This window comes from Ochrobactrum sp. PL_is483 (assembly GCF_055816855.1).
In genome coordinates this window covers 112639-223410 of the sequence record NZ_JBVPGS010000036.1, presented here as the reverse complement: position 1 = coordinate 223410, position 110772 = coordinate 112639, and the positions used below count along the sequence as shown (strand labels likewise).

Here is a 110772-nt window from a genome sequence, read left to right as displayed (position 1 = left end):
CCGTCCAGCGAGCCCTCGATGAAGCTCTTCGCAGTTCGCTCTGGATTACACTCCCTGTTGTAAGCCTTGTTTGCCATACAATACACGAACACTGCGCGCTCGGCATCAACCGCCTTATATTGAGGACAGCGAGACTGAAAATATCGCGCTTCGCCCATATGATGATCGGTTCTGAACTGTTCTGGAATGCGATTGGTCGTGCAAGCCGTGAGCGCCAGAAGCAACCCGGCGCCTAATATAAATTTACCCCTCATTATCCCTCCAATATGTCTTGAATTGACCATACTGAATTAGCATTGGGGCCTTCTTCGAGAAAGCAGCGACAACCGGTCGCTGCTTTCTGTCGCATAAGGTTTTCAAGCCGCTTCGAGCGCTTGCGCGAGGTCGGCAATCAGATCCTCGGGATGCTCGATGCCGATGGAAAGCCGGATTGTCGATTCCAGCACACCGATGCGCTCTCGCACATCGACGGGAACGCCCGAATGGGTCATCGCAGCAGGATGGCTTGCAAGCGATTCCGTGCCGCCGAGACTGACCGCAAGCTTCAATATTTGCAGCGCATTCAGGAAACGGAAGGCTGCCGCCTGTCCGCCCTTGATATCGAAAGAGAACGTCGATCCTGCCCCCGTGCATTGGCGCTTGAACAGCGCACCAACATCCGAATTTTCATCCTCGAATGGAAGATAGTGCAGCTTCTCCACCTTCGGATGGTCGCGCAGAAATTCCGCGATTGCCAGGGCATTGCTGTTGGCGCGCTCCATGCGCAGCCCGAGCGTTTCAAGCGAACGACCGAGCATCCAGCAGGAATGCGGATCGAGCTGCGTTCCAATAGCGCCGCGCAATGCCTTGACCTGCCGGACAATGGCCTTCGCGCCCAGGACCGCCCCGGCAATCAGGTCCGAATGTCCGCCGACATATTTGGTCAGCGAATAGACCGAAAGGTCCGCGCCATGGTCGAGCGGCTTCTGGTAAACCGGCCCGAGCAAGGTATTGTCGCAGGCAATGATCGGTCGATGTCCCTGCTTTTGTTCGATTTTTTCCGCGACCCGCCGGATGGCGGCAATATCGACAATGCTGTTGGTAGGGTTGGCAGGCGTCTCGATCAGAATCACCGAAACGCGCCCTTTGGCAATGGCTTTTTCAGCCGCCTGCTCTATCGAGGCTTCATGCACGCCGTCAGCGAAGGCGACAGCCTCGACGCCGAAATTGAGAAACGTCTTGGCAAGGAGTGTCTCTGTGCCACCATAGAGCGGTTGCGAATGCAAAATAACATCGCCGGGGCGCGCAAAGGCAAACAGCGTCGTGGCGATAGCCGACATGCCGGATGAAAACAGCGCGCAGCTCTCGGTGCCCTCATAGACGGCCAGACGGTCTTCAACGATCTCGCTGTTGGGATGGTTGAAACGGGAATAGACCAGACCCGCACCCACACCAGCGGGCGGTTCCTTGCGACCGGAAACGAAATCGAAGAAATCGCGCCCGTCTTCAGCCGTCTTGAACACAAAAGTCGACGTCAGAAATACCGGCGGCTTGACCGCTCCTTCAGAAAGTTCCGGGTCGTAGCCATAGTTGAGCATCTGTGTTTCAGGATGAAGCGGATGATTGCCCAACATGGTCTTTGAAGGCCGTGGCGCAGTCATGAATACCTCCTTGAGAAAACCCTCCCGTCCGTATTCGGACAGGAAGAGCTTAACAGAGGTTTCCGGGAATCTTCTTGCGTTGTTTCGCGCTTCCGCGAAATCGCTGCAATGCCGGAAGATGCCCGATAGAAATGCCTTCGATTACTTGATGACCAAGACCGGCACCGTGCTGAGCGACAGGACCTCCGCCGCCTGACTTCCCAGTAGCAGCTTGTTCACACCGCGACGGCCATGCGATGCAATGACGATCAGATCGGCATTCCTGGCATTGGCCGCCTCCACAATGCCCTGCGCCGGTGATTGATTCTCGATATGAACCGCTTCAGCGCTGACACCGATCTCCGTTGCCTTGGCTTTGGCCTTCGTCAGGATTTCCGTGGCCGCCTTGGTGATAGCCTCACGATATTCCTGAAACGCCGCCGGGCTGGACGCCCATTCGGCTGCAACGACAATGCCATAGGAAGGCAACAGCTCGGTCACGGAGACGAAGGTCACCTTCGCTCCTGTTTCCTTCGCCAGCGCCACGCCCTGATCTACACCTTTTTCGGCAAGTTCCGATCCATCTGTCGCGATCAATATGTTCGTGTACATGCGTACTCTCCTGTTGCCTGATGTCCGATGATGCGCGCCTGCCTGTCCGGGCGCATTGACGCGGATCAATCGAGCTTCATTCAAGGCTAATACGCGTCCTTTCAATTACGATGGAATTTACTCCTAATTTTCACAGTTATACAGAATAAATTTCCAAACTTGCCTTATCAAGCGCACATGCCCAACTATGCTTTTGCGCAGTTTCCTCTTAAACTTCGCGTGACAAAAAGGGAGATCACGCCATGAACAAGCCCCTGAGCGAACCGCAAGCTGGCAAAACCGCAGGCCGTGGCCGCATTTACGATTCCATTCTCGACACGATCGGCAATACGCCTCTGGTGCGCATCGACAAGTTTGCCGAGGAAAAGGGCGTGAAAGCGAACCTTCTGGCCAAGCTGGAGTTCTTCAACCCTCTGGCCAGCGTGAAGGACCGCATCGGCCTGGCGCTGATCGAAGCGCTTGAACGCGACGGCAGGGCCGTGCCGGGCAAGACGGTTTTCGTTGAACCCACTTCCGGCAATACCGGCATCGCGCTTGCCTTTGCCGCTGCGGCCAAGGGCTATCGCCTCATCCTCACCATGCCGGAAACCATGTCGGTAGAGCGCCGCAAACTCCTCAAGCTTCTTGGCGCCGAACTGGTGCTGACCGAAGGAGCAAAGGGCATGAAGGGCGCCATCGCAGAGGCGGAAGCCATTGCCGAAGGCAACCCGAACGCGATCATCCCGCAACAGTTCGAAAATCCCGCCAATCCTGAAATTCATCGCCTGACGACGGCTGAAGAAATCTGGAACGACACCAATGGCGAAGCCGATATCCTGATCTCCGGCATTGGCACCGGCGGAACGATCACCGGTGTGGGGCAGGTCATCAAGGGGCGCAAGCCGTCTTTCAAGGTAATCGCGGTGGAGCCGAAAGATTCACCCGTTCTCTCCGGCGGCACACCCGGTCCGCACAAGATTCAGGGCATCGGCGCAGGCTTTGCCCCCAAGACTCTCGATACCGGCGTCTATGACGAAATCGTTCAGGTTTCCAACGAAGATGCTTTTGCCAATGCGCGCCTGCTTGCCCGCATTGAAGGCATTCCGGTCGGCATTTCTTCCGGCGCTGCACTGACCGCCGCTGTCGAAATCGGCAAGCGTCCCGAAAATGCCGGCAAGAACATTGTCATCATCATTCCATCCTTTGCCGAACGCTATCTTTCAACAGCATTGTTCGAAGGTCTGGAATAATCCACCTCCCCCGTGAGGACCAAAAACAAAAGCCAGAGCGGACAACCGTTCTGGCTTTACTTTTTCAATGCCGATCCGCTCGCCGGGCAAACGGAAGCTCAGGCACTCATATCAATGGTGCGTACGCGCAGCGCAAGCAGGACCTGGTCCGCGCATATAATGGCGCTCGGGCCTATAGCTCGGTGCGACGAACTCACGGATGACATTAACGCTGTCACGCAGCTGAACAAGAATGCTCATCGTCTTAACCTTCGTCAAAAACACGCTATTCGGAATGGATGCCCGTCATGCTCGTCCAACCGGGACGATAAAACGTTTTTCATTTCCGAACATCTTAATGAAAACTTTAACAATCAAAGATGAATAAGCCCTGAACTCATATGGTTAAGGGTAAGTTAATGGTAAGGATGTTCAAGCTTTTCCACAGCCCGCGAATTGTCGCCACAATTGAAAAAGGCCGGTTCGATCCGGCCTTTCATGCGCAGAAGAAGGAGCGACTTACCGCGTCGGAACCGGATGCTCGCCGCGATAATCGTAAAAGCCTCGGCCCGCCTTGCGACCCAGCCAGCCAGCTTCGACATATTTGACCAGAAGCGGGCATGGGCGATACTTGGAATCCGCCAGCCCGTCGTGCAGAACCTGCATGATGGAGAGACAGGTATCCAGACCAATGAAGTCGGCAAGCTGCAACGGCCCCATCGGATGATTGGCGCCAAGCTTCATGGCCGTATCGATGGCCTCGACGCTGCCAACGCCTTCATAAAGCGTGTAGATGGCCTCGTTGATCATCGGCAACAGGATACGGTTGACGATAAAGGCCGGAAAATCCTCGGCAACGGTTATCGTCTTGCCAAGCGCGGTCACGAAATCGTTCGACTTGCGGAAGGTTTCCTCGTCCGTTGCAATGCCGCGCACCAGTTCGACAAGCTTCATCACCGGAACAGGGTTCATGAAATGAATACCGATGAAACGCTCCGGGCGATCCGTTGTGGATGCAAGGCGCGTGATCGAGATCGATGACGTATTGGTCGCAAGGATCGCTTCCGGGTTCAGAACCGAACAAAGCTGCGCGAAAATCTTGCGCTTGACGGTTTCGTCTTCGGTTGCTGCTTCGATAGCCAGATCGACGCCTGCCAGATCCTCCATGGAATTTGCCGGACGAATGAGCTTCATCGCGGCTGCGCGCTGATCTTCCAGCAATTTGCCCGACGCAACCTGGCGCGCCATGTTGCCATTGATGGTGGCAATGCCCTTTTCCAGCCGGTCCGCTGCCGCATCGTGAAGAAGAACATCGAACCCGGCCAGCGCGCATACGTGAGCAATCCCGCTGCCCATCTGCCCCGCGCCGACCACCCCTACCGTCTTGATTGCCACGATCACAACTCCTTCATTCAGCCGCCCCGCAACGGAGCCGACGCCGAGAGCATATGCTCTAACTTTTGTTTTTGCGCATTATCCAACGCAAAACCGCTTCGCACTTTTGCTGGAAATGCTCTGTCTCCACGCATTATCCAACGCAAAACCGCTTCGCACTTTTGCTGGAAATGCTTGAGTATACCAATTCTGTCCGAGACAGATACAGCCCTCATTCACGGAAAGGCAAAAACAGCGCTTCCGTCTATGAGGGCCCCAAAATAGAAAGCGGCGGGACCTGCCCGCCGCGTTCTGATCGATCAAAGCGCTTTTTGCAGTTCCGGCAGCACGGTAAAGAGATCGCCGACGAGGCCGTAATCGGCGACCTGGAAGATCGGCGCTTCCTCGTCCTTGTTGATGGCGACGATGACGCGGCTGTCCTTCATGCCGGCCAGATGCTGGATCGCACCCGAGATGCCGACAGCGATGTAAAGGTCCGGTGCAACCACCTTGCCCGTCTGGCCAACCTGCCAGTCGTTGGGTGCATAGCCCGCATCAACGGCCGCACGGCTTGCGCCGACCGCAGCACCCAGCTTGTCGGCAACCGGCAGGATCACTTCCTGGAACTTTTCGGCCGAACCGAGTGCACGACCACCGGAGATGATGATCTTGGCCGAAGTCAGTTCCGGACGATCCGAATCCGAGAGCGCATTGCCAACGAAGCTCGACAGTGCCGGATCGGCAGCTGCATTGACGCTTTCAACCGCAGCCGAACCGCCTTCGCCTGTTGCGGAGAAGGAAGCCGTGCGTACCGTGATCACCTTCTTGGCATCCGTGGACTGCACCGTCTGGATCGCATTACCCGCATAGATCGGACGCTTGAACGTGTCAGCCGACACCACTTCCATGATTTCCGACAGCTGCATCACATCGAGAAGCGCTGCCACGCGCGGCAGGATGTTCTTGGCCGAGGTTGTCGCCGGGGCGATGATCGTGTCGTAATTGCCAGCCTGTTCCACGATCAGCGCTGCCATCGGCTCCGCCAGCTGGTTTTGCAGCGCATCGCTTTCGGCCAGCAGAACCTTGCGCACGCCTTTGAGCTTTGCCGCCGCATCGGCAGCAGCCTTTGCACCCTTGCCAGCCACCAGAATATCGACATCGCCGCCGATCTGGGCCGCTGCCGTCAGCGCCTTGGCCGTCTGGTCGGAAAGGGTTGCATTGTCATGTTCGGCAATAAGAAGAATAGCCATTTGTCTTGTCCCTTCCGATTTCTTTAAAGTACGCCGTCAGCCTTCAGCTTCTCGACCAGTTCTGCGACGGAACCGACCTTCACGCCAGCCTTGCGGCCGCCCGGCTCTTCGGTCTTTAGAACCTTCAAACGCGGTGCAATATCAGCGCCGAAATCGGCAGGCGACTTTTCATCGAGCGGCTTCTTCTTGGCCTTCATGATGTTTGGCAGCGACGCATAGCGCGGCTGGTTCAAACGCAGATCAACCGTGACGATCGCCGGAAGCTTCACGTCGATGGTCTGGAGACCGCCATCGACTTCACGCGTCACCTTGGCCGAACCGTCGGCAAGCTCCACCTTGGAAGCAAACGTCGCCTGGCTCCAGCCAAGCAATGCCGACAGCATCTGGCCGGTCTGGTTGGAATCGTCATCGATGGCCTGCTTGCCGAGGAAGACGAGATCCGGCTTTTCCGCCTCGACCACGCCCTTCAAAACCTTGGCGACGCCGAGCGGCTCGACCGTCTCGTCGGTCTTGACCAGGATCGCGCGATCCGCGCCCATGGCAAGTGCGGTGCGCAGCGTTTCCTGCGCCTGTGCCGGGCCAACCGAAACCGCGACGATTTCCGTCACCTTGCCCGCTTCTTTCAGACGGATCGCCTCTTCAACCGCGATCTCGTCAAAAGGGTTCATCGACATCTTCACGTTCGAAAGCTCAACCCCCGAACCGTCTCCCTTTACACGGATCTTAACGTTGTAATCGACAACCCGTTTCACTGCGACAAGGACTTTCATCCGCGATTACCTCTTCAATGACTCTTGCAGCACGACTATGCCGCCGTGAACTCCCACCCGCATGTCAAAATCCGACATGAAAGCGGCACCGGCGCAACTTGGATGATGACGCAAATGCGCTGCCTATCCGCCGGGAACCGGCACGAAACCTAAAGACGGTTGACGTGCACGTCAATCAGGCATGAGCCGCTATATCGATTAAAATCAATTTATTCTGACAGGACATCATTCCGAAACTGCGCAACCCGACACCTCCCATTTTCATGTCGTTTACAAGCAGCGCGCCATGCTTTAGGTAACGCTCCGCAATCCGGTCGCAGCCTACCCGGTCAAAACAAGGAACCCTGACTTATGAAAACGCTCGTCGTCTGCTCCGGCGGACTCGATTCCGTTTCGCTTGCTTACAGAATAGCAACCGAACATCAGCTCACCGCCCTGCTCTCCTTCGACTATGGCCAGCGTCATAAAAAGGAACTGGATTCGGCCAAAACCTGTGCCGAAAGGCTGGGCGTCCCCCACCAGATCATCGATATCACCAATATCGGCGCAAGCCTGACCGGATCGGCCCTTACCGACGATGTCGAAGTGCCTGACGGACACTATGCCGAAGAAACGATGAAGATCACCGTCGTCCCGAACCGCAATGCGATCATGCTGGCAATCGCCTTCGGCGTCGCGGCGGCGCAAAAGGCCGAAGCGGTAGCACTTGCCGTCCATGGCGGCGACCACTTCATCTATCCTGACTGCCGCCCCGGATTTATCGATGCCTTCCAGACCATGCAGAACCACGCACTGGACGGCTATGCGGACATAAAGCTGCTCGCGCCCTATGTGCATGCATCGAAAGCCGACATCGTTATCGACGGCGCAAAATATGGCACGCCCTTTGCGGCGACGTGGTCCTGCTACAAGGGCGGCGAACATCATTGCGGACGCTGCGGCACCTGTGTCGAACGGCGCGAGGCTTTCCATCTTGCCGGCATCGAAGACCCGACGCTCTATGAGGATCCGGATTTCTGGCGCGATACCGTAGCACGGAGAAACGTCTGATGTTTCGTATCACCAAGGAATTTCACTTTTCCGCCTCGCATCAGCTGACCGGCCTGCCAGCCGATCATCAATGCGCCCGGCTGCACGGCCACAACTATATCGTGGAAGTCGAGCTTTCCGCGCCCGACCTGAACCAGCACGGTTTTGTCCGTGATTATCATGAGCTGGCGCCGTTCAAGCGCTATATCGATGATTGTTTTGACCATCGCCATCTCAATGATGTTCTGGGCCACAACCAAAGCACGGCTGAAACACTGGCACGGCATTTTTTCGATTGGTGCCATGCACGCTGGCCGGAAATTTCCGCCGTGCGGGTCAGTGAAACGCCCAAGACATGGGCCGAGTACAGACCGTGACACACATACGAATCGCGGAAATTTTCGGGCCCACGATCCAGGGCGAAGGCGTGCTGATCGGTGAACCGACGGTTTTCGTGCGAACCGGGGGCTGCGATTACCGCTGCTCCTGGTGCGACAGTCTGCATGCCGTCGAAAGCCGCTTTCGCCGCGAATGGAAACCGATGAGCGTCGAGGCAATTTGGGATGAAGTGACGGCACTTTCCCAAAACAAGCCGCTAACGGTGTCACTTTCCGGTGGCAATCCGGCCATTCAGCCCCTGGGACCGTTGATCGAGCATGGCAAAGCCGAGGGCTATCGTTTCGCGCTTGAAACCCAAGGCTCGGTTGCACAGTGCTGGTTCTCCGCGCTCGATACGCTGGTACTGAGTCCGAAGCCGCCCTCAAGCGGCATGAGCACTGATTTCGATGCGCTGGCGGCTTGTGTCGAGGTTGCAGGTACAGCACCGCGAACAGTGCTGAAATTCGTCATCTTCGATGATGAGGACTATGCCTTCGCCAAAGACGTAGCCAGTCGACACACGCGATTGCCGGTCTATCTCCAGCCCGGCAATCACACCCCGCCGCCGCCCGAAGCGCATGATGCCGCAATCGACATCGACGGTATCATGCGGCGGATGGAATGGCTGGTGGAAAATGTGATTGCGGATGGCTGGTACGAAGCGCATGTCCTGCCCCAGCTTCACGTGCTGATCTGGGGCAACAGACGCGGTGTCTGATCAGCGGTTGGCGCCGGGCACCCAGAGCACGTCCTGCGCGCCATTATCGTTGACGGTTCGCGATGCCACGAACAGGAAATCGGAAAGACGGTTGATATATTGCAGGGCCTCCGCCGAAACCACCTCCCCCTCGACGCGGGCAAGCGCAACCATCAGCCGCTCGGCCCGACGTGAAACCGTGCGCGCAAGATGCAGCGCTGCCGATGCAGGCGAACCGCCGGGAAGAATGAACGAGCGCAGCGGCTGCAAATCGGCATTGAGGAGGTCGATATCGGCTTCCACACGCGCGACCTGCGATGCGACGATGCGCAGCGGTTCGTAAGCGAGCGGCTTGCCGTCATCCGGCGTGGAAAGATCGGCTCCCAGGTCGAAAAGATCGTTCTGGATACGGCCCAGCATCGCATCGATCAGCGCATGGGGATTATCGTCGCCGCCAGTGTGAAGACGCGCCATGCCAATGCAGGCATTGGTTTCGTCCACCGTGCCATAGGCTTCGACACGCAGGTCCGACTTCAGCCGCCGCGGCCCGCTGGCAAGTCCGGTCGTACCCTTGTCGCCTGTGCGGGTATAGATCTTGTTGAGCTTGACCATACCTACTGACCGTTTTTCACACGCGCGTAATAGATCGCCCCAACGATCAGGAGCACGGCGATGAACTGCAGGAAAACGCGTAGCTGCATCATCTTGTTGGAAAAATTGCCGTCACCGCCACGCATCATGTTGCGCAGGCCGATAATCAGAACGACAGCCACGGCAAACATGGCCACCATTGCCGCGCCCTTGAACAGAACGTCCATTTTACTTCCTTCCCATGCGCACTGTTCCTGACCTCATGACTGGTCGGACAGCATCCGGTAGAGCCAGCGCGCAGGCATCAGGCGCCGCGCCAGTGACCCAAGTTTCGCCGGTCTCGTCACCACATAATGCGGACGAGGACGCGGCGCCTCCAATGCATGAAGCAGTACAGCATAGACGGCTTCCGGTCCAAGCTTGTTCTTGGATTTTGTGCCGCCGCTTTCCAGTTTCGCCATCTGGCGCTGATAAAGTTCGCGATGAACCGACGCTTCCATATCGATATTGGCCTTGGCGTGGCTCGCAGCATTATAGGTAAAACGCGAGGCAATCGGACCGGGCTCAATCAGCGACACATCGACACCGGAACCTTCCAGCTCCATGCGCTGCGCAAGCATCAGCCCTTCAAGCGCGAATTTGGACGCCACATAAGCCCCGCGCCATTTCATCGGCACCAGCCCCAGGATCGACGAGCAGTGCACGATCCGCCCATGACCTTGTCGGCGCATGACCGGAACCACGCGCCGGGTGAGATCATGCCAGCCAAAGAAATTGGCCTCGAACTGCTGGCGCAAGGCTTCGACCGGCAAGTCCTCTATCGCGCCCGGCTGGGCATAAGCGCCATTGTTGAACAAGGCATCGAGCTTGCCGTCAGTCTGACGCAACACTTCATCGGCAAGAGCAGCAATCGACTGGGGCTCCGTATAGTCGAGATAATGCGCCTCAATTCCCTTTGCCCTGAGCGCCGCAATATCCGCATCCTTGCGGGCGGTTGCAAATACACGCCAGCCCCGACCGTGAAGCGCTTCGGCACAATAGGCGCCAATACCGGAGGAGCAGCCGGTGATGATGATACTGCGCTGTCGCTCCTGACCGGTTTTTGCCAAGGTCATCTATCTGTTTCCCACTGCCGTTTCGCCAAGCTTGCTTGATTCGGAAGCGGTTTAAAACGGGGTCTGCCCTTGCAATCCGCAGACCGATGCTAGATTTAAGGCCTTGAAACACAGGCCAATGCTTCGGAGACAGATCTGCGGATGCGAAAAATCAAACGTTTTCTCCGTCAGATTACCTACGACGTCATCGGTCATTTCAGTTCGGACGACGGATGGGCTTTCGCCAGCCATATCGCGCTTTCCGGCCTGATGGCACTGTTTCCGTTCCTGATCTTCGCCACAACGCTTGCGAGTTTTCTCGGCACGAAGGAATTCGCCGATACGGCGGTGCATGTCATTTTCGATATGTGGCCATCGAACATCGCGGCCCCCATCGCCAATGAGGTGATGAACGTGCTGACCGTGCAGCGTAGCGGACTTCTGACCCTCAGCGTCATCGCGGCCGCCTATTTTGCTTCCAACGGTGTCGAAGCGCTGCGGATCGCGCTCAACCGCGCCTATCGCGTCACCGACCAGCGCTCAATCATTTTCTGCCGCCTGCAGAGCCTGGGCTTCGTTCTCGTCGGCACGCTGAGCCTGATGGCGATCAGCTTTCTGCTGGTTCTGGCCCCGCTTGCCGTGCGGCTTGCCGAACAATGGTTTCCCGATGTAGCGCCGTTCACGGGCACGATTTCCTTCTGGCGCTATACGGTGGCCGTGGCGGTTCTGGTTCTGGCACTGTTCATGGTGCATATCTGGCTTCCTGCCGGACGCCGCAGTCTGGGTGACATTCTGCCCGGTATTTTGCTCACGCTCATCGCCTGGCTTGCTGCCGCGATGGCTTTTGCCAAATATCTCGAAACCTTCGCCACTTATGTGACAACCTATGCAGGTCTGGCCTCGATCATGGTGGCAATCGTTTTCCTCTACATGCTGTCGGCAATTTTCATCATCGGTGCGGAAATAAACGCCGCCATCATGATTTTCCGCAAGCGCGAACAGCAGCCAGAACTCAACTCTTAAGTTTTCGCGATCATGCCCGACGCAACGTCGTCAGCGCGACGCCAAGCGTCGTCACCACCATGCCTGCAATCTGGATGGCCGACAGTGTCTCGCCGAAAATCAGATAGGCCATGATCGCAGCCGTTCCCGGGACCAGATAAAACAGCGATGCGACTTTCGACATGGCACCTTCGCGGATCATGACGAGAAGCGCCAGAATGGCGCCGATGGAAATGGCAAGCGTCAGCCAGACAAGCGCAAAGATCAGCGATGGCGACCAGATCATCACGCGTGTTTCGAAGGCGAAGGCGCAGAGAGCGGTCAAAGTGGCGGCGGCAATATATTGCACCGCCGTTCCCGCCTTGAGATCGCCAGCCGTGCCGAACCGCTTCTGCCAGACAGTGCCGGTGCTGATAGCCACCACAGCCACGAAAGCCGCCGCAAGGCTTTTCGGGTCGACACCGCTGCCCGCCGAAAATTTCGGCCACACCACCATGGCGACACCGCAAAAGCCGATCAGCAGCCCGGCCCACTGGCCTCCGCTCGCCCGTTCTCTGAGCAGAATAGCCGCGATCAGCGTGGTCAGCATCGGCTGAAGACCGGCAACAAGGCCGGACATTCCGGCAGGCAGGCCGTGGTGAACGGCCCAGAACAAGGCGGACAGATAAACGCCGTGGATGAGACAGCCGGCAATCGCCGCATGAAGCAGCACATTGCCTTTCGGCCAGATGCTCCGGCTTGCCAGCGCCCAAAGCGTCATGATGGCGGCTGCGATGGAAAAACGCACCGCCATGAAAGTGAACGGTTCCGCATAAGGCATGGAAAGCCCCGCGCCGATGAACCCTGTGGCCCAAAGCAGGACAAACATGATGGGGAAGAAACGGGCGGCCATGGCGGAACTCTCACTTTCGCGGCTCGCCTTATACCGGTTTGCAACGAACGCCTATCGCATAATACTGATCGCAGCGTTGAATTTGCCAAACAGCTGCCCGCATTTTATGAAGCGGCATGAACAGTGAATCCGAAACAATCCGCATTCTCGTCGATGCCGACGCCTGCCCGGTGAAAGCTGAAATCTATCGCGTCGCAGAACGGCACAATCTGCCAGTCATGCTGGTGGCCAACAGTTTCATTGCCATTCCGCGGGATGCAGAGCGTGTGGAACGGGTTATCGTATCGGACAAGCTCGATGCCGCCGACGACTGGATCGCGGAGAATGCCCGTCCCGGCGTCATTGTGGTTACTGCCGACATTCCTTTGGCCAGCCGCTCACTCGAAAAAGGTGCCTCGGTGATCGCACCCAATGGGCGTGTGCACACACAAAGCACCATTGGTAATACGCTTGCCACGCGCAATCTGATGGATAGTTTGCGTTCCGCCGGAGAAATCACCGGCGGCCCCGCACCATTTTCACCTAAAGATCGCTCAGCTTTTCTATCCGCACTCGATCTTGCCATCGCGCGGTTGAAACGCGCCGGATTTACTGTCTAAAGCGATTTCGCGGCCTCGATCAGCTTTATAGCGTCAGCGCCGTCCCATTGCGCGGGGCCGTTCATGGACGCAATCTGGCAGCCATTCTTGTCGACCAACAGCGTCACCGGAAGGCCAAAAGCCAGATTCTTGCGCTTCAGCTCGTTAAAGCTCGCCATTGAGGCATCGCGGTGCAACGTCAAATTCTTGATGCCGATCTCGCTTAGAAACCCCTTGGGCTTGTCGTCAGAGCCGGTATCGATATTAATCGCGACGACCTTGAAATCGGCCCCGCCCTTTTCAGCTTCCAGCTTATCGAGGGCTGGCATTTCCTCGCGGCAGGGCGCGCACCATGTCGCCCAAAGATTGACGAGCAGCGTTTTGCCTTTGTAATCGGCAAGCGTCATCTGCTTGCCGTCCGGGCCTGTGAAGGCGATATGCGCGACGGAAATCGGCTTTTCGGCGGCGCGCATCGCAGCCACACTTCCGGTTGCCGCCGCATCCAGAGCCTTCAGCGCATCGGCTTTCAGGGCGCATTGGGCAGACGCTTCGTCATTTTCGGCAGAAACATTAGCCGCTACCACATTGCCAGAAGGCCGCTCCATCACGTATACCGCCACGATACCGGCAATGACACCGGCAAGGGCGGCAAGAAGGACGATCTTGCGATTTCCCGATTTCGTATGCTGTTCGGAATTCGCCTTTTCGTTGTCTTCTGCCATATCGCGTCACTTCTTTCCAATATTCCGCCAATTCGTCACTCGGGGCATATGAGCATGAGCGAACAAAAATCAAGCAACCAGATGTGGGGCGGCCGTTTTGCCTCAGGGCCCGATGCGATCATGGAAGAGATCAATGCATCGATCGGTTTCGACCGCAAGCTCTATGCGCAGGATATTCAGGGTTCGCTTGCCCATGCAGCCATGCTGGCAAAGACGGGCATTATTGCGGCGGAAGACCACAGAAAAATCGAGGACGGCCTCAAAACCATCCTGAAAGAAATCGAGGACGGCAAGTTCACCTTCTCGCGCAAGCTCGAAGACATTCACATGAATATCGAGGCGCGGCTGGCCGATCTGATCGGCCCTTCCGCCGGACGCTTGCACACCGCCCGCTCGCGCAACGATCAGGTGGCTGTCGATTTCCGTCTCTGGGTCAAGCAGGAACTGGAAAAGACCGCAGCCGCCCTCAAGAACCTGATCGAAGCTTTCCTTGAGCGCGCCGAAGAACATGCGGCAACCGTGATGCCGGGCTTTACCCATCTTCAGACCGCTCAGCCCGTCACATTCGGCCACCATTGCATGGCCTATGTGGAAATGTTTGGCCGCGATCTGTCCCGCGTGCGTGACGCCATCAAGCGCATGGACGAATCGCCTTTGGGCGCTGCTGCCCTTGCAGGCACCGGCTTCCCGATCGACCGTCACATGACGGCAAAGGCGCTCGGCTTCCGCGAACCAACCCGCAATTCGCTCGACAGCGTTTCCGACCGCGACTATGCGCTGGAATTCCTGTCGCTTGCCGCCATCTGCGCCGGACACCTCTCACGCCTTGCCGAAGAGATCGTCATCTGGTCGACGCCGCAATTCAACTTCGTGCGGCTTTCCGATGCTTTCTCCACCGGCTCGTCGATCATGCCGCAGAAGAAGAACCCGGACGCCGCCGAGCTGGTTCGCGCCAAGACTGGCCGCATCAACGGCTCGCTGGTTGCACTTCTGACCATCATGAAGGGCCTGCCGCTCGCCTATTCCAAGGACATGCAGGAAGACAAGGAACAGGTCTTCGACGCGGCCGAAAATCTGGAACTCGCCATTGCAGCCATGGCTGGCATGGTGCGTGACCTGACGATCAATGTGGCCGCGATGAAAAAGGCCGCAGGCTCCGGTTATTCGACCGCGACCGACCTTGCCGACTGGCTGGTGCGTGAACTGGGACTTCCCTTCCGCGAGGCCCACCATGTTACAGGTCGCGCCGTCGCTCTGGCAGAAAGCCGCAAGATCGATCTGGCAAAGCTTTCGCTTGAGGAATTGCAGTCGATCCATCCAGGCATCACAGATGCCATCTTCGGCTATCTGACGGTCGAAAAATCAGTGAAGAGCCGCCAGTCCTTCGGCGGCACCGCCCCGCAGGAAGTGCGCCGCCAGATTCGTTACTGGAAGAAGCGCATCGTAAAAGCCTGATGGCCAATTAACATGATGTCATGTGGAATCATCTCGCAAAGGGGTGATTTCACTTTCAGATATTATGCGCTAGACCTAGCGTACACACATATTCCGGGAACCAAAGCTGATGACAGGCCGCTCCGCCATTTCTTCCGTGCTTCTGATCGCCGCGCTCGCGGCCACGCTCGCTGCTTGCGGTCGCAAAGGCCCGCTGGAGCTGCCGCCATCCGCCGTCGTGACGGACGAACAAGGTCACACCAAGCCTAAGCCGAAGGAAGACAAGCCGATCATCCTCGACAAGCTGTTGTAAGTTTCTGCTGCAGGACCTTTTCCGTGAACCATTTCGAATATCGCAACGGCGTCCTTCACGCCGAAAATGTCAGCCTGCCTGAAATCGCACAGGCCGTCGGCACGCCTTTTTACGTCTATTCCCGCGCGACCATTGAGCGCCATTTCCGCGTGTTCAGCGAAGCCTTCGCTGGCATGGAAACGCTGGTGACCTACGCGTTGAAGGCCAATTCCAACCTGGCCGTGCTGAAAACGCTGGCAAAGCTTGGCGCCGGTGCAGACACCGTTTCGGAAGGCGAGATTCGCCGGGCGCTTGCTGCGGGCATTCCGGCCAACAAGATCCTCTTTTCCGGCGTCGGCAAGACCCCGCACGAAATGGATTTTGCACTGGAAGCAGGCATCTACTGCTTCAACGTCGAATCCGAGCCGGAACTGGAAATCCTTTCAGCCCGTGCCGTGAAGGCAGGCAAGGTCGCATCCGTATCGCTGCGCATCAATCCCGATGTGGACGCGAAGACCCATGCCAAGATTTCAACCGGCAAATCCGAAAACAAGTTCGGCATTCCGCGCGTCAAGGCGCGCGAAGCCTATGCTCGTGCGGCAAGCCTGCCCGGCCTCGATGTGGTCGGCATCGACATGCATATCGGCAGCCAGATCATCGACCTGGAACCGTTCGACAACGCGTTTGCCCTGATGGCGCAACTGGTCAAGGAATTGCAGGCCGACGGCCACAATATCCGCCACGTCGATGTTGGCGGCGGTCTCGGCATTCCTTACCGTACCGACAATACGCCGCCGCCCCTGCCCGTTGCCTATGCTGAAATCGTCGCCAAGCATATCAAGCCGCTGGGCCTCAAGACCGTGTTCGAACCGGGTCGCCTGATTGTTGGCAATGCCGGACTTCTGGTGACGGAAGTGATCTTCGTGAAGGAGGGCGACGCCAAGAATTTCGTCATCGTAGACGCAGCGATGAACGATCTCATCCGCCCGACGCTTTACGATGCCTTCCACGACATCAAGCCGGTCGTTCTGCCGAAGGATGACGCCCCGCGTATCCGTGCCGATTTCGTCGGCCCGGTCTGCGAGACAGGCGATTATCTGGGGCTCGACCGGGAAGTGGCAAAGCCTGCTCCGGGCGACCTGATCGCCGTTTGCACTACCGGCGCTTATGGGGCCGTGCTCTCCAGTACCTATAACAGTCGCCTGCTCATCCCCGAAGTGCTGGTCGATGGCGACCGCTATCATGTGGTTCGGCCGCGCCGCACCTATGAGGAATTGCTGGCGCTCGATTCCGTGCCGGAGTGGTTATAAATTCCACCCGTACAATTATCATGGCAAAGCCTCGCCTTTGCCATGATGCGTGTTATCCTGTTGCAAGATGAAAACGCGATACACGCCAGAAAGCCCAGATGACGGATCGTAGCAACGACAGGAAAGACAGGTCGCGCGCCCCGCGGGATGCTGTCCTGCGGCTCTTTTCCGGGGAAGGTGCCGCCCTGCGCCGTTTGCGTCTGCGTGCATGTCTCTCTATCGGCTTCGAACGTTTCTGGCCTCTTATCCTGCCGCTGATTCTTCTTGTCGGCCTGTTTGCCAGCCTGAGCTGGTTCGGCCTGTTCGGCATGATGCCGCGATGGCTGCATATCGGCGTGCTGGCGCTGTTCGGCCTTGCCGGTCTCATTGCGCTCTGCCTGCCGTTTCGGTTTCGCTCCCCGACGGAAAGTGACGTTACAGGTCGCATCGAAGCGATCAACGGCCTTGTTCACGAACCGCTTGCCGTCCAGACAGGCCATATGGCAACCGGAGAACACGATCCGTTCGCTGTCGCCCTGTGGCGGGAACACCAGCGCCGCATGGCGGACCGGTTGAAAAATCTGCAATCCGGTCTGCCCTATACCCGCGTTCCCGAACATGACCCGTTCGGCATTCGCGCGCTGGTTGCCCTGCTTTTCGTAACCGCCTTTGCCTACAGCCTCAGCCCCAACAGCGGGCGCATTGCCGATGCGTTTCACATCCGCCCCGGCGATGGCACAGCCGTTGCGCGCATTGATGCATGGGTGACGCCGCCGCGCTATACCGGGCGCGCGCCGGTCTTCCTGACCGTCACGGATGATCGTGAGCAGGCCCCAATCAACGTACCGCAAGGCAGCATTCTCTCGGTCCGTGTGATCGGCGGCGGTTCTGAACGCCTGACTGCCACCGATGCGAAGGGCGAGCGCCGTGACGTGCAGCCGATAAATGCCGAGGAAGACCAGAAACAACCTGCGGAACAGGCTCTCGTCGATGGAAGCCGCAATTTCCGCTACGATTTGCAGCGGGATGAAACTCTGGCGCTTTCCGGCACCGATGCCCGCTGGAAGTTTTCTGTCACGCCGGATAATCCGCCGGCAATCCGCTTCACGAAAGAACCGGGGCACGCGCTGAATGGCACTTTGCAGCTCGCCTACCAGATCGATGACGACTATGCGCCGATAAAGGCCGAAGGTGAGATTATTCCGCTCAACGATGACGATGACGAGGAAGCCGCACCGCTTTACGATGCGCCGGAATTGTCGCTGGCGCTGCCGCGCCGCGGTGTGAGTGACGCCACGACGTCAAAGGACCTGACCGAACATCCATGGGCAGGCGAAAAGGTTGCACTCACGCTGGTTGTGACCGATGCCGCAGGACAAACGGGCCGCAGTGAAACCAAGGTCATTACCTTGCCAGAACGGCCTTTCAGCAACCCGCTCGCTCGCGCCATCGCGGAGCAGCGCCGGATTCTCGCGCTTGATGCGACGCAACGTGAGCATGTGCTCGACATGCTGTCGGCAATTACGCTACGTCCGGAAGAAACCATCAAGAATGCCGCCCATTATCTGGGACTGGTGACGATCCGCACCCGCCTTCGTCTGGCCAACAGCGATGATGCCCTGCGCGATGCGGCTGACTATATGTGGCAGGTCGCTCTCGGCATCGAAAATGGCAATCTTTCCGCCGCCGAGAGGCGCCTGCGACAGGCCCAGGAGGCGCTGAAAAACGCTCTTCAGAACGGGGCTTCGCAAGAAGAAATCGAGAAGCTGACCGCCGAACTGCGCAAGGCCATGCAGGATTTCCTGCGGGAATTTGCGCAGCGCCAGCAGCAAAATCCGAACGCACGCCGCGCCGCCCCTGACCCCAATGCACGGATGCTGACCGAAAAGGACCTGCAGCGCATGATGGACCAGATCGAGAATCTGGCACGGCAGGGCTCGCGGGATCAGGCCGAACAATTGTTGTCGCAATTGCAGAGCCTGATGGACAATCTGCAGATGGGACAGGCACAGCAGGGTCAGGGACAAGGTCAGCAGGGCCAACAAGGCCAGATGCAGCAGCAGATGAACAAGCTCGGCGAGCTGATGCGACGCCAGCAGCAGACCATGAACGAGACCTTCGATCTCGATCAGAAGATGCAGCGCCAGTTCGGCGGCAGCGATGGCGAAGGCGAATTCGGCGACAACATGTTCCCCGGCGATGACGGCTCGATGGGCGGTGAATCCGAGAGCGGAAAGGGCCAGAACGAACAAGGCCAGAGCGGAAAGGGCGATGTTCCGCCTGATATGGCGGAAGCCATGCGCAAGCTGCAACAGCAGCAGAAGGACCTCCAATCCGATTTGCAGAAGCTGATGGACGATCTGAAGGGCATGGGGCTGGAACCCGGCAAGGATTTTTCGGACGCCGGAAGATCAATGGGCAATGCCACGGATGCGCTCGGCCGCAGCGAAGGCGCGGAAGCAAGCGATCAGCAGGGCAATGCGCTCGATGCGCTGCGGCGCGGCGGGCGCGACATGATGCAGAAAATGCAGCAGGCCATGGGCCAGCAAGGCCAGGGGCAAAGCGGAGCCAACGGCAGCAAGGGCCGTGATCCGCTTGGCCGTCAGCAGGGTACCGGGGAGAGTATTAACGACGACGTCAAAATTCCGGGCGAGATCGATATTCAGCGTGCGCGGGAAATTCTCGACGAAATCCGCCGCAAGCTCGGCAATGCGCTGACGCCGCAGATGGAAAAGGAATATCTGCAGCGCCTGCTGAAATTCGATTGATCTGATATCACAGACGCCGGACGGGGTTACTCCATCACCCGGCCAACATAAGGCAGCTGGCGGAAGGCGTGTCCGACATCCATGCCATATCCGACGACGAAATAGTCCGGGCATTCGAAAGCCACGAAATCGGCATCAAGATCGACCTTGCGGCGCACACTCTTGTCGAGAAGAACAGCGATGGAAACACTGCGCGCGCCACGCTCCAGCATGAGTTCGCGCACGAATTTCAATGTCTTGCCAGATTCCAGAATATCGTCGATCAGCAGCACATCACGGTCGCGCACATCGCTGTCGATATCACGCAGCAGGCGAACTTCCGTGCTGGTCGTCCCCTTGCCATAGCTCGAAACCGTAATGAATTCCACATCGGGCTCCACACCGGCATCATGCATGGCGCGGATAAGATCGGCCGCAAAAATGAAGGAGCCTTTCAGGATCGAAATCGTCAGCAGATTGTGGAACTTGCGTTCGGCAATGGCCTTGGCGAGATCGAGATTGCGATCGGCAATCTCGTCCGGGCTAAAGAGCACTTCGATTGACTTGCCACCGACTTCGGGCATCTGCTGCTTCTCCTGATCGTTCGCTTTCGCGCAGACTTCGGCCCCGTCAAAGGTGCCGGAAAGGCACGCTCTATAGCATGGTTTGAAGAAATTGCACCCCATCACATGAAGATGCTCCGGCTTCTCCATTTCCCAGCGTCGAGAATTCATATAGCGTGGCATCCATGCATCCGGACATCATCGAACTGCGATCATTTTACGACACGACCCTCGGCCATCTCGCAGAGCGCGCGATCCGTATGGCATTGGCCGGGCTGTGGGGTCATGTGCCGGGAGAACGGCTCGTCGGCATGGGCTACAGCCTGCCCTATCTCGACCGGTTCAGCGCCGATACCGAACGCACTTTCGCCTTCATGCCGGCAGGCCAGGGAGCCGTCGCCTGGCCTTCGGCTGAAAAAACGGCAACGGCCCTCGTTTTCGATGAGGAATTGCCGCTGCCCGATTCCTCGATCGATCGCGTACTGATGGTGCACGCTCTGGAATACGCGGAAAACCCGACGGAAACGCTGAAAGAGATGTGGCGCGTCCTCGCCCCCAATGGGCGGCTTGTCATCGTGGTGCCGAACCGGCGCGGCCTGTGGGCGCGCTTCGAACATACGCCTTTCGGCAGCGGGCGCCCTTACAGCCGCACCCAGCTCACCACCTTGTTGCGCGAGGCGAATTTCACCGTCAGCACGGTGAGTGATGCCCTGCATTTTCCGCCCGCCACGCGCCGTTGGATGATGCGGCCCTGCCTTGCGCTGGAAGGCATGGGACGGCGATTGTGGCCGGTCTTTTCAGGCGTTCTTGTGGTGGAAGCGCAGAAGCGGCTCTATCAGGGACTGCCTGTCGCCCAGCGCTCGTCGCGCCGTGTCTTCGTTCCGGTTCTCGCACCGCAGGGAACACCTGTCGGGGGATTACGCAAAGTCTCGGCGCGACCGTACACACCGGAGCATAAAAACTAGCACATTTACGCATCAACGCCCGCAAAAACGTACAGTTGCGGCGATCCATACCTGTCACCGGACAAGGTTTTTCTCGACTTGGACGCAATGGCGGGATATGCCCCATCATACCTTCAACATCGACCTTTTGGCGGAGCCAAAATCATGACCGATACGCAGAACCTTACCCGTCCCCAGCCCAAGGCAGGCCTGCTCGACATCGCAGCCTACGTACCCGGCAAGGAACATGTGGAAGGCGTTGCCAAGGTCTATAAGCTCTCCTCCAACGAAACGCCGATCGGTCCGAGCCCGCATGCTATCGACGCCTATCGACACGCGGGCGAAAGGCTGGAGCTTTATCCCGACGGGCAGGCGCTCGCGCTGCGTCAGGCAATTGCCGAAACACAGGCGCTCAACGTAGCGAATATCCTGTGCGGCAACGGCTCCGATGAGCTGCTCGGCCTGATCTGCCAGACCTATCTTGCTCCAGGCGACGAAACCATCATCACCGAGCATGGTTTTGCCGTCTACAAGATCCAGACGCTCGGCACTGGCGCAACGCCGGTCACGGTCAAGGAAAAGAACGAGCGTATCGATGTGGACGCCATTCTGGCTGGCCTCTCGCCGCGCACCAAGATCGTCTTCATCGCCAATCCGGCCAATCCGACGGGCACCTATCTGCCTTTCGAGGAGGTCCGTCGCCTTCATGCCGGATTGCCCAAGCACGTGCTTCTGGTTCTCGATGCGGCCTATGCCGAATATGTACGCCGCAACGACTATGAATCCGGCCTCGAGCTCGTTTCTTCCAACGAGAACGTGGTCATGACACGCACCTTCTCGAAAATCCATGGGCTGCCGGGCCTGCGCATCGGCTGGATGTATGCGCCCTTGCACGTCATCGATGCCGTCAATCGCATCCGCGGGCCATTCAACATGAATTCTGCCGCCATTGCCGCCGGTGCGGCCGCGATCCGCGATCGCGCCCATGTCGAGAAATCGATTACCTACAATGACAAATGGCTTGGCTGGCTGACCGAGGAATTCACCAAGCTTGGACTGCGGGTAACGCCTTCGGTCACGAATTTCCTGCTGATCCATTTCCCCGATGATGCCGTGCATTCGGCGGACAAGGCCGACGAATGGCTTTCCAGACGTGGTTATATCCTGCGTCGCGTCGGCGGTTACGGCTTCCCCAATGCATTGCGCATGACGGTTGGACCGGAAGAAGCCAATCGTGGCGTCGTCGCCGCCCTGACCGAATTTTTGAAGTAGAACAATGTCCACGGTCCATTTCAACAAGATCGCCCTGGTCGGCATCGGCCTTATCGGTTCCTCGCTGGCGCGCGTCATTCGGCGTGAGAAGCTTGCCAATCACATCGCCATCGCCACGCGCAGCAGCGAAACACTGAAGCGCGCCGAAGAACTGGGGCTTGGCGACAGCTACACCACGGACAGCGCCGAGGCCGTCAAGGATGCCGATCTCGTCATCGTGTCTGTGCCGGTCGGCTCGTCAGGCACTGTCGCGCGCCAGATCGCGGCAAATCTCAAACCCGGCGCCATCGTCACCGACGTTGGCTCCACCAAGGCTTCCGTGATTGCGCAGATGCAGCCGGAACTGCCCGGCAACGTGCATTTCATTCCCGGCCACCCGCTGGCAGGCACGGAATATTCCGGTCCGGACGCGGGCTTCGCAGAGCTCTTCACCAATCGTTGGTGCATCCTGACGCCGCTGCCCGACACGGATGAAGCGGCACTGGAAAAGCTGAGCGACTTCTGGATCGCCTGCGGCTCGCGGCTTGATCGCATGGACCCGCAGCACCATGACCTGGTGCTGGCCATCGTCTCGCATCTGCCGCACATCATCGCCTACAACATTGTCGGCACGGCCAGCGATCTGGAACAGGTGACGAAGTCGGAAGTCATCAAATATTCCGCTTCCGGTTTCCGTGATTTCACGCGTCTGGCCGCATCCGACCCGACGATGTGGCGCGACGTATGCCTGCACAACAAGGATGCCATCCTCGAAATGCTCGGGCGCTTTTCGGAAGACCTTGCCTCGCTGCAGCGCTCGATCCGCTGGGGCGACGGTGAAGCGCTGTTCGACCTTTTCACGCGCACGCGCGCCGTGCGGCGCGGCATCATCGATGCGGGTCAGGAAGTGGATGCACCGGATTTCGGACGTCAGGCCGCGACGCGCACATAGGGCGGCACATACTGCCCTACTGCCTTACTCCCTTATTCCCTTAAAGCGCCGGCAACCTTCCGAGAGGAATAAATCCGGCACTGACCTTGCCCTTGCGCACGGCGATCTCCATCACGGGATTGCCGTTTTCGTCCTTGGGCATGGCCGAGAGAGCAAACAGAACCGTCGCGATATTGCCGCCCTGTTCGGGGAATGCTGTCTGTCCCGCCTGCGCCAGTGATTGCGGATTGACCAGCGTAAGCTTGACATCGGCTTCGATCAGCCCGTCCGCATCGACCGAAAACGGTCCCGCAACAGAAACCATGGCTCCATTGGGCATGGACAGGAACGCCTGATTGACCGTGCCGGAATGGCCGCGCAACCGCTGGTGAAAAGGCGTATCGCTCCTCGCGAGCAGCGTGGCCGCATCGGATACGTCAATATCGGCCACACCGTCAATTTCAGGACTGGCGGTATTGCCAATCGCCGCCTTGGCAAGCTTCAATCCAGCAAAGCGTCCATTGATCTTCAAGGCGCCATCCGCCTCGCTCATGCGGAAATCCATCTGCTCGAGCGTGCTGAGAGGCTCCGTCTTCGTGGTTTCGGTGCGAAGGCCAACCGTGACCTCACGCGCAGCCAGTTCGATTTCGGTCGGGAATGGACGCGCCAGCCGGGTGTTGGAAGTAAACCTGCTCCAATTGACCTCAAGCGGCTCCAGCCCCGGAAATTCGATGAAGGCAGGTCCCGTCAGGTCATTTGACAGAGAACGCGGAGCATAGACCGGCGACCCGGACGTGAACCGCCCGGCACGAAACGACATGCCTTCGGAAGGGCGCTGCCAGGAAATGCTGTCACAAATGACATTGACGCGCAGCGGATAACCGCCCATGCGCAGGTCTTCGCATTTCACGCCCACGCCTTGGGCGGCAAGCTTGGCCATGTCGGCCCTGGCGCGCGCCTCAAGCCTGTTTGCGATATAGAACCACCCCGCCGTATAGCCGGCGATCAGGACGACCAGAATGACGATGAGCGCGATGGGACGCTTTCTGGCCTTTGGTGCGTTCATTCCACTATGCGCCATTTCAAAAGCCTTGCATGAATCAAACAGTTGTTTCGAAGAGCCTCGCCGCAGGGTTGAGATCGATACCCAAACCCGCCCTATTTTGCTCCTCCCGACTGTTGGCCATATTATGGCAGGAATGTGCCTTTTGAAGTGGCGAAGAAGAAAAAACAAAGGATATCCGTTGATTACCGGTGGAAATCGGCGTTCACTAAACAATATGGATACCCTCATGACCACAGCTTTCAATGACAGGCGAATGAACGATTTCTGGGTTTTCGGTTATGGATCGCTGATGTGGCGACCGGGTTTTGCGCATGTGGAGACCGTACGCGCGCGCCTTTACGGCTATAGGCGCAGTCTATGCATCTATTCGCATGTTCATCGCGGAACTCCCGATCAACCGGGACTGGTCCTCGGGCTGGACGCCGGCGGCTCCTGCCTCGGTATCGCTTTTCGCGTGCCCGGCGACATGACCGGCGAAGTCATGACCTATCTGCGCGAACGTGAAATGTCGAACCACGTTTATCACGAGAAGCATCTCCGTCTGCGTCTTGCCGACGGGCGCAGTGTCGATGCGGTCACCTATGTCGCGGACCGCCGCCACATCCAATATGCCGGATCGCTGTCAGCCGAGAACGCGGCGGCAATCGTCGCGTCCGCTCGAGGTGATTCAGGCGCCAATGTGGATTATGTCGTCAACACGCTTCAGCATCTGCGCAATATGCGGGTACGCGATCACTGGCTGGAGCATGTCAACGATCTCATTCACCGCAATATCAACCAGAATTCGATTATTTAAGCGGCTGGAAGCAGACAGAACGCTTCTCAAAATTCCTGCGCTCCAATGCTCAGCCCTTGTTCTTGACCGATGCAACCGCTACATCTCGGCCAATTGGCAAGGAGGCCTCCATGATCGCATTGTTCCGCACCATTGATTTGGCGCTCGATATCTACACCTATATCATTATTGCGAGTGCCATCTTCTCATGGCTCTATGCGTTCAATGTCGTCAATTCCGGCAACCGTTTCGTGGCGTCGATTGGCGAGTTTCTCTACAAGGTGACAGAGCCTGTCCTGCGCCCGATCCGCAATCTTCTGCCCAATCTCGGCGGCATCGATATTTCGCCGATCATCCTGCTTTTGATTATCTTCTTCATCCGCCAGTTCATGTGGACGACGCTGCTGCCGCTTTTCCTGTAAGCGCATCATAAGCAAGCCTTAAAACAAAAGCGCCCGGACATTGCCGGGCGCTTTTGTTTTCAATAGAGCGGATAGCTATCGCTTACTTGCCCTTGGCGCGTTCGATAGCTTCGACGATGAACTTGCGAGCGTAATCTTCATCGCCCCAGTCGCCGATCTTGACCCACTTGCCGGGTTCCAGATCCTTGTAGTGTTCGAAGAAGTGCGCGATCTGCTTCAGAGTGATCTCCGGCATATCGGTATAGTCGTGAATCTTTTCGTAGCGGCGCGTCAGGTGCGGCGACGGAACGGCGATGATCTTCTCGTCCTTGCCGGAATTGTCTTCCATGACCAGAACGCCGATCGGGCGCACGTTGATCACGCAGCCGGGAACCAGCGGACGGGTGTTGCAGACGAGAACGTCGATCGGGTCGCCATCTTCCGAAAGCGTATGCGGCACGAAGCCGTAATTGCCCGGATAGGTCATTGGCGTGTAGAGAAAGCGGTCGACAATGAGGGCGCCGGCCTTCTTGTCCATCTCGTACTTGATCGGCTGGCCGCCGACAGGCACTTCAATGATGACGTTGACGTCTTCAGGAGGATTGGAGCCGATGGAGATGGCATCAATATTCATGATGTGTCCTTTCGTGTCGGGCCCTGATAACGGGTTTCAAGATTGTGTGCAAGAAAAACGAAAGTTGAAGAAAACGCGGTGAATTGTCGTTCTCGCAATGCAATTGAACGTGATCAGGCCGTTAACATGCTGTGAGGGTTAGGCACCGAGCTCGTTCAGTCTTTGAACGGCGGTCGGCGGCATCGGGGGCGGGTTGGGATCGCGGCTGGCCGCGACCAGAAATTCATCGCAAGCCGTCTCGGTCGTTTCGATCAGCCGCTTGAGGAATTCCTCTTTCGGCAGGCCCGGCGGAATGGGCGGCAGAATACGAGCGCGAATGGTTCCCGGATAACGCAGAAACTTGCGGCGCGGCCAGTAAAGGCCTGCATTATGTGCTATTGGCACCACCGGCAGATTGAGCGCTTCATAGAGATGGACAATGCCATATTTGTACTGCGGCGGAGCGCCCGGCGCCCGGCGCGTTCCCTCGGGATAAATGAGAATCTGGCGACCGTCCGCAATCGCCCTTTCCGCTCCCTTGGTGATGGAGTGCAGCGCCTTGACACGGGACCCGCGATCCACCGGGATCATCTTCATCTTGGCAATATACCAGCCGAAAAGCGGAATGAGCATCAATTCCCGTTTCAGGATCAGCACGGGATCATCGAGATAGGGCAGGAAAGCGTAGGTATCCCAGGCCGACTGGTGCTTTGGCGCGCAGATATAAGCGCCTTCAGGAATGTTCTCCAATCCCTCGACCACACAGTTGGTTCCGGCAATATGCTTCTGGAGCCAGAGATTGACCCGCGCCCACAGCTTCGGCACGATCCAGGCCTTCTTGCGGGGCAACAGGAAATAAAAGGGCGTATAGACGATCATCTGAACGATTGTGCAGATATAAAACGCCGCATTGAACAAGATTGAGCGCAGGTAGAGAAGCATCAGTCGGCGGAGACCCTGGCTAAAGCATTTTCGTTTCCGGCTTCCGGCGAACGATCACGCACGAATTCTGGACTTTCTTCGGAAAGTGACGGCACCGATATATCAGGAAGATCGGCTATTTCCATCAGGAAATCGCAATCCGATTGAGAGATCAGTTTTCCGCCGTCGCGCTTTGCCCGGGCTGCGTTCCAAACAACCCGCTTGCGCCCACACGGACTGCGGCGCCCAGATACTTCACATATTCGATGAAGAGCACGCGCAATGTGTCGCCTTCGGCAATCCAGCTATGCTCGTGGCGTTCTCCGTTCACGACCGGATAGGGAATGAACTCGACATCCTTCATGCGATAGGACATTTCCAGCGTGCTGCGTGGAATATGATAGTTGTTGGTGACCAGGATGACGCGGCGATAGTTGTTCGTGCGAATCCAGCGTTCGCTTTCGGTGGCATTGCCGATGGTGTTGAGCGCCGACCGGTCGAGATCGACGCAGCAGTCAAACAGGTTCTGATCGGCATGGGTCGCACGCTGCAGCGCCTTTTCATTGGTCGCCGGATGAACGCCGCTAATCAGGAGCCGCTTTCCTCGCTTGTCCTTCAGGAGATTGACGGCAGCCTGAATTCTGGACTGGCCGCCGGTCAGAACGATGATCGCATCGGCGGGCTCGTCAATGGCTGGCGGCTGCATGCTGGTAACCTTTTCACCAAACACGACGAAGCCGACGAGGAACGCCAGAAGGATAGCAAAGAGAACGATGGAAACCGGCTGAAAACGTCTGAACATGCGCATCATGACAGACCATAGGAAATTACCGGACGCAAGTGCAAAAGATTGCAGGGAAACGCGGTTCCGGCTGCGCCGCCAGACCACATCTCCCGTGGAAAATCCGTTTGCTGCCTGCTTCTGTGCCACTGCATCATCATGCAACCGTCGCCCACCCGATAGCACTTGCGGGATTCGCGCACCATCTCTTCTTCCATCATAGCCAGCATTGCGGCGAGAAGTCGGAGAAGCGGTCGAAAATCTCGCCTTGAAAGCGCCTGTATCGGAGAAGGTTCTCATTCGGAGCGCACCCCCGGACCGTCCATGGTGGCGAGCTGGCGGATTACCGTCAGCCGGCTGGTCAGCATGGTGAGAAAACTCACCAGAATGATAATGATGCCAGCCCCGATATAGCCGTCCCGCCCGATAGCGAAATTACCGAACATGGCAGCCGCCTGATCGCCTTCAGGCGTCGCCATGTGGCTCGATGCCCACCAGGAAAAGATCAGGAAAACCAGCATCGCCGCTGCTCCTCCGCACAGTGCTCCCTTCAGCGCCGTGCGGAAGAAATGCCATTCAAACTCGCGCGCCACGAATTTTGATTCGGCGCCGATGAAATGCAGCACCTCGATAATGTGGCCATTGCCGGACATTGCCCCGCGCGTGGCAAAGATTACGGTCAGAACGGTCGCCGCGATCACAAGCGACAGAACCCCTGTACCCACGAACACCGTCGTATGTGCCATGGAGACCAGCCTGTCGACCCAGGTCCGATGATCGTCAAAAGTCGCAGCCGGAATGGCGCGTGTGATTTCAGCCCGCATGGTTTCGAAATCAGGCGGGGCAGTCTCATCAATCGTCACCACGACCAGCCGCGGCACGGGCAATTCATCGACATTGAGGCCGCTGCCGAGCCACGGTTCAAGCAGCCGCGCGGTGGCCGCCTTGTCGATAATGCTGGTGCCCTTCACACCGGCAAAGCCGCGCGCGATCTCGCTTGCCTCAGCCAGCGCCTTTTCCATGTCCTGTCCGTCGACTGGCCGGATCTGGATCGTGGCCTCGCGTGCGATCTGGCTCTGCCATGCAGCCGCCGAGGCGCGAACAAGCGTCACGCCGCCCATCGTCAGACATGCCAGAAAGGTCATGATGGCGATCACGATGACGAGTGCCGTGCCGGTCACACTGCCGTCGGGAACGATGGGGCTCGGTCCCTGGCGTTTCCGGCGCTTGCCGATACGAACGAGCAGCATGTCCTTGAGGTCCTCGAAACGGACCCGGACATCCTCCAGCTTGCGTTGCAAGGCGTTCTTTGCATCAATCATAGATGTCGAGCCGCCCATGTTCGAGGATCATGCGCCGCGCATCGACCTGATCCATCAGGGACAGATCGTGGGTCGCGATGATGACAGCCGTGCCCGAGCGGTTCAGCTCGGTGAAAAGACGCAAGAGACGCTTTGCAAGCGGCGGATCGACATTGCCGGTCGGCTCGTCGGCGAGAAGCAGTTCCGGCTGATCGATCAGCGCCCGCGCGATTGCGGCGCGCTGCTTTTCGCCGCCCGAAAGAACCGGCGGCAAGACATTCATGCGGTCGCCCAGCCCTACCCAGTGCAGAAGCTCTTCCACCTCATGACGATAGGTCGCCTCTTCCTTTCCGCGCACGCGCAGCGGAAGCGCCACATTCTCGTATGTGGTCATATGGTCGAGCAGGCGAAAATCCTGAAACACGATACCGATGCGGCGGCGCAAAAGCGGGATTTCCGCGTGATTGAGCCGCGCAACGTCCTTGCCAAAAATATTGATAAGACCGCGCGTCGGCTTCAGCGCCATGAAGAGAAGGCGCATGAGCGAAGTCTTTCCCGCCCCGGAAGGGCCGGTCAGGAACTGGAATGAACGCGGCGGAATATGGAGACTGACATCGCGCAGGATCTCAGGACCCATTCCATATCGCAGGCCGACATTCTCAAAACGTATCACCGGCAGTTTCTCTTAAATTGCCCGTACGCTGACAGGCGCACGGATGACATCGATATCAGATCGACCTTTATCCCCTATGGTTAATGTTTGGTTAAATCCCGGCCCATGTACTCGAAAAAAGTAAAGGTCCGCAGCTGTAGCCAGAAAGCATTAACCATTATGAGCCAGTGTGTGGCATCGGCCGAAGGAGCGAAAAACGCAAAGGAAGATGACGTCATGATGGCGAAACACCCATCGACAGCGCAGATATCGCGTGCGTCTTCGCGTGGAAAAATTCCGGCGGCATGGTTTGTTTCTGATGAGGAAGCGGTCGAGGACGCCGAATTCGAAACCATCCTCCCGGTTTCGCCTCGCCCAAAATTCTTCTCCTCCGTCATTTCGCAAAAGCCGCTCGCTTCGCGCAAATTCCTGTCGGAAACCGGTCCGGCCAGCGATTGGCCCGGATTCGGGTATTGGGTTTTCGTCGCTCTTTGCGCGACCACGGCTTTCTGGATCGCAGGGGGACATACGCTGCTTGCCGACAAGCCCGCTTCCGGCGGACAATCGATGCTGCCACTCGTTTCGGCGCTTCAACTGACCAATCTCAAAACCAGCGTCGGCGTGCATGATAAGGGCGATATTCTGAATGTCGGCGGACGCATCCGGAACACTACATCCGAGGAACGCGCCACGCCGCCGCTGATCGTCATGATTACCTATAGCGACGGCAGCAAACGCGAACGCCGTCTGGCGCCCGGGGAAACAATCTTGAAACCAGGTGCTTATATCGACTTCGAAACCTTGCTGCCGGCGCTGCGCGGCACCGTCGAGAAAATCGATGTGCGACTGGCTTCTCCGACCTGAAGTGGCAGGTTACTGCCAGCAGCCGAGGTTGCGGCCCTTGAGATTATGTGAGTCGATTTCGACCACGAGGCGCGGGTCTTCACGCAGCAGAACCAATGTGGTGCGCTGTTTGAGATCGATCTTCTGCCAGCCTGCGCACTCGGTCGGCATTGGCGTGCTGTCGATCTTCACCTTCTCCGTCCATGCCGTCGCCGTGCAGCCCGACAGAGCTGCAACAATGGGAACGACCTTGACCGCTCCTGAAACGAGCCTTTGCGTTTTCGTCCCACGATGAGTGTTCAAGGCTGACAACTCCAATCTGCCCCGCGAACCACCCGCCAATCGCTTTTGCGCTGGAGAGCGTCGCCCGTTCGACATCTGTGCTTATAACGTGCCGCGCCCCCTTTCCGCAATATAGCCAGACGGGTTCGACGGCTTTAAAAAACTCCCGTCGGGCGACGTCGAATGTCCACCAGAACCCGAATTAGAAGAGATATAAAAGCAAGTTCGAATATAAGAAGAATAGCCTCCCTGTTTACTGAGATGAGGGGATAAATCCACAGGAAACAGGCGCCTTCGATCAAGTTAAACATGATTGTCGAAAGAAAAAGGTGATTATATGCTTCTTGCTAAATGATTCGCATGCGGCAGTTTCACTACACCAACCCTGGGGATTTCCATGCTGAACAAATTGTCGGCTGAATTTTTCGGAACATTCTGGCTTGTATTCGGGGGTTGCGGCAGCGCCGTCCTCGCCGCAGCCTTTCCTGAACTGGGCATCGGCTTTCTCGGCGTTGCCTTCGCCTTCGGTCTGACGGTCCTGACCATGGCTTATGCCGTTGGCGGTATTTCCGGCGGCCATTTCAATCCCGCTGTCTCGCTGGGCCTCGTCATTGGCGGCAGGCTTCCGGCAAAGGACCTTATCCCGTACTGGGTTGCACAGGTTCTGGGCGCAATCGCTGCTGCAGCGGTGCTCTATGTCATCGCTTCCGGCAAGGCGGGCTTCACCGCGGGCGGCTTTGCCTCCAACGGTTACGCCGAACTCTCGCCCGGCGGCTACAGCCTGACGGCAGCCCTGCTTATTGAAATCGTCCTCACGGCGTTTTTCATCATCATCATTCTCGGATCGACCTCTTCCATCGCTCCGGCTGGTTTTGCCCCGATTGCCATCGGTCTTGGCCTGACCCTGATCCACCTGATTTCGATCCCGGTCACCAATACGTCCGTCAATCCGGCTCGTTCGACCGGCGTCGCTCTATTTGCCGAAACCGCAGCACTCGGTCAGCTCTGGCTGTTCTGGGTTGCACCGTTGGTCGGCGCAGTCATCGGCGCGATCATCTGGAAAGGCCTTCTCGGCAAGGATTGATCCAGAACGACAACACGATGAAAGGCCGGTTCAAGCCGGCCTTTTTCTTTTCAACGGTGCGTTTCTCTCAATACGGACAGCAGGCCACAAAAAGTGGTTCCGATCATGGGAAGGATACTGTAAGTAACATCTATCTTGTTGTTGTTGCGCATTATCCGAAGCAAACCGCTTCGCAGTTTTTGCTCGGAAATGCTTTAGATGTTGTGAGCAATGCCCTCCTCCACCGATGCTTCTTCTGCGGATCGTTATGCCGCGTTCCGGCACTCCGCCTTCAAAAAATACTGGGGCGCCCGTTTCCTGAGCGCATTTGCGGTTCAGATCGTAAGCGTGTCGGTTGGTTGGCAGATCTATGATCTCACCCGCGACGCCTTTAATCTGGGCATGGTCGGGCTGGTGCAATTTCTACCGGCCCTCTTGCTGGTCCTGGTAACCGGTGCCGCTGCCGACCGCTTCGGCAGGCGTTTCATCATGGGACTTTCGCTCATTCTGGAAAGCGTGGTGACCGCAATACTGCTCGGCTTGACCCTCGCAGGCCTGTTCGAGCCCCTGACTGTTTTTGCCGCACTGACACTTTTCGGCGTGGCGCGCGCATTTCTCGGACCCTCTTCAGCATCGCTGGTCGTCAATCTCGTTCCAACCGAGGATTTCGCCAATGCCGTGTCGTGGAATTCATCGGCATGGCAAGTGGCCACGATCGTCGGTCCAGTTGCCGGTGGCCTTCTTTACGGCATTTCGCCGGTAGCGGCCTATTCCGTTGCAACGGTCTTCCTGCTGATTGGCTCGTTTCTGATCTTTTCCATTCCAAAGCCCAAGCAGCACACACTTGCCGAACAGCGCTCGCTGACAAGCATGCTGGCGGGCTTCCGCTATATCTGGAAGGAAAAGATCGTTCTGGGCGCGATTTCACTGGACCTGTTCGCCGTTCTCCTCGGCGGAACGGTGGCCCTGTTGCCCGTCTATGCGCGCGACGTTCTCGATCTCGGCCCCTGGGGCCTGGGCCTGCTGCGCTCCGCTCCCGGCATCGGCGCTGTTCTGACGGCAATCTGGTTGGCCGGGCATCCCATCCGCGATCATGCGGGCCGGGTGATGTTCGTATTCGTCGGCCTCTTCGGCTTCTTCAATATTATCTTCGGTGTCTCGACGCTGACCTGGCTGTCCGTCATTGCCCTGGCGCTTGCCGGTGCCGCCGACATGATCAGCGTCTACATTCGCGAAACGCTGATGCAGCTGTGGACGCCCGATCACGTGCGCGGTCGCGTCAACGCGGTGAACATGGTCTTTGTCGGCGCATCGAACGAGCTGGGCGAATTCCGTGCCGGTCTGATGGCGGCCGCCATTGGCGCTGTTCCCGCAGTCGTCATCGGCGGATTGGGATCTATCGCCGTCGCCATTGCCTGGGCAGCGATGTTCCCGCAATTGCGCAAGGCCCGCCACTTGCAGGGACGAACCTGAGCCTTCGCAACACAGCAATCCGTCAGGACGCAGGCGTGCTTCGGTTCGCCTTGTCCATGCGGTCCTGAATGGCGTTGCGGTCGTCTTCGCGAATGCCGACGAGTTCGGCAACCCGCCACATCACATCCGCCTCGACTTCACTCACCTTGCCATCGGCATAGACCATATCCCACATCAGAGCGACCAGATCGAGCCGGGCCTGATAGTCGAGCTGGCGCTTCAAAACCGAGGTAAAATCCGACAGGTCGACGGCTTCCTGATCAGCCTTTTCCGCAGCACGGATCAACCTTTTCAGGCTGTCGCCTTTCAGATCATATTTTTGCGACAGCACCGAAGAGAGCTTCTTGCGCTCGCTTTCCCGTGTTTCACCGTCGGCGTCCATGATGTGATAAAGCAAGGCAGCGGCAGCCAGCCTGGGATCGTCATTGGAAAATTTTTCACTGCGGTCACGAAAACCGTTTGCAGGAAGTTCTTTTAAAAAATCCAGAAGACGATCGAACATTCAACCTCGCTGCCACATTCACTGCTTGCCGATCACCATGTTGGTTCCGGCACATCGGTTAGCAACATCGAAGGTAACGAGCTGAATGCGTCAGGCAAGGCGATAAACGGTCTTGCACAGCCGTTTATCGCCCAAGAGAGGCACCGCGTTGTTTTTCGGCAACGATTGGAGCACCCGGATCAGAAAAGCCGCAACCCGCTCTGGGCTTTCTGTGGAGCCTTGCTTTCGTCGACACCCGGATCGTCCACAACGATATGCGCACGGCGCGGCGCGGCTTCTGCGTCCTCGTCAGCCGTCACGACGTCAGCCACAGATGGCTTTACCTCACCGGCCTTTTGTGTCGGAGTGGCAGGCGACAGTTTGACGGGCTCGGCAGCCGGAACAACAACTTCGGCTTCCACCACGTCCCGGACAGGCGCTCTTCTTTCCGCAGGGGAGGATAGATCCGCCACGGCAGGCTCCGCCAGAACAATCTGATTAACCGGCTTTACGTCCACCGCCCCCCTGATTTCGGGCTTTTCCGCTTCAATGGCCGGAGCGAGTTCCACGACCGGAACTTTCCACTCAAAGCTGTTGAGCCGCCCGGTGACCGGCGAGACCGGCGCCCATTGTTCCGAAACATAGCCATCGGCAGTCCAGGCGGGATCGCGCGGGGCCTTGACCGCCCGCGCCAGCCATTCACGAACCTTGCCCTGATCGCCGGTTTCGGCTTCTTCAATATCGGCAAGCAGCAGATAGGCGCTCTCGCGCGGCGACGCACGCAGAACCTGCTCGGCATTGTCGCGGGCGAAGCGATAATCGCCTGCCTCATAGGCAGCCCGCGCCAGAACGAGACTGCCCTCGGCAGTGTTGGAGCGCAATGATACGAGGTGCTTCGCGCGCTTCAGACGATCGTGAGCCGTATCGCCGGATCGGGCATAGACATAGGTCGAAGCAATGTCGGGCTGCGGGAACCGTTTCCAGGCCGCTTCCAGAATTTTCGAACCTTTCCGTACATCGCCATCGGCGAAAAGCGCGCGCGCGGCAACCACGGCGGCAGGCACGAGATCGGGGGCGAGCTTGTTTGCTTCCAGCGCCAAGGCCTTTGCCTGCGCATGGTCGACATCGACAATCGCCATCGCCTTGGCAGTCAAAAGCGCGGCGCGCTCCTTCTTCACCACATCCTTGCCATGGGCAAGCGCCTGCTTGCGCGCATCGACAAGCTTCAACGCCGCATCCCAGTCGCCTTCGGCACAAAGCTGCCCCATCATGGCCGACGAAGCCCATTCGAGCTGCGGCGCTTGACCGGCTGCTTCTGCGGCATAATGGCGGGCAGCATCGCGGGCGCCGACACGCTGGGCCTCGATATAAAGGCCACGCAGACCGAGCAGACGTGTCTCGGGGTCCTCCACCATCGCTTCAAAGCCCCTGCGGGCATCTTCCGTGCGTCCTTCCAGCATCGCTGTCTGCGCTTCCAGAAGCTTTATCAGCGGCTCCTGGTCGGAACTGAGCAGTTTGCCCGCCTGTTTTGTCATGCGGCGGGCTGCTTCCGCATCACCGGCTCCAGCAGCGATCAGGCCGGTCGAAAGCGACTGATAGCCGCGATCGCGCTTGCGTGCGCGAAAATGCCTGCGCAGCGTGTATGGCGACTGGATGATGCTTTTCACCAGCCACCACAGGATGAGGATGGCCGCGACAAGGGCAACGATCCCCGCAACGGCGGTTATCAGCGGCACATTGTAATGGTTGCCCGCGAAAGTAACATCAATCTCGCCCGGACGGTCCGCAAGCCACGCAAAACCGAACCCAAGGGCGGCAACAATGACGAGATAAAACAGGACACGTAGCATCGGCCTGCCTCCTATTGACCGGAAGAGGCCGCGGCCCCGCCCGTCTCGCCCGTGGATGCTCTGGGTTTCAGGCTGTCCGCAACAAGCCGCTGCACCAGCACATCGGCATCCCGCCGCGCTCGCATCTGATCAGCAAATTCCCGCGAGGTCGCCTTGGCATCGGCAGGCAACTGTTCCCATTCGCTGAGCGCGCGCTCCAGATCGCCAGCCTGAAGAGCCGCTTCCATACGGGCGGTGGTTGGTCCGACGCCAGTTCCGCTGACATTGCCGGCCACCGGGCGCACGCTCACCAATCCTTTGGCGCTGGCGACAAGCTGATCCCAAATTCCGGCGTCGGCAGGCAGCTTGTTCTCCGTCGCGACAATCCGGTTTGCGACGGCGCCGAACCACGCATTCAGGTCGGCGACAGTCGGAACGCCTTTATCGGCATGAGCACGCAACTGTTCAATGGACGCCTCATCCGGCACGACCGACGCGTAAGTGTCCAGTTCCGCCTTGAACGAACCGCCCCGATCAATCGCCGTTTTCAGCGCATTCGCTGCGATGAGCGCCGTCGCGTCGGGCTGGCGTGAAGCCTCACTGACCTTTTCCTGCAAGGAGGTCAGTTTCGATTCGAGCGATGAAATCGTGCCGCTGTTCCCCGTCACTCCGGCTGTTGCCTCCTCGGCCCGGCTCTGTGCCGCCGAAAGTTTGCTTTCCAGCGCATCGAGCCGTTCGGACAGGGCGGAGGTATCGGCTGCTGCCTGCTGCCCGGCTTCCTTCGGCAAGGCCGCCACTTGCTGTTGAAGATCGGCAAACGATCCCGCGACTGCCTCTGCCTTGATCTCAGCCGCCTGAACATTCTTTTCCAGCGCCGCAAGCTGTGCACGGCTTGCATCGTCAAGCGGCGCAGGCACAGGATTGCTGCGCAGATCGGCGATCTGCTGTTCCATATGCGCCAGCTGTTCCGCCGTCACTTTCGCGCCGGGAGAAGGGACGACATTGCCCCATTGCAGCGCCAGCAGACCACCAAGGCCGATCACGCCGCCAGCAATACCAGCCAGAAGATGCGACGCGCCCGCACCGCTTTTTTGCGCTGGCTGCTGGGTTTCCGGTTTCACACCCGACGTAAAGGGCGGTTTGGCATATGCCGTACTTTCCGGCTTTTCCGTTTTCACGATCTTTTCTGCAGTCGTTGCTTCCGGTTTGGGCGAAGCCGCTGGCTTCGCGGCTTCCGGCTTTGAGTTTTCCGGTTTTGAAAAGCTCCCTACCGGCTCCGCGTCTGGCGTCACTTTCGCCGGTTCGTCAACCCGCTTCACGTCCGATGGATCGAGATTGATCGTCACAGGATTACGGGCCGGTTTGGAATGTCGCGGAGTGCCGGGTTTCGCCATGGATCCTCTCGAAAGTGCCGATTGGTTGACTCAAACTCTATCAGATAAAATCGCCAGATGAAGGAAGGTTGCGCCAAAATGAGTCAAAGTTTGGCAAACAGCCGGAAAAGCCCTTCTTCATCAGGATGGTCTGCAACAAGGGCATTTGCCCTCCAGTTGGGCGGCAAACGGTCAGCCACACGGCCGGAAATACACAAAAACCGCGTTTTCGCATCAATGGGCGGCTCGATTTCGCGCATCGCATCCACAAAGCTCATCACCGCAACACCGGAATAAAGCATGACTGCGGCAAAAGGCGTGTCGCCCAGCGCGGTTTGAAGTGACGCAGCCGTGTAAACAATCGTTTCGGTATCGTAGACATCGACAACATGCATATCGAGTTTCGCGGCCCGCATCTCGTCTTCGAAAACCGGCTGACGCACCCGCCCGGCGAGATAGAGAACACGGGATTGTTCGGGAAGTTCGCGCTGCATGGTCGCCGCAAGCCGAACAGCATCGCCGCCGCCATCGATCACGCAGCCGAAACCAGCCTTCCGTGCCGCCTGCGCCGTTCCCTGCCCCACGGCAAAGAGCGGCAGGTCAAGAAACGGCTTCAGCAGTTCCATGTCCATGTGGTGAAAGGCATTGGCGCTTGTCACTGTCAAAGCCGCAAAGGGGCCGACGGGCACAGCAAAAGAAAGCGCAACGGTCCGGCTCAGCGGAAGCAAAACCGGCTCATAGCCTTTCGACGCCAGTCTCGCGGCGGTCCGGGCGCCTGCCGGTTGCGGCCGCGTCACCAGAACCCGGCCAAGAGATGCGATGTGTGCTCGCCCCGCCAAATCTACTCCCAGCCCTCGAAGAATTTGGGACCGGCCTTCGCGCGCAACTGCTCTGCTGCGTCCGTGCCGAGTGCGGCAGCATTCGATGTCGGTCCCTCGGCCCTTATCTCATGCGCCTCAGTCCCATCCGGCTTCAAGATCATGCCGTGGAATGAAACCGTATCGCCGTTCACGGTCGCAAGTCCGGCAATCGGTGTGCGGCAGGAACCGTCAAGCGCAGCCAGAAACGCCCGTTCGCAAGCAAGCGCTATGCCTGTTTCGCGGTGCGCAAGCGGGGCCAGCAGCGCATCGATGCGCGTATCGCCGATACGGGTTTCGATCCCGATGGCGCCTTGTCCCGGCGCGGGCGGGAAACTATCCAGATCGGCCAGATCGGTAATGACATCGCCAAGGCCCAGACGCCGCAATCCCGCACAAGCAAGAAACGTCCCGTCGACTTCCCCTGCTCCCAGTTTGCGCAGGCGGGTATCGACATTGCCGCGGAAAATCACCACTTGAATGTCTGGACGAAGGCGGCGGATCAAGGCCTGGCGACGCAAGGATGACGATCCGACCGTCGCTCCCTGCGGCAGATCGAGAAGGCGGGAGGCCGTGCGGCCGATAAAGGCATCGCGGGGGTCTTCGCGCTCAAGAAAAACGGAAAGATGAAGACCATCAGGCAGAACCGTCGGCATATCCTTGGTGGAATGGACGGCGAGATCGATTCGGCCGTCTGTCAGCGCCTGTTCGATCTCCTCGGTAAAAAGCCCCTTGCCGCCGATCTCGGAAAGCGCGCGATCCTGAATGCGGTCGCCTGCTGTCGACATGGGAATGATTTCGATGGCTTCTTCCGGAAGACCATGCGCCTCCATCAGGCGGCGACGCGTCTCGTAAGCCTGGGCGAGAGCAAGCTTGCTGCCCCGCGTGCCTATCTTCAACGTGCCATTCTTCAAGGATGCTGTTTGCATATTGCGCCGTCCATGGTACCGGATTTTTCAAATGAATTATGAGACAGGCAGGGTCTAACCGCAAATGCGCATTCTTGGAATAGAAACAAGTTGCGACGAAACAGCCGCCGCAATCGTCGAACGGGACGATCGGGGCGAAGGACGGATATTGTCCAATGTGGTTCTGAGCCAGATCGCCGAGCACGAACCCTATGGTGGGGTGGTGCCGGAGATCGCCGCGCGCGCCCATGTCGAAGCGCTGGACCGGCTGGTTGCCCGCGCACTGGACGACGCCGACATGAAACTTGCCGACGTCGATGCCGTCGCCGCCACGGCAGGGCCGGGACTGATCGGTGGGCTGATCGTCGGGCTGATGACCGCCAAGGCGCTGGCCATGGCGGCTCAGAAGCCGTTTTATGCCGTCAATCATCTGGAGGGCCATGCCTTGACGGCGCGGCTGACCGATGACCTGCCTTTTCCCTATCTGCTGCTGCTCGTTTCCGGCGGTCACACGCAGATGGTGCTGGTGCGCGGCATTGGCGACTATGAGCGCCTCGGCACCACGATTGACGATGCACTTGGCGAAGCTTTCGACAAGACCGCAAAGCTTCTGGGCCTGCCTTATCCGGGCGGCCCGGCAGTCGAACGCATGGCGCTTCAGGGCGATCCGAAGCGTTTCGCCCTGCCGCGGCCATTGAAAGGCGAAGCACGGCTCGATTTTTCCTTTTCCGGTCTCAAGACCGCAGTGCGCCAGACGGCAACCGAACTTGTTCCCTTGTCGGATCAGGACGTGGCCGATATGTGCGCCTCTTTTCAAGCTGCGGTCGCCGACACGCTGTCCGACCGGGTGGGTCGTTCGCTTGAACGCTTCAAGAATGAATTCCCCGATTGCGAAACACCGGCGCTCGTTGTTGCTGGCGGGGTTGCGGCCAACAAGACCCTGCGCGCCGCGCTCGAAACCCTCTGCGCCCGGCATGGTTTCAGCTTTGTCGCTCCACCGCTTGATCTGTGCACCGACAATGCCGCGATGATCGCCTGGGCTGGTGCCGAACGGGCCGCGACAGAGGCGCCGGACAAGCTCGACCTTGCACCCCGCTCGCGCTGGCCGCTCGATGAAAAGTCGGCTCCACTGATCGGAACCGGACGACGCGGAGCCAAGGCATGAGCACGAAAATCGCCATTCTGGGCGGCGGTGCCTGGGGCACAGCCCTTGCAGCCATGGCATGCAGCAGCGGCCACCATACATGGCTCTACGCCCGCGATGACGAAACGGTCGAGGCCATCAACCGGACCCACCGCAATCCGCGTTATCTGGGCGAAATCGTGCTTCCCGACGCTATTCATGCAAGTACGGATGCGGCGGCTGTCGTGGAGGGTGCTGATGCCGTTCTGGCCGTCATCCCCGCGCAGGCCATGCGTGCCGGACTTTCGCAATTGTCCGACTTCATAGCGCAACGCGCACCCGTCGTGCTTTGCGCCAAGGGGATAGAACGCAACACCGGGCGGCTGATGTCGGAGGTCGTGGCGGAAGTTCTGCCGAACCACCGGATTGCGGCGCTATCCGGTCCAAGTTTTGCAACAGACGTCGCCAGAGGGCTTCCGACCGCTGTGACCGTTGCCTGCGAGGACGCCCCAACTGCCGACCAGCTTGCAGCACTCCTGTCCGGCCCGGCTTTCCGCTGCTATTCGACAACCGATCTCAAGGGCGTCGAGATCGGCGGCGCGCTGAAGAATGTGCTGGCCATTGCCGCCGGTGCCGCCGTCGGGCGCGGCTTTGGCGCCAGCGCACAGGCGGCCCTCGTCACGCGCGGATTTGCGGAACTCCGCCGCATCGGTCAGGCCATGGGGGCGAAACCCGAAACCATCATGGGCCTTTCCGGCCTCGGCGACCTGATGCTGACCTGCTCTTCGTCGCAGTCGCGCAACTATTCCTACGGGCTGGCGCTTGGACGAGGCGAAGACCTCACCAACCGCCCGCTTGCCGAAGGCGTGGCCACCGCGCCGATCGCCGCCGAATTATGCCGCAAACACGCCATCTCCGCCCCCATCATCGATGCGACGGGAGCGCTGCTGGATGGGACCATCACCATTGACGAAGCCGTGACGGCTCTGCTCACCCGACCACTCAAGACCGAAGATTAGAGCGTGATCCCGAAAAGCGGGAACCGGTTTTCGGACAAGATCATGCTCAACGGAAAGGATAATTGACGATGCTTTTTGCTCTTCTGTGCAACGACAAGCCGGACCACCTGCAAGTGCGCCTCGATACGCGCCCTGCGCATCTCGACTATCTCAAGGGTCTTGGCGACGGGCTGAAATTTGCAGGGCCCTTCCTTGGTGAAGACGGCAAGCCGAATGGCAGTCTGGTCGTTGTCGAAGCCGCCGACAAGGCCGAAGCAGAAGAGATCGCCGCCAACGATCCCTATGCGCTGGCGGGCCTGTTCGACAGCGTGACCGTGCGTCCGTGGAACTGGGTGATCAACAATCCGGCCAACGCTTGAGGCTTGTGACTGATGGCTTACTGGCTGTTCAAATCCGAACCGTTCAAATGGTCATGGGAAATGCAGAAAGCCCGTGGCGAAAAAGGCGAGCAGTGGGACGGTGTGCGCAATTATCAGGCGCGCAACAACATGCGCGCCATGAAACTGGGCGACAAGGGCTTCTTCTACCATTCCAATGAAGGGCTGGAAGTTGTCGGCATCGTCGAGGTCTGCGCGCTGGCGCACCATGACAGCACAACGGACGATCCGCGCTGGGAATGCGTGGATATCCGGGCTGTCCGCGATATGCCGAAGCCGGTGACGCTGAAAGATGTGAAGGCCAATCCGAAGCTGGAGAAAATGGCGCTCGTCACCTCGATGCGTCTTTCGGTACAGCCGGTCTTGGAAGACGAATGGATCGAAGTCTGCCGCATGGGCGGACTGGATGTCAAAGATATCTGATGCTCGATCCGGCTCATAAAAGCGCGCGCGATTTCATTCTGGCCAACACCAGTCTGCAAGCGCCGCCGCATGTGCCGGAAATTCGCCTTCATCTGGCCGATGAAGCCCACGACCTCTGGCACAAGACGGAGGAAGAGCTCGCCACTATCGGCCTTCCGCCGCCCTTCTGGGCTTTCGCATGGGCGGGCGGTCAGGGTGTGGCGCGCTATATTCTGGATCATCCCGAAACGGTGAAGGACCAGACGGTGCTGGATTTTGCATCGGGTTCCGGCCTTGTCGCCATTGCCGCCATGCGGGCCGGCGCATCAAGCGTGCTGGCTTCTGACATCGATCCCTTCGCGGGCCCAGCCATCGAACTCAATGCTGAGGCCAATGGCGTATCGGTTTCCCCCTCTTTGGATGACCTCATCGGGCACGATGCCGGCTGGGATGTGGTTCTGGCAGGCGATGTCTTTTATGAAAAGCCGCTCGCCGAGCGGCTTATTCCCTGGTTTTCGAAGCTTAGCCAACGCGGCGCCCGTATCATAGTTGGTGATCCGGGCCGCGCCTATCTGCCCAAGGACAAGCTGCAACAGTTTGCCGTCTACACGGTGCCCGTGACCCGCGCCCTGGAAGACGCGGAAGTCAAGCGCACGACCGTCTGGGCATTTATTTAGGCAAACCGCTTGGCACCCGCCACGCAGGCAACGACTACAGCCGCCGTCGCCACCATCCCCATGCTGACGGATTCTCCTGCTATGCCGGCAGCCAGCATAAGCCCAAAGAAGGGCTGGAGAAGCTGCAACTGGCCGACAGTGGCGGCTCCGCCCTGCGCAAGGCCGCGATACCAGAAGAAAAAGCCGATCAGCATAGAGAACAGCGAAACATAGCCGAGACTTATCCAGGCCGGTGCGCCGATGCCTGCCCATGTCTCAGGCCGCGTCATCACGCTTAACGGCAGCATGAGCGGCAGCGAGAACACCAGCGCCCAGCAGATGACCTGCCAGCCGCCGAGCCTGCGCGAAAGCTGTGCCCCTTCCGCATAGCCCAGACCGCAAACGATGACAGCGGCAAGCATCAGCACATCGCCCAGCAGCGTGGACTGGCTTCCCTGTCCGTAGGCATAGGAAGCGACAATCAGGCTTCCCACCACCGAAAACAGCCAGAACATCGGGCGTGGGCGCTCGCCGCCGCGCAGGACAGCGAAGATTGCGGTAGCGAGCGGCAGCAATCCGATAAAGACAATCGCATGGGCGGAGGTCATATGCTGGAGCGCAAGCCCCGTCAGCAGCGGAAAGCCGACGACCACGCCAAGCGCCACCACAATCAGCGAAATGGCATCGTTACGGCGTGGAAAAGGTTCCCGGAACGCCAGCAGGAGCGCCAGTCCCAGCACACCTGCAATCGATGCGCGCACCATTGTCAGGAAGGTCGGGTCGATATCGATTACCGCCAGCCGTGTCGCAGGCAGCGACCCGGAAAAAATCAATACGCCCAAAAACCCGTTGATCCATCCCCCAGTCTTATTCCCAACATTCTTGTTCATTGTGTCTTTTCGGCTTTCTCTAAAATCGTATAAAGATTCGCAGGACAATGCCGCGAAACTGCCCGAATAATCAGGGACAGTTCCCGGACAATTTCGACAAACTGTACTGGTACGAAGGATAGTACAGATGATTTCGACGGGCCTGCTGCGCAGCCTCGAAGCTGTAGAAGCCGCCTATGCAGGCGGGGAAATTGAGGCTGGCGACGAAAACATCGCTGCCGACAGGGTGCCGCTCGTTGAAAAGGTGATGAGCATTATTCGCGGACGCATTACCGCGATGAGCCTCGCACCGGGCGCGCGGCTGCCTTCCATCCGCCGCCTCGCCGAAACGATGAATGTCTCGAAATCCACCGTCGTTGAAGCTTATGACCGGCTGGTGGCAGAAGGTATCATCCAGTCGCGGCGCGGCGCGGGCTTCTATGTTTCGGAGCGCGCGCGCCAGCCGCTTTCGCTCGCCACCAACACGCCACACAAGGAGCGCCAGATCGATCCGTTCTGGGTCATGCGGCAATCGCTTGAAGCAGGCGACGCCACGCTTAAACCCGGATGCGGCTGGCTTCCCGACGCATGGCTCCCGCAGGACGCGATCCGTCGCGCCATGCGCATGGTCGCCCGTGACGAGACAAGCAATCTTGCCACCTATGGCGAACCCCTTGGTTTTCGTCCCCTGCGCCAGCATCTTGCGCACCGGCTTGGCGAACAGGGCATCGACGTGTCGAGCGGCGACATATTGCTGGCCGATTCCGGCACGCAGGCCATCGATCTCATCTGCCGCTATCTGCTCCAGCCGGGCGATACGGTTCTGGTCGATGATCCCTGCTACTTCAACTTTCAGGCCGTGCTTCTGACACACCGCGTCAAACTCGTCGGCGTGCCCTATAGCCATACCGGCCCTGACCTCGAAGCCTTTGCCAGAGCTGCCAGCGAACACGCGCCCAAACTCTATATATCCAATGCCGGGCTGCATAACCCGACCGGCGGCTCAATGACTCCGGCCACCGCGCACCGGCTGCTGAAGCTTGCCGAAGCGCATGGCATCACGCTGGTTGAAGACAATATCTTCGGCGATTTTCATCCCTCCCCCGCGCCATTGCTTGCCGAACTCGACGGATTCGATCGCGTCCTGCATATCGGCAGCTTCTCCAAGACGCTGTCGGCAGCGGCCCGCGTTGGCTATATCGCCGGGCGTAGCGACTGGATCGACGGGCTGACCGACCTGAAACTCGCCACCAGCTTCGGCGGCAATGCACTGTCGCCGCAGATCGTGCATGCACTTCTGACGGACGGCACCTATCGCCGCCATGTAGACAGCCTGCGCGCCAAGCTGGCCGACGCCATGACGCTGACAGCCAACCGCCTGAAAGCGGAGGGCCTCACTCTTTGGACCGAGCCGCCGGGCGGCATGTTCCTTTGGGCGCAATTGCCGGACGGGCTGGACTCCGGCCAGATTGCCCGGCATGCTCTGGAAAAAGGCGTACTGCTGGCACCCGGCAACGTCTTCAGCGCGTCGCGAACGGCAAGCGGTTTTCTGCGCTTCAATGTCGCCCAATCGCTGGAACCGTACATTTTCGCGGTACTGCGCGATGCGATGCGAGACGCCCGCGCCAAAATCGACGGGTGACCCCTCAGCATTAGCGCTCCCGCATCGAAAACAATTTCAAGCAAAAGAGGCACAGTCAACCGGACGGCTCCGGTTATACTCCTACGACATGTCTTTGGAGGAGACATCGCGCATTTCATCGTCGGTTCGGTGCCGGAAGGCATGCCACGATGATCGGGCGCAGGGAGAACGGAGAGAGCAGGCTGACGACGCGTTCGCGCCTGCTGGGAGGGAGTATCATTGAATACGCACCAGTCCGGGGCGGATGCGCTTTCGCGTCCCGAAGATGAAAAATTATCTGTCACTGCCAACCTGGCTTACGGCTTTCAGCATGTGCTGACCATGTATGGAGGGATCGTCGCGGTTCCGCTGATCATCGGCCAGGCGGCTGGTCTCAGCCCGACCGAAATCGGCCTGCTGATCACCGCATCCTTGTTTGCGGGCGGTGTTGCGACCGTCCTGCAAACCATCGGCATTCCCTTTTTCGGCTGCCAGCTTCCGCTTGTTCAAGGCGTCTCGTTTTCGGGCGTCGCCACCATGGTCGCCATCGTCACGTCGAGCCAGACGGGCGAAGCAGGCTTGCAAGTCGTGCTGGGAGCCGTCATCGCGGCAGCCGTGATCGGCCTTATCATCACGCCGATATTCTCGCGCATCACGCGCTTCTTTCCTCCGCTCGTCACCGGCATCGTCATCACCACCATCGGCCTGACGCTGATGCCCGTTGCAGCGCGCTGGGCAATGGGCGGCGACAGCAACAGCCCGGAATTCGGCAGCATGGCCAATATCGGCCTTGCAGGGCTCACGCTGGTCATCGTTCTCATTCTAAGCAAGATGGGCAATGCCACGATTTCGCGGCTTTCGATCCTGCTTGCCATGGTCATCGGAACCTTTATCGCCTGGGCGCTCGGCATGACCGATTTCTCACGGGTGGGCGAAGGCACGATGGTGGCATTGCCGGAGGTTTTCCATTTCGGCATGCCGGTATTCAGCTTTGCGGCAACGCTCTCGATGTTCATCGTGATCATGGTTACGCTGGTCGAGACCTCAGCGGATATTCTGGCTGTCGGTGAAATCCTCGGTACGAAAGTGGATTCGCGCCGCCTCGCCAATGGCCTGCGCGCGGATATGCTTTCAAGCATCCTGTCGCCGGTCGTCGGCTCCTTCACGCAGAGCGCCTTCGCGCAGAATGTCGGCCTTGTTGCTGTGACAGGCGTGAAGAGCCGCTATGTCGTCGCAACCGGCGGGCTAATCCTCATCACGCTCGGCCTCCTGCCGGTGATGGGCCGGGTGATTGCCTGCGTTCCTCCTGCAGTTCTGGGCGGAGCGGGCATCGTCCTGTTCGGCACCGTGGCTGCGAGCGGCATCCGCACGCTGTCAAAGGTCGACTACGAGAACAACATCAATCTCATCATCGTGGCGACCTCGATCGGCTTCGGCATGATCCCCATCGCCGCACCGCAGTTCTATCATCACTTCCCGACCTGGTTTGAAACCATATTTCATTCCGGCATCAGTTCGGCGGCATTGATGGCTATTGCGCTCAACCTGATGTTCAATGAGATCAAGCTCGGCAACAGCAACCAGATGTCGGTCTTTGCGGAAGGAACCGAACGCATCATCCGCCATCACAATATCGCTGAGCTGCATGACGGAGACTATTTCCTGAACGGCAAGCTCTACGATGCCAAGGGCAATGAGGTCAGAATAGCTGCCGCACACTGAGGCAACTATCTCAGGACGCGGATGACAGTCCGGTCCGTCAGATGAGGCAGGAGGCGCGCCATGTCGGCGCGCTTCAATGCTATGCAGCCTTCGGTCGGCGTATAGCCCGGTCGCGCCAGATGGAAGAAGATCGCACTGCCACATCCGCGACGGCGCGGCGCGATGTTCCAATCCATGACAATGCAGACGTCGTAGAGATCGTCGCGCCGCCACATATCCTCGTGGCTTGCCGCATAAGGCAGCCTGACGGGACGGTTGTAATTGGCATCGGACGGCGCATCGCACCAGCCGTCCAGACGGCGGACGCGGCCGAGCGGCAACCGTGAGGATGGCAACAAACCCTTGTCGCCACGCCTGTATCCGTAGAGCAGCCGCATGGTTGCCAGAGGCGTCGCGCCATCGCCTTCGCGCTTGAAAGCGCTGATTCCCCCCTTGCCAAGAGCACATTCCAGCACCAGATTGCCCGCAACAAGCAAGCCGCGCGTTTTGTGGCCCGGTTTGGCCCGCACATCGATAACGCCGATTCCCCGGCTAATTGTGTATCTGGCCAAGCTCCCGCCTCCGTGTCATGCATGTTAAAAACCGTTGTCGGCGGGCGCGAAAACCTGTTTCACGTTTCGCCGCTTCAACTTGCCTCCATTAAATGTCATAAAACACCAAGAGCCATTTAAATCAAAGAGTAACGAGGACAGGCATGACAGGCCGTACGATACTGATTGTGGACGATGACGAAGATCTCCGTTCCATCCTCGTCGAACAGCTGGAGCTGTGCGAAGAATTCCAGATCCTGCAGGAAGACAATGCCACCAAGGGCATCCAGACTGCGCGAAACGGCATTGTGGACCTCCTGATCATGGATGTCGGCCTGCCGGATATGGATGGGCGTGAAGCCGTAAAACTGCTGCGCAAGGGTGGTTTCAAGGCGCCGATCATCATGCTCACCGGGCACGATACGGAATCGGATACGATTCTCGGCCTCGAATCGGGCGCCAATGATTACGTCACCAAGCCGTTCAAGTTCGCGGTGCTTCTGGCGCGCGTGCGCGCGCAGCTGCGCCAGCACGAGCAGAGCGAGGATGCGACCTTCATCGTCGGCCCCTATACGTTCAAGCCCGGCCAGAAGCTGCTCATCGACGAGAAGGGCAGCAAGATTCGCCTCACCGAAAAGGAAGCGGCGATCATCAAGTACCTCTATCGCGCCGGCGACAAGGTTATCGGTCGCGATGTCCTGCTGGAAGAAGTGTGGGGCTACAATTCAGGCGTTACCACGCACACGCTGGAAACCCATGTCTATCGTCTGCGACAGAAAATAGAAAAAGATCCGTCCAATGCGGCGCTTCTGGTCACAGAAAGCGGGGGATACAAGCTTGTCCCATGATGGACGGCGCCCGATGCAGGTGTATTGACGATCCATGGCGCTTGATGATGATATTCGCATTCTCGGTTCCGTAGGCCTGTTCGAGTCTTTTACGCCCGAACAGCTGCGGCTGCTTGCCTTTGGTGCGGAACGTCTCGTTCTCAGAGCAGGGCGAGAGCTTTTCCGTGAGGGACAAAGCGCGGACTGCGGATATATCGTCGTCTCCGGCAACATCACCCTGTTTCACGATAGCGAAGAGGGGCGGATCGCGATCCGCTCCGTCGGGCCAGGCGCAATGATCGGCGAAATGGCGCTGATCGCGCAAACCAGCCGACTGACAGGCGCTCTCGCCGAAGAGGAAACGGAAGTCGTACGTATCAGCCGCGCGATCTTTCGGCGTATCCTAGAAGAATATCCGGAAGCGGCAGCCGTACTTCATTCCCACATCAGCCGCGATCTGCTCCAGCTGATCGGCGAAATCGAAAAAGTCGCGCCGCGCTTGAATGGCGACTGACCCTCTTCAAAGATCAATCCTCTTTCCCGTCCCGATAGCCTCAAGGAAAGCCTGATCGTGGCTCACGACGATCAGCGCCCCCTCATAGGCGTTGAGTGCGGTTTCCAGCGCCTCGATGGAATCGAGGTCGAGATGATTCGTGGGTTCATCGAGGATCAGCAGTTCGGGAAGCCTCGTTCCACCGAGAACGCAGGCAAGTGCAGCCCTCAACAATTCACCGCCGCTGAGGCTACCGGCAAGCCGTGAAGCACCCTCGCCGCGAAACGAAAAGCGCGCCAGCGCCGCATGCGCGTCGTTGTCGCTGGAGCCCGGATTGAGGCGCCGATAATTTTCATAAAGCGTCTGGTCGCGATCCATCAGGCTCATCTGCTGGTCGAACATCGCCAGACGCGCCGGACGCATCACGGTTCCGGCCACAGGCTGAAGATCGCCCATCATCAGCCGCAACAGGCTGGTCTTGCCTGCACCATTTGGCCCCGTAACCACCACACGCTCGGCTCCAACAATCTTCAGCGACAGGTCACGAATCACCGGGTGGTCGGCTTGAGGTCCGCCTGAGACATTCTGCATCTCCAGCATCACCCGCCCGGACGGCGGAACTGCGCCTGCCACATCGAAATGCATCGGCTTCACCCGCTCGACTTTCGCCTGGGCCTCCTGCAACCGTTCGTTTGCCTGGGTGGACTGGCGTTCCGCCAATGCATCGCCTCGCCCCTTCGACTGTTGCGCACGGTCTTGCCGGGCATCGAGCAGCATCTTGCTCATTCCCGCATCGGCCCGCGACGCGCGGCCGCGCGCGTCACTGCGTGCCTGTCTTTCGGCTGCGGCCTGCGCCTTGCGTTCGACCTGCCTGACCTCGCGCCGCGCCGTTGCAAGATCGCGTGCCGCCGTTTCACGCTCCTCAGCTCTCTTCTCCTGATAGAAATCCCAGTTGCCGCCATAGAAGCGAAGCCCCGCCGGGGACAATTCCGCTATCGCATCCATGGTCCGCAGCAGCTCACGGTCATGGCTGACCACGACGGCTGCTCCACGCCAGCCGGAGAGAAGTTCCACGACGGCCAAACGACCGGCGCGATCGAGATTATTGGTCGGCTCATCCAGTAGAATAAGATCGGGCTTGTGGAAGATAAGGGCGGCAAGCGCCGCGCGTGTTTGCTGACCTCCGCTCAAGGCTGAAATGCGGGTGTCGGGAGCCAAATCAGGCAGGCCAAGTTCCTGCAGCGCGTCGGTGAAGCGCTGCGGCAAAAGCCAGTCGGCCTCATCCAGATCGCTGTCACTGGCCAGCCCCCGTTCAATACGAGCCAGAATATCGAAGCCTGCCCGTGCATCGAAAATATCCGCAAGCGTCATGGCAGCATTGCCGCCGACATTCTGCCGTAGAACGCCGATGCTTCCATTGGCTGTCACATTCCCGCTCGTCGGAAGCAGCATCCCGCTCATGATGCGCAACAGCGTCGATTTGCCGACACCATTGCGCCCAACCAGACCGATGCGGCCTTCGGCTACGCTGAAATTGACGGATTCGAAGAGGGGACGGCCATCAGCCGTAACGCAGGAAACATCCTGAAGTGTGAGAAGAGAAGACATCGCGAACCATGGAAACATTGAAAACACTGGTCATTTGAAACAGTGCCATCCGATCCATCGTTCTTCTCTCCTTGTTTTGACTGCGTCCTATATAGGCCTTGCGATCCTGTTAATCCAGATCGAATGTCGCAATAACTGGCACGTGATCGGACGGACGATCCCATCCGCGCGCATCGCGAAGGATTTGCAGACCCTGCATATGCCCTTCAAGATCGGCGGAACCCCAGACGTGATCCAGCCTGCGGCCACGATCCGATTCATCCCAGTCCTTGGCGCGATAGCTCCACCAGGTGAAGATTTTCTGGTCTGCCGGAATCAGATGCCGCATCAGGTCGCTCCAGCCGCCCTTCACACGCAGGTCTTCCAGCGTTTCGGTCTCTATCGGCGTATGGCTGACGATCTTCAAAAGCTGCTTGTGCGACCAGACATCGTTTTCGAGCGGGGCGATGTTGAGATCGCCAACGAGGATAGATGACAGCCCATCCTGCCGGTCGGCCACAATTGCACGCATTTCCTCAAGAAAGGCCAGCTTGTGCGCGAACTTGGGGTTGATCTCGGGGTCCGGCTCATCCCCGCCCGCGGGCACGTAGAAATTATGGATGCGGAGCTTTTTGCCGCCTGCTTCCACCACCGCGCTCAGGTGACGGCAATCGCCCATATCGCAAAAACCGATCTTTTCCACGCCCGTCAGCGGACGCTTGGAAACTGTCGCCACGCCATGATAGCCCTTCTGTCCGCTGATCGCGATATGTTCATAACCGAGCGCGCGAAACCCTTTGGCCGGAAACAGATTGTCGGGACATTTCGTTTCCTGAAGACACAGAACATCCGGCTGATAATCGCGCAGAAACTGTTCGACCAACGGCATGCGCAGGCGAACGGAATTGATGTTCCAGGTAGCAACGGAAAAAGCCATGAAGATAGGACTCGCAGCAACGAAAAAGATGCCGCGAACCTAATCATTTATCCGGCAAATGCAAACGGATTGCCTGTCACAAACTGACGGCTACTGACCTTTACGCTTCATGGCGATGCGCTGATAGTCGATCTTGAACATATCGTCGGTAAAACGCACGCCGCTGCGCACGTTGAAGATCATGACAGTGGTGTCGAGCTTTTGCGCGTCGGTGATGGTCCACTGCTTCAACTCGTAGGATTTGGGGTCGAACATCATGGTGATTTTCGAATCGCCGAAGATCGACTTGTCGCCCAGCACCAGCGTGGTCATGTCCGGCTCCTGCTTCACATTCTGAAGACGGCCGCCACCAAGATCAATGCGGTCTGCCAGAAGCAGTTTCAGTGGCGTCTTCGAAAGCGGATAGAGGTCCCATGTGTCGAGCTTGCGATTGTTGATGACGACCGATTCGCCATCGGAAATCACCCGGATCGGGGAATTGTTATAGTTGAAGCGAATCTTGCCCGGACGCTCGATATAGAAAGTGCCGCCCGTCTGCTCGCCCTTCGGGCCGAACTGCACGAACTCGCCGGTCATGGTGCGCACCGACGAGAAATGATCGGCAATCTGCTGTGCCGCAGCCCCACTGCCGCCTGCCCCTTGAGCCTGCGCCACGGCTGGCGTCAGAACCGGCAGCGCCACGCCCAATCCTAGCGCTCCGATGCCCAGCACAGCAGCGAGACGGCCAGCTTTTGCAAATGCGGACAAACGGGAGAGCATCATCGACAAACTTTCTCTTTTCATCATGGTAGCTAATTAGACCGCCAGTTTGGCGCTAGTATGGCCATTAATAGTCATCTTCGGTGGGCACCAGTATTTCGCGCTTTCCGGCATGGTTCGCGGGGCCGACAATGCCTTCCTCTTCCATGCGTTCGATGATGGAGGCGGCACGATTATAGCCGATGCCCAGACGACGCTGGATATAGGAGGTCGAAGCCTTCTTGTCGCGCAGCACCACCGCAACGGCCTGATCATACGGATCGTCGGAATCCTCCAGATTGCCGGTACCAGCCGGGCCGCTGCCGCCCTCGTCGTCGTCTTCATCCTCGGTGATGGCGTCGAGATATTCCGGCACGCCCTGAAGCTTCAGATGCTGCACGATGCGCTCCACCTCGTCGTCGCCAACGAATGGGCCGTGCACGCGCTGGATGCGCCCACCGCCAGCCATGAAGAGCATGTCGCCCTGGCCGAGAAGCTGTTCGGCGCCCTGCTCGCCCAGAATGGTGCGGCTGTCGATCTTCGATGTGACCTGAAACGAAATACGTGTCGGGAAATTGGCCTTGATCGTGCCGGTTATGACATCGACCGAGGGGCGCTGCGTGGCCATGATGACGTGAATGCCCGCCGCACGCGCCATCTGCGCCAGACGCTGCACCGCGCCTTCGATATCCTTGCCCGCGACCATCATCAGGTCGGCCATTTCGTCGATGATCACGACGATATAGGGCATCGGTTCGAGATCGAGTTCTTCCGTCTCGTAGATCGCCTCGCCCGTATTGCGGTCAAAGCCGGTCTGCACGGTACGCGCAATCGGCTCGCCCTTTTTCTGCGCCAGACCGACACGCTGGTTGAAGCCGTCGATGTTGCGCACGCCGACCTTGGACATCTTGCGATAACGGTCTTCCATTTCGCGCACAGTCCATTTGAGCGCGACAACCGCCTTCTTCGGATCGGTCACAACCGGCGTCAGCAGATGCGGAATACCGTCATAGACGGAGAGTTCCAGCATCTTGGGGTCGATCATGATGAGGCGGCATTCCTGCGGCGTCATGCGATAGAGCAGCGACAGGATCATAGTGTTGATCGCCACCGACTTGCCCGAACCGGTGGTGCCGGCCACGAGAACATGCGGCATCTTGGCGATATCGGCGATGACCGGCTCGCCATTGATGGTTTTGCCGAGCGCCAGCGCCAGCTTCGCCTTCGATTGCTCGAAGTCGCGGCTTGCCAGCATTTCGCGCAGGTAAACCATTTCGCGCTTCGGGTTCGGCAGTTCGATACCGATGGCGTTGCGGCCCGGAATGACCGCAACGCGCGCCGCGATCGCGCTCATCGAGCGGGCAATGTCGTCGGCAAGGCCGATGACGCGCGAGGACTTGATGCCGGGAGCCGGTTCAAGCTCATAAAGCGTCACCACCGGGCCGGGCTTCACATTGATGATTTCGCCGCGCACGCCGAAATCTTCCAGCACGCCTTCAAGCAGACGTGCATTCTGTTCCAGCGCGTCCTTGGAAAGCGCTGGGTCGCGCTGAACGAGCTTCGGTTCGGCAAGGAAATGGAGCGACGGCATTTCAAAAACGCCATTGTCCTTGAGGAAGGAGGGCTGCGCCTCGCGCTGGGCGCGCGGGCCGGGCTTCGGCGACGGTACGGCCTGTTCCACACGCGCCTTGCGGGCGCGAGGCGGCGGCGCATCATGCCATTCCTGACCGGCGAGCGGCGTGTCGTCATCCATATCGTCCATATCGAAAGGCGGCGCGTCGTCGACGGCGGCAGGCGCCCCGAAACCCGGTTCCCTGCGCGGCGCGTTGCGCGCTTCGGCGTTGCGGCGCACCACGCGCATATCGTCGAAATCGTCCTCGCGCGGGCGGCGACGGCCAAGCCCGGTCAGGCGCTTGAAATTGGCGGTCGTGGTCAAAACCAGATGTGTGAGCGCGCCGACAAGCTGGAAACCGCCACCAGCGGACGCTTCATCGTCTTCATCTGGGGCAAAGTCATCATCTTCCGCGCCGCGGCGGGCTGAGGCTTGCGCAGGATTGACGACACCTGCCCCGCGCCCGACGATGCCGCTGGCAAAAAGGCAGAGCCAGAAAGCCGGGACAGCAAGGATGAGCGCAATGCCCGAGGCGATGGCCCCTTGCGGAAAACTGCCAAGGAAAAGCCCCGGAAATTTCAGGATCATGTCGCCAAAGACGCCACCGAGACCAATCGGCATCGGCCAGCTTGCCGGTACCGCGAAGCAGCTGGCAATCGCCGCAAACAGGAGTGCGGCGCCCAGCCACGCAAAACTGCGCTTGGCCACCCGCCCGATGCCACCGCGCGTCATCATCAGCAGCGACCAGACAGCAAGCGGAAGCAGGGCGGGAACGCTCGCCAGGCCGAAAAACTGCATGGCAATATCGGAGAACACAGCACCGGGATAGCCCAGCGCATTCGTTACCGGATTGTCGGTCGCGTGGCTGAAGCTCGGATCGGCGACATTCCATGTCGCCAGCGCGCCGACAGCCATGCCGGTGAGCGCCAGAAGCCCCAATCCAAACAGGATATAGAACTGCCTGCGGAAGAGATTGGCCAGTTTCAGCCTGTCTTCCGTAATCCGCTCGTCACGCAGCGGGTATGAGGGCGAATATCCTTGCCGCATATAGCCTGTCCCGAACCGAAAATATTTGCTGGCCCCTGAGCGGACTTGCTCCGGGCACATTGAATCGGTCCGATCCTAATCGTCGGATGGTTAATTCCTCATTAACCATGCATGAGGCTCGGCAAATAAAGGAAAAGGCGCGGGGATCGCCCGCGCCTTCCGAAAGCCCGACAAGCAGGGAAACACCTCCCTACTCCCCTACTCCCCTACTCCCATCCTCACTGCACCGACTCCCCATGCAGCGCGATATCCAGCCCCTCGATCTCGGCCTGCTTGCTGGGCCGCAGGCCCATGACGGCCTTGACCACGTAAAGAATGATCGCGGTGGCGATGGCCGTGTAGACGACCGTGACAGCAGCGCCGAAGAACTGCTTGCCGATGGTGGCGCCTTCGCTGGCCGGGTTGATCGCCGCATCGGCAAAGAGGCCGGTCAGCACCGCGCCGACGAAGCCGCCGACACCATGAACGCCGAAGGCATCGAGTGAATCGTCGTACCCGAGCGCATGCTTGATCTTCACAGCCGCCACGTAGCAGACCGCACCGGCCACTATGCCGATGATGAGCGCGCCAGTCGGATTTACGAAACCGGCGGCAGGCGTGACGGCGACGAGCCCCGCGACAGCGCCCGAAATAATGCCGAGCACGCTTGGCCTGCCAGCAACCGCCCATTCCACGAACATCCAGGCCAGCGCAGCACCAGCGGTCGCAACCTGCGTGTTGAGCATGGCAACGCCAGCAAGCGCATTGGCCCCGACAGCAGAGCCCGCATTGAAGCCGAACCAGCCGACCCACAGAAGGGCAGCGCCGATGACCGAGAGCACCAGATTATGCGGTGCCATGTTGGTATGGCCGTAGCCGTCGCGCTTGCCGAGAATGAGGGCAGCCACCAGACCGGCGACACCGGCATTGATATGGACAACCGTGCCGCCGGCAAAATCAAGCACGCCATCCGACGCCATGAAGCCGCCGCCCCAGACCCAGTGGGCAACCGGGATATAGACGATGAACAGCCATAGCGTCAGGAACACCAGCATGGAGGAAAACTTCATGCGTTCGGCAAACGATCCGGCGATAAGCGCAGGCGTGATGACGGCAAAGGTCATCTGGAAAGTGATGAACACATATTCGGGAATGGTCCCTGTCAGCGATCCCATCGTGACGCCGGAGAAAAACGCCTTGGACAGCCCGCCGATAAACGAATTCAGCGAACCGCCATCAGTGAAGGCGAGCGAATAGCCTGCAACCATCCACAGAACGGACATGAGGCAGGTGATCGCAAAGCTCTGCATCACTGTGGACAGCACGTTCTTCTTGCGCACCATGCCGCCATAGAACAGCGCCAGACCCGGTATCGTCATCATCAACACCAGCGCGGTTGAAGTCAGCATCCACGCCGTATCGCCCGTATCGAGGGTTGGTGTCGGGGCGGCCTCCTGTGCCCTCGCCGTTCCCGCCATGGCGAGGAGCGCGGGCAGGCTGGCCAGAAGGGCCGTTTGCTTGTTTCTTCCTGTTATGAGCATCGAATATCTCCGTCGAAGGGCGGCTTCAAACGCGGCTGCGCTGGAAAGACCGGTTCAAACAGAGAGAAACAAAATTCATGCCAGTTGGCCGAAGCAGGCAAACTAACCGCAAATTTTATGACATTCGGCACGCCGGATGCGGAAATTCGCAGCTAGGAACGTGGTGCCACGGATGCAGCTTCAGACCGAATGATGCCTTAACTGATTCATTCGATTCGCTTTTTACCCCTCGGCATCTCGCCAGCCAACAGCGAAATGCCTCAAATTTAATCGCCTATTCAGCTCATGATTAATAATTAATCATTTCTTTTCCTCGTGCACGCGGATCAGGCCTTCCTGCGCGACTGATGCGATCAGCACGCCATCGCGGGTGTAGAGCGCGCCGCGATTGAAGCCGCGTGCGCCTGAAGCGCTCGGCGTATCCTGGGTATAGAGAAGCCAGTCATCGAGCCTGCACGGTCGATGAAACCACATGGCGTGGTCGAGGCTCGCCACCTGCATGTCGCGATCGAAAATAGTCCGGCCATGCGGATGAAGCGACGTGTCGAGCAGCGTCATATCGGAAAGATAGGCGAGAATGGCGGCTTGCAGTGCCCGGTCATCCGGCACAATGCCGCGCGCCCTGACCCATACATGCTGGACGGGCTCGAGTTTCTCCCGCGAGAAATAATGGGTCAGCGATACGGGCTTGATCTCGATGGGCCGTTCCCGCTCCCAGTATTTGCGGACATTGGGCGGCGCCATATGGAGATATTGTTCCTTGATGTCGCGATCGCCGACGAGTTGCTCGGGCATAGGCAACCCTTCCGGCATCGGCATCTGATGCTCAAGCCCGCCTTCGTCGATCTGGAACGAAGCGGATAACGAGAAAATTGCCTTGCCATGTTGCTTGGCCAGAACGCGCCGGGTGCTGAAGCTGGAACCATCACGGATGCGGTCCACCTCATAGACGATGGGGATGGCCGGATCGCCGGGCCGCACGAAATAGGCATGGAGCGAGTGCACATGGCGCTCCGGTTCGACTGTGCGCTGCGCGGCAATCAGCGCCTGCCCAATCACCTGCCCCCCGAAAACCCGCTGCCAGCCCACCTGCGGGCTGTTGCCCCGGAACAGGTCCACCTCAAGCGTTTCGAGATCGAGGATCGATAGCAGTTCGCGCATTGCCGCCGTCTGCTCGATACCGGACTTTTCTTCATCGGACATGGACAGCCTGTCTCCTGCAACCATATATATGCTTCGGGTTCTTGTTTGAGCCGGAGCGTTGGAACCTGTCAAGAACCGCGCGGGAAAAGCTGTCCCTGGCCGCGGAGCAGACGGCAGGTTTCGGCATGCACCGCGGCAAAATATCGGGTTCCCTGACCGGCGATATATGTCAAAACAGCGCGTGAGCGGTTCCAGCTAAACCAGAATCGCGCAACCGCTCTATCTCTTTGTTTCCAAGCATTTGCCTCGCGCAAAACCGCTTCGCACTTTTGCTGGAAATGCTATCGTGAGATAGATTCTCGAAAGGAAATGACAAATGGCCGTCCGGAAAAAGCAGGAAGCAGCGCGCAATAACGATGTGGTGATTGCAGGCGGCGGCTATGTCGGCCTTGTCACGGCGGTCGCAATCAGGTCAGCGGCCCCGCACCTTTCCGTGACGGTGATCGACGGCGCGCCTGCGGGCGCCTGGAAAAACGATCCCCGCGCCTCCTCCATCGCCGCGGCCGCCTCGCGGATGCTCGACAAGCTCGGCTGCTGGCAGGAAATTCTGCCGGATGCCCAGCCTATCACCGAAATGGTCATCACCGATTCGCGAACATCCGATCCGGTCCGTCCCGTGTTCCTCACCTTCGAGGGAGAAGCGGAACCGGGCGAGCCTTTCGCCCATATGGTCGAGAACCGTGTGCTCAACACGGCATTGCACAACAAGGCGGATGCCCTCGGTATTGTCTTCCTTGAGGCGGTGAGCGTCGACAATTTCGAAACCCGGCCCGAAAGCGTGACCGTTGCGCTGTCCAATGGCGACAGGCTGGAAACGCGCCTCTTGATCGCTGCCGACGGCGCGCGCTCGCGGCTGCGCGATCTGGCGGGCATCAAGACCGTGAACTGGGATTATGGCCAGTCGGGCATTGTCTGCAATGTGGCGCACGAGCGCCCGCATGGCGGCCGTGCCGATGAGCATTTTCTGCCCGCCGGTCCATTTGCGATCCTTCCGCTGAAGGGCAATCGCAGCTCACTGGTCTGGACCGAGCGCACGGCGGATGCCGAGCGGCTCATCCGCGAGGATGATTTCGTGTTCGAAGCTGAACTGGAACAGCGCTTCGGCCATCGTCTGGGCGCCCTGCATGTCGAAGGGCCGCGCCGCGCCTTCCCGCTCGGCCTCACGCTGGCGCGCGAATTCGTGAAGCCGCGCTTCGTGCTGGTGGGCGACGCAGCACATCGTATCCATCCTATCGCCGGTCAGGGCCTCAACCTCGGTTTCCGCGACGCGGCGGCGATTGCCGAAGTGGTGGTCGAAACGGATCGCCTTGGCCTCGATATCGGATCTTTCGCAGCCCTTGAACGCTATCAGTCGTGGCGCCGCTTCGATACGGTGCAGATGGGCGTCACCACCGACGTCCTGACCCGGCTTTTCTCCAACGACAATCCGGCCATCCGCTCAATCCGCGATATCGGGCTTGGTCTTGTCGACCGGGTTCCAGCGCTAAAGTCCTTCTTCATCAAGCAGGCTGCGGGCCTTTCAGGCGATACACCGCGCCTGTTGAAAGGACAGGCCATCTGAGCGCTGGACCCGTTCCTGGACTGCCCTATATCGGTAGCGGAAACCCCAACCGAGAGGAGAGCTTCCCATGGACAGAAAAGCAACCGCCGTCTGGCAAGGCACGCTGAAGGAAGGCAAAGGCACCCTCAACACGCAAAGCGGTGCACTGAAGGATCTGCCCTACGATTTCAAGGCTCGTTTTCAGGACGAAAGCGGTCGCTCCGGCACCAATCCGGAAGAGCTTCTGGGCGCCGCCCATGCAGGCTGTTTCGCCATGCAGCTTTCAGCCCTCCTGACAGAGCACGGCACTCCGCCCGAAAAGCTTGAGGCAACCGCAGTCGTCAGCATCGGCCCGGCTTCCGGCGGCGGCTTTGAAATCAGCCGCAGCGCACTCACGCTCAACGCCAAAATCCCCGGTATCTCGGCGGAGGATTTCGAGACGCTTGCGAACAAGGCCAAGCAGTCCTGCCCGCTTTCAAAAGCGTTGGGCGCTATCGAGGTAACGTTGGACGCAAAACTGGCTTGAACGAGTATAAGTTGCGGGGATAAGAAGCGGGCGCAAGCTCGCTTTTTTATTCCGGCAGGTGGCAGACAGCCTCGATATTGTGGCCGTCCGGATCGATGACAAAGGCGGCGTAATAGTCGGGATGATAATCGGCCCGCAGACCGGGCTTGCCATTGTCCTTGCCGCCAGCGGCAATGGCTGCTTCATAAAAGCGGTCCACCTCGGAGCGGGTCCCAGCCGAAAAAGCGACATGAAGCACGCCCTCCAGCTTCGCACCCTTCTGCCTGCCGATCCAGAATTCCGGCTTGCCATTGCGGCCATATCCCACCCAATCGCCGAATTCCATGGCGCGGCCTATGCCGAGCGGCGCCAGCGCCGCATCATAAAAAGCCCGCGACTTGGGCATGCTGGAAATGTTGAATCCGATATGATCGAGCATGATTGCCCTGTCTCCGATGGATATGCCCTAATGAGATATCGGCGCCTCTACAAAGATCAAGCCTTCTACGAAGGTGAACCAAAGTTTAGGTAAAGAAAAAGGGGGAAGGTTTAGACCTTCCCCCTCTTGGTTCTTGGAACCGATCTCGCAATTACACGCGGCGCTCGACCATCATCTTCTTGATTTCGGCAATCGCCTTGGCAGGGTTCAGGCCCTTCGGGCAGGTCTGCGCGCAGTTCATGATCGTGTGGCAGCGATAGAGCCGGAACGGGTCCTCGAGATTGTCGAGGCGTTCGCCCTTGGCTTCGTCGCGGCTATCGATCAGCCAGCGATAGGCCTGAAGCAGCACGGCGGGGCCGAGATAGCGGTCGCCATTCCACCAGTAGCTCGGGCACGAAGTCGAGCAGCAGGCGCACAGAATGCATTCGTAGAGGCCGTCAAGCTTCTGGCGATCCTCATGGCTTTGCAGCCATTCCTTCTGCGGCTCCGGCGAAACCGTCTTGAGCCAGGGCTCAATGGAACGATGCTGGGCATAGAAATTGCTGAGGTCCGGCACAAGATCCTTCACCACCGGCATGTGCGGCAGCGGATAGACCTTGATGGCGCCCTTGATGTCGTCCATGCCCTTGGTGCAGGCCAGCGTATTCGCGCCATCGATATTCATGGCGCAGGAACCGCAAATGCCTTCACGGCACGACCGGCGCAGCGTCAGCGTCGGGTCGATCTTGTTCTTGATATAGAGAAGACCATCCAGCACCATCGGACCGCAATCGTCGCGATCAACATAATAGGTGTCGATGCTCGGATTGGCGTCATCGTCGGGCGACCAGCGATAGATACGGAATTCCGTGACGCGCTTGGCGCCATCAGGACGGGGCCAGGTCTTGCCCTCCTGCATGCGGGAATTCTTGGGAAGTGCGAGTTCAACCATTGCTCTTTCCCTTGATTAGTAAACGCGCTTCTTCGGCGCAATCTTGGCGAGGCTGATGCCGCCTTCCTCTTCCGTCGTCAACGGATCGAGGTGGACAGGACGGTAATCAAGCTTGACCTTGCCATCCGGCGACAGCCAGGACAGGGTGTGCTTGCGCCATTCGGCATCGTTGCGATCCGGGAAATCCTCATGCGCATGGGCGCCGCGGCTTTCCTGACGCGCTTCTGCCGAAACAACCGTCGTCAGCGCATTGGCCATCAGGTTCTCCAGCTCCAGCGTTTCCACCAGATCGGAGTTCCAGATCATCGACCGGTCAGTAACCTTGACATCCGGCAGCTCCTTCCAGAGCTTTTCCATGCGCTCGACGCCCTGCTTGAGCGATTCCGAGGTGCGGAACACCGCGGCATCTTCCTGCATGGTGCGCTGCATCTTTTCGCGCAGTTCCGCGGTCGGCTGGGAGCCGTTGGCAAAACGCAGGCGATCAAAGCGCTCCATGATCTTGTCGCAGGCAGCAAGGTCGAGATCGGGAATCTTCGACTTGCGGTCGATGACCTGACCGGCGCGGATGGCAGCCGCACGGCCAAACACCACCAGATCGATCAACGAGTTGGAGCCGAGACGGTTCGCACCGTGCACCGAAGCGCAGCCCGCTTCGCCAACGGCCATCAGGCCCGGCTGCACGCGGTCCGGATCGTCGGCGGTCGGGTTCAGCACTTCGCCCCAGTAATTGGTCGGAATGCCGCCCATATTGTAGTGAACGGTCGGCAGAACCGGGATCGGTTCCTTGGTCACATCCACGCCTGCAAAAATCTTTGCCGACTCGGAAATGCCCGGCAGGCGCTCATGCAGAACAGCCGGATCGAGATGGTCAAGATGCAGGAAGATGTGATCCTTGTTCTTGCCGACGCCGCGACCAGCACGGATTTCCATGGTCATGCAGCGCGAAACAACGTCACGCGAGGCAAGGTCCTTGGCCGAAGGGGCATAACGTTCCATGAAGCGCTCGCCTTCGGAATTGACCAGATAGCCGCCTTCGCCGCGCGCGCCTTCGGTGATGAGGCAGCCCGCGCCATAAATGCCGGTCGGATGGAACTGCACGAATTCCATGTCCTGCAGCGGCAGGCCGGCGCGTGCCACCATGCCGCCACCGTCGCCGGTGCAGGTATGCGCCGAGGTTGCCGAGAAATAGGCGCGGCCATAACCGCCCGTCGCCAGAACCACCATCTTGGCGGAGAAGCGATGGATGGTGCCGTCATCGAGGTTCCACGCCACAACGCCGGTGCACACACCGTCGGTCATGATGAGATCAAGCGCGAAATATTCGATGAAGAACTGCGCGTTGTTCTTGAGCGACTGGCCGTAGAGCGTGTGCAGGATCGCGTGGCCGGTACGGTCGGCGGCAGCGCAGGTGCGCTGGACCGGAGGGCCGTCGCCGAAATTCTGCATGTGGCCGCCGAACGGGCGCTGATAGATCTTGCCTTCTTCCGTGCGCGAGAACGGCACGCCGTAATGCTCAAGCTCGTAGACGGCGGCAGGCGCTTCGCGCGCCAGATATTCCATCGCATCGGTATCGCCGAGCCAGTCCGATCCCTTGACGGTATCGTACATATGCCACTGCCAGCTGTCCGGGCCCATGTTCTTGAGCGAAGCGGCAATGCCGCCCTGTGCGGCGACCGTATGCGAACGGGTCGGGAAAACCTTGGTGATGCAAGCCGTCTTCAGGCCCTGCTCGGCCATGCCGAGCGTTGCGCGCAGGCCAGCACCGCCAGCCCCGACGACCACCACGTCGAACTTGTGATCGACATAGGTGTACTTGCTTGCAGCGGCAGGCGCCGCATTGTTTACTGCACTAGCCATCGGGCTATCAACCTCCGAAGCTCAGCTTGAGGATCGCAAAAATGCAGGCGAAGCCGACAACAGCCGTAAAGAAGCTGTTCAGCATCACCAGCACGACCTTTATGCCTTCGCCATGCACATAATCTTCGATAATGACCTGCATCCCCAGACGCATGTGGTAGACGCCGGTCAGGACGAACAGCGCCATCACGATGGCAGTGAATGGATGCGAAAGAGCAGCCCGGACTTCCGCATAGCTTGCGCCATTGAGCGAAACGACCAGGCCGATGAAAAACATGACCAGCGGCACAAGGGCGACCGCGCTCAGGCGCTGATACCAGAAATGGCCGGTGCCCTCCTTGGCCGACCCCAGGCCCCGGACCTTGCCGAGCGGGGTGCGCATATCATTGTTCATACCGTTCATGAAACCAGCTCCCCTTAGCGCACCGAATAGGCGACGACCCATACGAGGATCGTGGCGATGACGGAGAAAACGACGGTCGTCCAGGCGATCCTGGAAGCGGTGTGCTTTTCAAGGCCTGCGCCCGTATCCCAGATCAGGTGGCGAACGCCGCCAGCCAGATGGTGCAGAAGCGCCCATGTATAGCCGAACAGGATCAGGCGGCCGATCCAGGACGAGAACAATGCATTGACGGTGTTGAAGCACTCTTCGCTGACCGCAGCCGAAATCAGCCAGGCCGCCAGCAGCAGGGTGCCGAAGTAAAGTGCGCCGCCCGTGATGCGATGGACGATAGACATCGTCATCGTAATGACCGGCTTGTAGATAGACAGGTGCGGCGACAAAGGACGCTGGCGCGTTACAGTCGGTTGTGTCATGGCTCTGTAGGCTTCCCTGACGTTTCTCTCCGGCCACACCCCGCTGACGACGATCAGCAAGGCAGCCAGGTTGCGGGCTCTCACGAACCCCGGTTCGACGCCGTCCGAGGCACAGGGAACCGGACTTTACGATCCCGCGCCGGTACGACCCAAGAAAATATGGCTGGACCGTGGCGTACGGCCCTATGTGGCGCTTTCTACTGCTCTTTTACCATCACGTCAAAGAAGCTTTTTCACGAAAAGACTAACAATTGGTCGCACCTCGGCGACACATTCGCGTGATTGCGGCATTCAAACGATTGAAGACCGCAACCGGCAAAAACATGTGTAATTTCATCCACTTTTGCGAAATCGATCAATTGCCGAATCGAATCACATAGCTCGACCAGTCGGCAGCCGTCGCAATCTGTTCATAGAGCTTGCGCCCGTCTTCCGGAACGCGCGGGGCGTTGAGCACCAGCTTGGACCAGCTGCGCTCCTCGGCCTTGTCGGCCAGCACGTCGATCAGCGCCTTGGCGATGCCTTTTCCACGATGATCGTGGTGCACATAAATATGATCGACCTGCCCTGCACGCAGGCCGGTCACCGGTTCGGGCAGATCGTAAAAGATCACGAAACCGACCAGATTTCCGTCGACCCGGGCTCCCAGCGTTTCAGCGGCACGGTCCTGAAGCAGATGCTCGGCATAGAAATCATCGGGGCGGCGCGGAGCACCGCGCTTCAGCGCCTGCGCATAGCTTGCCAGCAGCGGCGCGAACTCATGGGCATCCCGCAGATGGAGGAGCGCAATATCGACAGCATGATCTTTGGTCATTGGACGTTCCTTGGCGTTTCCGGCCGTTCCGCACGCAGCCTGCGAAGCAGCAGCGCACGGAAGACCGGTTCGATTGTAGCCAGCACGGATGACAAAGGTAAAGAAAGAGTTAAGATAGTCCGCATTCTCCTGGTGATCACCGTCGACGAGGCTCGAACAACGATGGCAAAACACAGACGGACAATCTTTGGCGCGGCTGTCGTCGGCGTGCTTGCGCTCGCCGGTGCCGCACGGGCCGACGATGCGACACGCTCCATCGATGCCTCGGGAAATCTTGTCATCCAGATGCCGGACAATGGCGCGAAGATCATCCGGGTCGGCGCGGCGCAGAAGACAGTTTCCTCCTCGCCGCAACGCATGAAGGTGATTACCGCGCCGCGAGATCGCGCGGTTGCCTATATCGTCGACAAGCCCAACAGCAATTGCGAAAGCGCGGTCGTGCTGCGCGGGCGCGCCTTCATGTACGGGCTCGATCGCGGAGAAACGCTGGTTCTGGACCACGCCAATTGCGGCTATCAATAGGGCTGTTCAACGCCCCGTCATTGACCGGAATTCCAGCACGTTTTCGTCGGCCAGTATCGGCAGCGCCGTGCGCACATTGTTGCGCCCGCCCTTTTTCGCTTCATAAAGCGCGCCATCCGCGCGTTTATAGAGATCGGAAAATACATCATCGAATTCCATTTCCGCGACGCCGAAGCTTGCTGTGAACTCGATCTCCCCGTTCCTGCCCGCAATACGAATATCGCGACAGACAAGCCGCGTCTTGTCCGCGAATCGCCATGCCGATTGGATCGTGTTTCCCGGTAGGATGATCGCGAATTCCTCACCGCCGACACGGGCGGCAATGCCGCCCTTGACGCTCGCCGCTTTGCGCAGTTCAGCGGAGAAGGCGGCGATGACGCGATCCCCCAGAGCGTGGCCGTGCGTGTCGTTGATGGCCTTGAAGTGATCGATGTCGCACAGGACCAGCGACAAAGCCTGCCGCATGCGCTTCGACTTTTCAATTGCCGCTTCGGCGCGAAACTCGAAACCGCGCCGGTTGAGCAGCATGGAAAGCTGATCCGTTTCCGAACGTATCTGCATATCGGTGATCAGCTCCCGCATCAGGCTCAACAGCAGGAGCAAGCCGCCAGCAACCGAAAGCGCAGCACCAATCGACTGCGAGAACATCGCATAGGTCGTATCGATATAGTCGGCCGGCTCAGCGCCTGCGCCTCCGGACAACACGGCGATAACGGGCTTGAACAGGAAATGGACGGCGCTGACGCCGAACAGCACCGCCATGAGCGTGTCGATGGCGTTGCGATCCACGCGCAGGATCACCCACACAGCGAGCAGAAGCACCAGAAAATAGGGCGTCTGATAAAGCAGCATGCCGATCATCTGGCTACGGGCGATGTCATATATGCCGTAGACCACGGCAAGCGACGCAATGGTCAGAAGCCCGAGCGCTATCCATGGCACAGGCCGGGCATACATTCGGGCCAAACCGACAACCAGACAGGACAAGGCCAGATAATAGGCCGTAAAGGCGAGCATGTAGCCGATGCGGGGATTGGGAATGGAGGGCATGGCAAGCTCGGTCAGGAAATAGAGCATTGCGAAAATAAAGCCCAAGGCAAAGACCGGCGCCGCAGCATTATCCCGCGCATAAACGGCAATGCCGAGAAATGCGAAAGCAAACAGACCGGAAACGGTCATGTTGATCAACAGGATAAAGTCGGCTCCATTCATCGATGCTCTTCCCCGTGCCGGCACTCAAGGACTTCCGCCGACAGCCACCCCGCCACACCCATACAATCAAAGCGTGAAAAACCTGCTAATCTACAGCCAACGAAAAACCGCCGGGATGAACCGGCGGTTTGATCTTCCAAGAGCCTTCGAGGAACCTTTTGGTTCGGAAATGCTCTAGTTCCACTCGCGAATGTCGACGAAATGTCCGGCAATCGCGGCAGCGGCGGCCATGGCGGGCGACACGAGATGCGTACGGCCCTTGAAGCCCTGACGGCCTTCGAAATTGCGGTTCGAGGTGGAAGCGCAGCGTTCGCCCGGCTTCAGACGATCGTCGTTCATGGCAAGGCACATGGAGCAGCCCGGCTCACGCCAGTCGAACCCGGCTTCGATAAAGATCTTGTCGAGGCCTTCGGCTTCCGCCTGTTCCTTCACCAGACCCGAACCCGGCACGATCATGGCGCTGACGCCAGCGGCAACCTTTTTGCCCGCAGCCATGCGCGCAGCGTCGCGCAGGTCCTCGATACGGCCATTGGTGCAGGAGCCGATAAAGACGCGGTCGATCTTGATATCGGTCATCTTGGTGCCGGGCTTCAGGCCCATATAGTCCAGAGCGCGCCACTTCGATGCCCGCTTGGTCTCGTCCTTGATCTCGTCCGGATTCGGAACGATGTCGGTGACGAAGACCACGTCTTCCGGCGAGGAACCCCAGGATACGACCGGGGAAATCTTGGCGGCATCGAGTTCGACGATCTTGTCGAAATGCGCGCCTTCATCCGAATGCAGCGTCTTCCAGTAGGAAATCGCCTGATCCAGCGCTTCGCCCTTCGGCGCGCGCGGCTTGTCCTTGATATAGGCGAAGGTCGTTTCGTCCGGCGCGATGAGACCCGCGCGGGCGCCGCCTTCGATCGACATGTTGCAGACCGTCATGCGGCCTTCCATCGACAGGGCGCGAATGGCTTCGCCCGCATATTCGATCACATAGCCAGTGCCGCCCGCGGTGCCGATTTCGCCGATGATGGCGAGCGTGATGTCCTTGGCGGTGACGCCCGGAGCCAGCTTGCCATCCACACGCACCAGCATGTTCTTGGCCTTCTTCTGGATCAGCGTCTGGGTTGCCAGAACATGTTCCACCTCGGACGTGCCAATACCATGCGCCAGCGAACCGAAAGCGCCGTGCGTGGAGGTGTGGCTGTCACCGCAGACGATGGTCATGCCCGGCAGCGTAAAGCCCTGCTCCGGGCCGACGATGTGCACGACGCCCTGACGGCGGTCACGCTCGGAATAATATTCGACGCCGAAATCAGCGGCATTCTTGGCCAGAGCCTCGACCTGAATGCGGCTTTCCTCGTTCTTGATGCCGTTGATGCGATCCGGCGAGGTCGGAACGTTGTGATCGACAACGGCCAGCGTCTTTTCAGGATGGCGCACCTTGCGGCCAGCCATGCGCAGGCCTTCGAAAGCCTGCGGGCTCGTCACTTCGTGCACAAGATGGCGATCAATATAAAGGAGGCAGGTTCCGTCTTCCTGCTGATCCACTACATGGTCGTCCCAGATCTTGTCATAAAGTGTACGCGGCGCGCTCATTGCGAGAGTTCCTTTGAACGGTTCTTAATTCGGCCTGTCATATGCACCCGCCTTGGCGTTTCGTCAAGAAACAGAAACCGCCACAGGGTGTCGCAGTAACAATCTTGCGAGATTTTGGCGCAATTATGCAATATGTTACGCAAGGCTTCATTTTTGGCAAATAAAAAAGGCGACCAGAGGCCGCCTTCTTTAAACAGGATGCTGTGAAACTTATTCAGCAGCAGCGGCCTTTGCGGCGGCATCGCGCTCGGCGGCGCGCTTGTCAGCTTCGCGCTCGGCCTTGGTGCGGTTGTCCTTCTTTTCAGCAATACGCGCAGCCTTACCGGTGAGGCCACGAAGGTAGTAAAGCTTCGCGCGACGAACCTTGCCGCGGCGAACCAGTTCAACGCCTTCAACGACTGGGGAGTAAACCGGGAATACGCGCTCCACGCCTTCGCCATAGGAAATCTTGCGAACGGTGAAGTTTTCATTGAGGCCAGCGCCGGAACGGGCGATGCAGACGCCTTCATAGGCCTGCACGCGGGTACGCGTACCTTCGGTCACGCGAACCTGAACGCGAACGGTGTCGCCTGGCTGGAAATCCGGAAGCTTGCGCTTTTCTTCGATCTTTGCTGCCTGTTCGGCTTCAAGCTGACGAATGATATCGGTCATCGTCTTTCTCCTTCTGCATTCTTCTCAAACAGTCAGAGCGCTCTGCACTTGCCACCAAGCAATCCTTGGCCCTGTGGCTATGCCTTCAAATTCAGGCAGGAGCGGTACACCATTTATTGGTTTGGGACGCCTCGGGCTTTGCCCGAACGAGGTATTACAATGTCGGGATTTCCCGAACTGGCAGGCACATACAGCATCACGACCCGTTTGTCACGCCCTGTCATAATTTTTCGTAGCCAGCCTGGAAAGACTGTGCCACAACTATCGTCAACAATAAAAATACAAATCGTAAACAACTATAAAAGTTGTAGCTAATAAGGGGACAGTATGACAATCAAAAATCCATCACCCTCATTGTACAATGAGGATTTGGCACCAGCCGAAGAACGCAAATGGGGCGCCTTCAGCATTTTCAACGTCTGGACATCGGATGTTCATAGCCTTTGGGGCTATTATCTTGCCGCAAGCCTGTTTCTTTTGTGCGGCAGTTTTCTGAACTTTGTTATAGCGATCGGTGCAGGATCATTGGTCATCTTCTTCCTGATGACTCTCGTCGGTAATGCCGGCGTGCGGACAGGCGTGCCTTTTCCGGTGCTGGCGCGGGCATCGTTCGGCACGTTCGGAGCCAATTTTCCAGCCCTCGTGCGCGGTGTCGTCGCCTGTTTCTGGTATGGCGCGCAGACCGCTGCCGCCTCCGGCGCCATCGTCGCGCTGCTTATCCGCAACGAAAGCATGCTGTCCTTTCACCAGAACAGCCATCTGCTCGGCCACTCGACCCTCGAAGTCATCTGCTATGTCCTGGTTTGGGCAGCCCAGCTTCTCATCATCCAGCGCGGCATGGAAACTGTCCGCAAATTCCAGGACTGGGCCGGTCCGGCAGTCTGGATCATGATGCTGATCCTGGCCGTTTATCTGGTTATCAAGGCCGGCACGTTTTCTTTCGGCAGCGAAATTCCGCGCGATGTGCTTCTCGAGAAAACAAAAGATGCAGGCGTTACCGGCGAGCCGGGTTCGTTTGCGGCACTCGCTGCCGTCGCGGCCACGTGGATCACCTATTTTGCGGCACTCTATCTGAACTTCTGCGACTTCTCGCGCTATGCCAAGGACGAAGCATCCTTGCGGCGCGGCAATCTTTGGGGCCTGCCGGTCAATCTTCTGGCCTTCTGCCTTGTCGCCGGCGTCACCACCACCGCTGCCTTCACAGTCTATGGCGAAGTGCTGCTTCATCCCGACCAGATTTCGGCAAAGTTCGATAGCTGGTTCCTTGCACTGCTTGCCGCGCTGACTTTCACCGTCGCCACGCTCGGCATCAATGTGGTTGCGAACTTCGTTTCCGCCGCCTTCGACTTCTCCAACACATTGCCGCAGAAAGTCTCGTTCAAGCGGGGCGGTGTCATCGCAGCATTGATCGCATTGATCCTCTATCCGTTTGCCCCGTGGGAAACCGGCGCAGCCCATTTCGTCAACTTCCTCGGCTCCACCATGGGCCCGATCTTCGGAATCATGATGGTCGATTATTATCTGCTGCGTCGCGGACAGTTGAATGTGGCCGATCTTTATCAGGAAAACGGTGAGTTCCGGTTCCAGAATGGCTGGCACGTCAAGGCTTTCATCGCTTTTGCTATCGGCGCCCTGTTCTCATCCGTCCTGCCAATGGCCACCAATCTTCTGCCGAGCTGGTGGGCGACCTATGGCTGGTTCTTCGGCGTGGCTATTGGCGGCAGCGTCTATTTTATCCTGCGTAAGTCGCAAACAGAACTTCGCAGTCCTGCAAATCAGCACTCTGCCTGACAAAAAGAGACGAAAATGCCCGGCATCTGCCGGGCATTTTCATTTAGAGCGCATCCAACAAAACATCAGATCGGCGATCTAACGGCCAATCCGGCCCAGATGCGTATCCTGAAATCCTGATCCATATTTGAGACCATAACCGAGTGCACGGTCGACGCCGATATGCACGGCCCAGATCAGCGCAATTGCGAGGCAAAGCGGCCAGTTCATGGCCCAGCCAAGCACCGCCACCAACACCACGCCGATCCAGCTATGAGCAATATTATAGACGACCGCGCCTGTACGCGGTCCCCTCACATAGCCGAAGAACGAAAGATCGGGCGCAAGGATGAGAATGGCGAAGAGCCACCAGCTTGCGCCACTGACCCAATAGGCTCCGAGCGCCAGCAGCGCGAGGGAAAGACTTTCGAGCCGCTGGATCAGGTTCATTTGCGCTTTCCCTCGCAATAGGCTTCCCAAAGATCGGGACGCCGCTCCCTGGTGATCCGCTCAGCCTGTTCGTGCCGCCATTTGTCAATGGCACCATGATTGCCGGAGGTCAGGATTTCGGGAATGGGCCGATCTTCCCAAACCTGCGGGCGGGTGTAGTGCGGATGTTCGAGCAGGCCGGTCTCGAAACTCTCCGTCTCGCCGGATTCGCGATTGCCCATCACGCCCGGCAAAAGCCGCACAATGGCATCGAGCAGCACGATGGCCGCAGTCTCTCCACCCGACAGGATGTAATCGCCAATCGATACTTCCTCGAGATTGCGCGCCTCGATCACGCGTTCATCCACGCCTTCGAAACGCCCGCAGAGAATGATCGCGCCCGGCCCTTCGGCCAGTTCGCGAACGCGCTTTTGCGTCAGCGGCTTTCCGCGTGGGCTCATCACAAGCATCGGACGCTGACCGTCGGCAACCGAATCCAGCGCGCGGGCGATAACGTCCGGCTTCATCACCATGCCGGCGCCGCCGCCAGATGGCGTATCGTCCACCATACGATGCCGCCCTTCCGCAAAATCGCGTATCTGCACCGCATCGAGCCGCCATTTGGCTTCACCGAGCGCCTTGCCCGCAAGCGAAGCGCCAAGCGGTCCGGGAAACATTTCCGGATAAAGCGTCAGCACGGATGCATGAAAGAAACCGGCCTCATCATCGACCTTCGAAACTTCGGTCATGACTTCTTCGGCTTTTTCTTTTCGCTTTGCGGACGCTCGTCCTCATCGTCGGCGATCAATCCGGCGGCATAGGGCTCGACCAGCAATGTTCCCTTGTCGAAATCGATCTCCGGCACGGCCGCTTCCGTGAACGGAATGAGCATCGGGCGCTTGCCCTTTTCGGATAGCTCGATGAGATCGCCGCCGCCGAAATCGAAGAGCGCGCTCACCACGCCATAGGTCTTGCCTTCGGCATCCACCGCCAGCAGGCCGATGAGGTCTGTCTGGAAGAATTCGTCTTCATCCAGTTCGTCATCCGGCAGTTGCGAACGATCGATGAAAAGCTCGATCCCGTTCAGCGCTTCGGCGGCATTGCGGTCATTGATGCCTTTGAACCGCACGACCACCACGGTCTTTGCAGGACGCGCTTCCAGAACCTCGTAGCTCTTGCCCTGTTCGTCATAAAGCAGGCCGTATTCGGCGATGGCCAGCGGATCGCCGGTAAAGGTCTTCACTCGCACTTCGCCACGCGTGCCATGGGCGGCACCGATGACGGCGAGCTGGATCGGGTTTTCTGGACGCGGCATTGCCAACCTTGTTTCTGCTGCACGGAGAGGACTATTTTTCGTTCAATAGCTCTTTCGTCGGTCTTTTTCACGTCATTTCGTCAGAAAATCGCTCTTCAACCCACGAAAACCAGCCGGTAACCTATCGCTGGCAGACTGCACGCGAATCCAGAGTGAACGATCGGCCTGATTATGACGACGAACAGCGAATTTCTGATCCCTGCCCGCGCCGACCTCGCAGCCGCGCGGGAAGAATGGCTGAAGACGCTGAAAGATGCGCGCCGCCTGTCCGAAAATACGCTCGAAGCCTATGAACGCGACACGCGCCAGTTTCTCAATTTCCTGACCGGCCATCTGGGCGAGCCGCCATCGCTGAAAGATGTCGGCAATCTGCGGATCGCCGATCTGCGCTCCTTTCTGGCCAGCCGCCGCAATGACGGCGTCGGCGCCAGAACGCTGGGGCGTGGTCTTGCCGGTGTTCGCTCGCTGCTGCGCCATCTGGAAAAACGCGGCCTTGCCAATGCAGCGGGCGCAAGTGCCATGCGCGCGCCGCGACAGCCAAAATCCCTGCCGAAACCGCTGACTGCCGAAGATGCCCGCCGCGTGGTCGCCGCCGACGGGCAGATGGCGGAGGAACCATGGATCGCCGCGCGCAACGCCGCCGTTCTGACATTGCTCTATGGCTGCGGCCTGCGCATTTCAGAAGCGCTTGGCCTCATGGGTGACGCTTTATCCGACAGCACCGCCCTTTCGATCACCATCACGGGCAAGGGCAACAAGGCCCGTCTCGTGCCGTTGCTGCCCGTCGTGCATCGCGCCGTCGCCCAATATCGGGCGCTTTGCCCATTCGACCTTACCGCCGACAAGCCGCTTTTTCGCGGCGCCAAGGGCGGCATTCTTCATGCGGCGATCATCCAGCGCGAAATGCAGAAGCTGCGCGCCGGTCTCGGCCTGCCCGACAGTGCGACGCCGCATGCGCTGCGCCATTCCTTCGCCACCCACCTTCTGGGTCGCGGCGGCGATCTCAGGACCATTCAGGAACTGCTTGGCCATGCAAGCCTTTCAACTACGCAGGTCTATACCGGCGTGGATACCGAGCGGCTTCTGGAAGTTTACGACAAGGCACATCCGCGCGCTTGATATTGGTCTCGCATCTGTGAAAAACGGTCTTATATTGCCCTCATGAAAAAGCTGCTTCTCACCCTTCTCCTTGCTTGTCTTGCAGGCACAATCCCCGCTCGCGCCGACAATGTATCCGCCGCTTGCACCCCGCACGGCGTCAATCTCATGGAGGGACTGGAGACGAGAGACCCGGCAAGCTGGCAGGAATTGCAGCGAGACGCCGATAAGATTCCCAATCGCAAAGGGCTTCTCTGGAAAATCGACAAGCAGGGCGTCGAGCCATCCTATCTCTTCGGCACAATGCATTTTTCCGATCCCCGCGTCCTGACGCTGTCGAAAGCCACCGACGAGGCCTATCGATCGGCAAGCACCGTCGTCGTGGAAACGACCGATATTCTGGACCCGAAGTTTTTCCTGCGTGTCAGACTGGAGCAACCCGAGCTGCTGCTTTTCACCGACGGCACCACGCTCAAATCGCATCTCCCCGAGCAACGGCGTGAGGAAATCGAACGGAAGCTCGCGGAACGCGGCATTGTTCTCGACGCGGTCGCCAAAATGAAACCATGGGTGCTATCCAGCTTGCTGGCCCTTCCCAAATGCGAGAGGGAGCGGCAAGGCGAAGGCGAGAAATCGCTCGATGAAAAGCTTGCCCTCGATGCACAGGCCGAAGGCCGCGATGTTCAGGGCCTTGAAAGCGCGGAAGAGCAGCTCACCGCGATGAACCGGATGCCGCTCGATTTCCACCTCCGCAGCCTTGTCGCCACCATCGATTATGGCGACGCGATCGAGGATGCCATGGAGACGACGACTGCCCTCTATCTCGATGGTGAAATCGGGATGATCATGCCGGCGCTCCGGAAAATTGTTCCCGACAGCCTTTCCGACGATGACTATGATTTATTCTTAAAATATCTCATTTCGGACCGGAATCACCTCATGGCTGATCGCGCCGTCCCGATCATCGACAAGGGAAATGCTTTTATTGCGGTGGGCGCGCTACATCTGCCGGGCAAGGACGGTATAATCGAATTGCTGCGCGCAAAGGGCTATCGGGTAATCCCGCTATAGGACCCATGTGGCTGAATATTTCTAACCGGCTCTAAGAGCCTGTTCCAAAAGTCGCCATTCCGGTCTGCAAATGGCAATTTTCTGCGTTCCGGTACTCATGTACGTTAAGCACACTGCGCTCCGGTACTCGTAAATCGCCATTTTCGCCTCGGCCTGCCGCTTTTTGTTTCAGGCTCTAAGATCGGTGATACTATTTTCAATGGCAGTAATATTGAGTTCGAGTTCGGCAATCTGTCTCAGTATGGATTTTCCCGGAAGCGCTTCTTCTCTGGCTGCTTCATCCAGAAGCTTGAACTGTTCATCGCGCAAAAGCGACGAGAGCTTTTCGAAGCGCTCAATGGTTTTCATATTTTCTTTCGAAGGCATAATATCTTTTCCTTAAATTTCGGCGTGGCTTTTAAGCGCTTGTGATGATCCAGCTTTACAGTGATAAAACCTGCATGGCCAGTTGATCGATCATAATCCGGCTTGCCGGATCACTTCCGTGATTGAATATACATAGCGATAGGCAGTTTCGCTGGGGTTAACGGCATATTCACCGCGCCCGCCCGCAGACCTATCAATCCGTACTCCTTTCTTATCTTGGAGTTTTCGGAACGATCCTCTCCTTTTCGCATTGTTATATACCGGGTGTGTTTTCGCAACATGATGCGGTTGGTGCTGAAGCGGTTCATGAATGACCCAATACCCGGCCAACCGACGCTTCCCGGCTATCGCTTCGATGATGGAAGGAACCATTGGAGGAACCCGATATGGTTGATCCCCTCGACCCGCGAACCAGAGATCCGCACCTTTCGGACCCGACTGGCCAAACCGGAATGCCGCCGCCACCGCCCAATCGCGGCGGAAGCGGCTATCTGCTTGGCGCGGTGCTTCTGGCTGCGATCATCCTTCTGGGCTACTTCTTCTACCGCAATGGCAGCGGGACCGATACTTCCGCTCCACCTTCGCCGCCACCGGCGACACAGAGCGAGCCTGCAACGCCGGCTCCAGCTCCCCCGGCCAACCCGCCAGCGCAGAACTAGACATCAAAAAAAGGCCCGCACGCGCGGGCCTTTTTACAATGGCAGGAATGCAGCCGATTACATATGGATCGGCTTGGCAAAGGTGGCCAGCGCGGATTCGCGCACGGCTTCCGACATGGTCGGATGAGCGTGGCAGGTGCGGGCGAGGTCTTCCGACGATCCGCCAAACTCCATCAGAACCGCCAGTTCGTGGATCATTTCACCGGCATTGTAGCCGAGAATATGCGCGCCCAGAACGCGGTCCGTAGCCTTGTCGGCGAGGATTTTGACGAAACCGTCGGTATGCAGCATGGCGCGCGCACGACCATTGGCCGTGAACGGGAACTTGCCCACCTTGTATTCGATACCGGCGGCCTTCAGTTCCTCTTCGGTCTTGCCGACGGAAGCCACTTCCGGCTGCGTGTAGACCACGCTCGGGATAACATCGAAATTCACGTGACCGGCCTGACCGGCAATGATTTCGGCAACCGCAATGCCTTCGTCCTCAGCCTTGTGCGCCAGCATCGGCCCCTGCACCACGTCGCCAATGGCATAGATGCCTTCGACATTGGTGCGCCAATGATCGTCGATCGCAACGCGGCCGCGATCATCCATATTCACGCCCGCTTCCTGCAAGCCGAGACCATCCGTGTAGGGACGGCGGCCGGTCGCGACCAGCACCGCATCGGCTTCAAGCGTTTCGGCCGCGCCGCCCTTGACCGGCTCGAAAGTCACTTTCGCGCCCTTTCCGGCCTTTTCCACGCCCGTCACCTTGGCGCTAAGCTTGAAGGCAATGCCCTGCTTTTCGAGAAGGCGCTGGAACTGCTTCGACACTTCGCCATCCATGGGCCCGAGCACCTTGTCGAGATATTCGACGACCGTGACCTTCGCACCCAGACGCGCCCAAACCGAACCGAGTTCGAGACCGATCACGCCGCCGCCGACCACGATCAGGCTGCCCGGAACCTTGTCGAAGGAAAGCGCGCCGGTCGAGGAAACGATGACTTTCTCGTCAATATCGACCTTGACGCCCGGAATGCCGGCCACGTCAGAGCCGGTGGCGATAATGATGTTCTTGGCTTCGATTTCCTCGACCTTGCCGTCTTCGGCGGTCACGGAAACCTTGCCCTTGCCGACAATCTTGCCGGTGCCGATGAAGGCCGTGATCTTGTTCTTCTTGAACAGGAATTCAACGCCGGTGACGTTGGCCTTCACGGTCGCATCCTTATGCGCCAGCATCTTTCCCAGATTGAGCTTCGGCGTCACTTCCACGCCGAGCGTGTCGAAGGAGTGACCGGCTTCGGCAAACACTTCCGACGCATGCAGAAGCGCCTTGGAGGGAATGCAGCCGATATTCAGGCAGGTGCCACCGAAGGTCTTGCGCTTTTCTACAACAGCAACGGAAAGACCAAGCTGTGCAGCCTTGATCGCGGCGACATAACCGCCGGGACCCGTACCGATGACAACCACATCGTATGACATTGAACTATCCTTCTTCAGTCTGTCCTGAACGTTTTCGAACGCCCGGTTCATCCGGGCCCGTTCTCTCATTCGAAATTATTTCCATGCAACCGGCATCCTTGAGGGGCCGGTCATTCCTCGTCGGGCGCGCATCCCTGAAAGCGGAATGCCTCCCACTGAAGCGGCTTTTCGGGTTTTGCCGCTCCAAAATCATAACCGTCGAGCGCCGTCACCAGATCGGGCAGCAGGATCGCCTGCGCCGCCGGTTCGCCCGCCTTGGGCAGCACATCAGCTTCCGCGCCTTCCTTCAGCGCGTAGATAACGCTCTGCCAGATGCTGCAATCGTCAAGATCCTCCGCATTGGAGCCGTCGCCCTTGCAGTTATAGGTCAGCAGCGCATAGGGACGCGCCACACCTTCCTCCGGCCAGATCACCATGCCGTTCAGCTTGAACTCCGGCTTGTCATTGGCCGTGATCGTGAATTCATTCGTCGGCGCCGGTGTCATTTTCAGGTCGTTCGGCTGCTCCGGGCGGAACGTCAGCGTATAGGCGTCGTCACGATCACGATAAATCGCGCGGTTCTGCGTGCAGGCCGCCTGAACGGCGGTAGAGAAGACCGTGAGCGCGAGCGCCGCAATAGCGGTGCTCCTGAGAAGCTTGTTTGCTGCGTGCATCTGTCGGTTCTCTCCCTAACTGTTCCGGCTGAGTGTTTCCGGCAGCGAATCTTCGGTGTCCGAAGATAATGCTTACATAGCCTTTTCGGTGGCAAGTTTAAGCCCCAGCGCGATGAAGACAACACCGCTGGCCCGATCGATCCATTTCGAGGCACGCGAGAAGGCCGCGCGCATCTTCGGCGTCGTCATGAAAAGGCTGACGCCAACGAACCACGAGATCAGGGCGGTAGCCATCACCACACCGTAACCAAGCTTCACCTCGGTCGGCGTATGGGCATGAACGACGGTGGAGAAAATCGACAGGAAGAAGAACACGGCCTTGGGGTTCAGCGCATTGGCGGCAAAACCGAGGCCGAAAGCCTTGGCGAAACTCTGCTGCTTGCGCGGTTCCTTTGGCGCGCTCTCCACCTCGATCTTCGTCGTTCCAGCCCGCAGCGCCTTGACGCCGATATAGACCAGATAGGCCACACCGCACCATTTGACGATGTTGAACAGATAGATCGATTTGGAAATGATGAGACCGAGACCCAGCACCGTATAGGTGACGTGCATCATCAGCGCCGTGCCGATGCCGAAGCTGGTGATGATCGCCTCGCGACGGCCATGCAGCAGCGACTGCCTTATGACCATGGCAAGATCGGCGCCGGGGGAAACGATGGCAAAGACGAAGATCGCCATCAGGGATGCAAGTTCGAACAGATAGGGATGCATCGCGTTTCCTTCATTGCGCGTGTCTCACGCGCAGGCTGTCATCACAGAACCAAAGCCAGAAGCATGATACCGAGCCCCACCAGACTGATCAGCCAGACAAAGGACCGGAAATAGGGAATGCCCGCCAGATAAAGCGGGATATAGACGATGCGACCGACAAACCAGAGCCACGCCCCGAGGCTGCCCCATCCTGACGGATCGCCTTTCAGGACCAGCGCCAGCGCCAGACCGATGAAAGCCGGATAGGTCTCGCGGAAATTGGCGGATGCCCTCTCCGCGCGACCGGCAAACTTGCCGGAGGGCTTCAGCCCCTCGTCGCGCGGACCGGCATTCCATCGGGAGCCGAGCTCCCTCGTCGCCGCAAAGCCCTGCAGGAGGATATGAACCACCAGCAGGACAACGCTTAAGCCGACCAGCGGCAGAAACGGCGATGCGGAGAAAAGGCCCGGCTCCATCGTTTTTCCTTAGAGATCGAGAACCAGACGTTCCGGATCTTCCAGGCTTTCCTTGACGCGCACGAGGAAGGTCACGGCTTCCTTGCCGTCCACGATGCGGTGATCGTAGGAAAGCGCCAGATACATCATCGGGCGGATCACGATCTGGCCGCCGACGACAACCGGACGTTCCTGGATCTTGTGCATGCCGAGAATGCCCGACTGCGGCGCGTTCAGGATCGGCGAGGACATCAGCGAACCGTACACGCCGCCATTGGTGATGGTGAACGTGCCGCCCTGCATGTCGGCCATGGACAGCGAACCGTCGCGAGCGGCCTTGGCCAGACGGCCCAGTTCCTTTTCGATTTCCGCAATCGACATGCTGTCGGCATCACGGATGACAGGAACCACAAGGCCCTTGTCCGTGCCGACGGCCATGCCGACATGGGCGAAGTTCTTGTAGATGATGTCGGTGCCGTCGATCTCGGCGTTAACCGCCGGGATTTCCTTCAGCGCATGGGTCACGGCCTTGGTGAAGAAGCCCATGAAGCCGAGCTTCACGCCATGCTTCTTCTCGAAGATGTCCTTGTACTTGGTGCGCAGTTCCATCACCGCAGACATGTCGACTTCGTTATAGGTCGTCAGCATGGCGGCTGTGTTCTGGGCATCCTTCAGACGCTTGGCGATCGTCTGGCGCAGGCGGGTCATCTTCACGCGTTCTTCACGCGATGCATCGTCAGCCGACGATGCCGGACGGGCAGCAGCCGCAGCGACCGGAGCCGGAGCAGCCGAAACACCCCCCGAAATACCCTTGGCGATGGCGTCAAGCACATCGCCCTTCAGCACCTGACCGCGCTTGCCCGAACCGTCCACCTGGTCGGCGGAGAGGTTGTTTTCTGAAAGCAGCTTGGCAGCGGCAGGCGCTGGCTGCATGGCCGGGCCGGACGAGGCGGATGCGACCGGAGCGGCGGCAGGGGCAGCGGCAGCAGGCTTGGCTTCTTCCTTCTTCGCAGCCGGAGCAGCGGCAACGGCAGCGCCATCGGTGGAAATCTGGCCGAGAAGCGCATTGACCTCGACCGTGTCGCCTTCCTTGGCCGTGATTTCAGCCAGTACGCCAGCAGCAGCAGCCGGAACTTCCACTGTCACCTTGTCGGTTTCCAGTTCCACCAGCGGTTCGTCGGCAGCGACAGCATCGCCGACTTTCTTGAACCATTTTCCGATGGTTGCCTCAGTAACGGACTCCCCAAGCGTGGGAACGCGAATTTCGGTGGCCATGGTTTTTTCTTCCGTTGATCTTCGAATTTTGAATTTGTGTTCAAGTGCTGGAGCCGCCCGCAAGGCGGCTCCAAAACCGGTTAGCTGCCGAGCGCATCCTCAAGGAAAGCGGCGAGCTGCGCAAGATGCTTCGACATCAGGCCCGTTGCAGGCGATGCGGCGGCCGGACGGCCCGCATAGCGCACGCGCTGATGCTTGGCATCGATATGCGCCAGCACCCATTCCAGATACGGGTCGATGAACGACCACGCGCCCATGTTCTTCGGCTCTTCCTGGCACCAGACCATTTCTGCCTGACGGAACCGCGACAGCTCGTTGATGAGCGCCTTGGCCGGGAACGGATAGAGCTGTTCGACACGCAGCAGGTAGACATCGTCGATGCCGCGCTTTTCGCGCTCTTCGTAAAGGTCGTAGTAGACCTTGCCCGAGCAGAGAACGACGCGACGGATCTTTGCATCCTTCTGGAGCTTGATGCCTTCGTCCTTGTTGTACTGCGCATCGTCCCACAGCAGGCGGTGGAACGAGGATTCGCCCGACATTTCAGCCAGCGTCGAAACGGCGCGCTTGTGGCGCAGCAGCGACTTCGGCGTCATCATGATGAGCGGCTTGCGGAAGTCGCGCTTCATCTGGCGGCGCAGGATGTGGAAGTAGTTGGCGGGCGTCGTGACGTTCGCCACCTGCATGTTGTCTTCGGCGCAGAGCTGGAGATAGCGTTCCAGACGGGCCGAGGAGTGTTCCGGACCCTGGCCTTCATAGCCGTGCGGCAGAAGGCAGACGAGGCCGGACATGCGCAGCCACTTGCGTTCGCCCGACGAGATGAACTGGTCGAACACGACCTGTGCACCGTTGGCGAAATCGCCGAACTGGGCTTCCCACAGAACCAGAGCGCGCGGGTCGGACAGCGAATAGCCGTATTCGTAGCCAAGCACTGCCTCTTCCGAGAGCATCGAGTTGATGGCCTCGTAGATCGCCTGACCCTTCTGGATATTGTTGAGCGGGGTGTAGCGATTCTGGTTCTCCTGATCGTAGAGAACCGTGTGACGCTGCGAGAAGGTGCCGCGCTCGACATCCTGGCCGGACAGGCGAACAGGGCTGCCTTCGGCAACCAGCGAGCCGAACGCCAGCGATTCAGCCGTCGCCCAGTCGATCCCCTCGCCCGTTTCCATCATCTTAGCGCGGTTGTCGAGGAAGCGCTGGATCGTGCGGTGGACGTGGAAGTCCTTCGGCACTTCGACGAGCTTCTTGCCGATTTCCTTGAGCGTCTTCATCGGAACGGCGGTTTTGCCGCGACGCTGCTCGTCGGCATTGTCGGCAGTGCGCAGACCAGCCCACGCGCCGTCCAGCCAGTCGGCCTTGTTGGGCTTGTAGCTCTGGCCGGCTTCGAACTCGGTTTCCAGATTTTCGCGCCACTGCGCTTTCATCTGGTCGATTTCTTCCTGCTTGATCAGGCCTTCCGCGATCAGCTTGTCGCTGTAGAGCTGCACCGTGGTCTTGTGTCCGCGGATCGCCTTGTACATCAGCGGCTGCGTGAAGGACGGCTCGTCGCCTTCGTTGTGACCGAAGCGGCGATAGCAGAACATGTCGATGACCACCGGCTTGTGGAAGGTCATGCGGAACTCGGTCGCAACCTTGGCAGCGAACACCACGGCTTCCGGATCGTCGCCGTTGACGTGGAAGATCGGCGCCTCGATCATCTTCGCCACATCCGACGGATAAGGCGACGAACGCGAGAAGGCCGGATTGGTGGTGAAACCGATCTGGTTGTTGATGATGAAATGCACCGTACCGGCAACGCGGTGGCCCTTCAGCCCCGAAAGGCCAAGACACTCGGCCACGACGCCCTGACCGGCAAAGGCGGCATCGCCATGCAGGAGCAGCGGCAGAACCTTGGCGCGCGTCGCAAGCGGAACCATGTCGTCGCGATTGCGGCCTGCGAGCAGGTCCTGCTTGGCGCGGGCCTTGCCCATGACGACCGGGTTGACGATTTCCAGATGCGACGGGTTGGCGGTCAGCGACAGGTGGACCTTGTTGCCGTCGAACTCACGGTCCGACGAAGCGCCCAGATGGTACTTCACGTCGCCCGAACCTTCCACATCGTCAGGAGCATAGGAGCCGCCCTTGAACTCGTGGAAGATGGCGCGGTGCGGCTTGCCCATGACCTGGCTGAGCACGTTCAGGCGGCCACGGTGGGCCATGCCGAGAATGATTTCCTTGACGCCCATGGCACCGCCGCGCTTGACGATCTGCTCAAGGGCGGGGATCAGCGATTCACCGCCATCGAGGCCGAAACGCTTGGTGCCCTTGTACTTGACGTCGATGAACTGCTCAAAGCCTTCCGCTTCGATCAGCTTCGACAGGATGGCCTTCTTGCCTTCCGGCGTGAAAGCGACCTTTTTGTCCGGGCCTTCGATGCGTTCCTGAATCCAGGCCTTCTCAGCCGGATCGGAGATATGCATGAATTCGACGCCGATCGTGCCGCAATAGGTGCGCTTCAGAATGTCGAGCATTTCCGGCACGGTCGCGTATTCGAGGCCGAGCACGTTGTCGATGAAGATCTTGCGGTTGTAGTCGGCAGGCGTGAAACCGTAGTTTTCCGGCTCCAGCTCATTGTAATCGTTCGGCTTTTCGGAGAGGCCGAGCGGGTCGAGATTGGCGTGCAGATGGCCGCGCATGCGATAGGCGCGGATCATCATGATGGCGCGAACGCTGTCGCGTGCAGCCTGCGTGATCTCTTCGCTGGTCAGGGCCGCACCGGTGGCGCCCTTGGCTTCGCCCTTCGCAGCCTTGCCCTTCAGCTTGTCGGTGACATGCTTCTCGACTTCGGCCCAATTGCCGTCGAGCGCGGAAATGAGTTCGCCATTGGCGGCGATCGGCCAGTTCTTCCGGGTCCACGACGCGCCTTCGGCGTTCTTCTTCACATCGTCGGCATTGTCGCCCAGTTTGGCGAAGAAATCGCGCCACTGCGGATCGACCGAATTTGGATCGCTCTCGTATCTGGCGTAGAGTTCCTCGATATAGTCGGCGTTGCCACCATAGAGGAACGAGGTGAGGGCGAAAACGTCGTTGGCTTGTTCCTGCCTTGCCATAGCCTACCCGGAGCCTAGCTCCGTCTCCTTGTCAGCGATTCATTTTGCGCGGGCCGGAAGCTTTTGACCTTCATCCCTCACGCCGCCGGGGAGGAACCGCTACAGACCCCGGCATAACTAAACTCTACGCGTCGGAACGGTCGTATCCGTTCCCTTGTCGCCGGAATGGCCCGGCTTTCATGTCAAACCCGGCAGCGGCTTTCGCCGCAGCCGGGATATTCAGATCGATGACCGATCTCAGCCCTTAAGGACTTCGACCAGCGTCTTGCCAAGCTGCGCCGGCGACGGCGACACGCGAATGCCAGCCGATTCCATGGCCGCAATCTTGTCTTCCGCGCCGCCCTTGCCGCCGGAGATCACGGCGCCAGCATGGCCCATGGTGCGTCCGGCAGGAGCCGTGCGGCCAGCGATGAAGCCGACCATCGGCTTCTTGCGGCCACGCTTGGCTTCGTCCTTGAGGAACTGCGCCGCATCTTCTTCAGCCGAGCCGCCGATTTCGCCGATCATGACAATCGACTTGGTTTCGTCGTCGGCCAGGAACATTTCCAAAACGTCGATGAACTCGGTGCCCTTGACCGGATCGCCGCCGATACCGACAGCGGTGGTCTGGCCGAGGCCTTCGTTCGAGGTCTGGAACACAGCTTCATAGGTAAGCGTGCCGGAGCGGGAAACAACGCCCACCGAACCCTTCTTGAAGATATTGCCCGGCATGATGCCGATCTTGCATTCTTCAGGGGTCAGGATGCCGGGGCAGTTCGGTCCGAGCAGGCGCGACTTCGAGCGTTCCAGACGCTCCTTGACGCGAACCATGTCCATGACCGGAATGCCTTCGGTGATGCAGACGATGAACGGGATTTCAGCTTCGATGGCTTCGATGATCGCATCGGCTGCGCCTGCTGGCGGAACATAGATCACGGATGCGTCGGCGCCCGTGCGTTCCTTGGCTTCGGCAACGGTTGCGAAGATCGGGAGCTTTTCGCCCTTGGCGCCTTCCCAGGTTTCGCCGCCCTTCTTCGGGTGGATACCGCCGACCATCTGCGTGCCGTAGTAAGCAAGCGCCTGTTCGGTGTGGAAGGTGCCGGTCTTGCCGGTCAGGCCCTGTACGAGAACCTTGGTGTCCTTGTTGACGAGAATGGACATGCCTTAATTCCCCTTCACTGCAGCGACGATCTTCTGCGCCGCATCGTCGAGATCGTCGGCCGAAATGACGTTCAGGCCGCTCTCGTTGATGATCTTCTTGCCGAGTTCGACATTGGTGCCTTCAAGACGGACAACCAGCGGAACCTTGAGGCCGACTTCCTTGACCGCGGCGATCACGCCTTCGGCGATGACGTCGCACTTCATGATGCCGCCGAAGATGTTGACCAGAATGCCCTGGACAGCCGGATCAGCGGTGATGATCTTGAACGCCGCCGTCACCTTCTCCTTGGAAGCGCCGCCGCCAACGTCGAGGAAGTTGGCAGGTTCTGCACCGTAGAGCTTGATGATGTCCATCGTTGCCATGGCAAGGCCTGCGCCGTTGACCATGCAGCCGATATTGCCGTCGAGAGCGACGTAAGCGAGGTCGTACTTGGACGCTTCGATCTCTTTTTCGTCTTCTTCCGACAGATCGCGCAGTTCCTGAATGTCAGGATGACGGAACAGCGCATTGCCGTCGAATGACACCTTGGCGTCGAGAACGCGCACGCGGCCATCGGTCATGACGATCAGCGGGTTGATTTCGAGAAGGCTCATGTCCTTTTCGGTGAAAGCCTTGTAGAGGATCGGGAACAGCTTGACGCCGTCTTCGCGCGCCTGACCTTCAAGCTTCAGCGCATCGGCGAGCTTGTTGGCGTCCTCATCCGTCACGCCCTTGGCAGGGTCGATGGCGACGGTGACGATCTTTTCAGGGGTTTCTTCGGCGACGGCTTCGATGTCCATGCCGCCTTCGGTCGAAACGACGAAAGCCGGACGGCCAACGGTGCGGTCGATCAGGATCGAGAGATAGAGCTCGCGATCGATGTCGGCGCCGTCTTCGATGTAAAGACGGTTGACCTGCTTGCCGGCCGGGCCGGTCTGCTTGGTGACCAGCGTGTTGCCCAGCATTTCCTTCGCATTGGCAACCACTTCCTCGACCGACTTGGCGAGGCGCACGCCGCCCTTTGCATCGGCTGGCAGTTCCTTGAACTTGCCCTTGCCGCGTCCGCCAGCATGGATCTGGCTCTTGACGACATAAAGCGGCCCGGGAAGCGTCTTTGCCCATTCTTCCGCCTGTTCGACGGAATAGACAGCCACACCATTGGCGATCGGCGCGCCGTAGGTGTGAAGCAGGCGCTTGGCCTGGTATTCGTGAATATTCATCTGGTTGTCCTCTGCGGATTCCCGGCCCGTTTCGCAACGAAACCGGTACGGCCCAAATCTTCGACCAATAATTGACAGCCGGAAAAGGCCGGTGCCGCACGCATGCGGCGATCCGGCCTTGTCTGGAATTTTACTTCAGCGACGGAGCGATGGCGATGCAGGCTTCGCAAAGACCGGCGACGGAAGCCACCGACTTGTCGAACTGCGCCTTCTCGTCCTTGTCGAGATCAATTTCGATGATGCGCTCGACGCCATTGGCGCCGATCACGGTCGGCACGCCGACATACATGTCCTTGACGCCGTACTGGCCCGAAAGCTGGGCAGCGACCGGCAGGACGCGCTTCTTGTCCTTGAGGTAGGATTCAGCCATCTGGATGGCCGACGAAGCCGGAGCGTAGAAAGCCGAACCGGTCTTGAGCAGGCCGACGATTTCCGCGCCGCCGTCACGGGTGCGCTGGATGATCTTGTCGAGCTTGTCCTGGCTGGTCCAGCCCATCTTGACGAGGTCTGGCAGCGGAATGCCGGCAACGGTCGAGTAGCGAGCCAGCGGAACCATGCTGTCGCCGTGGCCGCCCAGCACGAATGCCGTGACGTCTTCAACCGAGACGTTGAATTCTTCCGAGAGGAAATAACGGAAGCGGGCGCTGTCGAGAACGCCAGCCATGCCGACAACCTTGTGCGCCGGAAGACCGGAGAACTTCTGCAGCGCCCAGACCATGGCGTCGAGCGGGTTGGTGATGCAGATGACGAAAGCTTCAGGGGCATATTTCTTGATGCCCGCGCCAACCTGCTCCATCACCTTGAGGTTGATGCCCAGAAGATCGTCGCGGCTCATGCCCGGCTTGCGCGGCACGCCTGCGGTCACGATGACAACGTCTGCGCCTTCGATTGCAGCGTAGTCGTTGGCGCCGGTGTACTTCGCATCAAAACCGTCAACGGGCGAAGATTCGGCAATGTCCAGTCCCTTACCCTGCGGGATGCCTTCCGCAATGTCGAAAAGGACGACGTCGCCGAGTTCCTTCAGACCGGCCAGATGAGCGAGCGTGCCGCCGATCATGCCGGAGCCGATGAGGGCAATCTTGTTGCGTGCCATGATTGTTTCTTTCCTCACTTTTGATCCAGAAACGCATCAGCCCATCCGGAATCCTCCCCGGAAACGCTCAAGCGTTGGAACTGCGAGATAGGACTCTTTGGTGATAAACTCAACTCATTATTTTGCGACCAATGTTTTCAATCGGTTAGATTTATTGGTTCTTACGTAAACGTAAGATAATTTGTCATTTTCAAGGCAAAAAGGCCCTTCACCCGGCTGTCTCGCATCCTTCAAGACGTGCCAGCAGGCGCTTTCATCCCGCCGCCAAGATAATGCTTGTTTTGCATATGTCGAGTCCATAGGTTCGCCGTCAGCATCAGGCTCGCAATCAGGATCGGCCCGAAAATCGCAATCGATTTTCGGAAAGCACGATACACAGATTCACTGAATGAGAGCGCCGCGCGCCCTCACGGACACGCGGCGCTCTCAGCGAATTATCATTCAGGTCGAACGGCGGATTGCTACTTGACCGGTTCGAACTCGCCCGGTCGCCAGCTCTTGTCGAACCAAGGTTCGAGTGGCCCATAAAGCCGAAGCAGCGTGTACCATCCTTTGCCGGGGACGGTTTGGATCCAGTTTGCTTCCTTGCCTTTGGGGGCCTTCGGACCGAAATAGAGCTCGACCGAGCCGTCGGGATTCTCGATCAGCTTGTCGCGCTTGTTGTTCTTGCTCGGGAAGGTCTGACCGGTTTGGAGTTCCGAGCGCGTCTGCGGGTCGTAGACCACCACGGACCAGAAATCCTTGGCCGGCGCATTGGCGGGAATGCGCAGCTTGTATGTCTTCGCGCCATCCAGATACTTGCCGTTCCGGTCGGTCGCAGCATAGGCATACTGGGAACCGGCACCGATCATTTTCTCTACCATGGCAGGTGTGTTGACTGTAGCCTGGTAAAAGAAGAGGGTTCGGGCATCGAGATAACGGCCACCCTTGCCGCCATCCCTTAGCCATTCATAGCTTCCGCCAACGAAGGCCGCACCCCATGCGCTGTCCGGATAAAGATGGAAACCGTCGAGACGGGGCCGGAAAATCAGCGCGCGGGCGGTTGCATTGCCAATCGCGACTGCTTCGGTCAACAGTTTCTTCATCCGTGCATCAGGCGCGAAGGGCTTGCCTTTTTCAATGCCGATCGATGCAAACAGGCCCAGCAGTTCGGGATCGAGCATAGACGTCGGTTCGCGCTCGATGACCGTATGAAGTTCTTCGTAGAAGTCGTAATTGTTGGCGTGAATGGTATTCCAGGACTTGCGCGATCCGCTGATGAACTCCATTTTTGGCGGGTTGTCGCGCTTGCTGAGCGGGTAGACCTTCAGCCCGCTCTTGAAGGAAGCGACTGCCGCGTCGGGCTTGCCATCGACCAGGAAGCCGCGCAGGATCAGCCAATTCACATAGCTGGTCGACTTCGAGACGAAGTACTTTTCGCCGTCGACCTCTGCCTCCATCCCGCCGACCGGCGGATTGAGATCGCCCTGGTAATCGGGCGGCAGGATCAGATACTTGCCTCCCCTGCCACGATCAGGGCCCGGCCCGCCCATGTCGGTCACGAAACGAAAATAGGCATCGTTGACCGTGCCGGGGCCAGACTTGGCAGGGATTTCGACAACCGTCGGCCCGTCCTTGCCCAGATCGAGAACGACGCTGCCATAGACAGTATCAGTGTTGCCGGTGAGGAACAGCGGCGCCGAGTCCATGAGCTGGTCAAGAAGGACTGCCTTGTTGGACGTGTTCGCGCCCATTTCCAGATGTCCCAGTCGAATGGCTTCGACGGAGGTGGCAGGAATGCCGTTGAGGAATGTCTCGACGCCACGCATGAGGTCGAGATTGTCATAGAGCCTATCGGTCGTTGCTTCATCCGGCATCCCGTCAAAGAATTTGAGCGTACCGAGCCGGGTTTTCACCGTGTCGGGGGTCATGATCTTTTCGGGGATTTTATGATTGTAGCCGGGGGTTTTTACCTCGCCGACCGCAACAAGTGTTGTTGCAAGCAAACCGGCCGCGGCCAACGCGGCAGGACGAAGCATTTCAGATAACAACATTGTTTTCTCCCGGATTTTTTCAACTGACACGCACCACCCGCCTTGCATACACAAGAGGCCCCACCGCGACCTCTCCTATACGGTCACCACCACGGGCATCGTGCCAGCACCCGGAGCATTCATTGCAGAGACTAGCTGTATCCCCCCAGTCAGTCTTGCCATTTCACGCCAACTCGAACACGGCCCCATCCAACACGTTCTTACTAAACGGATTTTACAGCACAACCCCTGGCTGTCCCATGAACAGCATCGTTCGCGACCAGCATTTATGGAGTAACTTCCTTTAAATTCCGGTCGGATTGCGCTTCAGCCCTCGCCCTGCCCGGAAAAGGCATCGAGATATTCCGCGCTCTGCATCTCGAAGAGGCGGGAAGCGGTGCGGTCGAACTCGAAGGCTTCCGTGCCCTTGTTGGCAAGGTAAAGCTTTTCCGGCTGCGCTTCGGCGGAAATGAACACACGCGCATGGTGATCGTAAAGCACGTCGACCAGCAGGATGAAGCGCTTGGCCTCGTTGCGGCGAGAATAGTCGAGCACCGGCACGTCGTCGATGAATAGCGTCGGATAATGCTTGACGATGGCGATATAGTCCGCAGCACCCAGCGGCTTCGAGCACAATGCATCGAAGGTGAAGCGTGCCGCACCGTGCACGGCACGGGCAATCTCGATGTCGCGCCCCTTGATGCGGATCACGTCGGCCTTTTCAAGTACGCCGTCCTTTTGCGCCGCCCAGGCCGCATCCATGCGCTTGGTAGTTTCAGCACCCAGCGGCGACAGATAGACCGGCTGGCGATCAAGCTTTTCGAGGCGGTAGTCGGTACGTGAATCCAGATTGATCACATCGACATGGCTCTTGAGAATATCGACAAAGGGCAGGAAGAGCTGCCGGTTCAGGCCGTCGCGATAGAGATTGTCCGGCGCGACGTTGGATGTCGCCACCAGCACCACCCCACGGGCGAAGAGTGCGCTGAACAGGCGCGACAGGATCATCGCATCGGCAATGTCGGTCACGGTGAATTCGTCGAAGCACAGCACCCAGGCCTGCGCGCTCAGCGCATCTGCCACTGGCGGGATCGGATCGTCCTGCTTGGTCTCGCCGCGCTTCAGCGCCTGGCGATGCGCATAGATGCGCTCATGCACATCGGCCATGAAATCGTTGAAATGCGCGCGGCGCTTGCGTTCGACCGGCAGAAGCGAAAAGAACATGTCCATCAGCATGGTCTTGCCGCGCCCGACCTCACCGTGCACGTAAAGCCCCTTGATGACGCTCGTTGCCTCCTTGCGCTTGCCGAACAGCCAGCCGAGCGCGCTCGACTTGCGGGACAGGCGCTTGGTGCAGATTTCCTCGATCAGCCGGTCATAACGGCTCGTCAGTTCGAGTTGAGCGGGATCGGCTTCCACATCGCCCGCCGCGACCATTGCATCATAATGTTCGCGGACGGAGGGAAACGCCTTCAGATTACCGTCGAAAGACATGATTGCTTCCGTTCAACCTTTCAATTGCAAAAACGGCGGACCATCTTGCGATGATCCGCCTGTCTCCAGCGCGCATCCCGAAAAGTGGGAACCGGTTTTCGGGCAAGATGCGCGGCAAAACAAACAATTGGAGCGCCGATCTGATTCAATCAGATCGAAATGCGCTCCAAGCGAAAGAATGTCTTAGCGCGAAAGCGATACCGCCTGGCCGCCCGAAGTCTGCCCGTCGAAGCGGCTCTGTCCCGAAGAATAGAGCGAAGCGACGGTGCCGCCATTCGCATCATAGAGAACGAGCTGCTTGCCGTTGACGGCCCAGGAGGCGAGATTGCCGAGTTCGCCGGGGCAACGCAGCGGACCTGCGCGGTAGCCCTGACCATATTTGGTCTGCGGCGTTGCGATCTTGCAGCTCTGGCCGCCGAGCGATGCGTTCCAGACACCGGCGACGGAGCCGGGCGTCAGATCGGGCGCGGAAGCCGGTGGCAGGCTTGCAACCTGCGTGCCGGGCTGCGCATTCGGGTTCGTGGTCGGGGCCGTCGGGAACTGCGAAGCATTGGGAGAAGAAAGATTGCCCTTTTGCACCGTGCCTGCCGGAGCGGCGGCTACTGGTGGAGGCGGCGGCGGTGGCGAAACCGTATCGAGATTGCCGAACCGGGAGCTCTGGCACCCGGCCAGGACAATGCCAGCCGCCGCGAGGCTGAGCAGACTTGCTTTCGAAATTCCCATCTGGTTCTCCATTTCCGCATTTCTCATCAGGGGTGGGGGATGCCCCGGACTTCCTACCGAAGCCCTGCAATGTGACAATATTGGACCGATAAAATGGCTATATGGTTAAAAAAGCAACACCAGAACCTGTCATTTTTTCCCTCCAAACCCTTCAACATCGCTTGAAAGGACCCGATATTCCTGAAACTGGGACAGGAAGGCCACAGTTTCTCCGATATTGGGAGCTGTTCTGGCGAAACGTCCGGGCTGCAACTTTTCGCAATCTCATCCGGGTACTGGCAATTTGCGGGCTTTTCCGCCATATAGACCCTAATTGTCCCATAGGCTTCATGAGCATAAGCCGCAGGAAAACGGAACCACGATAGTTATGGCCACCAGGGCAGCCTTCGCCAAGATGAACGGGCTCGGCAATCAGATCATCGTTGCCGACATGCGCGGTCGCGCCGACCGGATCACGCCGGAAGCCGCGATCCGTCTTGCAGGCGACAGCGAAACCGCCTTCGATCAGATCATGGCGATCCACGATCCGCGCATCGCGGGAACCGACAACTATATAGCGATCATCAATTGCGACGGCACGGAAGCGCAGGCTTGCGGCAACGGCACACGCTGCGTCGTGCAGGCGCTCGCCGCCGAAACCGGCAGGCAGCATTTCACCTTTGAGACCCGCGCCGGAATCCTGACCGCGACCGAGCATGAAGACGGCTTGATCTCGGTCGATATGGGCAAGCCCCGCTTTGAGTGGCAGGACATTCCGCTTGCCGAAGAATTTCGCGATACGCGCATGATCGAATTGCAGGTCGGTCCCATCGACGCGCCGGTGCTGCATTCGCCGTCGGTCGCCTCCATGGGCAACCCGCATGCCATCTTCTGGGTCGACAGCGATGTCTGGTCCTATGAGCTGGAAAAATTCGGGCCGCTTCTGGAACATCATCCGATCTTCCCCGAACGCGCCAATATCTCGATTGCCCATGTCACCTCGCCGGAGACGATTGACCTGCGCACCTGGGAGCGCGGTGCGGGCCTCACCCGCGCCTGCGGCTCCGCCGCCTGCGCCGCCGCCGTCTCGGCAGCACGCACGCGCCGCACCGGGCGCACGGTCACCGTCAATGTTCCGGGCGGCCCGCTCAGGATCGAGTGGCGCGAAGACGATCATGTCATGATGACCGGCCCCGCCGAATGGGAATTTTCCGGCAGGTTCGATCCGGCAACCGGCGAATGGAGCCGCGACGCCCAGACGGACAAGCCAATTGACAGGCCAACTGACAGGCCAACTGACAGGGGTGCAGCCTGATGTCGGTGGAAGTCGTAACTTTCGGATGCCGCCTCAACACCTATGAATCCGAGGTGATGAAGCGCGAGGCCGATGCCGCCGGTCTCGGCGAATTGAAGGATGGCGCGATCATCTTCAATACCTGTGCGGTGACGGCGGAAGCCGTGCGCCAGGCGCGTCAGGCGATCCGCAAGGCCCGCCGCGAAAACCCGGAAGCGCGCATCATCGTCACCGGCTGCGCCGCGCAGACCGAAGCCGACAATTTTGCCGCCATGGACGAAGTGGACCTCATTCTCGGCAATGAGGAAAAGCTGAAATCCAATTCCTACCGGATGCTGCCGGATTTCGGCGTCAACCAGTTCGAAAAGGTGCGCGTCAACGACATTATGGAAGTGCGTGAAACCGCAAGCCATATGGTCGATGCCATTGAAGGCCGCGCGCGTGCCTTTGTGCAGGTGCAAAATGGCTGCGATCATCGCTGCACCTTCTGCATCATTCCCTATGGTCGCGGTAATTCCCGTTCAGTGCCGATGGGCGCGGTGGTGGATCAGGTCAAGCGTCTCGTCGGCAACGGCTATGCCGAAGTGGTGCTGACCGGCGTGGACATGACTTCCTACGGTCCCGATCTTCCCGGCAATCTTCGCCTCGGCAAGCTGGTGAAAACCGTGCTGGCGCAAGTGCCGGATTTGCAGCGTCTGCGCCTGTCATCCATCGATTCCATCGAGGCCGATGACGATCTGATGGAGGCCATCGCCAATGAAAAGCGGCTGATGCCGCATCTGCATCTGTCCTTGCAGGCGGGCGACGACATGATCCTGAAGCGCATGAAGCGGCGCCATTTGCGCGACGATTCGATCCGCTTCTGCGAAACGGTGCGCGGGCTTCGTCCCGATATCGTCTTCGGCGCGGATATCATCGCCGGTTTCCCGACCGAAACCGAAGAGATGTTCCAGAACTCGCTGAAGATCGTCGAGGAATGCGGGCTGTCCCACCTGCACGTCTTCCCCTACAGCGCACGCGAAGGCACGCCTGCCGCCCGCATGCCGCAAGTGCGGCGCGAGATCGTCAAGGAACGCGCTGCCCGCCTGCGCGCCGAAGGCGACCGTGCCTATGGAAAGCACCTCGCTTCTCTCACTGGCACAGTTCAGCGCCTGCTGGTCGAGAAGGAAGGCATTGCACGCACGGAAGGCTTTACGCTGGCATCGGTGGACGGCGGCGCACCGGGCGAGATCATCGAACGTATCGTGACAGGGCATGACGGTGAGAAGCTTCTCACCCGCAAGGTCGAGCCACAGGCAGCATAAGAGAATCAGAAGCGACACAATGGCAATCGGTTTCATCAAGAAAATGTTCTCCTTCGGCAAGAAGGAGGTTGAGGAAAAGCCGGTCGAGCAACCGGCGACCGATGCCGTGGAAACGGCTTTGGAAACAAAGCTTCCTGAAACTGCCGAAGCACCCAAGGAAACCGAAAGCGCTGTCGTTGAAGCGGTCGTTTCCGAACCGGAAGCGCCCGTGATCGCCAGCGAGCCTGAGCCGATTGAAGAGCCTGCCGCTGAAACGGTTGCGGAAGAAAAGGCAGAACCGGAGCATCCGGTAGCCGAGATTGAAATCCCGATTGAACAGCCTCCGGTGATGGAGCCAATCGCGGTCGAGGCACCTGCGCCAGAATCTATTGTCGAGGCTGTTGTCGAGCCCGAACTGCCCGATGTCGCAAAAGCTGCTGATGCGCCGATTGTGGAGGAAGCGGTCGAACCCGCACCTCAGCCAGAGCCGGTGAAGCCGAAAAAGGTAAAAGTTGCCAAGGCGGTCGAGGAAACGGCGGAGGAAGTGCCCGTCGAGGTCGCACCGGAGCCAAAGCTTTCCTGGTTCGAGCGCCTGCGTCGCGGGCTTGCCCGCTCCTCCAGTTCGCTCAGCGAATCCATCGGCGGCATTTTCACCAAGCGCAAGCTTGATGACGACACGTTGCAGGATCTGGAAGACGTGCTGATCCAGGCCGATCTCGGGCTTGAAACAGCCATGCGCGTCACCGACGCGCTTGCCTCGGGACGCTACGGCAAGGACGTGACCGGTGAGGAAGTGCGCGCCATCATGGGCGCGGAGATCGAAAAGGTTCTGGGTCCGGTGGCCAAGCCGCTGGAGCTTGACCTGTCGCACAAGCCGCATGTGATCCTCGTCGTCGGCGTCAACGGCACCGGCAAGACCACGACAATCGGCAAGCTTGCCGCAAAGCTCACCGCAGGCGGCCTCAAGGTCATGCTGGCGGCTGGCGATACATTCCGCGCAGCCGCCATCGAGCAGTTGCATATCTGGGGCGAACGCACCGGCTCTCCCGTTGTCTCTTCCAAGCTCGGCGCCGATGCGGCTGGCCTTGCCTATGATGCGTGGGAAAAGGCCAAGGAAGCGGGCAGCGACGTTCTCATCATCGACACGGCCGGACGCTTGCAGAACAAGGCCGAACTGATGGACGAGCTGGCCAAGATCGTGCGCGTGCTCGGCAAGCACGACCCGGAAGCGCCGCACACGGTGCTACAGACGCTTGACGCCACCACTGGCCAGAACGCGCTCAATCAGGTCGAGATTTTCAAGAATATCGCGGGCGTCAACGGCCTCGTCATGACCAAGCTTGACGGAACCGCGCGCGGCGGCATTCTGGTCGCGATTTCGGCCAAGCACAAATTGCCGATCTATTTCATCGGCGTCGGCGAAGGCGTCGACGATCTGGAACCCTTTGCGGCCAAGGATTTTGCCCGCGCCATCGCAGGAGTTGCCTGATGGAGCATCCCGTTTTCGAACGCGACCCGTCGCAGAAAAGTGAAGCCGAGCGCCGGGAAGTGCCGCCGCTCCTGAAGCTGGCGCTGGAGCTGGGACCGCTTCTGGTCTTCTTCTTTGCCAATGCGCGTGGAGAAAGCCTGATCGAGCACTTTCCGGTGCTGGCCTCCATCGGCGCGCCGATCTTTCTCGCGACCGCCCTGTTCATGGCTGCGACCGTGATTGCGCTTGCCATTTCATGGTCGATGACGCGCACGCTGCCCATCATGCCGCTCGTCTCCGGCATCGTTGTGCTGGTGTTCGGCGCACTGACGCTGTGGCTGCACAACGACACTTTCATCAAGATGAAGCCCACCATCGTCAACACGCTGTTTGGCGTGATCCTGCTCGGCGGCCTTTTCTTCGGCAAATCCCTGCTCGGCTATGTGTTCGATTCCGCCTTCCGCCTCGATGCCGAGGGCTGGCGAAAGCTGACGCTGCGCTGGGGCCTGTTCTTCATCTTCCTCGCCGTGGTCAATGAAGTGGTCTGGCGGAATTTCTCGACCGATGCCTGGGTATCGTTCAAGGTCTGGGGCATTATGCCCATCACCATTGTCTTCACGCTTTTACAAATGCCGCTTATCCAGAAGCATTCACTGACGGAAGACAACAAGACTGCATAGCAACGGGAGGACAGGCACCATGAACGGGATCGCACCACGGCTTGAAATTGAACAGTTCATCTGCCGCAGCGACAATTACGGCGTCCTGATCCACGATCCCCAAAGTGCGCTGACCGCCACCATTGATGCGCCCGACGCGGCAGCAATCGAGGCCGCGCTGCAGCGGCGCGGCTGGACGCTCGATTTCGTCTTCACCACCCATCACCATCTCGACCATGTCGAGGGCAATGAAGCGCTGAAGGCGAAATACGGCGTCAGCATCATCGGTCCCAAGGCCGAAGAAACGAAGATTCCCGGCATCGACCGGACCGTGCAGGACGGCGACGAGTTCACCTTCGGCCTTTTCCGCGTGAAGGCCATTGCGACACCGGGCCATACCGCAGGCGAGGTTTCCTATTATCTGCCGGAAGCAAAGGCCGTCTTCACCGGCGACACGCTGTTCGCGCTTGGCTGCGGGCGGCTGTTCGAGGGAACGCCGCTCACCATGTTCCAGTCGTTGCAGAAGCTGATTGCGCTTCCTGGCGACACGGCGGTCTATTGCGGCCATGAATATACCGAAAGCAATGCGCGTTTTGCGCTCACCATCGACCCGGCCAATTCCGCTCTCAAGGAGCGCGCCGCCGAGATTGCAAGGCTGCGTGCTGCTGATCGCATGACATTGCCGTCAAGCATCGCGCTTGAAATGGCGACCAACCCCTTCCTGCGCTGGCACGATGCCGGCATTCGCAGCCGCCTCGGCTTGCAGGATGCGCCCGACGAGGCCGTGTTTGCGGAAATCCGCAAGCGCAAGGATATGTTCTGACATATGTTATTGCTATTTGAGAACGCGAATCGTTCCACAGTTCGAGGATAGAAGAATGACGGTGTTATCCCGTTTCAAGATTGCAGGCTGCGCCGTTTTCCTCGGCCTTTCGCTTATCGCCCTGCCCGTTTCCACCAGCATCGCGCTTGCCGACGATCTGCTGAATGTCACGCCGAAGCAGACGCCTGCCGAAATCAACAATTTCAAGCTGAGCGAAGATTTCCTGTCGCGCATGGAAAAAGTGCAGGAACAGCTGGGCGGCATGGAACTCTCGGCGACGGAAGAGGAAGGACAGGATGCCACGCCGTCCTTCGACAAGATGGTGAAGAGTATCGAAACCCGCCCGCAGGTCGTGGAAGTGCTGAAAGCCCAGAACATCACGCCGTCCGACTATATTCTGGGTTATTTCGCTCTGATGAGCAGTCTTGCCGCGGCTGACGCCGAGAGCGAACCGCAGCTGGTGGACGAATTGAAGGACATCAATCCCGAACATCTCGCCTTCGGCAAGCAATATAGCGAGCGCATTCGCGTCCTGATCGGCGAGTAAGCTTTCCGTGGTTGTCCATCTCCTCAAGATGAGGAGATGGATCGCCGGCAACCAATTTACCGCGCCGGTTGCCGCAAAAGCCGCAAGGCATTGATCGTCACGAGAACGGTTGCGCCTGTATCGGCCAGAATTGCTGGCCAGAGGCCGGTGATGCCCAGAACGGTGGTCACCAGAAAGACAGCCTTCAATCCGAGCGCTATGGCAATGTTCTGATGGATATTGCGCATGGTTCGCTTGGAAAGATCGACCATTTCCGCCACATCGCCAACCCGCCCGTGCAGGACCGCGGCGTCAGCCGTTTCCAGCGCTACATCCGTACCGCCGCCCATGGCGATGCCGACATCGGCAGCGGCAAGTGCTGGCGCATCGTTGATGCCATCGCCAACCTTGGCGACGATCAGCCCTTCCTTGCGCAATTCGCCGACGATACGCTGCTTGTCTTCCGGCAGAAGCTCGGCCCGCACCTCGATCCCGAGATCGCGTCCGACAGCTTCTGCGGTGCGGCGATTATCGCCGGTCAGCATGACGGTGCGAATATTGGCGCTTTTCAGCTCCTGCAAACCGGCAATGGCATCGGCGCGGGGTTCGTCACGCATGGCGATTGCACCGGCGATCTTGCCGTTGGCCACCAACACGGAAACCGTCTTGCCCTCGTCGTTGCAGGCGGCAATGCGACCCGCCAGCGCATCGGGAATAGCGGCAATATCATTGGCGGCACGGCGCGATCCCAAAAAGAGATCCTTTTCGCCGACCGTGCCCGATACACCCTTGCCGCCATGGGCCTTGCCCTTGGTAACGGGGGAAGGTTTCAGGCCGCGCTGTTCGGCAGCACCGACAATCGCCAATGCCAGCGGATGGCTCGAGCCTGCATCCAGGGACGCGGCCAGACGCAGCACCTCATCCTCGGACAGATCGCCCGCAAGCACATCCGTCACCTTCGGCTTGCCTTCGGTCAGCGTGCCGGTCTTGTCGAAGCAGGCCGCTGTAATCTTGCCGATGGTTTCCAGCACCGCGCCGCCCTTCATGAGAAGGCCGCGCCGCGCACCCGACGAAAGAGCCGCTGCAATGGCGGCAGGCGTGGAAATGACCAGCGCGCAAGGGCAGCCGATCAGAAGGATCGCGAGACCCTTGTAGATCCATTCATTCCAGTCGGCGCCCGCAACGAGCGGCGGCAGGATGGCGACGAGCGCCGCCACGAGCACGACGCCCGGCGTGTAATAGGTGGAAAAACGATTGATGAAACGCTCGGTCGGCGCCTTGGCCTCCTGCGCTTCTTCCACCAGCCGCACGACGCGGGCAATGGTGTTATCCTGCGCGGCGGCAGTGACCCGCACCCGCAGCACACCGTCGCCATTGATCGTGCCGGCAAAAACCGTGTCGCCTTCAGCCTTGCCGACCGGGGTGCTTTCGCCGGTGACAGGCGCTTCATCGATAGCGCTTTCGCCCGTCAGGATTTCACCATCGGCAGGTATCCGGTCGCCCGGACGGATCGAAATCACGTCGCCGACCGCCAGACTGTCGGCAGCAACTTCCGAAGTCGTCCCGTTTTTCTCAAGGAATGCGGTCTTCGGCACCAGCGCGGTGAGCGACTGAATGCTGGCGCGCGCCTTTCCGGCGGCAACGCCTTCCAGAAGCTCGCCGACGAGGAACAGGAACACAACGGCTGCCGCTTCCTCGGTCGCGCCGATGAACATCGCGCCGATAGCGGCAATCGTCATCAGCATCTCGATGGAAAACGGTGTGCCGTTGATGGCAGCCATCCAGGCGCGCTTGGCAATCGGCAGGAGGCCGATCAGCATCGCCGCCGTAAACGCCCATAACTCAATCGCCGGATAGAGATGCCCGGCAATATAGGCCGCGACCAGCCCGCCGCCACAGGCCAGCATCATCTGGCCCTTTTTCGAGCGCCACCACGGCACAGGCTTTCTCGGCGCGCTCGTCTTCGGTGCGGAACCGGCGGCGGCGGCTTTTCCGGCAAGCGTGGTCTTGTAGCCGAGCGCCGTCACCTTGGCGGCGATTTCATCGCTCTTCGCTGTTCCGTCATGATTGACGTTCATCGCACCGTTGGTCACCGAGACAGACACATCCGTCACGCCCGGCAAGCGGCGCACGGCGGTATCGATCTTGGCCGCGCAGGAGGCGCAATCCATGCCGTCAACCTGAAAGCGCAAACTGTTGGCCGTCACGGCAATCTCTTTGCCGTGGGCTTCATGATCGTGCTCATGCCCATGATCATGCGCATGATCATGGTGATCGTGGTTGCCGCCGCACGCGCTATGGTCGTGGTCGTGGTGAGAATGATCGTGCGAATGCTCATGCTTCGCCAGTTTTTTTTCTTTAGCCGGTTTTTCCGGGGCGATGGGCTCCACGCCATAACCGAGGCTGCGGACCTTGCCTGCAATCTTGTCGGGATCGCTTGTTCCATCGTGGCTGACGGTCATCGTGCCTGTCGTAACCGACACCGACACATCCTCGATGCCGCGTACCCGCCGCACAGCCGTATCGATCTTGGCTGCGCAGGAGGCGCAATCCATGCCGTCGATGCGAAAGCGAATCTGGTTCTGTGTTTCACTCATGATCTGCTCTTTTCAGCACTGCTCTTGAATTATGTTGAGCAAGGTCTACATCCTCTAGTGACTAGAGGAGCAAGCGCAAAATGATCACAAATGTCGCAATCGGCGAAGCATCGAAAGCAAGCGGCGTAAAGGTGCCGACAATCCGCTATTATGAGCAGATCGGCCTTCTGCCGGTGCCGCCGCGCACGGAAGGCAATCGCCGCCTATACGACCGCAACGATGTGCAGCGGCTGGTCTTCATCCGTCACGCGCGCGATCTCGGTTTCGAAGTGGATGCCATCCGCACGCTTCTCGACCTTCAGGATAATCCCGACCAGTCATGCGCGGCAGCCGATGCCATCGCACGCGCGCGCCTGAGCGATGTGGAGCACCGCATCGCAAAACTGCTCTCGCTCAAGACGGAATTGCAGCGCATGCTGGAATGCACCGCCCATGGCCGCATCGACCAGTGCCGCGTGATCGAAATCCTCGGCAACCACGAGGAATGCGCGCATCACGCGCACTGAACCGCGAACGGGGGCCAGACCGTCAGTTCACCTTGGAAAAGCGGGTAGCCTGGATCTTGAGCGTGCCGATCTGCGTACCGATCCGCGCCACCACGGGGGCATAGATACCGGAATTGCCAAGCGAGGCGAAGGAAATGGTCATACGGCTGCGATTGCTGAGGTAATCGATGGCCTTCTTGCCCTTCTGATAACCGGAAATCGGAATGAACTTCGCCGAACAGATGACCGATTCGCCGGTGAAGCCATCGGTCGTGAACGATTCGGTGCCGTTGAAGGAAAGCCTGATCTCCGCCCGTGTCTGACCGTCGAACACACTGAGCGAACGATCACAGACTGCGCGGCCATTCTTTGCCGGTATCATGAGCGCGCTCAGCGGGTCGCTGACATTCACCAGATCCTGCGGCGATGTTTCCACCCAGGGATCGCGCTTTTTCACCGGAGGCTGGTTTTCAGCCGAGACCACATTGCCATCGGCGAAGCGGATTGTGGTGCTCTTGTTCTTGCGGCCATGCTTATAGGCCAGATCGAAGCTTTTTGGCACGACCTTGCCGCCGACGGCGCTGCCGGTGACATGCACCGTGCCGTCCGTATCGTCGAAAACACGCGCCAGGCCGGACGTCAAAAAACGGCCATTGAGGTTGTAATTCGCGCCACTGACACTGGTTTCTATAGCAGAACGCGCGATCGAAAGCCCGAAAATGGAAATATCATACTCGGTCCGGTAGAGATCGTCGGCCCTGGCTGGTCCACTCGCAATCGCCGACCCGGTAATCACGAGTCCCGCAAGGGCCGGGACGATGCAACGCGCCAGACGGTTTCGAGCAGTTTTCAACGCATGCGACGTTTCGATCATGTTCGACATTCCTTCCGCCAGCTTTTCCAATATCGGTTTTCAACCACATTGGAACGCCGAAAAGTTGCGTGGGATTCTTCGATACAGTATCTGTGCAACAGGCAAAACCGGCGAAGTTATGATCGCAAGCTTTCGTGAAGACCCGGCGAAAGCCGGAAATCCGCGTCTTTGCGCGATGGATACGGAATCTCACTTGACTGCAACGGCTGCTGTCACTATAGAAACGCGACTTTCCCAATAGGCCGCCTGTCCGAGATCGCGCGCCAGCAGCATCAAACTGCGTTGATTGCTTGAATTCGGACATTCGGGTCGGGGCCTGAAAAGAACGTAATTGAAGGTGAGACCAAAATGTCCCGCGCTTGTGAATTGACCGGCAAGTCGGTCCAGTACGGCAACAATGTCAGCCACGCGAACAACAAGACGCGTCGCCGCTTTCTGCCGAACCTCTGCAATGTTACGCTGATCTCCGAAACGCTCGGCCAGAGCTATCGTCTGCGCGTCTCCGCCAACGCCCTGCGTTCGGTTGAGCATCGCGGCGGTCTCGATGCGTTCCTCGTCAAGTCTGACGACAAGGAACTCTCGCAGCGCGCTCGCCTGCTGAAGCGCCAGATCGCCAAGAAGCAGGCTGAAGCAGCTGCTGCCTAAGCTTTCGGCCAAATGATTTGACAAAAAAGGCCGGCTTCTGTCGGCCTTTTTTGCTGGTTCCATCACCCAGGATAAAAAAATGTCAATCGAGACACCTTCTTATTCCCGGCTTATGCCTGCGATACTGGCCATGTGCGTGGCGGTTGCCGCGTCGAACATACTTGTCCAATATCCGTTCCAGCATTTCGGCCTCGGTGAAGTGCTGACCTACGGTGCCTTCACCTATCCCGTCGCCTTTCTGGTCAATGACCTGACGAATCGCCGCTTCGGCCCTGCCGCGGCGCGTAAAGTGGTCTATGCCGGTTTCGTACTGGGCGTCGCGATGTCGATCTGGCTGGCAACCCCGCGCATCGCGATTGCCTCAGGCTCCGCTTTCCTCTTCGCACAGCTGATGGACATTACCGTCTTCGACCGCCTGCGCCGCAAGACCTGGTGGAAGGCCCCCTTTGCCGCCGCCATGTTCGGCTCGGTGCTCGATACGATCCTGTTCTTCTCGATTGCCTTCGCGGCTGGTTTCGCCTGGATCGACAGGCTGACCGGAATGCCCGATTCGTCGCTGGCCGAACCGGCATCCTTTCTCGGCCTCGGCGTGCCGCTCTGGGCGTCGCTCGCCTTCGGCGACTTCTTCGTGAAGGTCATCATGGGAACGCTGATGCTGATTCCCTATGGGGCAATCCTTGCCGTCTTCGCCCCGACGCTTTACGCGCCCAATCGGATTACAGCAGAGAAGCCATAAGAAAGGGGCCCGCTGGCCCCTTTTATTCGTAGATTCAATAGGTTCGAGCGACCTTTGCGCGTCCGTAAGGACGCACGGCGCTCTATCGTCTGCCAGCCCGGCGCTTGCCCTTGCCGGAGGCCGCAGCACCCTGCTCTTCGAACAGCGAAGCAAGCTGCTCCGTCATGGCGCCAGCCAGTTCTTCCGCATCGACGATGGTGACGGCGCGCTGATAATAGCGCGTGACGTCATGGCCGATACCGATGGCGATCAGTTCCACCGGCGAACGCGTCTCGATTTCCTCGATCACGGCGCGCAGGTGCCGCTCCAGATAGTTGCCGGGATTGACGGAAAGCGTCGAATCGTCGACCGGCGCGCCATCCGAAATCATCATCAGGATCTTGCGCTGCTCGGGCCGGCCCAGCAACCGCTGATGCGCCCAGATCAGCGCCTCGCCATCAATGTTTTCCTTCAGCAGCCCTTCGCGCATCATCAGGCCCAGATTGCGCCGGGAACGCCGCCAGGGCGCATCGGCGCTCTTGTAGACGATATGGCGCAGATCGTTGAGGCGGCCCGGATTGGCAGGCTTGCCGCGTCCAAGCCATGCTTCGCGCGACTGGCCGCCCTTCCACGCCTTGGTGGTGAAGCCCAGAATTTCCACCTTCACGCCGCAGCGTTCCAGCGTGCGGGCCAGAATATCGGCGCAGGTCGCGGCGACCGTGATCGGGCGGCCGCGCATGGAGCCGGAATTGTCCAGCACCAGCGTCACGACCGTATCGCGAAAATCCGTATCGCGCTCCTGCTTGTAGGAAAGCGGCTGCGTCGGATCGATGACGATGCGCACCAGACGCGCCGAATCGAGATAGCCCTCTTCCAGATCGAAATCCCACGAGCGGTTCTGCTGCGCCATCAGGCGGCGCTGCAAGCGGTTGGCGAGACGCCCCACCACGCCTTGCAGATTGGCAAGCTGCTTGTCGAGGAAGCCGCGCAGGCGGTCGAGTTCCGCCTCATCGCAAAGATCGGTCGCCTCGACCTCCTCGTCGAACTCGCGCGTGAAGACCTTGTAGTCGACATGCTCGGCAAAATTCGCGAAAGGCTGGTTGGGGCGGCGCGTATCGCCCGGCGTTTCCGCGTCGATATCCTCGCTGTCGTCCATGTCGTCGGCGGAAGCATCGGCGGCATCCATTTCGCCCTGCTCGCCCTCGTCGCTCGAATCGTCGGATTCCTCGCTTTCAGCGGAATCGGAACCTTCCTGGCTCTCGTCGCCGCCTTCCTCGTTCTCGTCGGAATCCGGCGTCTGCTCGTCGTTCTGCTCTTCTTCGTCGCTCGGCTCTTCCTGCGACAGCTCTTCCGCCATGTCCATGGAGGCCAGCATGTCGCGCACCGTGCGCGCAAAAGCCTGCTGGTCTTCGAGATTGTCGCCAAGCCGCGCAATGTCGGCGGCGGCCTTCTGCTCGATCCAGTCGCGCCACAGTTCCAGAACCTGACCCGCTTCCGCAGGCGCGGCCCGTCCGGTCAGCTTTTCACGCAGCAGAAGCGACACGGCTTCCTCAAGCGGCGCGTCCTCCTTGGCGGTGACAGCAGAGAAATTAGCTTTCGAATATTTGTCGGCCAGCATGGTGGAGAGGTTGTCCGCCATGCCTGCCATGGCGCGGGCGCCGATGGCTTCGACACGTGCCTGCTCAACCGCGTCGTAGATCGCACGCGCCTGCTTGCCTTCCGGGGCAAGGCTGGCGTGAATGCGCGGATTGTGGCGCGCCTGGCGCAGCGCCATGGAATCGCCAAGCCCGCGCGTGACGGCGATATCATGCGCGGTCGGACGCTTCGGCAGGTCGGGAAGGCGGGCGCGATTGGCGCTCAAGGCCGGGCGATCATTGGTGAACGCCACTTCCAGCTCATGCTCGCCGGAAATGGCGCGGACGCAAGCCGTTAGAGCGCGCTTGAACGGTTCGGAATCCACCGGCCCCGGTTTCCGCTCGCGCGAATTATCGCCTATTGCTGATTTCTGGCCCGACATATGCCCATCCTGACTTCGCTTTCAAGCAAGGGCGAAACCTATCGCCCCCGCATCAGACAGTGCGCTGCCGCCGGACATGATCAGGCGGCAGGCTTCTTCCGCATCAAGCGAGAACGATATTGGCTGCCGATTCCGGCAGTTCCACGCCGAAAGCGCGCTGATAGAATTCAGCCACCGTGGCGCGTTCCAGCTCATCGCACTTGTTGAGGAAGGTCAGGCGGAAGGCAAAGCCGATATCATTGCCGAAAATGGCAGCATTTTCGGCCCAGGTAATGACGGTACGCGGGCTCATGACGGTCGAAAGATCGCCATTGATGAACGCTTGGCGGGTCATGTCGGCAACGCGAACCATCTTGTTCACGGTCTCGCGGCCTTCGGCATTCTGATAATGCTTGGCCTTGGCCAGAACGATGGCCACTTCGTTGTCGTGCGGCAGATAGTTCAGCGTCGTCACAATGGACCAGCGGTCCATCTGCGCCTGATTGATCTGCTGGGTGCCGTGATAAAGGCCGGTCGTGTCGCCGAGGCCAACGGTGTTGGCGGTCGCGAACAGACGGAAAGCCGGGTGCGGGTGAATGACGCGGCTCTGATCGAGAAGCGTCAGGCGGCCCGAGGTTTCCAGCACGCGCTGGATGACGAACATCACATCCGGGCGACCGGCATCATATTCGTCGAACACCAGCGCCACATTGTGCTGATAGGCCCAGGGCAGAATGCCGTCCTTGAATTCAGTGACCTGCATGCCATCCTTGACCACGATGGCGTCCTTGCCGACGAGATCGATACGGCTGACATGGCTGTCGAGGTTGACGCGAACGCAAGGCCAATTGAGGCGGGCGGCAACCTGTTCGATATGGGTCGACTTGCCGGTGCCGTGATAGCCGGAAACCATCACGCGACGGTTATATGCAAAGCCTGCAAGGATCGCGAGCGTCGTCTGACGGTCGAAAAGATAATCCGGATCGCGTTCCGGCACATAGGAATCGCCCGCCGCATAGGCTGGTACCGTCATGTCGGAATCAATCCCGAACACTTCACGCACCGAAACCGTCGTATCCGGCAAATTGGCTATATCCCGCTCAACCTTGTTCATCATGCCTCCAGAGCGGCAGGCAGCGACCGGCCGCGAATTGATACCGGCAAGCTGCCGACCGGCAACTTTCATCCGCGGGCATGTTTTTCCGGCGAGCCGGACGGTATGCCCCTTCCGTAATTCGTTGCGGGCATCCGTGCTTGCATCCACGCGTCAGCGCGGCAGAAGAATGTCCGTCGGAGCCATCGGGGACAGCTCCATAGCCGACCTGTCAAGCCCAAACAGGCTTTAGCAAAAACCTGCCTGCTTGAGCAATTGATAAGCCTGAATAACATCGCGAAATCTTTCTTCCGATCCGCGATCACCACCATTCGCATCCGGGTGGTGCTGCTTTACCAGCTCTTTATAGCGCGCCTTGATCTTATCGCCAGTCGAATTTGGTTCAAGACCGAGTGTGGCGAGCGCCTTGATCTCCAGCGTGCGCGGCTTGCGCTGCGCTTTCTGGCCCGGCGCATGCCCCTTCGCTTCCTTGAAAAGATTGAAAGGGTCGCGGATGCGATTGTGGTAGGAAGCCGAGCCCGACCGCATCTTCGCCATGTCCGGCGACGTGCGCGCCTTGGCCGTTGAATTGGCCGTCGTCGACCAGGTCGGGCGATGGCCGGTGATCGCATCCTTCTGGAATTTCGCGATGTCGCCATCGGAAAGCCCGGAGAAGTAATTGAAATTCTTGTTATATTCCCGCACATGATCAACGCAGAAGCGGAAATATTCACCTTCACGCATGCGGCCGACAGGCGCGCGATGCGTGCCCGGCTTGTCGCAGCCGTCCCACTGGCAGCAAGGCCCCGAAGCCTTCGCCTCTGCGGTCTTCTTGGGCTTGATGCGGATACTGTCGAAAAATTTTGAGTTCGTTGTCATCGAATCGAATTATGCGGATTATGAGTTGCTGAACAAGAATTGACATTTCGTCCGGTCTGGCTTTTGGCCATTTCAACTGGGCGAAATTGGGGAGCAGTTTGCTTTCCTGTGCGGATTTGCCCCACCTTTTGCCGCCGAAGCAGCGTTATATGAGGCACAGCGTCTATATGGGGAGAAGTGGTCCAAATGTCCATTCACAATAGCAAACAAAGCGCGATGGAAGCGAAACTGACCACGGCTTTTGCTCCTGAACGGCTTGAAGTCATCAATGAAAGCCATCTCCACGCGGGGCATCACCATGAAGAGCGCGGCCACCACGAGGTCTATGACGGCACCGGCGAAACGCATTTCCGCATCCGCATCGTCGCCGAAGCCTTTGCCGGAATGAGCCGCATCGAGCGTCACCGCGCCATCAATGCATTGTTGAAGGAAGAGCTCGAAAGCGGCGTACACGCGCTGGCGCTTGAACCCTCCGCTCCCGGCGAAGCAACGCGGCGCTGAATAATTTTCGCAGTGCCTGTCGGCAAGCCCTGCCCGTCATCTCGGTCGGGGCAACGGCGCATGGCCGGATCGCATCAGCAGCACTTGCAAGACATAGCCAAAACACACAAAGCGCCCTTTCGGACGTCTTCGCGGTGTATCCAATGCCATTTGTTCAATGCCACGCGATCAAGATCGACCGAACTTCGCGGAGAAAAGAAATTCCAGAATAGCATCCAATGTCAGCACGAATAGATAACGCTGTATTTCTCTCATTATAAAGCATGCGATATGAAAGCTTCTCCGCAGTTTTCGTATCGGAACATAAGCTAACTATAATAAAATATAACGTGCGCTTGTATACGCAGCGCCATCAGTACATTTCCAATAATACATAAACTGCATGATAATTTCAAACGAAATATCTTATATTGTGTACAATTTGATGCGAATACTTATTAGAAAAATCTTATATTACTTTCTTGCACCTGATTCTGCTCCGGCCACTATCTCTCCGGGGCGCATGTCCGGGTCTGAAATTGCAAGACTATTCCGGACAGGTCTTTTGAAAAGATCCGCATATCATTTGACGATAATAATGGTACCGAACAGCTTGTTTTGTAGAAGCCTGCCAGCGGCATAAATTAAAAGACCGAAAACCTGCAACATGCAGAAGATTTTCAACGGCTCAATTTATCCAATGATTTCAGGGGCTTCGGTGGTGATCCCGACAGGAATCGAACCTGTGACCTACAGATTAGGAATCTGTCGCTCTATCCTACTGAGCTACGGGACCAGCCGATGCGCATTTGCCGGTGATTCCGGCATTGCGAATGCTTTCAGACACATACTGTTTTTCATCTCGGTCGCCAACCCCGCAAAAAGCGGGGGCAGGCGGATTTATTCAGTTTCAGGCGGCAAGCGCTGTTTCTGCCAGAGCCACGAAATAGCTCACGCCATATGGAATGGCATCGTCATTGAAATCATAGGCCGGGTGGTGAAGGCCGGGCGTGTCGCCATTGCCGAGGAAGATGTAGGCGCCGGGGCGCGCTTCCAGCATGTAGGAAAAATCTTCCGCCGCCATCATCGGCTCGACATTCTCGTCCACCTTGCCCTCGCCCGCAACCGAGCCTGCGACGCGGGCGGCAAACTCCGTCTGCGCATCGTGGTTGAAGGTGACCGGGTAATTGTTCTTGTAGCGCACCGTGATTTCCGCGCCGGTGGCGGCGGCGATACCGGCAGCAGCCTCGCGGATGCGGCGTTCGGCAAAGGCGCGCGTTTCCTTCTTCAAGGTGCGCACCGTGCCCGACAGCGTCGCCTTTTCCGGGATCACATTATAGGCCTCGCCCGCAATAAACTTCGTAACCGAGATCACGAGCGAATCGAGCGGATCGGTGTTGCGCGAGACAATGCCCTGAAGGGCAATCATCAATTGCGAACCGGCAAGGATCGGATCGATGGTGCGGTGCGGCTGCGCCGCATGGCCGCCGCGTCCTGAAATGAAAAGGTCGAACTCATCGGTCGCCGCCATGATCGGGCCTTTTCGCATCGCGAACTGGCCGACCGGCAGGCCCGGCATATTGTGAACGCCGTAGACTTCCGTGATGTTATGGCGGTCCATCACGCCGTCCTCGACCATGGCGAGGCCGCCCGCGCCGCCTTCTTCGGCTGGCTGGAACAGAAGGGCGACCGAACCGCGAAAATTGCGGGTCTCTGCAAGATATTGCGCCGCACCCAGCAGCATGGATGTGTGCCCGTCATGGCCGCAGGAATGCGCCTTACCCGGATTTTGCGAGGCCCATTCGACGCCGCTCGTCTCTGTAATGGGCAGGGCATCCATGTCGGCGCGCAGGCCGATTGCCGGGCCATCGCCGTGCCGTCCCTTGATGATGCCAACCACGCCGGTGCGTCCGACGCCGGTTTCCACATGATCGCAACCGAAGGATTTCAGCTTGTCTTCGACGAATTTCGCAGTCTCGTGCACGTCATAGAGAAGTTCGGGATTCTGGTGCAGTTCTCGCCGCCATGCAGCAATTTCCGCTTGTGTTTCAACGGCACGATTCAACACTGGCATTTTCTGAGGGCTCCCCGGATTGGGCATGATTTGAAGCAAACAGGATATGACGTTTCGGTGAAAGCGGGCAATCCCTGTTTGCCTTTTCATCGCCACATGGCATAGATAAAGAAATCGTTAATCTCCGATTAGGGCGGTTCCAATTGATTTGAGAGCAATTGAAACAGCTCTATCTCTTTGTTTTTACGCATTATCCGACGCAAAACCGCTTCGCACTTTTGCTGGAAATGCCCTATAACGCAATTCGAATTCGCGGAAGTCGCAAGCCGTTTCGATTGGAACTACGGAATGATGTCGAAATCACTGAAAATCTGGTTGGCAGCTGCGGGCCTTTCCGCTGTCGCATTGGCGTCTGCTGCGGCCAATCCCTCGATTGCCGTGGATGTGGCAACCGGCAAGGTCTATGGGCAGCAGGATGCGTTCCAGCGCTGGTATCCCGCTTCCCTGACGAAGATGATGACGGCCTATGTGGCATTCCGCGCGCTTCAGTCGGGCCAGATGACGCTGGAATCGCCGGTGCGCATGACGGTCAATGCCGCCAAGGAACCGCCGAGCAAGATGGGTTACAAGCCCGGATCGGTCATGACGCTCGATACGGCGCTGAAGATCATGCTGGTGAAATCGGCCAATGACGTTGCGGTTGCCGTCGCCGAAGCCGTGGGCGGGACGGAATCCGCCTTCGTGCAGCGCATGAATGCGGAAGCGCAGCGCATCGGCATGGTGGGCTCGCATTTCGCCAATCCGAACGGGCTGCACGATCCCCAGAATTACACGACGGCGCGCGATCTTGCGGTTCTGGGCGTGCAATTGCGCCGCGAGTTTCCGCAATATGCACATTATTTCGCGACCGAGGCGATCGATCCGGGCGCAGGCAAGAAGGTGCAGGCCAATTACAACATTCTGCTTGGCCGCTATGACGGCGCAGATGGTATGAAGACCGGCTTCGTCTGCGCATCCGGTTTCAACCTCGCAAGCTCGGCCACCCGCAATGGCCGCACCGTGCTGGCAATCGTTCTGGGCGCGGACCGGCAGGAAGCGCGCGCGGTTCAGGCCGCACAGCTGATGACCGATGCTTTCCGCGCCAGTGCCAATGTCAGTGCCAGTGCCGGGGGCGTGACGCTGGCGACGCTGCGTCCGACGGCGGGCGGTAATCTCAACCAGGCCAACGATATGCGCAAGGCGATCTGCAGCCAGCAAGCCATGGCCGACCGCTGGGATGGCCGCGATGTCGAAGGCAAGCTGAAGATCAATTCGCCCTATATTCACGCGATGGATCGCGATCCGGTTCCGGTTCGCGTGGGTCTGGTGTCCGAGCCGGGGCCGATCACCCGGCCGAGCCAGCTCGACATTTCGCAGATTCCCGTGCCAATGCCGCGTCCGCAGCGGGCGGCGGGCGTGACCACGGCCATCAACTGACATGCGAAATCCCATTCCCGTTTCCGTGCTGACCGGCTTTCTCGGTTCAGGCAAGACGACGCTTCTCAACCGGCTTCTGAAAGACCCGGCCCTGAGTGACACGGCGGTCATCATCAATGAGTTCGGCGAGGTCAGCATCGATCATCTGCTGGTCGAGCAGGCGAGCGAGGGCGTGATCGAGCTTGCCGACGGCTGCCTGTGCTGCACGGTGCGCGGCGAGCTGGTGGATACGCTGGCCGATTTGATCGACCGGCTGCAGACCGGGCGCATCAAGGCGCTGAAGCGCGTCATCATCGAAACCACCGGCCTTGCCGACCCGGCGCCGGTGCTGCATTCGATCATGGGCCATCCGGTGCTCATGCAGGCTTTCAGGCTCGACGGGGTTCTGGCGACGGTGGACGCCGTCAACGGCATGGCGACACTCGACAATCACGAGGAAGCCGTCAAGCAGGCGGCAATGGCCGACCGCATCGTGCTGACCAAGACCGATCTGCCGGAAGCGCAGGCAGGGCTGGCGGCGTTGAAGGCGCGTCTCCATGCGCTCAACCCAGGCGCGGATATTCTGGAAGCCGGTGAACAGCGCAGGGGCTATGCCGCGCTTTTCGAATGCGGGCTTTATAACCCGGAAACAAAATCGGCGGATGTGCAGCGCTGGCTGAGGGCGGAAGCCTATGAGGACGATCATCATGGTCATGACCATGTGTGCGGGCCGGATTGCGACCACGACCATCACCACCATGATCACCATCAGGGCCACCATCAGGGCCACCATCAGGGTCATGCGCATCATCATCACCATGACGATGCCATCCGCTCCTTCTCGCTGCGTCACGACGCGCCGATCCCGCTCTCGACCTTCGACATGTTCCTCGATCTTCTGCGTTCGACGCATGGCGAGAAGCTGTTGCGGGTGAAGGGCATTGTGCAGATTGCCGAAGACCCGGACCGTCCGGTGGTCATCCACGGCGTGCAGAAGATTTTCCATCCGCCCGCGCGCCTGCCGCACTGGCCGCAGGACAAGCATGAGACGCTACTGGTGATGATCGTGAAGGATCTGCCGGAAACCTATGTGCGTGAGCTTTTCGATGCGTTTTTGGGACGTCCGGCGCTGGACAGGCCGGACCGTGCCGCGCTGACCGAAAACCCGCTGGCTATTCCCGGTTTCTCGCCCCGGAACTGATACTTACTTCTTGCGAATGAGAAAGCGTTGCAGCGTGCCTTCCCGCTGCTGCGCGATGAGGGCGTGGCCTTCCTGCGTGCAGAAATGCGGGACGTCGATGCCTGACAGCGGATCGGTCGCCTCTACCCAGAGAAGCGCGCCGCTTGGCATTTTTTCCAGACGATTGCGGGTTTTCAAAACCGGAAGGGGGCATTTAAGCCCCCTCAGGTCGTAAACAGGAACGTCATCCTGCAAAGTCGTCAGTTCCCGATGATCTTCCACCACGGCTTCTTCGGT

111 protein-coding genes, 1 tRNA gene and 1 pseudogene (2 of these 113 cut by a window edge) are annotated in these 110772 nt (G+C 58.9%); 47 read left to right on the top strand and 66 right to left on the bottom strand.

From position 1 onward, the window contains the following. The 3 genes from AC0TNJ_RS12775 to AC0TNJ_RS12765 all read right to left on the bottom strand — a co-directional run. A protein-coding gene (locus tag AC0TNJ_RS12775) for a hypothetical protein (protein ID WP_473771347.1) crosses the window boundary here: on the bottom strand, nucleotides 1-224 show its 5' portion. 115 nt of this gene lie to the left of the window's left edge; 224 of the gene's 339 nt are visible here — the first part of the coding sequence; the start codon lies at nucleotides 222-224; its stop codon lies beyond the left edge, outside the window. Between the two features lie 132 nt (nucleotides 225-356). Further along, on the bottom strand, nucleotides 357-1640 hold the full coding sequence (locus AC0TNJ_RS12770; RefSeq protein WP_473771346.1) for a cystathionine gamma-synthase family protein: 1284 nt from the start codon (nucleotides 1638-1640) through the stop codon (nucleotides 357-359). Nucleotides 1641-1781: 141 nt separating this feature from the next. Beyond that, nucleotides 1782-2231: a universal stress protein gene (locus tag AC0TNJ_RS12765; RefSeq protein ID WP_121999971.1), complete on the bottom strand. Its 450-nt coding sequence runs from the start codon at nucleotides 2229-2231 to the stop codon at nucleotides 1782-1784. A gap of 242 nt (nucleotides 2232-2473) precedes the next feature. Here AC0TNJ_RS12765 and cysK point away from each other — a divergent pair, with 242 nt between their 5' ends. Continuing rightward, the gene (gene cysK / locus AC0TNJ_RS12760) at nucleotides 2474-3460 is read left to right on the top strand and encodes a cysteine synthase A (protein ID WP_473771345.1); all 987 of its coding nucleotides are present in this window, start codon (nucleotides 2474-2476) and stop codon (nucleotides 3458-3460) included. Between the two features lie 498 nt (nucleotides 3461-3958). Here the strand turns inward: cysK and AC0TNJ_RS12755 are convergent, their stop codons facing one another. The 3 genes from AC0TNJ_RS12755 to AC0TNJ_RS12745 form a co-directional block, all read right to left on the bottom strand. After that, a complete protein-coding gene (locus tag AC0TNJ_RS12755; protein ID WP_025092165.1) occupies nucleotides 3959-4834 on the bottom strand; it encodes a 3-hydroxybutyryl-CoA dehydrogenase in 876 nt (291 codons plus the stop codon). Nucleotides 4835-5133: 299 nt separating this feature from the next. Next, nucleotides 5134-6063, bottom strand: a complete 930-nt coding sequence (locus tag AC0TNJ_RS12750) for an electron transfer flavoprotein subunit alpha/FixB family protein (protein WP_121999968.1) — start codon at nucleotides 6061-6063, stop codon at nucleotides 5134-5136. 23 nt (nucleotides 6064-6086) lie between these two features. Next, complete coding sequence (locus tag AC0TNJ_RS12745) at nucleotides 6087-6833, bottom strand: electron transfer flavoprotein subunit beta/FixA family protein (RefSeq protein WP_121999967.1); 747 nt, start codon at nucleotides 6831-6833, stop codon at nucleotides 6087-6089. Nucleotides 6834-7184: 351 nt separating this feature from the next. On the opposite strand from AC0TNJ_RS12745, the gene queC reads away from it, so the two are divergent. From queC to queE, 3 genes are read left to right on the top strand one after another with little or no spacing between them, the layout of a single operon-like run. Continuing rightward, nucleotides 7185-7883, top strand: coding sequence for a 7-cyano-7-deazaguanine synthase QueC (gene queC / locus AC0TNJ_RS12740; protein ID WP_473771344.1), 699 nt, complete (start codon nucleotides 7185-7187; stop codon nucleotides 7881-7883). Then, nucleotides 7883-8239, top strand: coding sequence for a 6-carboxytetrahydropterin synthase QueD (gene queD, locus AC0TNJ_RS12735; protein ID WP_473767972.1), 357 nt, complete (start codon nucleotides 7883-7885; stop codon nucleotides 8237-8239). Before queC ends, queD begins: the two co-directional genes overlap by 1 nt. Further along, nucleotides 8218-8958: a 7-carboxy-7-deazaguanine synthase QueE gene (queE, locus tag AC0TNJ_RS12730; RefSeq protein WP_473771343.1), complete on the top strand. Its 741-nt coding sequence runs from the start codon at nucleotides 8218-8220 to the stop codon at nucleotides 8956-8958. Before queD ends, queE begins: the two co-directional genes overlap by 22 nt. On the opposite strand, the gene AC0TNJ_RS12725 is transcribed toward queE, so the two are convergent. Genes AC0TNJ_RS12725 through AC0TNJ_RS12715 form a run of 3 tightly spaced genes read right to left on the bottom strand, consistent with a single transcriptional unit; the run spans nucleotide 8959 to nucleotide 10643 of the window. Beyond that, nucleotides 8959-9549 carry a cob(I)yrinic acid a,c-diamide adenosyltransferase gene (locus AC0TNJ_RS12725; protein WP_121999963.1) on the bottom strand — a complete coding sequence of 197 codons (591 nt, stop codon included), beginning with the start codon at nucleotides 9547-9549 and terminating at the stop codon, nucleotides 8959-8961. A gap of 2 nt (nucleotides 9550-9551) precedes the next feature. Next, nucleotides 9552-9755 (bottom strand): twin transmembrane helix small protein, encoded by a 204-nt coding sequence (locus tag AC0TNJ_RS12720; protein WP_104754986.1) that lies wholly within the window; start codon nucleotides 9753-9755, stop codon nucleotides 9552-9554. Nucleotides 9756-9788: 33 nt separating this feature from the next. After that, a complete protein-coding gene (locus tag AC0TNJ_RS12715; RefSeq protein WP_473771342.1) occupies nucleotides 9789-10643 on the bottom strand; it encodes an SDR family oxidoreductase in 855 nt (284 codons plus the stop codon). A gap of 141 nt (nucleotides 10644-10784) precedes the next feature. Here AC0TNJ_RS12715 and AC0TNJ_RS12710 point away from each other — a divergent pair, with 141 nt between their 5' ends. Further along, nucleotides 10785-11645 (top strand): YihY/virulence factor BrkB family protein, encoded by an 861-nt coding sequence (locus tag AC0TNJ_RS12710; protein WP_121999961.1) that lies wholly within the window; start codon nucleotides 10785-10787, stop codon nucleotides 11643-11645. Between the two features lie 10 nt (nucleotides 11646-11655). Here the strand turns inward: AC0TNJ_RS12710 and AC0TNJ_RS12705 are convergent, their stop codons facing one another. Further along, nucleotides 11656-12516: a DMT family transporter gene (locus tag AC0TNJ_RS12705; protein ID WP_473771341.1), complete on the bottom strand. Its 861-nt coding sequence runs from the start codon at nucleotides 12514-12516 to the stop codon at nucleotides 11656-11658. Between the two features lie 116 nt (nucleotides 12517-12632). Between AC0TNJ_RS12705 and AC0TNJ_RS12700 the strand changes: the two genes are divergently transcribed. Beyond that, on the top strand, nucleotides 12633-13115 hold the full coding sequence (locus tag AC0TNJ_RS12700) for a YaiI/YqxD family protein (protein WP_473771340.1): 483 nt from the start codon (nucleotides 12633-12635) through the stop codon (nucleotides 13113-13115). Here the strand turns inward: AC0TNJ_RS12700 and tlpA are convergent. Then, nucleotides 13112-13816, bottom strand: a complete 705-nt coding sequence (gene tlpA / locus AC0TNJ_RS12695) for a thiol:disulfide interchange protein TlpA (RefSeq protein ID WP_473771339.1) — start codon at nucleotides 13814-13816, stop codon at nucleotides 13112-13114. The genes AC0TNJ_RS12700 and tlpA overlap by 4 nt on opposite strands. Before the next feature lie 54 nt (nucleotides 13817-13870). On the opposite strand from tlpA, the gene argH reads away from it, so the two are divergent. The 4 genes from argH (at nucleotide 13871) to AC0TNJ_RS12675 (ending at nucleotide 19599) form a co-directional block, all read left to right on the top strand. After that, on the top strand, nucleotides 13871-15271 hold the full coding sequence (gene argH, locus AC0TNJ_RS12690) for an argininosuccinate lyase (protein ID WP_473771338.1): 1401 nt from the start codon (nucleotides 13871-13873) through the stop codon (nucleotides 15269-15271). 109 nt (nucleotides 15272-15380) lie between these two features. Continuing rightward, a complete protein-coding gene (gene lptM / locus AC0TNJ_RS12685) occupies nucleotides 15381-15563 on the top strand; it encodes an LPS translocon maturation chaperone LptM (RefSeq protein WP_121999956.1) in 183 nt (60 codons plus the stop codon). 23 nt (nucleotides 15564-15586) lie between these two features. Beyond that, entirely contained in the window at nucleotides 15587-16852 is a 1266-nt protein-coding gene (lysA, locus tag AC0TNJ_RS12680; RefSeq protein ID WP_473771337.1) for a diaminopimelate decarboxylase, read from the top strand. Between the two features lie 98 nt (nucleotides 16853-16950). Further along, on the top strand, nucleotides 16951-19599 hold the full coding sequence (locus AC0TNJ_RS12675; RefSeq protein WP_473771336.1) for a TIGR02302 family protein: 2649 nt from the start codon (nucleotides 16951-16953) through the stop codon (nucleotides 19597-19599). 26 nt (nucleotides 19600-19625) lie between these two features. Here AC0TNJ_RS12675 and hpt read toward each other — a convergent pair whose 3' ends face one another. Then, on the bottom strand, nucleotides 19626-20162 hold the full coding sequence (gene hpt, locus AC0TNJ_RS12670; protein ID WP_122000005.1) for a hypoxanthine phosphoribosyltransferase: 537 nt from the start codon (nucleotides 20160-20162) through the stop codon (nucleotides 19626-19628). A 164-nt stretch (nucleotides 20163-20326) separates the two neighbouring features. Here hpt and AC0TNJ_RS12665 point away from each other — a divergent pair, with 164 nt between their 5' ends. The 3 genes from AC0TNJ_RS12665 to AC0TNJ_RS12655 all read left to right on the top strand — a co-directional run bounded on the left by AC0TNJ_RS12665 (nucleotide 20327) and on the right by AC0TNJ_RS12655 (nucleotide 23288). Continuing rightward, nucleotides 20327-21106 carry a class I SAM-dependent methyltransferase gene (locus AC0TNJ_RS12665; RefSeq protein ID WP_473771404.1) on the top strand — a complete coding sequence of 260 codons (780 nt, stop codon included), beginning with the start codon at nucleotides 20327-20329 and terminating at the stop codon, nucleotides 21104-21106. Between the two features lie 144 nt (nucleotides 21107-21250). After that, on the top strand, nucleotides 21251-22357 hold the full coding sequence (gene hisC, locus AC0TNJ_RS12660) for a histidinol-phosphate transaminase (protein WP_473771335.1): 1107 nt from the start codon (nucleotides 21251-21253) through the stop codon (nucleotides 22355-22357). Between the two features lie 4 nt (nucleotides 22358-22361). Continuing rightward, entirely contained in the window at nucleotides 22362-23288 is a 927-nt protein-coding gene (locus AC0TNJ_RS12655) for a prephenate/arogenate dehydrogenase family protein (RefSeq protein WP_121999951.1), read from the top strand. Nucleotides 23289-23328: 40 nt separating this feature from the next. On the opposite strand, the gene AC0TNJ_RS12650 is transcribed toward AC0TNJ_RS12655, so the two are convergent. After that, nucleotides 23329-24348, bottom strand: a complete 1020-nt coding sequence (locus AC0TNJ_RS12650) for a DUF2125 domain-containing protein (RefSeq protein ID WP_473767985.1) — start codon at nucleotides 24346-24348, stop codon at nucleotides 23329-23331. A 211-nt stretch (nucleotides 24349-24559) separates the two neighbouring features. Between AC0TNJ_RS12650 and AC0TNJ_RS12645 the strand changes: the two genes are divergently transcribed. After that, nucleotides 24560-25129: a gamma-glutamylcyclotransferase gene (locus AC0TNJ_RS12645; protein ID WP_122000004.1), complete on the top strand. Its 570-nt coding sequence runs from the start codon at nucleotides 24560-24562 to the stop codon at nucleotides 25127-25129. A gap of 110 nt (nucleotides 25130-25239) precedes the next feature. Next, the gene (locus AC0TNJ_RS12640; protein WP_006467933.1) at nucleotides 25240-25530 is read left to right on the top strand and encodes a YggT family protein; all 291 of its coding nucleotides are present in this window, start codon (nucleotides 25240-25242) and stop codon (nucleotides 25528-25530) included. A gap of 82 nt (nucleotides 25531-25612) precedes the next feature. Here the strand turns inward: AC0TNJ_RS12640 and ppa are convergent, their stop codons facing one another. The 5 genes from ppa to ftsE form a co-directional block, all read right to left on the bottom strand. After that, nucleotides 25613-26143: an inorganic diphosphatase gene (gene ppa, locus AC0TNJ_RS12635; RefSeq protein ID WP_010657539.1), complete on the bottom strand. Its 531-nt coding sequence runs from the start codon at nucleotides 26141-26143 to the stop codon at nucleotides 25613-25615. A gap of 138 nt (nucleotides 26144-26281) precedes the next feature. Then, nucleotides 26282-27064: a lysophospholipid acyltransferase family protein gene (locus AC0TNJ_RS12630; protein ID WP_473771334.1), complete on the bottom strand. Its 783-nt coding sequence runs from the start codon at nucleotides 27062-27064 to the stop codon at nucleotides 26282-26284. Nucleotides 27065-27215: 151 nt separating this feature from the next. Beyond that, nucleotides 27216-28124 (bottom strand): YdcF family protein, encoded by a 909-nt coding sequence (locus tag AC0TNJ_RS12625; protein WP_473771333.1) that lies wholly within the window; start codon nucleotides 28122-28124, stop codon nucleotides 27216-27218. Continuing rightward, nucleotides 28121-29146 (bottom strand): cell division protein FtsX, encoded by a 1026-nt coding sequence (locus tag AC0TNJ_RS12620; RefSeq protein WP_473767989.1) that lies wholly within the window; start codon nucleotides 29144-29146, stop codon nucleotides 28121-28123. The genes AC0TNJ_RS12625 and AC0TNJ_RS12620 overlap by 4 nt, the downstream gene beginning before the upstream one ends. Further along, nucleotides 29139-29762, bottom strand: coding sequence for a cell division ATP-binding protein FtsE (ftsE, locus tag AC0TNJ_RS12615; RefSeq protein WP_473768114.1), 624 nt, complete (start codon nucleotides 29760-29762; stop codon nucleotides 29139-29141). The genes AC0TNJ_RS12620 and ftsE overlap by 8 nt, the downstream gene beginning before the upstream one ends. 252 nt (nucleotides 29763-30014) lie before the next feature. On the opposite strand from ftsE, the gene AC0TNJ_RS12610 reads away from it, so the two are divergent. Further along, nucleotides 30015-30641 (top strand): hypothetical protein, encoded by a 627-nt coding sequence (locus AC0TNJ_RS12610; protein ID WP_473771332.1) that lies wholly within the window; start codon nucleotides 30015-30017, stop codon nucleotides 30639-30641. Between the two features lie 9 nt (nucleotides 30642-30650). On the opposite strand, the gene AC0TNJ_RS12605 is transcribed toward AC0TNJ_RS12610, so the two are convergent. Further along, on the bottom strand, nucleotides 30651-30923 hold the full coding sequence (locus AC0TNJ_RS12605) for a hypothetical protein (RefSeq protein ID WP_121999944.1): 273 nt from the start codon (nucleotides 30921-30923) through the stop codon (nucleotides 30651-30653). Between the two features lie 376 nt (nucleotides 30924-31299). On the opposite strand from AC0TNJ_RS12605, the gene aqpZ reads away from it, so the two are divergent. Together aqpZ and AC0TNJ_RS12595 are read left to right on the top strand one after the other, a co-directional pair. Further along, nucleotides 31300-31986 carry an aquaporin Z gene (gene aqpZ, locus AC0TNJ_RS12600; RefSeq protein WP_473771331.1) on the top strand — a complete coding sequence of 229 codons (687 nt, stop codon included), beginning with the start codon at nucleotides 31300-31302 and terminating at the stop codon, nucleotides 31984-31986. A gap of 210 nt (nucleotides 31987-32196) precedes the next feature. Beyond that, complete coding sequence (locus AC0TNJ_RS12595; protein ID WP_473771330.1) at nucleotides 32197-33438, top strand: MFS transporter; 1242 nt, start codon at nucleotides 32197-32199, stop codon at nucleotides 33436-33438. 22 nt (nucleotides 33439-33460) lie between these two features. Here the strand turns inward: AC0TNJ_RS12595 and AC0TNJ_RS12590 are convergent, their stop codons facing one another. The 5 genes from AC0TNJ_RS12590 to hemC form a co-directional block, all read right to left on the bottom strand. Continuing rightward, on the bottom strand, nucleotides 33461-33940 hold the full coding sequence (locus AC0TNJ_RS12590; protein WP_121999941.1) for a tellurite resistance TerB family protein: 480 nt from the start codon (nucleotides 33938-33940) through the stop codon (nucleotides 33461-33463). A 179-nt stretch (nucleotides 33941-34119) separates the two neighbouring features. Further along, nucleotides 34120-35769, bottom strand: coding sequence for a heme biosynthesis HemY N-terminal domain-containing protein (locus tag AC0TNJ_RS12585; RefSeq protein WP_473771329.1), 1650 nt, complete (start codon nucleotides 35767-35769; stop codon nucleotides 34120-34122). Between the two features lie 11 nt (nucleotides 35770-35780). Next, nucleotides 35781-37142 carry a COG4223 family protein gene (locus AC0TNJ_RS12580; RefSeq protein WP_473771328.1) on the bottom strand — a complete coding sequence of 454 codons (1362 nt, stop codon included), beginning with the start codon at nucleotides 37140-37142 and terminating at the stop codon, nucleotides 35781-35783. 83 nt (nucleotides 37143-37225) lie between these two features. After that, the gene (locus tag AC0TNJ_RS12575; protein ID WP_473771327.1) at nucleotides 37226-37960 is read right to left on the bottom strand and encodes a uroporphyrinogen-III synthase; all 735 of its coding nucleotides are present in this window, start codon (nucleotides 37958-37960) and stop codon (nucleotides 37226-37228) included. Between the two features lie 2 nt (nucleotides 37961-37962). Beyond that, a complete protein-coding gene (gene hemC, locus AC0TNJ_RS12570; protein WP_473771326.1) occupies nucleotides 37963-38907 on the bottom strand; it encodes a hydroxymethylbilane synthase in 945 nt (314 codons plus the stop codon). Nucleotides 38908-38971: 64 nt separating this feature from the next. Between hemC and tsaD the strand changes: the two genes are divergently transcribed. The 5 genes from tsaD to AC0TNJ_RS12545 all read left to right on the top strand — a co-directional run bounded on the left by tsaD (nucleotide 38972) and on the right by AC0TNJ_RS12545 (nucleotide 42484). After that, nucleotides 38972-40051, top strand: a complete 1080-nt coding sequence (gene tsaD, locus AC0TNJ_RS12565) for a tRNA (adenosine(37)-N6)-threonylcarbamoyltransferase complex transferase subunit TsaD (protein WP_473767998.1) — start codon at nucleotides 38972-38974, stop codon at nucleotides 40049-40051. Then, entirely contained in the window at nucleotides 40048-41028 is a 981-nt protein-coding gene (locus tag AC0TNJ_RS12560) for an NAD(P)H-dependent glycerol-3-phosphate dehydrogenase (RefSeq protein ID WP_473771325.1), read from the top strand. The genes tsaD and AC0TNJ_RS12560 overlap by 4 nt, the downstream gene beginning before the upstream one ends. Nucleotides 41029-41096: 68 nt before the next feature. Then, complete coding sequence (locus AC0TNJ_RS12555; protein WP_121999934.1) at nucleotides 41097-41387, top strand: YciI-like protein; 291 nt, start codon at nucleotides 41097-41099, stop codon at nucleotides 41385-41387. Nucleotides 41388-41399: 12 nt separating this feature from the next. Continuing rightward, nucleotides 41400-41828, top strand: coding sequence for an EVE domain-containing protein (locus AC0TNJ_RS12550; RefSeq protein WP_121982353.1), 429 nt, complete (start codon nucleotides 41400-41402; stop codon nucleotides 41826-41828). Next, nucleotides 41828-42484, top strand: a complete 657-nt coding sequence (locus tag AC0TNJ_RS12545) for a class I SAM-dependent methyltransferase (RefSeq protein ID WP_473771324.1) — start codon at nucleotides 41828-41830, stop codon at nucleotides 42482-42484. The genes AC0TNJ_RS12550 and AC0TNJ_RS12545 overlap by 1 nt, the downstream gene beginning before the upstream one ends. Here the strand turns inward: AC0TNJ_RS12545 and AC0TNJ_RS12540 are convergent. Further along, nucleotides 42481-43353 (bottom strand): DMT family transporter, encoded by an 873-nt coding sequence (locus AC0TNJ_RS12540; RefSeq protein ID WP_121999932.1) that lies wholly within the window; start codon nucleotides 43351-43353, stop codon nucleotides 42481-42483. The genes AC0TNJ_RS12545 and AC0TNJ_RS12540 overlap by 4 nt on opposite strands. A gap of 127 nt (nucleotides 43354-43480) precedes the next feature. Here AC0TNJ_RS12540 and AC0TNJ_RS12535 point away from each other — a divergent pair, with 127 nt between their 5' ends. Together AC0TNJ_RS12535 and AC0TNJ_RS12530 are read left to right on the top strand one after the other, a co-directional pair. Further along, a complete protein-coding gene (locus AC0TNJ_RS12535; RefSeq protein ID WP_473771323.1) occupies nucleotides 43481-44974 on the top strand; it encodes an aminotransferase-like domain-containing protein in 1494 nt (497 codons plus the stop codon). A gap of 219 nt (nucleotides 44975-45193) precedes the next feature. After that, complete coding sequence (locus AC0TNJ_RS12530; RefSeq protein WP_473771322.1) at nucleotides 45194-46675, top strand: nucleobase:cation symporter-2 family protein; 1482 nt, start codon at nucleotides 45194-45196, stop codon at nucleotides 46673-46675. A 5-nt stretch (nucleotides 46676-46680) separates the two neighbouring features. Here the strand turns inward: AC0TNJ_RS12530 and AC0TNJ_RS12525 are convergent, their stop codons facing one another. Beyond that, on the bottom strand, nucleotides 46681-47226 hold the full coding sequence (locus AC0TNJ_RS12525; protein WP_473768004.1) for a L,D-transpeptidase family protein: 546 nt from the start codon (nucleotides 47224-47226) through the stop codon (nucleotides 46681-46683). Between the two features lie 143 nt (nucleotides 47227-47369). Here AC0TNJ_RS12525 and optR point away from each other — a divergent pair, with 143 nt between their 5' ends. Both optR and AC0TNJ_RS12515 read left to right on the top strand, forming a co-directional pair. Next, a complete protein-coding gene (gene optR / locus AC0TNJ_RS12520; protein WP_006467959.1) occupies nucleotides 47370-48053 on the top strand; it encodes a response regulator OptR in 684 nt (227 codons plus the stop codon). 34 nt (nucleotides 48054-48087) lie between these two features. Next, entirely contained in the window at nucleotides 48088-48546 is a 459-nt protein-coding gene (locus AC0TNJ_RS12515; protein WP_121999928.1) for a cyclic nucleotide-binding domain-containing protein, read from the top strand. A gap of 6 nt (nucleotides 48547-48552) precedes the next feature. Here the strand turns inward: AC0TNJ_RS12515 and AC0TNJ_RS12510 are convergent, their stop codons facing one another. The 6 genes from AC0TNJ_RS12510 to tesB all read right to left on the bottom strand — a co-directional run bounded on the left by AC0TNJ_RS12510 (nucleotide 48553) and on the right by tesB (nucleotide 57169). Further along, nucleotides 48553-50133 (bottom strand): ABC-F family ATP-binding cassette domain-containing protein, encoded by a 1581-nt coding sequence (locus AC0TNJ_RS12510; RefSeq protein ID WP_473771321.1) that lies wholly within the window; start codon nucleotides 50131-50133, stop codon nucleotides 48553-48555. 109 nt (nucleotides 50134-50242) lie between these two features. After that, the gene (locus AC0TNJ_RS12505; protein WP_473768007.1) at nucleotides 50243-51049 is read right to left on the bottom strand and encodes an exodeoxyribonuclease III; all 807 of its coding nucleotides are present in this window, start codon (nucleotides 51047-51049) and stop codon (nucleotides 50243-50245) included. A 90-nt stretch (nucleotides 51050-51139) separates the two neighbouring features. Continuing rightward, on the bottom strand, nucleotides 51140-51811 hold the full coding sequence (locus AC0TNJ_RS12500; protein WP_473771320.1) for an outer membrane lipoprotein carrier protein LolA: 672 nt from the start codon (nucleotides 51809-51811) through the stop codon (nucleotides 51140-51142). Between the two features lie 64 nt (nucleotides 51812-51875). Next, nucleotides 51876-54446, bottom strand: coding sequence for a DNA translocase FtsK (locus tag AC0TNJ_RS12495; protein WP_473771319.1), 2571 nt, complete (start codon nucleotides 54444-54446; stop codon nucleotides 51876-51878). Nucleotides 54447-54664: 218 nt separating this feature from the next. Continuing rightward, entirely contained in the window at nucleotides 54665-55966 is a 1302-nt protein-coding gene (locus tag AC0TNJ_RS12490) for an ammonium transporter (RefSeq protein ID WP_473771318.1), read from the bottom strand. Between the two features lie 300 nt (nucleotides 55967-56266). Further along, on the bottom strand, nucleotides 56267-57169 hold the full coding sequence (gene tesB, locus AC0TNJ_RS12485) for an acyl-CoA thioesterase II (protein ID WP_121999924.1): 903 nt from the start codon (nucleotides 57167-57169) through the stop codon (nucleotides 56267-56269). A gap of 316 nt (nucleotides 57170-57485) precedes the next feature. On the opposite strand from tesB, the gene AC0TNJ_RS12480 reads away from it, so the two are divergent. Both AC0TNJ_RS12480 and AC0TNJ_RS12475 read left to right on the top strand, forming a co-directional pair. Next, complete coding sequence (locus AC0TNJ_RS12480) at nucleotides 57486-58730, top strand: ubiquinone biosynthesis hydroxylase (protein ID WP_473771317.1); 1245 nt, start codon at nucleotides 57486-57488, stop codon at nucleotides 58728-58730. 67 nt (nucleotides 58731-58797) lie between these two features. Continuing rightward, nucleotides 58798-59235 carry an OsmC family protein gene (locus tag AC0TNJ_RS12475; RefSeq protein WP_473768013.1) on the top strand — a complete coding sequence of 146 codons (438 nt, stop codon included), beginning with the start codon at nucleotides 58798-58800 and terminating at the stop codon, nucleotides 59233-59235. Between the two features lie 46 nt (nucleotides 59236-59281). Here the strand turns inward: AC0TNJ_RS12475 and AC0TNJ_RS12470 are convergent, their stop codons facing one another. From AC0TNJ_RS12470 to AC0TNJ_RS12445, 6 genes are all read right to left on the bottom strand, one after another. Beyond that, nucleotides 59282-59653: a VOC family protein gene (locus AC0TNJ_RS12470; protein WP_473771316.1), complete on the bottom strand. Its 372-nt coding sequence runs from the start codon at nucleotides 59651-59653 to the stop codon at nucleotides 59282-59284. 151 nt (nucleotides 59654-59804) lie between these two features. Further along, nucleotides 59805-60584, bottom strand: a complete 780-nt coding sequence (locus tag AC0TNJ_RS12465) for a succinate dehydrogenase iron-sulfur subunit (protein ID WP_121999919.1) — start codon at nucleotides 60582-60584, stop codon at nucleotides 59805-59807. Nucleotides 60585-60599: 15 nt separating this feature from the next. After that, entirely contained in the window at nucleotides 60600-62441 is a 1842-nt protein-coding gene (gene sdhA / locus AC0TNJ_RS12460; RefSeq protein ID WP_121999918.1) for a succinate dehydrogenase flavoprotein subunit, read from the bottom strand. 7 nt (nucleotides 62442-62448) lie between these two features. Further along, nucleotides 62449-62844, bottom strand: coding sequence for a succinate dehydrogenase, hydrophobic membrane anchor protein (gene sdhD, locus AC0TNJ_RS12455; RefSeq protein ID WP_473771315.1), 396 nt, complete (start codon nucleotides 62842-62844; stop codon nucleotides 62449-62451). 14 nt (nucleotides 62845-62858) lie between these two features. After that, complete coding sequence (sdhC, locus tag AC0TNJ_RS12450) at nucleotides 62859-63257, bottom strand: succinate dehydrogenase, cytochrome b556 subunit (protein ID WP_006470953.1); 399 nt, start codon at nucleotides 63255-63257, stop codon at nucleotides 62859-62861. Nucleotides 63258-63612: 355 nt separating this feature from the next. Next, nucleotides 63613-64071: a GNAT family N-acetyltransferase gene (locus tag AC0TNJ_RS12445; RefSeq protein WP_006470954.1), complete on the bottom strand. Its 459-nt coding sequence runs from the start codon at nucleotides 64069-64071 to the stop codon at nucleotides 63613-63615. A 162-nt stretch (nucleotides 64072-64233) separates the two neighbouring features. Here AC0TNJ_RS12445 and AC0TNJ_RS12440 point away from each other — a divergent pair, with 162 nt between their 5' ends. Then, the gene (locus AC0TNJ_RS12440) at nucleotides 64234-64593 is read left to right on the top strand and encodes a hypothetical protein (RefSeq protein ID WP_473771314.1); all 360 of its coding nucleotides are present in this window, start codon (nucleotides 64234-64236) and stop codon (nucleotides 64591-64593) included. 6 nt (nucleotides 64594-64599) lie between these two features. Here AC0TNJ_RS12440 and AC0TNJ_RS12435 read toward each other — a convergent pair whose 3' ends face one another. The 3 genes from AC0TNJ_RS12435 to rplS form a co-directional block, all read right to left on the bottom strand. Then, entirely contained in the window at nucleotides 64600-65805 is a 1206-nt protein-coding gene (locus AC0TNJ_RS12435; protein WP_121999916.1) for a GGDEF domain-containing protein, read from the bottom strand. 174 nt (nucleotides 65806-65979) lie between these two features. Further along, entirely contained in the window at nucleotides 65980-67389 is a 1410-nt protein-coding gene (gene leuC / locus AC0TNJ_RS12430) for a 3-isopropylmalate dehydratase large subunit (protein WP_473768017.1), read from the bottom strand. A 210-nt stretch (nucleotides 67390-67599) separates the two neighbouring features. Continuing rightward, nucleotides 67600-68040 (bottom strand): 50S ribosomal protein L19, encoded by a 441-nt coding sequence (gene rplS / locus AC0TNJ_RS12425; protein WP_121999913.1) that lies wholly within the window; start codon nucleotides 68038-68040, stop codon nucleotides 67600-67602. 327 nt (nucleotides 68041-68367) lie between these two features. Between rplS and AC0TNJ_RS12420 the strand changes: the two genes are divergently transcribed. Further along, nucleotides 68368-69831: an NCS1 family nucleobase:cation symporter-1 gene (locus AC0TNJ_RS12420; RefSeq protein WP_473771313.1), complete on the top strand. Its 1464-nt coding sequence runs from the start codon at nucleotides 68368-68370 to the stop codon at nucleotides 69829-69831. A gap of 78 nt (nucleotides 69832-69909) precedes the next feature. Here the strand turns inward: AC0TNJ_RS12420 and AC0TNJ_RS12415 are convergent, their stop codons facing one another. From AC0TNJ_RS12415 to rimM, 3 genes are read right to left on the bottom strand one after another with little or no spacing between them, the layout of a single operon-like run. Next, entirely contained in the window at nucleotides 69910-70260 is a 351-nt protein-coding gene (locus AC0TNJ_RS12415) for a DUF4260 domain-containing protein (RefSeq protein WP_473771312.1), read from the bottom strand. Continuing rightward, nucleotides 70257-70988: a tRNA (guanosine(37)-N1)-methyltransferase TrmD gene (gene trmD, locus AC0TNJ_RS12410; protein WP_473771311.1), complete on the bottom strand. Its 732-nt coding sequence runs from the start codon at nucleotides 70986-70988 to the stop codon at nucleotides 70257-70259. The genes AC0TNJ_RS12415 and trmD overlap by 4 nt, the downstream gene beginning before the upstream one ends. After that, nucleotides 70985-71554: a ribosome maturation factor RimM gene (rimM, locus tag AC0TNJ_RS12405; protein ID WP_473768021.1), complete on the bottom strand. Its 570-nt coding sequence runs from the start codon at nucleotides 71552-71554 to the stop codon at nucleotides 70985-70987. Before rimM ends, trmD begins: the two co-directional genes overlap by 4 nt. Before the next feature lie 171 nt (nucleotides 71555-71725). On the opposite strand from rimM, the gene AC0TNJ_RS12400 reads away from it, so the two are divergent. The 3 genes and pseudogenes from AC0TNJ_RS12400 to AC0TNJ_RS12390 all read left to right on the top strand — a co-directional run. Continuing rightward, nucleotides 71726-72673: a tyrosine recombinase XerC gene (locus AC0TNJ_RS12400; protein WP_473768022.1), complete on the top strand. Its 948-nt coding sequence runs from the start codon at nucleotides 71726-71728 to the stop codon at nucleotides 72671-72673. 42 nt (nucleotides 72674-72715) lie between these two features. Beyond that, entirely contained in the window at nucleotides 72716-73723 is a 1008-nt protein-coding gene (locus AC0TNJ_RS12395) for a TraB/GumN family protein (protein WP_473771310.1), read from the top strand. Between the two features lie 70 nt (nucleotides 73724-73793). Further along, a pseudogene (locus AC0TNJ_RS12390) lies at nucleotides 73794-73955 on the top strand (flagellar basal body P-ring protein FlgI); the annotation flags it as partial. Here AC0TNJ_RS12390 and AC0TNJ_RS12385 read toward each other — a convergent pair. Next, nucleotides 73892-74089, bottom strand: coding sequence for a hypothetical protein (locus AC0TNJ_RS12385; RefSeq protein ID WP_473768024.1), 198 nt, complete (start codon nucleotides 74087-74089; stop codon nucleotides 73892-73894). The pseudogene AC0TNJ_RS12390 and the gene AC0TNJ_RS12385 overlap by 64 nt on opposite strands. Nucleotides 74090-74475: 386 nt before the next feature. Here AC0TNJ_RS12385 and AC0TNJ_RS12380 point away from each other — a divergent pair, with 386 nt between their 5' ends. Continuing rightward, on the top strand, nucleotides 74476-74748 hold the full coding sequence (locus AC0TNJ_RS12380; RefSeq protein ID WP_121982381.1) for a hypothetical protein: 273 nt from the start codon (nucleotides 74476-74478) through the stop codon (nucleotides 74746-74748). Nucleotides 74749-74805: 57 nt separating this feature from the next. Here the strand turns inward: AC0TNJ_RS12380 and lpdA are convergent, their stop codons facing one another. The 12 genes from lpdA to AC0TNJ_RS12320 all read right to left on the bottom strand — a co-directional run bounded on the left by lpdA (nucleotide 74806) and on the right by AC0TNJ_RS12320 (nucleotide 90030). Beyond that, on the bottom strand, nucleotides 74806-76209 hold the full coding sequence (lpdA, locus tag AC0TNJ_RS12375; RefSeq protein ID WP_473771309.1) for a dihydrolipoyl dehydrogenase: 1404 nt from the start codon (nucleotides 76207-76209) through the stop codon (nucleotides 74806-74808). A gap of 110 nt (nucleotides 76210-76319) precedes the next feature. After that, nucleotides 76320-76862 (bottom strand): hypothetical protein, encoded by a 543-nt coding sequence (locus tag AC0TNJ_RS12370; protein ID WP_121999905.1) that lies wholly within the window; start codon nucleotides 76860-76862, stop codon nucleotides 76320-76322. Between the two features lie 72 nt (nucleotides 76863-76934). Continuing rightward, nucleotides 76935-77573: a LysE family transporter gene (locus AC0TNJ_RS12365; RefSeq protein WP_121982383.1), complete on the bottom strand. Its 639-nt coding sequence runs from the start codon at nucleotides 77571-77573 to the stop codon at nucleotides 76935-76937. 41 nt (nucleotides 77574-77614) lie between these two features. Beyond that, the gene (locus AC0TNJ_RS12360) at nucleotides 77615-78028 is read right to left on the bottom strand and encodes an MAPEG family protein (RefSeq protein WP_473771308.1); all 414 of its coding nucleotides are present in this window, start codon (nucleotides 78026-78028) and stop codon (nucleotides 77615-77617) included. A gap of 9 nt (nucleotides 78029-78037) precedes the next feature. After that, a complete protein-coding gene (gene odhB, locus AC0TNJ_RS12355) occupies nucleotides 78038-79282 on the bottom strand; it encodes a 2-oxoglutarate dehydrogenase complex dihydrolipoyllysine-residue succinyltransferase (RefSeq protein ID WP_121999903.1) in 1245 nt (414 codons plus the stop codon). Nucleotides 79283-79362: 80 nt separating this feature from the next. Further along, entirely contained in the window at nucleotides 79363-82368 is a 3006-nt protein-coding gene (locus AC0TNJ_RS12350) for a 2-oxoglutarate dehydrogenase E1 component (RefSeq protein ID WP_121999902.1), read from the bottom strand. Between the two features lie 237 nt (nucleotides 82369-82605). Further along, nucleotides 82606-83508 (bottom strand): succinate--CoA ligase subunit alpha, encoded by a 903-nt coding sequence (gene sucD / locus AC0TNJ_RS12345; protein WP_006467990.1) that lies wholly within the window; start codon nucleotides 83506-83508, stop codon nucleotides 82606-82608. Nucleotides 83509-83511: 3 nt separating this feature from the next. Beyond that, complete coding sequence (gene sucC / locus AC0TNJ_RS12340) at nucleotides 83512-84708, bottom strand: ADP-forming succinate--CoA ligase subunit beta (RefSeq protein ID WP_006470964.1); 1197 nt, start codon at nucleotides 84706-84708, stop codon at nucleotides 83512-83514. A gap of 130 nt (nucleotides 84709-84838) precedes the next feature. Then, nucleotides 84839-85801, bottom strand: coding sequence for a malate dehydrogenase (gene mdh / locus AC0TNJ_RS12335; protein WP_006470965.1), 963 nt, complete (start codon nucleotides 85799-85801; stop codon nucleotides 84839-84841). A gap of 461 nt (nucleotides 85802-86262) precedes the next feature. Then, the gene (locus AC0TNJ_RS12330) at nucleotides 86263-87834 is read right to left on the bottom strand and encodes a DUF1254 domain-containing protein (protein WP_473771307.1); all 1572 of its coding nucleotides are present in this window, start codon (nucleotides 87832-87834) and stop codon (nucleotides 86263-86265) included. 306 nt (nucleotides 87835-88140) lie between these two features. Continuing rightward, nucleotides 88141-89307 carry a cell division protein ZapE gene (zapE, locus tag AC0TNJ_RS12325; RefSeq protein ID WP_121999899.1) on the bottom strand — a complete coding sequence of 389 codons (1167 nt, stop codon included), beginning with the start codon at nucleotides 89305-89307 and terminating at the stop codon, nucleotides 88141-88143. Nucleotides 89308-89490: 183 nt separating this feature from the next. After that, entirely contained in the window at nucleotides 89491-90030 is a 540-nt protein-coding gene (locus tag AC0TNJ_RS12320; protein WP_121984953.1) for a protease inhibitor Inh/omp19 family protein, read from the bottom strand. Between the two features lie 367 nt (nucleotides 90031-90397). On the opposite strand from AC0TNJ_RS12320, the gene dapF reads away from it, so the two are divergent. Genes dapF through AC0TNJ_RS12290 form a run of 6 tightly spaced genes read left to right on the top strand, consistent with a single transcriptional unit; the run spans nucleotide 90398 to nucleotide 96083 of the window. Next, nucleotides 90398-91324 carry a diaminopimelate epimerase gene (gene dapF / locus AC0TNJ_RS12315; RefSeq protein ID WP_473771306.1) on the top strand — a complete coding sequence of 309 codons (927 nt, stop codon included), beginning with the start codon at nucleotides 90398-90400 and terminating at the stop codon, nucleotides 91322-91324. Further along, nucleotides 91324-92607, top strand: a complete 1284-nt coding sequence (gene mtaB / locus AC0TNJ_RS12310; RefSeq protein WP_473771305.1) for a tRNA (N(6)-L-threonylcarbamoyladenosine(37)-C(2))-methylthiotransferase MtaB — start codon at nucleotides 91324-91326, stop codon at nucleotides 92605-92607. The genes dapF and mtaB overlap by 1 nt, the downstream gene beginning before the upstream one ends. Before the next feature lie 19 nt (nucleotides 92608-92626). Beyond that, nucleotides 92627-94075 carry a signal recognition particle-docking protein FtsY gene (gene ftsY, locus AC0TNJ_RS12305; RefSeq protein ID WP_473771304.1) on the top strand — a complete coding sequence of 483 codons (1449 nt, stop codon included), beginning with the start codon at nucleotides 92627-92629 and terminating at the stop codon, nucleotides 94073-94075. Continuing rightward, complete coding sequence (locus tag AC0TNJ_RS12300) at nucleotides 94075-94734, top strand: septation protein A (RefSeq protein ID WP_121983439.1); 660 nt, start codon at nucleotides 94075-94077, stop codon at nucleotides 94732-94734. Before ftsY ends, AC0TNJ_RS12300 begins: the two co-directional genes overlap by 1 nt. A gap of 19 nt (nucleotides 94735-94753) precedes the next feature. Continuing rightward, nucleotides 94754-95536: a hydroxyacylglutathione hydrolase gene (gene gloB / locus AC0TNJ_RS12295; RefSeq protein WP_121999894.1), complete on the top strand. Its 783-nt coding sequence runs from the start codon at nucleotides 94754-94756 to the stop codon at nucleotides 95534-95536. Nucleotides 95537-95591: 55 nt separating this feature from the next. After that, nucleotides 95592-96083: a hypothetical protein gene (locus tag AC0TNJ_RS12290; RefSeq protein ID WP_473771303.1), complete on the top strand. Its 492-nt coding sequence runs from the start codon at nucleotides 95592-95594 to the stop codon at nucleotides 96081-96083. Between the two features lie 56 nt (nucleotides 96084-96139). Here the strand turns inward: AC0TNJ_RS12290 and AC0TNJ_RS12285 are convergent, their stop codons facing one another. Then, nucleotides 96140-98659, bottom strand: a complete 2520-nt coding sequence (locus AC0TNJ_RS12285) for a heavy metal translocating P-type ATPase (RefSeq protein WP_473771302.1) — start codon at nucleotides 98657-98659, stop codon at nucleotides 96140-96142. An 80-nt stretch (nucleotides 98660-98739) separates the two neighbouring features. On the opposite strand from AC0TNJ_RS12285, the gene AC0TNJ_RS12280 reads away from it, so the two are divergent. Beyond that, complete coding sequence (locus AC0TNJ_RS12280) at nucleotides 98740-99165, top strand: MerR family transcriptional regulator (RefSeq protein WP_473768038.1); 426 nt, start codon at nucleotides 98740-98742, stop codon at nucleotides 99163-99165. 22 nt (nucleotides 99166-99187) lie between these two features. Here AC0TNJ_RS12280 and AC0TNJ_RS12275 read toward each other — a convergent pair whose 3' ends face one another. Then, nucleotides 99188-100018, bottom strand: coding sequence for a DUF3108 domain-containing protein (locus AC0TNJ_RS12275; RefSeq protein WP_473771301.1), 831 nt, complete (start codon nucleotides 100016-100018; stop codon nucleotides 99188-99190). Nucleotides 100019-100366: 348 nt separating this feature from the next. Between AC0TNJ_RS12275 and rpmB the strand changes: the two genes are divergently transcribed. Beyond that, nucleotides 100367-100663, top strand: a complete 297-nt coding sequence (rpmB, locus tag AC0TNJ_RS12270; RefSeq protein WP_112586719.1) for a 50S ribosomal protein L28 — start codon at nucleotides 100367-100369, stop codon at nucleotides 100661-100663. A 79-nt stretch (nucleotides 100664-100742) separates the two neighbouring features. After that, complete coding sequence (locus AC0TNJ_RS12265) at nucleotides 100743-101399, top strand: queuosine precursor transporter (protein ID WP_121999890.1); 657 nt, start codon at nucleotides 100743-100745, stop codon at nucleotides 101397-101399. A gap of 82 nt (nucleotides 101400-101481) precedes the next feature. Here AC0TNJ_RS12265 and cobT read toward each other — a convergent pair whose 3' ends face one another. From cobT to AC0TNJ_RS12250, 3 genes are all read right to left on the bottom strand, one after another. Continuing rightward, nucleotides 101482-103395: a cobaltochelatase subunit CobT gene (gene cobT / locus AC0TNJ_RS12260; RefSeq protein ID WP_473768040.1), complete on the bottom strand. Its 1914-nt coding sequence runs from the start codon at nucleotides 103393-103395 to the stop codon at nucleotides 101482-101484. A gap of 103 nt (nucleotides 103396-103498) precedes the next feature. Next, on the bottom strand, nucleotides 103499-104488 hold the full coding sequence (gene cobS, locus AC0TNJ_RS12255; protein ID WP_473768115.1) for a cobaltochelatase subunit CobS: 990 nt from the start codon (nucleotides 104486-104488) through the stop codon (nucleotides 103499-103501). 228 nt (nucleotides 104489-104716) lie between these two features. After that, complete coding sequence (locus tag AC0TNJ_RS12250; RefSeq protein ID WP_121999888.1) at nucleotides 104717-105346, bottom strand: J domain-containing protein; 630 nt, start codon at nucleotides 105344-105346, stop codon at nucleotides 104717-104719. Between the two features lie 186 nt (nucleotides 105347-105532). On the opposite strand from AC0TNJ_RS12250, the gene AC0TNJ_RS12245 reads away from it, so the two are divergent. Next, nucleotides 105533-105847, top strand: a complete 315-nt coding sequence (locus tag AC0TNJ_RS12245; protein WP_473768041.1) for a BolA family protein — start codon at nucleotides 105533-105535, stop codon at nucleotides 105845-105847. 698 nt (nucleotides 105848-106545) lie between these two features. Here the strand turns inward: AC0TNJ_RS12245 and AC0TNJ_RS12240 are convergent. Both AC0TNJ_RS12240 and AC0TNJ_RS12235 read right to left on the bottom strand, forming a co-directional pair. After that, nucleotides 106546-106622, bottom strand: a tRNA-Arg gene (locus tag AC0TNJ_RS12240). 114 nt (nucleotides 106623-106736) lie between these two features. Continuing rightward, complete coding sequence (locus AC0TNJ_RS12235; RefSeq protein WP_473771300.1) at nucleotides 106737-107900, bottom strand: M20 aminoacylase family protein; 1164 nt, start codon at nucleotides 107898-107900, stop codon at nucleotides 106737-106739. Nucleotides 107901-108188: 288 nt separating this feature from the next. Between AC0TNJ_RS12235 and AC0TNJ_RS12230 the strand changes: the two genes are divergently transcribed. Further along, entirely contained in the window at nucleotides 108189-109316 is a 1128-nt protein-coding gene (locus tag AC0TNJ_RS12230) for a D-alanyl-D-alanine carboxypeptidase family protein (RefSeq protein ID WP_473771299.1), read from the top strand. A 1-nt stretch (nucleotide 109317) separates the two neighbouring features. Beyond that, nucleotides 109318-110496, top strand: a complete 1179-nt coding sequence (locus AC0TNJ_RS12225; protein WP_473771298.1) for a CobW family GTP-binding protein — start codon at nucleotides 109318-109320, stop codon at nucleotides 110494-110496. A gap of 3 nt (nucleotides 110497-110499) precedes the next feature. On the opposite strand, the gene AC0TNJ_RS12220 is transcribed toward AC0TNJ_RS12225, so the two are convergent. Together AC0TNJ_RS12220 and AC0TNJ_RS12215 are read right to left on the bottom strand one after the other, a co-directional pair. Next, nucleotides 110500-110757 (bottom strand): sulfurtransferase TusA family protein, encoded by a 258-nt coding sequence (locus AC0TNJ_RS12220; RefSeq protein ID WP_473768045.1) that lies wholly within the window; start codon nucleotides 110755-110757, stop codon nucleotides 110500-110502. Continuing rightward, a protein-coding gene (locus AC0TNJ_RS12215; protein ID WP_473771297.1) for a L,D-transpeptidase family protein crosses the window boundary here: on the bottom strand, nucleotides 110736-110772 show its final stretch. Its footprint extends 1211 nt past the window's final position; only the last 37 of its 1248 coding nucleotides appear in the window; its start codon lies beyond the right edge, outside the window; its stop codon occupies nucleotides 110736-110738. The genes AC0TNJ_RS12220 and AC0TNJ_RS12215 overlap by 22 nt, the downstream gene beginning before the upstream one ends.

What these genes read in the sequence shown, in the direction of transcription:
- ftsY (WP_473771304.1), top strand. Translation starts at nt 92,627, where the DNA reads ATGGCAATCGGTTTCATCAAGAAAATGTTCTCCTTCGGCAAGAAGGAG.
- rimM (WP_473768021.1), bottom strand. Translation starts at nt 71,554, where the DNA reads ATGCCGCGTCCAGAAAACCCGATCCAGCTCGCCGTCATCGGTGCCGCC.
- trmD (WP_473771311.1), bottom strand. Translation starts at nt 70,988, where the DNA reads ATGACCGAAGTTTCGAAGGTCGATGATGAGGCCGGTTTCTTTCATGCA.
- AC0TNJ_RS12465 (WP_121999919.1), bottom strand. Translation starts at nt 60,584, where the DNA reads ATGGTTGAACTCGCACTTCCCAAGAATTCCCGCATGCAGGAGGGCAAG.
- AC0TNJ_RS12630 (WP_473771334.1), bottom strand. Translation starts at nt 27,064, where the DNA reads ATGCTTCTCTACCTGCGCTCAATCTTGTTCAATGCGGCGTTTTATATC.
- AC0TNJ_RS12370 (WP_121999905.1), bottom strand. Translation starts at nt 76,862, where the DNA reads ATGCACGCAGCAAACAAGCTTCTCAGGAGCACCGCTATTGCGGCGCTC.
- mdh (WP_006470965.1), bottom strand. Translation starts at nt 85,801, where the DNA reads ATGGCACGCAACAAGATTGCCCTCATCGGCTCCGGCATGATCGGCGGC.
- AC0TNJ_RS12705 (WP_473771341.1), bottom strand. Translation starts at nt 12,516, where the DNA reads ATGGCCGCCCGTTTCTTCCCCATCATGTTTGTCCTGCTTTGGGCCACA.
- zapE (WP_121999899.1), bottom strand. Translation starts at nt 89,307, where the DNA reads ATGTCTTTCGACGGTAATCTGAAGGCGTTTCCCTCCGTCCGCGAACAT.
- AC0TNJ_RS12765 (WP_121999971.1), bottom strand. Translation starts at nt 2,231, where the DNA reads ATGTACACGAACATATTGATCGCGACAGATGGATCGGAACTTGCCGAA.
- AC0TNJ_RS12330 (WP_473771307.1), bottom strand. Translation starts at nt 87,834, where the DNA reads ATGTTGTTATCTGAAATGCTTCGTCCTGCCGCGTTGGCCGCGGCCGGT.
- hpt (WP_122000005.1), bottom strand. Translation starts at nt 20,162, where the DNA reads ATGCCCGAAGTCGGTGGCAAGTCAATCGAAGTGCTCTTTAGCCCGGAC.
- AC0TNJ_RS12595 (WP_473771330.1), top strand. Translation starts at nt 32,197, where the DNA reads ATGCCCTCCTCCACCGATGCTTCTTCTGCGGATCGTTATGCCGCGTTC.
- AC0TNJ_RS12720 (WP_104754986.1), bottom strand. Translation starts at nt 9,755, where the DNA reads ATGGACGTTCTGTTCAAGGGCGCGGCAATGGTGGCCATGTTTGCCGTG.
- AC0TNJ_RS12440 (WP_473771314.1), top strand. Translation starts at nt 64,234, where the DNA reads ATGGCAAAACACAGACGGACAATCTTTGGCGCGGCTGTCGTCGGCGTG.
- AC0TNJ_RS12245 (WP_473768041.1), top strand. Translation starts at nt 105,533, where the DNA reads ATGTCCATTCACAATAGCAAACAAAGCGCGATGGAAGCGAAACTGACC.
- AC0TNJ_RS12580 (WP_473771328.1), bottom strand. Translation starts at nt 37,142, where the DNA reads ATGGCGAAACCCGGCACTCCGCGACATTCCAAACCGGCCCGTAATCCT.
- AC0TNJ_RS12250 (WP_121999888.1), bottom strand. Translation starts at nt 105,346, where the DNA reads ATGACAACGAACTCAAAATTTTTCGACAGTATCCGCATCAAGCCCAAG.
- hemC (WP_473771326.1), bottom strand. Translation starts at nt 38,907, where the DNA reads ATGCAAACAGCATCCTTGAAGAATGGCACGTTGAAGATAGGCACGCGG.
- tlpA (WP_473771339.1), bottom strand. Translation starts at nt 13,816, where the DNA reads ATGGCAGAAGACAACGAAAAGGCGAATTCCGAACAGCATACGAAATCG.
- AC0TNJ_RS12515 (WP_121999928.1), top strand. Translation starts at nt 48,088, where the DNA reads ATGGCGCTTGATGATGATATTCGCATTCTCGGTTCCGTAGGCCTGTTC.
- AC0TNJ_RS12420 (WP_473771313.1), top strand. Translation starts at nt 68,368, where the DNA reads ATGACAATCAAAAATCCATCACCCTCATTGTACAATGAGGATTTGGCA.
- sdhD (WP_473771315.1), bottom strand. Translation starts at nt 62,844, where the DNA reads ATGAACGGTATGAACAATGATATGCGCACCCCGCTCGGCAAGGTCCGG.
- AC0TNJ_RS12555 (WP_121999934.1), top strand. Translation starts at nt 41,097, where the DNA reads ATGCTTTTTGCTCTTCTGTGCAACGACAAGCCGGACCACCTGCAAGTG.
- AC0TNJ_RS12230 (WP_473771299.1), top strand. Translation starts at nt 108,189, where the DNA reads ATGATGTCGAAATCACTGAAAATCTGGTTGGCAGCTGCGGGCCTTTCC.
- AC0TNJ_RS12585 (WP_473771329.1), bottom strand. Translation starts at nt 35,769, where the DNA reads ATGCTACGTGTCCTGTTTTATCTCGTCATTGTTGCCGCCCTTGGGTTC.
- AC0TNJ_RS12500 (WP_473771320.1), bottom strand. Translation starts at nt 51,811, where the DNA reads ATGATGCTCTCCCGTTTGTCCGCATTTGCAAAAGCTGGCCGTCTCGCT.
- argH (WP_473771338.1), top strand. Translation starts at nt 13,871, where the DNA reads ATGAGCGAACAAAAATCAAGCAACCAGATGTGGGGCGGCCGTTTTGCC.
- sucD (WP_006467990.1), bottom strand. Translation starts at nt 83,508, where the DNA reads ATGTCCATTCTCGTCAACAAGGACACCAAGGTTCTCGTACAGGGCCTG.
- AC0TNJ_RS12640 (WP_006467933.1), top strand. Translation starts at nt 25,240, where the DNA reads ATGATCGCATTGTTCCGCACCATTGATTTGGCGCTCGATATCTACACC.
- queC (WP_473771344.1), top strand. Translation starts at nt 7,185, where the DNA reads ATGAAAACGCTCGTCGTCTGCTCCGGCGGACTCGATTCCGTTTCGCTT.
- tsaD (WP_473767998.1), top strand. Translation starts at nt 38,972, where the DNA reads ATGCGCATTCTTGGAATAGAAACAAGTTGCGACGAAACAGCCGCCGCA.
- queD (WP_473767972.1), top strand. Translation starts at nt 7,883, where the DNA reads ATGTTTCGTATCACCAAGGAATTTCACTTTTCCGCCTCGCATCAGCTG.
- AC0TNJ_RS12505 (WP_473768007.1), bottom strand. Translation starts at nt 51,049, where the DNA reads ATGGCTTTTTCCGTTGCTACCTGGAACATCAATTCCGTTCGCCTGCGC.
- AC0TNJ_RS12715 (WP_473771342.1), bottom strand. Translation starts at nt 10,643, where the DNA reads ATGACCTTGGCAAAAACCGGTCAGGAGCGACAGCGCAGTATCATCATC.
- AC0TNJ_RS12665 (WP_473771404.1), top strand. Translation starts at nt 20,327, where the DNA reads ATGCATCCGGACATCATCGAACTGCGATCATTTTACGACACGACCCTC.
- AC0TNJ_RS12675 (WP_473771336.1), top strand. Translation starts at nt 16,951, where the DNA reads ATGACGGATCGTAGCAACGACAGGAAAGACAGGTCGCGCGCCCCGCGG.
- AC0TNJ_RS12725 (WP_121999963.1), bottom strand. Translation starts at nt 9,549, where the DNA reads ATGGTCAAGCTCAACAAGATCTATACCCGCACAGGCGACAAGGGTACG.
- AC0TNJ_RS12745 (WP_121999967.1), bottom strand. Translation starts at nt 6,833, where the DNA reads ATGAAAGTCCTTGTCGCAGTGAAACGGGTTGTCGATTACAACGTTAAG.
- lptM (WP_121999956.1), top strand. Translation starts at nt 15,381, where the DNA reads ATGACAGGCCGCTCCGCCATTTCTTCCGTGCTTCTGATCGCCGCGCTC.
- AC0TNJ_RS12475 (WP_473768013.1), top strand. Translation starts at nt 58,798, where the DNA reads ATGGACAGAAAAGCAACCGCCGTCTGGCAAGGCACGCTGAAGGAAGGC.
- AC0TNJ_RS12495 (WP_473771319.1), bottom strand. Translation starts at nt 54,446, where the DNA reads ATGCGGCAAGGATATTCGCCCTCATACCCGCTGCGTGACGAGCGGATT.
- AC0TNJ_RS12650 (WP_473767985.1), bottom strand. Translation starts at nt 24,348, where the DNA reads ATGGCGCATAGTGGAATGAACGCACCAAAGGCCAGAAAGCGTCCCATC.
- sucC (WP_006470964.1), bottom strand. Translation starts at nt 84,708, where the DNA reads ATGAATATTCACGAATACCAGGCCAAGCGCCTGCTTCACACCTACGGC.
- rpmB (WP_112586719.1), top strand. Translation starts at nt 100,367, where the DNA reads ATGTCCCGCGCTTGTGAATTGACCGGCAAGTCGGTCCAGTACGGCAAC.
- AC0TNJ_RS12645 (WP_122000004.1), top strand. Translation starts at nt 24,560, where the DNA reads ATGACCACAGCTTTCAATGACAGGCGAATGAACGATTTCTGGGTTTTC.
- dapF (WP_473771306.1), top strand. Translation starts at nt 90,398, where the DNA reads ATGGCCACCAGGGCAGCCTTCGCCAAGATGAACGGGCTCGGCAATCAG.
- AC0TNJ_RS12350 (WP_121999902.1), bottom strand. Translation starts at nt 82,368, where the DNA reads ATGGCAAGGCAGGAACAAGCCAACGACGTTTTCGCCCTCACCTCGTTC.
- AC0TNJ_RS12510 (WP_473771321.1), bottom strand. Translation starts at nt 50,133, where the DNA reads ATGTCTTCTCTTCTCACACTTCAGGATGTTTCCTGCGTTACGGCTGAT.
- AC0TNJ_RS12655 (WP_121999951.1), top strand. Translation starts at nt 22,362, where the DNA reads ATGTCCACGGTCCATTTCAACAAGATCGCCCTGGTCGGCATCGGCCTT.
- AC0TNJ_RS12535 (WP_473771323.1), top strand. Translation starts at nt 43,481, where the DNA reads ATGATTTCGACGGGCCTGCTGCGCAGCCTCGAAGCTGTAGAAGCCGCC.
- AC0TNJ_RS12365 (WP_121982383.1), bottom strand. Translation starts at nt 77,573, where the DNA reads ATGCATCCCTATCTGTTCGAACTTGCATCCCTGATGGCGATCTTCGTC.
- ftsE (WP_473768114.1), bottom strand. Translation starts at nt 29,762, where the DNA reads ATGGGTCCTGAGATCCTGCGCGATGTCAGTCTCCATATTCCGCCGCGT.
- AC0TNJ_RS12710 (WP_121999961.1), top strand. Translation starts at nt 10,785, where the DNA reads ATGCGAAAAATCAAACGTTTTCTCCGTCAGATTACCTACGACGTCATC.
- aqpZ (WP_473771331.1), top strand. Translation starts at nt 31,300, where the DNA reads ATGCTGAACAAATTGTCGGCTGAATTTTTCGGAACATTCTGGCTTGTA.
- AC0TNJ_RS12540 (WP_121999932.1), bottom strand. Translation starts at nt 43,353, where the DNA reads ATGAACAAGAATGTTGGGAATAAGACTGGGGGATGGATCAACGGGTTT.
- cobS (WP_473768115.1), bottom strand. Translation starts at nt 104,488, where the DNA reads ATGAACAAGGTTGAGCGGGATATAGCCAATTTGCCGGATACGACGGTT.
- queE (WP_473771343.1), top strand. Translation starts at nt 8,218, where the DNA reads ATGGGCCGAGTACAGACCGTGACACACATACGAATCGCGGAAATTTTC.
- AC0TNJ_RS12545 (WP_473771324.1), top strand. Translation starts at nt 41,828, where the DNA reads ATGCTCGATCCGGCTCATAAAAGCGCGCGCGATTTCATTCTGGCCAAC.
- AC0TNJ_RS12415 (WP_473771312.1), bottom strand. Translation starts at nt 70,260, where the DNA reads ATGAACCTGATCCAGCGGCTCGAAAGTCTTTCCCTCGCGCTGCTGGCG.
- AC0TNJ_RS12290 (WP_473771303.1), top strand. Translation starts at nt 95,592, where the DNA reads ATGACGGTGTTATCCCGTTTCAAGATTGCAGGCTGCGCCGTTTTCCTC.
- ppa (WP_010657539.1), bottom strand. Translation starts at nt 26,143, where the DNA reads ATGAATATTGATGCCATCTCCATCGGCTCCAATCCTCCTGAAGACGTC.
- AC0TNJ_RS12235 (WP_473771300.1), bottom strand. Translation starts at nt 107,900, where the DNA reads ATGCCAGTGTTGAATCGTGCCGTTGAAACACAAGCGGAAATTGCTGCA.
- AC0TNJ_RS12280 (WP_473768038.1), top strand. Translation starts at nt 98,740, where the DNA reads ATGATCACAAATGTCGCAATCGGCGAAGCATCGAAAGCAAGCGGCGTA.
- hisC (WP_473771335.1), top strand. Translation starts at nt 21,251, where the DNA reads ATGACCGATACGCAGAACCTTACCCGTCCCCAGCCCAAGGCAGGCCTG.
- AC0TNJ_RS12770 (WP_473771346.1), bottom strand. Translation starts at nt 1,640, where the DNA reads ATGACTGCGCCACGGCCTTCAAAGACCATGTTGGGCAATCATCCGCTT.
- AC0TNJ_RS12445 (WP_006470954.1), bottom strand. Translation starts at nt 64,071, where the DNA reads ATGACCAAAGATCATGCTGTCGATATTGCGCTCCTCCATCTGCGGGAT.
- odhB (WP_121999903.1), bottom strand. Translation starts at nt 79,282, where the DNA reads ATGGCCACCGAAATTCGCGTTCCCACGCTTGGGGAGTCCGTTACTGAG.
- AC0TNJ_RS12435 (WP_121999916.1), bottom strand. Translation starts at nt 65,805, where the DNA reads ATGAATGGAGCCGACTTTATCCTGTTGATCAACATGACCGTTTCCGGT.
- AC0TNJ_RS12225 (WP_473771298.1), top strand. Translation starts at nt 109,318, where the DNA reads ATGCGAAATCCCATTCCCGTTTCCGTGCTGACCGGCTTTCTCGGTTCA.
- AC0TNJ_RS12625 (WP_473771333.1), bottom strand. Translation starts at nt 28,124, where the DNA reads ATGAGAACCTTCTCCGATACAGGCGCTTTCAAGGCGAGATTTTCGACC.
- sdhA (WP_121999918.1), bottom strand. Translation starts at nt 62,441, where the DNA reads ATGGCTAGTGCAGTAAACAATGCGGCGCCTGCCGCTGCAAGCAAGTAC.
- sdhC (WP_006470953.1), bottom strand. Translation starts at nt 63,257, where the DNA reads ATGACACAACCGACTGTAACGCGCCAGCGTCCTTTGTCGCCGCACCTG.
- cobT (WP_473768040.1), bottom strand. Translation starts at nt 103,395, where the DNA reads ATGTCGGGCCAGAAATCAGCAATAGGCGATAATTCGCGCGAGCGGAAA.
- tesB (WP_121999924.1), bottom strand. Translation starts at nt 57,169, where the DNA reads ATGTCCGATGAAGAAAAGTCCGGTATCGAGCAGACGGCGGCAATGCGC.
- AC0TNJ_RS12700 (WP_473771340.1), top strand. Translation starts at nt 12,633, where the DNA reads ATGAACAGTGAATCCGAAACAATCCGCATTCTCGTCGATGCCGACGCC.
- mtaB (WP_473771305.1), top strand. Translation starts at nt 91,324, where the DNA reads ATGTCGGTGGAAGTCGTAACTTTCGGATGCCGCCTCAACACCTATGAA.
- AC0TNJ_RS12300 (WP_121983439.1), top strand. Translation starts at nt 94,075, where the DNA reads ATGGAGCATCCCGTTTTCGAACGCGACCCGTCGCAGAAAAGTGAAGCC.
- AC0TNJ_RS12385 (WP_473768024.1), bottom strand. Translation starts at nt 74,089, where the DNA reads ATGCCTTCGAAAGAAAATATGAAAACCATTGAGCGCTTCGAAAAGCTC.
- gloB (WP_121999894.1), top strand. Translation starts at nt 94,754, where the DNA reads ATGAACGGGATCGCACCACGGCTTGAAATTGAACAGTTCATCTGCCGC.
- AC0TNJ_RS12265 (WP_121999890.1), top strand. Translation starts at nt 100,743, where the DNA reads ATGTCAATCGAGACACCTTCTTATTCCCGGCTTATGCCTGCGATACTG.
- AC0TNJ_RS12560 (WP_473771325.1), top strand. Translation starts at nt 40,048, where the DNA reads ATGAGCACGAAAATCGCCATTCTGGGCGGCGGTGCCTGGGGCACAGCC.
- AC0TNJ_RS12490 (WP_473771318.1), bottom strand. Translation starts at nt 55,966, where the DNA reads ATGCTCATAACAGGAAGAAACAAGCAAACGGCCCTTCTGGCCAGCCTG.
- cysK (WP_473771345.1), top strand. Translation starts at nt 2,474, where the DNA reads ATGAACAAGCCCCTGAGCGAACCGCAAGCTGGCAAAACCGCAGGCCGT.
- rplS (WP_121999913.1), bottom strand. Translation starts at nt 68,040, where the DNA reads ATGACCGATATCATTCGTCAGCTTGAAGCCGAACAGGCAGCAAAGATC.
- AC0TNJ_RS12550 (WP_121982353.1), top strand. Translation starts at nt 41,400, where the DNA reads ATGGCTTACTGGCTGTTCAAATCCGAACCGTTCAAATGGTCATGGGAA.
- AC0TNJ_RS12360 (WP_473771308.1), bottom strand. Translation starts at nt 78,028, where the DNA reads ATGGAGCCGGGCCTTTTCTCCGCATCGCCGTTTCTGCCGCTGGTCGGC.
- optR (WP_006467959.1), top strand. Translation starts at nt 47,370, where the DNA reads ATGACAGGCCGTACGATACTGATTGTGGACGATGACGAAGATCTCCGT.
- AC0TNJ_RS12610 (WP_473771332.1), top strand. Translation starts at nt 30,015, where the DNA reads ATGATGGCGAAACACCCATCGACAGCGCAGATATCGCGTGCGTCTTCG.
- AC0TNJ_RS12750 (WP_121999968.1), bottom strand. Translation starts at nt 6,063, where the DNA reads ATGGCTATTCTTCTTATTGCCGAACATGACAATGCAACCCTTTCCGAC.
- AC0TNJ_RS12285 (WP_473771302.1), bottom strand. Translation starts at nt 98,659, where the DNA reads ATGAGTGAAACACAGAACCAGATTCGCTTTCGCATCGACGGCATGGAT.
- leuC (WP_473768017.1), bottom strand. Translation starts at nt 67,389, where the DNA reads ATGAGCGCGCCGCGTACACTTTATGACAAGATCTGGGACGACCATGTA.
- AC0TNJ_RS12400 (WP_473768022.1), top strand. Translation starts at nt 71,726, where the DNA reads ATGACGACGAACAGCGAATTTCTGATCCCTGCCCGCGCCGACCTCGCA.
- AC0TNJ_RS12480 (WP_473771317.1), top strand. Translation starts at nt 57,486, where the DNA reads ATGGCCGTCCGGAAAAAGCAGGAAGCAGCGCGCAATAACGATGTGGTG.
- lpdA (WP_473771309.1), bottom strand. Translation starts at nt 76,209, where the DNA reads ATGTCATACGATGTGGTTGTCATCGGTACGGGTCCCGGCGGTTATGTC.
- AC0TNJ_RS12590 (WP_121999941.1), bottom strand. Translation starts at nt 33,940, where the DNA reads ATGTTCGATCGTCTTCTGGATTTTTTAAAAGAACTTCCTGCAAACGGT.
- AC0TNJ_RS12380 (WP_121982381.1), top strand. Translation starts at nt 74,476, where the DNA reads ATGGTTGATCCCCTCGACCCGCGAACCAGAGATCCGCACCTTTCGGAC.
- AC0TNJ_RS12470 (WP_473771316.1), bottom strand. Translation starts at nt 59,653, where the DNA reads ATGCTCGATCATATCGGATTCAACATTTCCAGCATGCCCAAGTCGCGG.
- AC0TNJ_RS12620 (WP_473767989.1), bottom strand. Translation starts at nt 29,146, where the DNA reads ATGATTGATGCAAAGAACGCCTTGCAACGCAAGCTGGAGGATGTCCGG.
- AC0TNJ_RS12320 (WP_121984953.1), bottom strand. Translation starts at nt 90,030, where the DNA reads ATGGGAATTTCGAAAGCAAGTCTGCTCAGCCTCGCGGCGGCTGGCATT.
- AC0TNJ_RS12395 (WP_473771310.1), top strand. Translation starts at nt 72,716, where the DNA reads ATGAAAAAGCTGCTTCTCACCCTTCTCCTTGCTTGTCTTGCAGGCACA.
- AC0TNJ_RS12275 (WP_473771301.1), bottom strand. Translation starts at nt 100,018, where the DNA reads ATGATCGAAACGTCGCATGCGTTGAAAACTGCTCGAAACCGTCTGGCG.